Annotated in this window: 92 protein-coding genes, 2 pseudogenes and 2 riboswitches; of the genes and pseudogenes, 39 read left to right on the top strand and 55 right to left on the bottom strand. The window is 67.7% G+C overall.

Going from position 1 to position 93,167, the window contains the following annotated elements:
• Positions 1-1,039: TrkA family potassium uptake protein (locus A5658_RS25330; RefSeq protein ID WP_067341922.1), on the bottom strand; the 1,039-nt coding region annotated here is incomplete at its 3' end.
• Between the two features lie 39 nt (positions 1,040-1,078).
• On the opposite strand from A5658_RS25330, the gene A5658_RS25325 reads away from it, so the two are divergent.
• Entirely contained in the window at positions 1,079-1,474 is a 396-nt protein-coding gene (locus A5658_RS25325; RefSeq protein ID WP_067341919.1) for a hypothetical protein, read from the top strand.
• 52 nt (positions 1,475-1,526) lie between these two features.
• On the opposite strand, the gene A5658_RS25320 is transcribed toward A5658_RS25325, so the two are convergent.
• Positions 1,527-4,814: an ATP-dependent DNA helicase gene (locus A5658_RS25320; protein WP_231997441.1), complete on the bottom strand. Its 3,288-nt coding sequence runs from the start codon at positions 4,812-4,814 to the stop codon at positions 1,527-1,529.
• Positions 4,811-7,912 carry an ATP-dependent DNA helicase gene (locus A5658_RS25315; RefSeq protein WP_067341917.1) on the bottom strand — a complete coding sequence of 1,034 codons (3,102 nt, stop codon included), beginning with the start codon at positions 7,910-7,912 and terminating at the stop codon, positions 4,811-4,813. Before A5658_RS25315 ends, A5658_RS25320 begins: the two co-directional genes overlap by 4 nt.
• A gap of 64 nt (positions 7,913-7,976) precedes the next feature.
• Between A5658_RS25315 and A5658_RS25310 the strand changes: the two genes are divergently transcribed.
• Positions 7,977-8,756: an alpha/beta fold hydrolase gene (locus tag A5658_RS25310; protein ID WP_067341915.1), complete on the top strand. Its 780-nt coding sequence runs from the start codon at positions 7,977-7,979 to the stop codon at positions 8,754-8,756.
• Positions 8,757-8,758: 2 nt separating this feature from the next.
• Positions 8,759-9,061 carry an MGMT family protein gene (locus A5658_RS25305; protein WP_067341913.1) on the top strand — a complete coding sequence of 101 codons (303 nt, stop codon included), beginning with the start codon at positions 8,759-8,761 and terminating at the stop codon, positions 9,059-9,061.
• Here A5658_RS25305 and A5658_RS25300 read toward each other — a convergent pair.
• The 3 genes from A5658_RS25300 to A5658_RS25290 all read right to left on the bottom strand — a co-directional run bounded on the left by A5658_RS25300 (position 9,058) and on the right by A5658_RS25290 (position 12,245).
• Complete coding sequence (locus A5658_RS25300; protein ID WP_067341911.1) at positions 9,058-9,912, bottom strand: TIGR02569 family protein; 855 nt, start codon at positions 9,910-9,912, stop codon at positions 9,058-9,060. The two genes, A5658_RS25305 and A5658_RS25300, sit on opposite strands and share 4 nt — an antisense overlap.
• A gap of 91 nt (positions 9,913-10,003) precedes the next feature.
• Positions 10,004-11,161, bottom strand: coding sequence for an adenylyltransferase/sulfurtransferase MoeZ (gene moeZ, locus A5658_RS25295; RefSeq protein ID WP_067341909.1), 1,158 nt, complete (start codon positions 11,159-11,161; stop codon positions 10,004-10,006).
• Between the two features lie 25 nt (positions 11,162-11,186).
• Positions 11,187-12,245, bottom strand: a complete 1,059-nt coding sequence (locus A5658_RS25290) for a DUF3152 domain-containing protein (RefSeq protein ID WP_369830566.1) — start codon at positions 12,243-12,245, stop codon at positions 11,187-11,189.
• A gap of 163 nt (positions 12,246-12,408) precedes the next feature.
• Here A5658_RS25290 and A5658_RS25285 point away from each other — a divergent pair, with 163 nt between their 5' ends.
• Positions 12,409-13,065, top strand: a complete 657-nt coding sequence (locus A5658_RS25285) for a TetR/AcrR family transcriptional regulator (RefSeq protein WP_067341955.1) — start codon at positions 12,409-12,411, stop codon at positions 13,063-13,065.
• Here the strand turns inward: A5658_RS25285 and A5658_RS25280 are convergent.
• The gene (locus tag A5658_RS25280; protein ID WP_067341907.1) at positions 13,052-13,315 is read right to left on the bottom strand and encodes a DUF3107 domain-containing protein; all 264 of its coding nucleotides are present in this window, start codon (positions 13,313-13,315) and stop codon (positions 13,052-13,054) included. The two genes, A5658_RS25285 and A5658_RS25280, sit on opposite strands and share 14 nt — an antisense overlap.
• A gap of 169 nt (positions 13,316-13,484) precedes the next feature.
• On the opposite strand from A5658_RS25280, the gene A5658_RS25275 reads away from it, so the two are divergent.
• Positions 13,485-14,144: an MmpS family transport accessory protein gene (locus tag A5658_RS25275; protein WP_067341905.1), complete on the top strand. Its 660-nt coding sequence runs from the start codon at positions 13,485-13,487 to the stop codon at positions 14,142-14,144.
• Here the strand turns inward: A5658_RS25275 and A5658_RS25270 are convergent.
• On the bottom strand, positions 14,141-14,836 hold the full coding sequence (locus A5658_RS25270; protein ID WP_067341903.1) for a ferritin-like fold-containing protein: 696 nt from the start codon (positions 14,834-14,836) through the stop codon (positions 14,141-14,143). The two genes, A5658_RS25275 and A5658_RS25270, sit on opposite strands and share 4 nt — an antisense overlap.
• A gap of 308 nt (positions 14,837-15,144) precedes the next feature.
• Between A5658_RS25270 and A5658_RS25265 the strand changes: the two genes are divergently transcribed.
• A complete protein-coding gene (locus A5658_RS25265; protein WP_369830569.1) occupies positions 15,145-16,677 on the top strand; it encodes a DEAD/DEAH box helicase in 1,533 nt (510 codons plus the stop codon).
• Between the two features lie 19 nt (positions 16,678-16,696).
• On the top strand, positions 16,697-17,911 hold the full coding sequence (locus A5658_RS25260) for a hypothetical protein (protein ID WP_067341898.1): 1,215 nt from the start codon (positions 16,697-16,699) through the stop codon (positions 17,909-17,911).
• Here the strand turns inward: A5658_RS25260 and A5658_RS25255 are convergent.
• Complete coding sequence (locus tag A5658_RS25255; protein ID WP_067341895.1) at positions 17,908-18,708, bottom strand: ParA family protein; 801 nt, start codon at positions 18,706-18,708, stop codon at positions 17,908-17,910. The two genes, A5658_RS25260 and A5658_RS25255, sit on opposite strands and share 4 nt — an antisense overlap.
• A gap of 114 nt (positions 18,709-18,822) precedes the next feature.
• Here A5658_RS25255 and A5658_RS25250 point away from each other — a divergent pair, with 114 nt between their 5' ends.
• Genes A5658_RS25250 through A5658_RS25240 form a run of 3 tightly spaced genes read left to right on the top strand, consistent with a single transcriptional unit; the run spans position 18,823 to position 21,007 of the window.
• A complete protein-coding gene (locus A5658_RS25250; protein WP_067341893.1) occupies positions 18,823-19,434 on the top strand; it encodes an acid phosphatase in 612 nt (203 codons plus the stop codon).
• Positions 19,431-20,531 carry an isochorismate synthase MenF gene (locus A5658_RS25245; protein WP_067341891.1) on the top strand — a complete coding sequence of 367 codons (1,101 nt, stop codon included), beginning with the start codon at positions 19,431-19,433 and terminating at the stop codon, positions 20,529-20,531. The genes A5658_RS25250 and A5658_RS25245 overlap by 4 nt, the downstream gene beginning before the upstream one ends.
• Entirely contained in the window at positions 20,528-21,007 is a 480-nt protein-coding gene (locus A5658_RS25240) for a GNAT family N-acetyltransferase (RefSeq protein ID WP_067341889.1), read from the top strand. Before A5658_RS25245 ends, A5658_RS25240 begins: the two co-directional genes overlap by 4 nt.
• On the opposite strand, the gene A5658_RS25235 is transcribed toward A5658_RS25240, so the two are convergent.
• The gene (locus tag A5658_RS25235; RefSeq protein ID WP_067341887.1) at positions 20,962-21,435 is read right to left on the bottom strand and encodes a hypothetical protein; all 474 of its coding nucleotides are present in this window, start codon (positions 21,433-21,435) and stop codon (positions 20,962-20,964) included. The genes A5658_RS25240 and A5658_RS25235 overlap by 46 nt on opposite strands.
• Here A5658_RS25235 and A5658_RS25230 point away from each other — a divergent pair.
• Both A5658_RS25230 and whiB1 read left to right on the top strand, forming a co-directional pair.
• On the top strand, positions 21,434-22,402 hold the full coding sequence (locus A5658_RS25230; RefSeq protein ID WP_067341885.1) for a diacylglycerol kinase family protein: 969 nt from the start codon (positions 21,434-21,436) through the stop codon (positions 22,400-22,402). The genes A5658_RS25235 and A5658_RS25230 overlap by 2 nt on opposite strands.
• A 259-nt stretch (positions 22,403-22,661) precedes the next feature.
• A complete protein-coding gene (gene whiB1, locus A5658_RS25225) occupies positions 22,662-22,916 on the top strand; it encodes a transcriptional regulator WhiB1 (protein ID WP_067341882.1) in 255 nt (84 codons plus the stop codon).
• A 62-nt stretch (positions 22,917-22,978) separates the two neighbouring features.
• On the opposite strand, the gene A5658_RS25220 is transcribed toward whiB1, so the two are convergent.
• Together A5658_RS25220 and A5658_RS25215 are read right to left on the bottom strand one after the other, a co-directional pair.
• On the bottom strand, positions 22,979-24,493 hold the full coding sequence (locus tag A5658_RS25220; protein ID WP_067341880.1) for a sensor histidine kinase: 1,515 nt from the start codon (positions 24,491-24,493) through the stop codon (positions 22,979-22,981).
• 29 nt (positions 24,494-24,522) lie between these two features.
• Positions 24,523-24,738 (bottom strand): biotin/lipoyl-binding carrier protein, encoded by a 216-nt coding sequence (locus tag A5658_RS25215; RefSeq protein ID WP_003929140.1) that lies wholly within the window; start codon positions 24,736-24,738, stop codon positions 24,523-24,525.
• A 333-nt stretch (positions 24,739-25,071) separates the two neighbouring features.
• On the opposite strand from A5658_RS25215, the gene A5658_RS25210 reads away from it, so the two are divergent.
• On the top strand, positions 25,072-25,758 hold the full coding sequence (locus tag A5658_RS25210; RefSeq protein WP_156751649.1) for a hypothetical protein: 687 nt from the start codon (positions 25,072-25,074) through the stop codon (positions 25,756-25,758).
• Positions 25,759-25,825: 67 nt separating this feature from the next.
• The gene (locus A5658_RS29450; RefSeq protein ID WP_011728008.1) at positions 25,826-25,900 is read left to right on the top strand and encodes a 50S ribosomal protein bL37; all 75 of its coding nucleotides are present in this window, start codon (positions 25,826-25,828) and stop codon (positions 25,898-25,900) included.
• 80 nt (positions 25,901-25,980) lie between these two features.
• On the opposite strand, the gene rsrA is transcribed toward A5658_RS29450, so the two are convergent.
• Together rsrA and A5658_RS25200 are read right to left on the bottom strand one after the other, a co-directional pair.
• Positions 25,981-26,256 (bottom strand): mycothiol system anti-sigma-R factor, encoded by a 276-nt coding sequence (gene rsrA, locus A5658_RS25205; protein ID WP_067341875.1) that lies wholly within the window; start codon positions 26,254-26,256, stop codon positions 25,981-25,983.
• The gene (locus A5658_RS25200; RefSeq protein ID WP_369830565.1) at positions 26,253-26,933 is read right to left on the bottom strand and encodes a sigma-70 family RNA polymerase sigma factor; all 681 of its coding nucleotides are present in this window, start codon (positions 26,931-26,933) and stop codon (positions 26,253-26,255) included. Before A5658_RS25200 ends, rsrA begins: the two co-directional genes overlap by 4 nt.
• A 246-nt stretch (positions 26,934-27,179) precedes the next feature.
• Here A5658_RS25200 and A5658_RS25195 point away from each other — a divergent pair, with 246 nt between their 5' ends.
• Positions 27,180-28,028, top strand: coding sequence for an NAD(P)-dependent oxidoreductase (locus tag A5658_RS25195; RefSeq protein ID WP_067341871.1), 849 nt, complete (start codon positions 27,180-27,182; stop codon positions 28,026-28,028).
• The gene (locus A5658_RS25190; RefSeq protein WP_067341869.1) at positions 28,029-28,514 is read left to right on the top strand and encodes an aminoacyl-tRNA deacylase; all 486 of its coding nucleotides are present in this window, start codon (positions 28,029-28,031) and stop codon (positions 28,512-28,514) included.
• On the opposite strand, the gene A5658_RS25185 is transcribed toward A5658_RS25190, so the two are convergent.
• The gene (locus A5658_RS25185; protein ID WP_067341867.1) at positions 28,505-29,347 is read right to left on the bottom strand and encodes an enoyl-CoA hydratase/isomerase family protein; all 843 of its coding nucleotides are present in this window, start codon (positions 29,345-29,347) and stop codon (positions 28,505-28,507) included. The two genes, A5658_RS25190 and A5658_RS25185, sit on opposite strands and share 10 nt — an antisense overlap.
• Entirely contained in the window at positions 29,344-29,895 is a 552-nt protein-coding gene (locus A5658_RS25180; protein WP_197503222.1) for a TetR/AcrR family transcriptional regulator, read from the bottom strand. Before A5658_RS25180 ends, A5658_RS25185 begins: the two co-directional genes overlap by 4 nt.
• Positions 29,896-30,001: 106 nt before the next feature.
• Between A5658_RS25180 and A5658_RS25175 the strand changes: the two genes are divergently transcribed.
• Positions 30,002-31,414, top strand: a complete 1,413-nt coding sequence (locus A5658_RS25175; protein WP_067341863.1) for an NAD(P)/FAD-dependent oxidoreductase — start codon at positions 30,002-30,004, stop codon at positions 31,412-31,414.
• On the opposite strand, the gene A5658_RS25170 is transcribed toward A5658_RS25175, so the two are convergent.
• From A5658_RS25170 to A5658_RS25155, 4 genes and pseudogenes are all read right to left on the bottom strand, one after another.
• The gene (locus tag A5658_RS25170) at positions 31,408-32,271 is read right to left on the bottom strand and encodes a 3-hydroxyacyl-CoA dehydrogenase family protein (RefSeq protein WP_082993418.1); all 864 of its coding nucleotides are present in this window, start codon (positions 32,269-32,271) and stop codon (positions 31,408-31,410) included. The two genes, A5658_RS25175 and A5658_RS25170, sit on opposite strands and share 7 nt — an antisense overlap.
• A 26-nt stretch (positions 32,272-32,297) precedes the next feature.
• A pseudogene (locus tag A5658_RS25165) lies at positions 32,298-33,922 on the bottom strand (MFS transporter).
• Between the two features lie 51 nt (positions 33,923-33,973).
• Complete coding sequence (locus tag A5658_RS25160; protein WP_067341950.1) at positions 33,974-34,738, bottom strand: SOS response-associated peptidase; 765 nt, start codon at positions 34,736-34,738, stop codon at positions 33,974-33,976.
• 5 nt (positions 34,739-34,743) lie between these two features.
• Positions 34,744-36,129 (bottom strand): HNH endonuclease signature motif containing protein, encoded by a 1,386-nt coding sequence (locus A5658_RS25155; RefSeq protein ID WP_067341861.1) that lies wholly within the window; start codon positions 36,127-36,129, stop codon positions 34,744-34,746.
• A gap of 135 nt (positions 36,130-36,264) precedes the next feature.
• Between A5658_RS25155 and aroA the strand changes: the two genes are divergently transcribed.
• The gene (gene aroA, locus A5658_RS25150) at positions 36,265-37,545 is read left to right on the top strand and encodes a 3-phosphoshikimate 1-carboxyvinyltransferase (RefSeq protein WP_156751648.1); all 1,281 of its coding nucleotides are present in this window, start codon (positions 36,265-36,267) and stop codon (positions 37,543-37,545) included.
• Positions 37,542-38,522, top strand: coding sequence for a ribosome small subunit-dependent GTPase A (gene rsgA / locus A5658_RS25145; RefSeq protein WP_067341857.1), 981 nt, complete (start codon positions 37,542-37,544; stop codon positions 38,520-38,522). The genes aroA and rsgA overlap by 4 nt, the downstream gene beginning before the upstream one ends.
• Positions 38,523-38,531: 9 nt before the next feature.
• On the opposite strand, the gene A5658_RS25140 is transcribed toward rsgA, so the two are convergent.
• The 3 genes from A5658_RS25140 to A5658_RS25130 all read right to left on the bottom strand — a co-directional run bounded on the left by A5658_RS25140 (position 38,532) and on the right by A5658_RS25130 (position 39,676).
• The gene (locus A5658_RS25140) at positions 38,532-38,915 is read right to left on the bottom strand and encodes a type II toxin-antitoxin system death-on-curing family toxin (RefSeq protein ID WP_067341855.1); all 384 of its coding nucleotides are present in this window, start codon (positions 38,913-38,915) and stop codon (positions 38,532-38,534) included.
• Positions 38,912-39,118 carry a CopG family transcriptional regulator gene (locus tag A5658_RS25135; RefSeq protein WP_067341853.1) on the bottom strand — a complete coding sequence of 69 codons (207 nt, stop codon included), beginning with the start codon at positions 39,116-39,118 and terminating at the stop codon, positions 38,912-38,914. Before A5658_RS25135 ends, A5658_RS25140 begins: the two co-directional genes overlap by 4 nt.
• Before the next feature lie 66 nt (positions 39,119-39,184).
• Positions 39,185-39,676 carry an SRPBCC family protein gene (locus A5658_RS25130; RefSeq protein ID WP_067341948.1) on the bottom strand — a complete coding sequence of 164 codons (492 nt, stop codon included), beginning with the start codon at positions 39,674-39,676 and terminating at the stop codon, positions 39,185-39,187.
• 19 nt (positions 39,677-39,695) lie between these two features.
• Between A5658_RS25130 and A5658_RS25125 the strand changes: the two genes are divergently transcribed.
• The gene (locus A5658_RS25125) at positions 39,696-40,718 is read left to right on the top strand and encodes an LLM class flavin-dependent oxidoreductase (protein ID WP_067341946.1); all 1,023 of its coding nucleotides are present in this window, start codon (positions 39,696-39,698) and stop codon (positions 40,716-40,718) included.
• Between the two features lie 188 nt (positions 40,719-40,906).
• On the opposite strand, the gene A5658_RS25120 is transcribed toward A5658_RS25125, so the two are convergent.
• The 6 genes from A5658_RS25120 to A5658_RS25095 all read right to left on the bottom strand — a co-directional run bounded on the left by A5658_RS25120 (position 40,907) and on the right by A5658_RS25095 (position 46,817).
• Positions 40,907-41,431, bottom strand: coding sequence for a hypothetical protein (locus A5658_RS25120; RefSeq protein ID WP_067341851.1), 525 nt, complete (start codon positions 41,429-41,431; stop codon positions 40,907-40,909).
• A gap of 9 nt (positions 41,432-41,440) precedes the next feature.
• Entirely contained in the window at positions 41,441-42,733 is a 1,293-nt protein-coding gene (locus A5658_RS25115) for a fatty acid desaturase (protein ID WP_067341849.1), read from the bottom strand.
• Between the two features lie 84 nt (positions 42,734-42,817).
• A complete protein-coding gene (locus A5658_RS25110) occupies positions 42,818-43,969 on the bottom strand; it encodes a ferredoxin reductase (protein WP_067341846.1) in 1,152 nt (383 codons plus the stop codon).
• Positions 43,970-44,053: 84 nt separating this feature from the next.
• Positions 44,054-44,569, bottom strand: coding sequence for a hypothetical protein (locus A5658_RS25105; RefSeq protein ID WP_156751647.1), 516 nt, complete (start codon positions 44,567-44,569; stop codon positions 44,054-44,056).
• A 16-nt stretch (positions 44,570-44,585) separates the two neighbouring features.
• Complete coding sequence (gene ppk2 / locus A5658_RS25100) at positions 44,586-45,401, bottom strand: polyphosphate kinase 2 (protein WP_231997440.1); 816 nt, start codon at positions 45,399-45,401, stop codon at positions 44,586-44,588.
• Positions 45,402-45,416: 15 nt separating this feature from the next.
• Entirely contained in the window at positions 45,417-46,817 is a 1,401-nt protein-coding gene (locus A5658_RS25095; protein ID WP_067341839.1) for a wax ester/triacylglycerol synthase family O-acyltransferase, read from the bottom strand.
• 244 nt (positions 46,818-47,061) lie between these two features.
• Here A5658_RS25095 and A5658_RS25090 point away from each other — a divergent pair, with 244 nt between their 5' ends.
• Positions 47,062-47,562, top strand: coding sequence for an Rv3235 family protein (locus tag A5658_RS25090; RefSeq protein ID WP_067341944.1), 501 nt, complete (start codon positions 47,062-47,064; stop codon positions 47,560-47,562).
• On the opposite strand, the gene A5658_RS25085 is transcribed toward A5658_RS25090, so the two are convergent.
• From A5658_RS25085 to A5658_RS25015, 15 genes are all read right to left on the bottom strand, one after another.
• A complete protein-coding gene (locus tag A5658_RS25085; protein WP_067341836.1) occupies positions 47,559-48,713 on the bottom strand; it encodes a cation:proton antiporter in 1,155 nt (384 codons plus the stop codon). The two genes, A5658_RS25090 and A5658_RS25085, sit on opposite strands and share 4 nt — an antisense overlap.
• A 4-nt stretch (positions 48,714-48,717) precedes the next feature.
• Positions 48,718-49,200 carry a cation:proton antiporter regulatory subunit gene (locus tag A5658_RS25080; RefSeq protein WP_067341834.1) on the bottom strand — a complete coding sequence of 161 codons (483 nt, stop codon included), beginning with the start codon at positions 49,198-49,200 and terminating at the stop codon, positions 48,718-48,720.
• A gap of 4 nt (positions 49,201-49,204) precedes the next feature.
• Positions 49,205-52,009, bottom strand: coding sequence for a preprotein translocase subunit SecA (gene secA / locus A5658_RS25075; protein WP_067341822.1), 2,805 nt, complete (start codon positions 52,007-52,009; stop codon positions 49,205-49,207).
• A gap of 136 nt (positions 52,010-52,145) precedes the next feature.
• Positions 52,146-52,820, bottom strand: a complete 675-nt coding sequence (gene hpf / locus A5658_RS25070; protein ID WP_369830568.1) for a ribosome hibernation-promoting factor, HPF/YfiA family — start codon at positions 52,818-52,820, stop codon at positions 52,146-52,148.
• Positions 52,821-53,098: 278 nt separating this feature from the next.
• Positions 53,099-53,737, bottom strand: a complete 639-nt coding sequence (locus A5658_RS25065; protein ID WP_067341816.1) for a ComF family protein — start codon at positions 53,735-53,737, stop codon at positions 53,099-53,101.
• A 43-nt stretch (positions 53,738-53,780) separates the two neighbouring features.
• Positions 53,781-55,541, bottom strand: coding sequence for an MtrAB system accessory lipoprotein LpqB (gene lpqB / locus A5658_RS25060; protein ID WP_067341813.1), 1,761 nt, complete (start codon positions 55,539-55,541; stop codon positions 53,781-53,783).
• Entirely contained in the window at positions 55,541-57,199 is a 1,659-nt protein-coding gene (gene mtrB / locus A5658_RS25055; protein ID WP_067341809.1) for an MtrAB system histidine kinase MtrB, read from the bottom strand. The genes lpqB and mtrB overlap by 1 nt, the downstream gene beginning before the upstream one ends.
• A gap of 34 nt (positions 57,200-57,233) precedes the next feature.
• Positions 57,234-57,920, bottom strand: a complete 687-nt coding sequence (gene mtrA / locus A5658_RS25050; protein WP_067341807.1) for a two-component system response regulator MtrA — start codon at positions 57,918-57,920, stop codon at positions 57,234-57,236.
• A gap of 86 nt (positions 57,921-58,006) precedes the next feature.
• Complete coding sequence (locus tag A5658_RS25045) at positions 58,007-58,636, bottom strand: dTMP kinase (protein ID WP_067341804.1); 630 nt, start codon at positions 58,634-58,636, stop codon at positions 58,007-58,009.
• A gap of 97 nt (positions 58,637-58,733) precedes the next feature.
• A complete protein-coding gene (gene ahcY, locus A5658_RS25040) occupies positions 58,734-60,206 on the bottom strand; it encodes an adenosylhomocysteinase (RefSeq protein WP_067341801.1) in 1,473 nt (490 codons plus the stop codon).
• A 96-nt stretch (positions 60,207-60,302) separates the two neighbouring features.
• Positions 60,303-60,974, bottom strand: coding sequence for a TetR/AcrR family transcriptional regulator (locus A5658_RS25035; protein WP_067341799.1), 672 nt, complete (start codon positions 60,972-60,974; stop codon positions 60,303-60,305).
• Positions 60,971-61,153, bottom strand: coding sequence for a rubredoxin (locus A5658_RS25030; protein WP_067341941.1), 183 nt, complete (start codon positions 61,151-61,153; stop codon positions 60,971-60,973). Before A5658_RS25030 ends, A5658_RS25035 begins: the two co-directional genes overlap by 4 nt.
• Positions 61,154-61,256: 103 nt before the next feature.
• Positions 61,257-62,486 (bottom strand): alkane 1-monooxygenase, encoded by a 1,230-nt coding sequence (locus A5658_RS25025; protein ID WP_067341939.1) that lies wholly within the window; start codon positions 62,484-62,486, stop codon positions 61,257-61,259.
• Between the two features lie 184 nt (positions 62,487-62,670).
• The gene (locus A5658_RS25020; protein ID WP_067341796.1) at positions 62,671-63,885 is read right to left on the bottom strand and encodes an alkane 1-monooxygenase; all 1,215 of its coding nucleotides are present in this window, start codon (positions 63,883-63,885) and stop codon (positions 62,671-62,673) included.
• A gap of 103 nt (positions 63,886-63,988) precedes the next feature.
• Positions 63,989-65,491 (bottom strand): amino acid permease, encoded by a 1,503-nt coding sequence (locus tag A5658_RS25015; protein ID WP_067341793.1) that lies wholly within the window; start codon positions 65,489-65,491, stop codon positions 63,989-63,991.
• Between the two features lie 32 nt (positions 65,492-65,523).
• Between A5658_RS25015 and A5658_RS25010 the strand changes: the two genes are divergently transcribed.
• Positions 65,524-66,900 carry an NAD(P)/FAD-dependent oxidoreductase gene (locus tag A5658_RS25010; protein ID WP_067341790.1) on the top strand — a complete coding sequence of 459 codons (1,377 nt, stop codon included), beginning with the start codon at positions 65,524-65,526 and terminating at the stop codon, positions 66,898-66,900.
• On the opposite strand, the gene manA is transcribed toward A5658_RS25010, so the two are convergent.
• The 4 genes from manA to A5658_RS24990 form a co-directional block, all read right to left on the bottom strand.
• Positions 66,897-68,123 carry a mannose-6-phosphate isomerase, class I gene (gene manA / locus A5658_RS25005; RefSeq protein WP_067341787.1) on the bottom strand — a complete coding sequence of 409 codons (1,227 nt, stop codon included), beginning with the start codon at positions 68,121-68,123 and terminating at the stop codon, positions 66,897-66,899. The two genes, A5658_RS25010 and manA, sit on opposite strands and share 4 nt — an antisense overlap.
• A gap of 21 nt (positions 68,124-68,144) precedes the next feature.
• Positions 68,145-69,230: a TobH protein gene (locus A5658_RS25000; protein WP_067341784.1), complete on the bottom strand. Its 1,086-nt coding sequence runs from the start codon at positions 69,228-69,230 to the stop codon at positions 68,145-68,147.
• Positions 69,227-70,633: a phosphomannomutase/phosphoglucomutase gene (locus tag A5658_RS24995; protein WP_067341781.1), complete on the bottom strand. Its 1,407-nt coding sequence runs from the start codon at positions 70,631-70,633 to the stop codon at positions 69,227-69,229. Before A5658_RS24995 ends, A5658_RS25000 begins: the two co-directional genes overlap by 4 nt.
• Positions 70,634-70,727: 94 nt before the next feature.
• Entirely contained in the window at positions 70,728-71,165 is a 438-nt protein-coding gene (locus tag A5658_RS24990) for a DUF3499 domain-containing protein (protein ID WP_197503219.1), read from the bottom strand.
• A 161-nt stretch (positions 71,166-71,326) separates the two neighbouring features.
• Here A5658_RS24990 and A5658_RS24985 point away from each other — a divergent pair, with 161 nt between their 5' ends.
• On the top strand, positions 71,327-71,749 hold the full coding sequence (locus A5658_RS24985; RefSeq protein WP_067341936.1) for a metallopeptidase family protein: 423 nt from the start codon (positions 71,327-71,329) through the stop codon (positions 71,747-71,749).
• 66 nt (positions 71,750-71,815) lie between these two features.
• On the opposite strand, the gene A5658_RS24980 is transcribed toward A5658_RS24985, so the two are convergent.
• Positions 71,816-72,178 (bottom strand): WhiB family transcriptional regulator, encoded by a 363-nt coding sequence (locus A5658_RS24980; RefSeq protein WP_082993415.1) that lies wholly within the window; start codon positions 72,176-72,178, stop codon positions 71,816-71,818.
• A gap of 343 nt (positions 72,179-72,521) precedes the next feature.
• On the opposite strand from A5658_RS24980, the gene cofD reads away from it, so the two are divergent.
• The 4 genes from cofD (at position 72,522) to A5658_RS24960 (ending at position 76,445) form a co-directional block, all read left to right on the top strand.
• Positions 72,522-73,514: a 2-phospho-L-lactate transferase gene (gene cofD / locus A5658_RS24975; protein ID WP_067341932.1), complete on the top strand. Its 993-nt coding sequence runs from the start codon at positions 72,522-72,524 to the stop codon at positions 73,512-73,514.
• Entirely contained in the window at positions 73,511-74,878 is a 1,368-nt protein-coding gene (locus tag A5658_RS24970) for a coenzyme F420-0:L-glutamate ligase (RefSeq protein ID WP_067341774.1), read from the top strand. The genes cofD and A5658_RS24970 overlap by 4 nt, the downstream gene beginning before the upstream one ends.
• Positions 74,875-75,417, top strand: coding sequence for an NUDIX hydrolase (locus A5658_RS24965; RefSeq protein ID WP_067341771.1), 543 nt, complete (start codon positions 74,875-74,877; stop codon positions 75,415-75,417). The genes A5658_RS24970 and A5658_RS24965 overlap by 4 nt, the downstream gene beginning before the upstream one ends.
• 119 nt (positions 75,418-75,536) lie before the next feature.
• Positions 75,537-76,445 carry an NAD(P)H-binding protein gene (locus A5658_RS24960; RefSeq protein WP_067341768.1) on the top strand — a complete coding sequence of 303 codons (909 nt, stop codon included), beginning with the start codon at positions 75,537-75,539 and terminating at the stop codon, positions 76,443-76,445.
• Here the strand turns inward: A5658_RS24960 and A5658_RS24955 are convergent.
• The 3 genes and pseudogenes from A5658_RS24955 to rfbD form a co-directional block, all read right to left on the bottom strand.
• Positions 76,442-77,512 carry a sugar phosphate nucleotidyltransferase gene (locus A5658_RS24955; RefSeq protein ID WP_067341765.1) on the bottom strand — a complete coding sequence of 357 codons (1,071 nt, stop codon included), beginning with the start codon at positions 77,510-77,512 and terminating at the stop codon, positions 76,442-76,444. The two genes, A5658_RS24960 and A5658_RS24955, sit on opposite strands and share 4 nt — an antisense overlap.
• Positions 77,509-78,357 (bottom strand): glycosyltransferase family 2 protein, encoded by an 849-nt coding sequence (locus A5658_RS24950; RefSeq protein ID WP_197503221.1) that lies wholly within the window; start codon positions 78,355-78,357, stop codon positions 77,509-77,511. The genes A5658_RS24955 and A5658_RS24950 overlap by 4 nt, the downstream gene beginning before the upstream one ends.
• 10 nt (positions 78,358-78,367) lie before the next feature.
• Positions 78,368-79,268, bottom strand: a pseudogene (gene rfbD / locus A5658_RS24945) (dTDP-4-dehydrorhamnose reductase).
• A 69-nt stretch (positions 79,269-79,337) separates the two neighbouring features.
• Here rfbD and A5658_RS24940 point away from each other — a divergent pair.
• The 10 genes from A5658_RS24940 to A5658_RS24895 all read left to right on the top strand — a co-directional run bounded on the left by A5658_RS24940 (position 79,338) and on the right by A5658_RS24895 (position 89,810).
• Positions 79,338-80,795: an LCP family protein gene (locus tag A5658_RS24940; protein ID WP_067341759.1), complete on the top strand. Its 1,458-nt coding sequence runs from the start codon at positions 79,338-79,340 to the stop codon at positions 80,793-80,795.
• Between the two features lie 45 nt (positions 80,796-80,840).
• The gene (locus A5658_RS24935) at positions 80,841-81,521 is read left to right on the top strand and encodes a TIGR03089 family protein (RefSeq protein ID WP_067341930.1); all 681 of its coding nucleotides are present in this window, start codon (positions 80,841-80,843) and stop codon (positions 81,519-81,521) included.
• 211 nt (positions 81,522-81,732) lie between these two features.
• On the top strand, positions 81,733-82,017 hold the full coding sequence (locus A5658_RS24930; protein ID WP_067341756.1) for a DUF1490 family protein: 285 nt from the start codon (positions 81,733-81,735) through the stop codon (positions 82,015-82,017).
• Positions 82,018-82,027: 10 nt separating this feature from the next.
• Positions 82,028-84,166 carry a manganese-exporting P-type ATPase CtpC gene (gene ctpC / locus A5658_RS24925; protein ID WP_067341753.1) on the top strand — a complete coding sequence of 713 codons (2,139 nt, stop codon included), beginning with the start codon at positions 82,028-82,030 and terminating at the stop codon, positions 84,164-84,166.
• Between the two features lie 39 nt (positions 84,167-84,205).
• Entirely contained in the window at positions 84,206-84,994 is a 789-nt protein-coding gene (locus A5658_RS24920; protein WP_067341750.1) for a heavy metal-binding domain-containing protein, read from the top strand.
• Positions 84,995-85,010: 16 nt separating this feature from the next.
• The gene (locus A5658_RS24915) at positions 85,011-85,385 is read left to right on the top strand and encodes a DUF5073 family protein (protein ID WP_067341746.1); all 375 of its coding nucleotides are present in this window, start codon (positions 85,011-85,013) and stop codon (positions 85,383-85,385) included.
• A 41-nt stretch (positions 85,386-85,426) separates the two neighbouring features.
• A riboswitch (cobalamin riboswitch) is annotated at positions 85,427-85,545 on the top strand.
• A 51-nt stretch (positions 85,546-85,596) separates the two neighbouring features.
• A complete protein-coding gene (locus A5658_RS24910; RefSeq protein WP_067341743.1) occupies positions 85,597-86,778 on the top strand; it encodes an ABC transporter substrate-binding protein in 1,182 nt (393 codons plus the stop codon).
• A 53-nt stretch (positions 86,779-86,831) separates the two neighbouring features.
• Positions 86,832-87,839, top strand: coding sequence for an iron chelate uptake ABC transporter family permease subunit (locus A5658_RS24905; protein WP_369830567.1), 1,008 nt, complete (start codon positions 86,832-86,834; stop codon positions 87,837-87,839).
• On the top strand, positions 87,836-89,266 hold the full coding sequence (locus A5658_RS24900; protein ID WP_067341737.1) for an ATP-binding cassette domain-containing protein: 1,431 nt from the start codon (positions 87,836-87,838) through the stop codon (positions 89,264-89,266). Before A5658_RS24905 ends, A5658_RS24900 begins: the two co-directional genes overlap by 4 nt.
• Positions 89,253-89,810 carry a hypothetical protein gene (locus tag A5658_RS24895; RefSeq protein ID WP_067341734.1) on the top strand — a complete coding sequence of 186 codons (558 nt, stop codon included), beginning with the start codon at positions 89,253-89,255 and terminating at the stop codon, positions 89,808-89,810. The genes A5658_RS24900 and A5658_RS24895 overlap by 14 nt, the downstream gene beginning before the upstream one ends.
• Positions 89,811-89,827: 17 nt before the next feature.
• Here A5658_RS24895 and A5658_RS24890 read toward each other — a convergent pair whose 3' ends face one another.
• Both A5658_RS24890 and A5658_RS24885 read right to left on the bottom strand, forming a co-directional pair.
• Positions 89,828-90,517: a cation transporter gene (locus tag A5658_RS24890; RefSeq protein ID WP_067341731.1), complete on the bottom strand. Its 690-nt coding sequence runs from the start codon at positions 90,515-90,517 to the stop codon at positions 89,828-89,830.
• A gap of 47 nt (positions 90,518-90,564) precedes the next feature.
• Complete coding sequence (locus A5658_RS24885) at positions 90,565-90,768, bottom strand: hypothetical protein (RefSeq protein WP_156751643.1); 204 nt, start codon at positions 90,766-90,768, stop codon at positions 90,565-90,567.
• Positions 90,769-91,012: 244 nt separating this feature from the next.
• Here A5658_RS24885 and A5658_RS24880 point away from each other — a divergent pair, with 244 nt between their 5' ends.
• Entirely contained in the window at positions 91,013-91,912 is a 900-nt protein-coding gene (locus A5658_RS24880; protein ID WP_067341925.1) for a class I SAM-dependent methyltransferase, read from the top strand.
• On the opposite strand, the gene A5658_RS24875 is transcribed toward A5658_RS24880, so the two are convergent.
• Positions 91,909-92,418: a GNAT family N-acetyltransferase gene (locus tag A5658_RS24875; protein WP_067341928.1), complete on the bottom strand. Its 510-nt coding sequence runs from the start codon at positions 92,416-92,418 to the stop codon at positions 91,909-91,911. The genes A5658_RS24880 and A5658_RS24875 overlap by 4 nt on opposite strands.
• 57 nt (positions 92,419-92,475) lie before the next feature.
• Positions 92,476-92,615: riboswitch (cobalamin riboswitch) on the top strand.
• A gap of 98 nt (positions 92,616-92,713) precedes the next feature.
• Here A5658_RS24875 and A5658_RS24870 point away from each other — a divergent pair.
• A partial coding sequence (locus tag A5658_RS24870; protein WP_156751642.1) for a PPE family protein occupies positions 92,714-93,167 on the top strand: 454 nt, incomplete at its 3' end.

The raw sequence follows: 93,167 nt of genomic DNA, 5'->3' as shown, positions 1-93,167 counted from the left end.
GCCGATCGCCGGCCTCCAGAGCGTCGGCCTCCGGGGCGTCGACGCGCAGCAGGTGGTCGTCGCGCACTACGCCCAGCACGATGTCGGGCAGATGCCGCGGTGAGCCGCCGAGCTCGGACTGCTCGACCTCGCGCTCGGCGATGGCGAATCCGTGCGAGGGCGTCAGCAGGTCGTCGATCATCTCGACGACGCTGGGCGTGGTGGTGGCGACGCCGAGCAGCCGCCCCGCTGTCTCGGAGGACACGACCACCGAGTCGGCCCCGGATTGCTTGAGTAGGTGCTGGTTTTCGGCCTCACGGATCGACGCAACGATCTTGGCGTTCGGCGCGACTTCGCGCGCGGTGAGGGTGACCAGCGTCGCGGTGTCGTCGCGACCGGTGGCGACGATGATCGACGACGCGTGCTGGGCCGAGGCGAGCCGCAGCACGTCGGATCGGGTGGCATCGCCGTGCACGGTGACGAGGCCGGCAGCGGCCGCATGCTCCAGGACCGCGGGGTCGACGTCGACGACGACGAAGTCCTTGCCGGCTGCCTCGTCGCCGCACATCGCGGCGACCGCGGTTTTGCCTTTGGTGCCGTAGCCGATGACGACCGTGTGGTTGCGCACTGTGCTCCTCCAACGCTCAATCTTCCAGGCTTGCCGGGACCGCTCGGTGAGCACCTGGAGGGTCGTACCGACCAACACCACGAGGAACAGGATGCGCAGCGGCGTCAGTACCACCACGCTGATCAGCCTGGCGAATTCGGTGTACGGGGTCAGGTCGCCGTAGCCGACGGTGGTCAGGGACACCGTCGCGAAGTAAACGCAATCCAGGAACGTCAGCGGTCCGCCGCGAACGTCGGTGTAGCCGTTGCGGCCGAGGTAGACGGTGAGCACGGCGGCGGCCAGTGCCAGCAGTGCGACGACGATTCGGCGCCAGATCGCCCGGATCGGACTGAGTTGAACCTCGGGGACCCGAACGACGCCGACCAGGGCGTAGCCGGGTTTCGCGGTCAGCGTCTCGTCGAGATCGCGTTGCCGACGACTAACTCTGACCACAGCTCATCGGCTCGCCCGGACGCACGACACAATGTAACCATGACCGCCACCACACACAGTGCTCAACAGGACGCCGGCCAAACGCTCGCCTACCGCATCGCGGCGCTGCTGCTCGGTGTCGGCACCCTTCACTTCGTCGCACCGAAGCCGTTCGACGGCATCATCCCGGTCGAACTGCCCGGCAGCCCGCGCTTCTACACCTACGCCTCCGGTGTCGCCGAGCTCGGCATCGGGGCCGCGCTGCTGGTGCCACGCTTGCGCCGGTCGGCCGCGTTGGCGGCTGCCGCACTGTTTGTCGCGGTCTTTCCCGGCAACGTCAACATGTGCCGGCTGTGGTGGGACAAACCGTGGCCGATGCGCATCGTCGCGCTGGCCCGGCTGCCGCTGCAAATCCCGATGGTGACCGCGGCCCTCAAGCTCGCGCGCAACTCCTAGCGGCGACGATGCGGCCCGCCATGCGGGCCGAGGAGGAGCCGCTACATCAGACTTAGCTCAGCATCGCAGCCAGCTCGTCGTGGCTCGGCAGCCGCTCGGGGATGACGGTGCGCCCGGTCCGCACGTAGTGAAAAGCGGTGCGCACCAACGACTCCGGACAACCGCTGAGCGCGGCCCACGCGATCCGGTAGACACCGAGCTGAATGGCGGCGTGCCGCGCGGCGTCTGAGCCGTGCGGCGGTTCGCCGGTCTTCCAGTCCACGACGGTCGCGCCGCCGTCGGGTTCGCCGAAGACCGCGTCGATGCGGCCGCGAACCACTTTGCCGCCGATGGCCATCTCGAACGGCACCTCCACGGCGATCGGCGTGCGTGCCGCCCACGGCGAGGCCAGGAACGCCTCCTGCAACGCGGCCAGCTCGTCGGCGTCGCGTTGGGCGATGTCGGTGTCGGCGGCACCGGGCAGATCGGCGAGGTCGAACAACCGCTCGGCGCCGTAGAATCGCTCGACCCAGTCGTGAAAGGCGTTGCCCAGCAGGGCATGCGGCTCCGGCCGCGCCGGCAGTCGACGGGCGAGCCGCTGGGCCGCCTGCTCGGGGTCGCGGGCCAGGTCGACCAGGCTGCTGACGGATAGTCCGCTGGGCAGCGGGTAAGCGGGCGGTTGTGCGGTCTGGGCACGCTCTTGCAGCAGCGCATCGACGTCGGCGGTCCAGCCTTCGGTGTCGTGCGTCGCGTCGGCTGAGCCCGCCGCCATTGCGGCGGCGACCAGCTCTGCGCCGCGCTGGACGTCGGCGCGCCGGCCACCGAGCGGGTCGACCGGCCAGTTCGCCTCGTGCACGGTGTCGCGCAGCGGGTTTCGCTCACCGCCGGCCGGAGCGGGCGCCCACTGCTCGACCACGCCGCACGGCTGCCCGGCCTCGGCTGACTGGTCGATGATGTCTTTGAGCTCGCAGAGGAAATCCGATGGCCCGCGCGGTTTGATACCGGTGGCCGCCCAGTGATGGCCGGACAGCAGCAGCGTGTCCTCGGATCGGGTGATGGCGACGTAGAGCAGCCGGCGTTCCTCGTCGATGCGACGCTGTTCCAGCTGAGCCCGGTGGGCAGAGATTTTGTCCGACAACTGCTTTCGATCGGTCACGTCGGAAGTGTCCAGGACAGGTACTCCGGGTGAGCCTTTGGTGGAACGGTCACCGCGCAACAGCGGCGGAAGGTCGGCGGCGTCGGTGAGCCAGGTGCGGGCCTGTGCGGTGGACGGGAACAGCCCGCCCGACAGGTGCGGCACCGCGACCACCTGCCATTCCAAACCCTTTGCGGCGTGGACGGTCAACACCTGCACCCGGTTCTGCGCGACCACCACCTGGGCCGGGGCCAGACCGTTCTCCACGACCGCGGCCGCGTCCAGGTAGGCCAGCAGCCCGACGACCGAGGCCAGCGAACCACCCGAGGCGGAGGTCCGCTCGGCGTAGCCGTTGACCACGTCGGCGAACGCGTCCAGCTGTTCAGTGCCGGCCCACCCGTTGCCGGGCGATGCCGCCCGCACCTCGCAGTCGACGCCGAGCAGGCGGCGGACCTCGGCGACCAGGTCGGGCAGCGGGTGAAACAGGTGGCCGCGCAGCATGCTCAATTCGTCGGCGAGCTCGACGATGCGCCGATAGCCTTCGGCCGAATAGCCTTGGGCCGGGCCGGGATCGGCGAGCGCGTCGGCCAGGCCCGCGGTATCGGTCTGCGGACCGGCCGCCTCGGCGATCCGCTCCGCCGTGTGGTCGGACCGCGACGCCTGCGCGCCGTCGAGCGCGACGGCCCGTCGCCACAGCGCCGCGACGTCGCGGGCTCCGAGCCGCCACCGCGGACCGGTCAGCACCCGCATCGCAGCGGCACCGGCGGTAGGGTCGGCGACCAGGCGCAGCATGGCTAAGACGTCGGCCACCTCGGGGACCGCAAGCAGGCCGGCCAGCCCCACCACCTCCACGGGGATACCGCGGGCGCGCAGCGCGGCGGCGATCGGCGCGGCATCGGCGTTGCGGCGCACCAGGACTGCGGCGGTCGGCGGCGCGACACGGTCGGCGACCGCCCGCTGGTAGCACCGCTGCAGATGGTCCGCGAGCCATTCGCGTTCGGCCGCTACGTCGGGCAACAGCGCACAACGCACGGTGCCGGGCACCGCGTCGGGGCGTGAGCGCAGCGCATGCACCGCCACCGAGCGTTGGCGCGCCTCGGCGGACACGGCGTTGGCGACGTGCAGGGTGGTCGGCGGGTTACGCCAACTGGTACTCAGCTCGAGCACCGCCGCCGGGCTGCCGTCGGCCATCGGGAAGTCGGTGGTGAAACGCGGCAGGTTGGTGGCCGAGGCGCCGCGCCAGCCGTAGATGGATTGGATCGGATCCCCGACGGCGGTCAACGCGAGCTGCTCGTCGACGCCGCCGCCGAACAGCGACGACAGCAGCAGGCGTTGCGCGTAACCGGTGTCCTGGTATTCGTCGAGCAGGACCACCCGGTAGCGGCCGCGTAGCTGCTCCCCAACCTGCGGAACAGCCAGCGCCAGCCTTGCGGCACAAGCCATTTGGCCGCCGAAGTCGATGACCTTCTCCGCCCGCATCCGTCGGTGCAGGGCGTCGATCAGGGGCACCAGCTCGGCGCGTTCGGACTGCGTGGCCAACATACGCAGCAGCCACTGGCTGGGACCGCGGTCGCGCTGATAGCGCCCAGCGGGCAGGGTGTGCACCAGCCGTTCGAGCTCGAGATGGGTGTCGCGGACCTGGTCGGTGTCGACCAGATGCTCGGCGAGCTGACCCGACAGCCGCAACACCATCGCGGTGACCGCGGCCGGATTTTTGTCCGTGTTCAATTCTCCGGGGTAAGTGTTGACGACGTCGAAAGCCAGCTGCCAGAGCTCGGTCTCGCTGAGCAGCCGGGTGTCGGGTTCGACCGGCTGCGCGTATGCCGGGGTCGAGAGCAGACCGTATTCGCCCAGCAGTTGGCCGGCGAAGGCGTGATAGGTGCTGACAACCGGCGTCCCGGCGGGAGCGTCGCCGGGTTGGGCGGGGATCAACCCGGCGCCGCTGAGCCGGGCCAGCCGCGAGCGGACCCGCCGCAACAGCTGGCCGGCCGCCTTGCGGGTGAACGTCAGGCCCAGCACCTGCCCAGGGTCGGCGTAGCCGTTGGCGACCAGCCAGACCACCCGCGCCGCCATCGTCTCGGTCTTGCCGGCGCCGGCCCCCGCGATGACCACCAGCGGTCCCGGCGGAGCCGCGATCACCGCTGCCTGCTCGTCTGTCGGCTCGAAAAGTCCTAGTGCGCTGGCCAATTCGGCCGGGCTGTAGCGTGCCGGACCCATCACGGTCATGCGGGTCCCATTCCGTCGACACCGGTGTGGGCCGGACAGCTCGGCCGCAGCGGACAGTGTGCGCAACCGTCGTTGACCCGGGCGATGAACTGCGGGCCCGCGGTGGCGCCGGCCGCGTCGCGGATCTTCATCCGCCACTGGTCGCGCGCTTCGGGGGTCAACGGGTCCTGTTCACGTTCCGTGGCGCCGTTCGACCCCGCCTTGCCGAGATAGACCAGCCGGCCGCCGCCAGGGTCGTCACCATGGTCGACCAGACCCTCGGCCACCGCGAGCTGGTAGGCGGCCAGCTGAGCGTGCCACTGCGCGTCGTCCTTGCTGACCGGCGTCTTGCCGGTCTTGACGTCGACGATCACCAACCGACCGGCCGCGTCGCGCTCGATACGGTCGACTCGCCCACGCAGCCGGACGTTGTCATCCAGCACGCCGTCGACCTCGACTTCGACGCCGACCTCGGTCAGCTCACCCCGGGTCTGCGCCCGCCACGCCAGAAACGTCTCGACCATGGCCCGGTGCCGGGCGAGCTCGTTGTCTGCGTACCAACGTGATTCGAACGGCAGATGCCGCCAGGCCCGCTCCAGCGCAGCGAGCAACTCGGTCTCACTGCTGCCCGGCTCGGCGATCAGCGCATGCAGCACCGAACCGACCGTCGAGCCGAGGTCGCGCGGATCGGTCCCGCCGTGCCGTTCGGCCATCCAGCGCAGCGGGCAGTCGGTCAGCGTCTGCAGGCTTGACGGCGTCAGCGTCACGACATGGTCGTCGCCACTCCACATCGGCTCTGTGGTGCTGACCGGCGACATGCCGTACCAGCCGGCCGGGTCGGCGCCCGGGACACCCGCCGCGGCCAGGCGAGCCAATTGCTCTGCGGCACAGGCGCGCATCGCGTCGCTCACCGCCGCCGCCGGCGCGCACACCACGCTGCGTAACCGGCCGACGACCGCATTGGCGGACAGCGCCCGCGGGGCAAAGACCGGCGCAACCGCCGCGTCGGCGTTTCCGGTGGACCACTGCGCGATTTCGGCGAAGAACGGCGACGGCATGCTCGCCTCGTCACCGCCGCCGGCTTCTCCGTCGACCGCGGTGACCAACAGCCGGGTGCGCGCGCGACCCATCGCGGCGACCAACAGACGCCGTTCCTCGGCCAACAACGGCGCCCGCATCGACGCGTTCTCCGCGACGCCGTCGAGCACGTCGAGCAGCCGCTGCGTGCCGAGCACACCGCCACGCGGAATCGTGTTGGGCCACAACCCTTCCTGCAGACCGGCGATGACGACCAGATCCCACTCGTGACCGAGCGCCGCGTGCGCGCTGAGCACCGCGACCTGGCCGTCCGCGGATTCGGGGGCGGCGGCCCGCAGTTGCTCGGTGGTCAGGTGATCGATCAGCCCACGCAGCGACGCGCCCGCGGTCCGCGACAGGTACTGCTCGCACGCGTCGAACAATGCCGTCACGGCGTCGAGGTCGCGGCCGGCCTGAACACCGGCGGGCCCACCCCGCTCGCACGCCGTCAACCAACGACGCTGCAAACCGGAACGCTGCCATGCCGCCCACAGGGTGTAGCGCGGGTCCTCCTCGCGTCGATGCGACTCGGCAGCCGCATCCAGCACCTTGCGCACCCGCTGCAGCGACCGGGCCTGCGCCGCCGGCAGTCGGACGGCCGGGCCGGCGCCGAGCGCGTCGACCAGCAGGTCGCCGAATTCCCTTGCCGGACAGTCGATGTCAGCATTCCGCAAGGTGCGTCGCAGTTGACGCAGCGAGACTGGGTCGACGCGACCGATCGGCCCGGTCAGCAGCGCCACCGCCTGCTCGCCGTCCAGGCCGTCGGCGGTCGCGGCGAGCACGGTCAGCAGCGCCTGCGCCGCGGGGTGCGCCGCCAGCGGCCCGCTCAGCGCCGGCGGGACTACCGGCACGCCGGCGCGTGCCAGCGCGTGCGGCAACCCGGCCGCCCGCGGTACCGACCTGACCACGACCGCCATTTGCGACCACGGCACCCCGTCTATCAGGTGGGCACGCCGCAGATAGTCGGCGACCATCGTCGCCTCCGCGCCGGTCGAGCCAGCCAGCTTGACCAGCACCGACCCGGGATCGTCTCCGCTGCCGGCCATTTCGCCGCCGCCGGCAAGCCGGCCGCCGATGCCCGAGACCGCCCGCGCCACGGCCGGGGCGCAGCGATACGACGTGGTAAGTGTGACCGACGGTGTCCCGTCGCCCAGCAACGCCGCGGGTTCGGCGCCGCGGAAGCCGAACACCGCCTGGTCCGGATCGCCGGCCAGCAGCGTCACGTCGGCACCGGCGGCCAGCACCCGGACCAGCAGGGCGGCCTGCGGATCGAGTTGCTGGGCGTCGTCGACGAGCAGCACGCCGATCCGCGCCCGCTCGCCGGCCAGCAGCTCGGCATCGACGGCGAACGCCTCGAGGGCGGCACCGACAAGTTCGGCCGCACCGACGGCCGGCGTGGTGGCCTGCGGGGCCGCCGTTCCCACCGCGGCGCGCAGCAGCATCACCTGTTCGTAGCCGCGCGCGAATCGGCCAGCGGCAGCCCATTCGGGACGGCCCGACAGCCGGCCGACCCGTTCCAGTTGTTGCGGGTCGACGCCACGCTCGGCGCACCGGGTGAGCAGCTCGCGTAGTTCGGCGGCGAAACCGGCAGTACCCAGGGCCGCCCGCAATTCGGCCGGCCACGCATCGGCGCCGTCGGCGATCTCGCCGGCCAGCAGCTCGGCGATGATCGCATCCTGCTCGGCGCTGGTGACAAGCCTGGGTGGCGGGCCGCCGGCCCGCTGGGCCGCCAGCCGCAGCACGGCGAAGGCGTAGCTGTGCACGCTGCGCACCAACGGTTCGCGGATGACCGCAGGGCGGCCGGAGCCCTGTTGAGCGCTCAGCAACCGCGATGTCAGCGCGCTGCGTGCCTGCGCCCCGATTCGGCCCGAACCCGTCAGCAGCAGAACCGATTCCGGGTCGGTGCCAGCCCCGATCCGGGTGGCCGCGGCGTCGACCAGCAGTGAACTCTTGCCGGTGCCCGGCCCACCGAGCACGCGCACCGTGCCGCGCAGTCCGGGATCGAGGACGGCGCGGGCCTCCGGGCCCCAGTGGTACGACATAGCGGGAATGACATCACGGGGGTCCGACAAGTTGCGCCGACCGCGGTACTGGCACGATCGATGTGTGACCCGTCTTCATGTGCATCGCTTCGGACCGCACGGTCCGGTGCGACTGCTGGCGCTGCACGGGCTCACCGGACACGGTCAGCGCTGGGGGCATCTCGCGACCCGCTACCTGCCTGAGATCGCCGTTGCCGCACCGGATCTGATCGGGCACGGTCACTCGTCGTGGGAGGCGCCGTGGACCATCGACGCCAACGTGGCAGCGCTGGATGACCTGCTCGCGCGGGAGTGCGACGCCCCGGTGGTGATCGTCGCGCATTCGTTCGGAAGCGCGATCGCCCTGCGACTGGCGGCCGCCCATCCCGACCGGGTCTCGGGCCTGGTGCTGCTCGACCCGGCCGTCGGACTGGACGGCGCATGGATGCTCGAGATCGCCGACGCGATGCTGGCTTCCCCCGACTACGCCGATGCCGCCGAGGCCCGCGCCGCGAAGACCAACGGCTCCTGGGGCGGAGTGGACCCGGCCGTGGTGGACGCGGAACTGGACCAGCACCTCGTGATGCTGCCCGGCGGCCGCTGTACCTGGCGGTTGAGCCTACCCGCGATGATGGCCTATTGGAGTGAGTTGGCCCGCGATATCGTGTTGCCGCCCAAGGGAATTGGAACGACTCTGGTGCGGGCCGCCTGGACCTCGCCACCGTATGTCACCGACCGCCTCGTCGCCGATCTGCGCGAGCGGTTGGGCGAAGACTTTCGCGACCTGACTTTCGAGTGCGATCACATGGTGGCCGAGACCAAGCCGGCCGAGGTGGCCGCGCTCATCCGCGAACGGATGGCCTGACCATGGCACCGGTTACGGAAGACCAGGTGGAGCGGGTGCGTGCGCTGGTCGCCTCGATTCCCGCGGGTCGGGTGTCGACGTATGGCGACATCGCCGCTGTTGCAAAGCTTTCCAGCCCGCGCATCGTCGGCTGGATCATGCGTACCGATTCGCGGGACCTGCCGTGGCATCGGGTGATCACCGCGTCGGGCCGCCCCGCCAAGCATCTGACCACCAAGCAGCTGGAACTCCTTCGGGCCGAAGGGGTGCTGGCGAACGACGGCAAGATTCCGCTTGACGAGCTGCGCTACGAGTTCCCCGACTAGAGGATCAGCCGCACCAGCGCGGCCGTGCGGGCCAGACCCGGGAAGGCGGCCGCCGTCGACCTCGGATGCAACGCGTGCACTGCGAGCCGGAACATCAACGCGCGCAACAACATCTGCGGCCATTCCGGCAGTGCGTTCCAACGGTCGATCAGACCCTCGTCAGCCTCGCCCCAAGACAACGCGTCGACCACCACAACGCCCGCCGCCCACGACGCCGGCCGCCAATATGGCGTGATGTCGGTGATTCCCGGGGGCGCGGCACCGGCGAACAGCACCGTGCCGTACAGGTCGCCGTCGACGAGTTGATTGGGGCTCTTGGTCGGACGACGCAGGCCGGCAAGCTGATTGATCAGCTCGACCGAGCGCTGCCCGTCGGCGGTCGGGGCCGCCGCGCGCGCCGACGCCGGCACCGACTGCAGCGGGCGTTCCTCCCACGCCGCCCGGTCGGCGGCGATGAACACGTCCACGTCGGCCCACGGGGCAGTCGGCCCCTGCGTCAGAAAGCGGGGCCGTTCGAGCTTGCCGGTGGCCTCGTGCAGTCGCACCGCGGCCGACACCACCTCGTCATGCCGCGGCTCGGGTTGGCCGGCCACGAAGGTGTCCGCTCGCCAGCCCGAGACCACGTAGCGTCCGTCCGTCGAGCGAACCGGCCGGGCCAGCCGCACCCCGTCGACGAACAGCGTCTCGCGCACCCGCGCCGACCACGCTGCCCGCGCGTTCTCCGCGACCATCGACAGCACCACTTCGCCACATCGCCAGCCGCCCTCCCAGGCGGCCCCCAGCGGTATCGGCCGAACACCAGTCAAACCGAACGCCGACATCACATGCTCCGGCGGCGGCTCGATACTCACCCGAACAGCCTAAACGTCGCTCAGCGAAGTCCCGGGACTAGACACGAACTCGCAGATCGGCACGAACCCGAATGGCTTCAGTCGCGTGCGATCAGTACATCACCATGTCGGGCTGCATCTGCTGTGCCCACGCCACGATGCCGCCGTGCAGATGGACGGCGTCGGCAAACCCCGCGTCGCGGAACGCCGTCAACGCCGCGGCCGAGCGCACTCCGGTCTTGCAATAGAGCACCGGCCGGCGATCGCGGGGCAGCCCGGCCAGTCCTTCGCCGGCTTCGATCGACGAACTCGGGATCAGCTGAGCGCCGTCGATGTGGTTGATGTCCCACTCGGCCGGCTCCCGCACGTCGATCAGCACGATCTTGTCGCCGGCAGCGAGCAGATCACGCAACTCCCCAGGGGTGATCGCATCGCCGTCCGCGGCGTCGCCGGCGACTCCGCAGAATTGGTCGTAGTCGACCAGCTCGGTGATCGGCGGCGCGGCCGGGTCCTTGCGGATCGCGATCGTCCGATAGGTCATGGCCAGCGCGTCGTACATCATCAGCCGGCCCAGCAGCGGCTCTCCGAGCCCGGTGATCAGCTTGATCGCCTCGGTGCTCATCACCGACGCAATCGAGGCGCACAGCACGCCCAACACTCCGCCTTCGGCGCACGACGGCACCAGGCCCGGCGGCGGGGCCTCCGGATACAGGTCGCGGTAGTTCAGGGCGCGGCCGTCGGGCGCGTCCTCCCAGAACACCGACACCTGGCCCTCGAACCGGTAGATCGATCCCCACACGTAGGGCTTGTGCGCCAGCACCGCGGCGTCGTTGACCAGGTAGCGGGTGGCGAAGTTGTCGGTGCCGTCGAGGATCAGGTCGTACTGCTCGAACAACTCGACGGCGTTGCCCCGGTCCAGCCGCACTTCGTGCAACCGCACCTGCACCAGCGGGTTGACCTCGGCGATCGAGTCGCGGGCGGACTGCGCCTTGGACCGACCGACATCGGCCACTCCGTGGATGATCTGGCGTTGCAGATTGGACTCCTCGACGATGTCGTCGTCGACGATGCCGAGGGTGCCGACGCCGGCCGCGGCCAGGTAGAGCAGCGTCGGCGCGCCGAGACCTCCCGCGCCGATCACCAGCACCCGCGCGTTCTTGAGCCGCCGCTGGCCGTCGACACCCAAATCGGGGATGACGAGATGCCGGCTGTAGCGGGCCACCTCGTCGGAAGTCAGCTCGGCGGCTGGCTCGACAAGCGGGGGAAGCACACCACCAAGGCTAGGCCTGCCCGGCTTAGGCGATCGGGTACGGCCAGGGATTGAACCGGCACGTCTTGCCATCGGGCCTGACGTACTCCGGGTCGAACTTCGAGTTGTCGTCATCGGACGTGGAGAAGGTCTGCTGCATCATGATCGGCGCCAGCCCGCCCTGCTTGTCGCACGGCTCGTGGCGCAGGTAGCCGATGGCGTGGCCGACCTCGTGGTTGATCAGGTACTGCCGATAGGAGCCGACGTCGCCCTGGAACGACAGCGCGCCGCGCACCCAGCGGGCCTCGTTGATGAAGACCCGTGGCTCGACGCCGGCCCCGTAAGACGGGTTGTAGCAAGAGGTTTCGAGCGGGAACTCGTAGCCGCAGCCCTCACGGACGGTCATCGGCGTACTGAGCGAGATCCGGATGTCGGGTTTGACGCGGCCGTTCGCGTCGACCCTCATGAACGCGAATTGCGCGTCGTGGGTCCAGCTCTTCGGGTTGCCGAGCGTCTGGTCGACCATCGAGGCGAACGCGTCGTCGCCGCCGAACGCGGTGGCGTCCATACCGTTTTCGACCTCGACCGTGTACTTGAAGACTTTGACGGCGCCCTGACCGACCTGCGGCGTGACTCCAGGGACGACGTGCCAGGACTTGGCGCCCGCGTCGGTGAAGGGCCCGCCGTTGGGCAGCATGCCGGTCGGCAGGCTGGCGTCGTACTGGGTCAGACCGCGGGGCGGAGCGTCGACGATCACCGTGCCGACGGCGCCGATTTTGGGCGGACCCTGCAGCGGATGACCGGACGCGGGCGCGGATGTGCCGGTTCCGCTGACGGTCTGGTAGAGCACCACTCCGGTGACGGCGACGAGTATCGGCAGCGCGTAGGCGCGCCAGCCGTAGGTGGACACGAAGCGGCCCAGCCAGCTTTGCTTGCGCCAACGACTGGGTTCGCGATTCGACCGGGCCCGCCCGGGGCCGGCACCCCATGCCAGCGGATCACGCTGGGCGCGCAGCGGCTCGCGCCAGTCGTCGCGAAGAACGGGCGTCCGGTTGCCCCCGCGCCACTCGGGGTCGAAGGTCACTTTCCCAGAATGGCACAACACCTGCTAGCGAGGACTCCCGGCGCGCCAAAAGCCGCCTATAACACGTCGTCAGGCAGACATACAGCCCTTGGGTCACAGTTGAACATGCGCGCGAGTAGTAGTGTCGTTCCGATTAACCGCGCTTACGCCACACCGGCGCGATGACAAGCAGATTGAGGAATGGATGAGCGATCTCGCCAACGCCGCCGGACGGAGCGGGGTGAAGCCCGGCAACTCTGCGCGGCGCGGAAACCGACTGCCTCGTGACGAGCGCCGTGGTCAGTTGCTCATCGCCGCCAGCGACATCTTCGTCGACCGTGGCTACCACGCCGCCGGTATGGACGAGATCGCCGAGCGCGCCGGGGTCAGCAAACCCGTTCTCTACCAACACTTTTCCAGCAAGCTGGAGTTGTATTTGGCGGTGCTGCAGCGGCACGTCGAGAACCTGGTGTCGGGTGTCCGCCAGGCGTTGCGCACCACCACCGACAACCGGCAGCGGCTGCGCTCCGCCGTGCAGGCGTTCTTCGACTTCATCGAACACGACAGCCAGGGCTACCGGCTGATCTTCGACAACGACTACACGACCGAACCTCAGGTCGCCGCGCAGGTCCGGGTGGCCACCGAGTCGTGCATCGACGCGGTGTTCGACTTGATCAGTGCCGACTCCGGTTTGGACCCGCACCGGGCCCGCATGATCGCGGTGGCCCTGGTCGCGCTCAGCGTCGACTGCGCTCGGTACTGGCTGGACTCCGATCGCCCGATCAGCAAGGACGACGCCGTCGACGGCACCGTGCTGTTCGCCTGGGGCGGTCTGTCACACGTGCCCCTTACCCGGTCGTAGGGGCCCCGCTCTTAGCGGCACCGCTTCCGATTCCGAAACCGACGCGACGCGAGTCTGCGGCGCCGATCTCGACGTAGGCGATCTTCGCGGAGTTGACGAGGAAGCGACGGCCCTTTTCGTCGGTCAGGCCCAGCACGTCCGCGTCTTTGGCCAGTGCGGCGGCGACCAGTGCCTCGACTTCGCTCGGCGTTTGCGCGCTGGTGAAGACCAACTCACGCGGGCTGTCCGTGATCCCGATCTTGACCTCCACGCCGGCCCCTTCCAATTCTTCAGTAGATGTGGCTTCGACCAGGCTAGTGGACGCCCCGCAGCGGCGCCGAAAGGCGGTCGGCAGCAAGGCTTCGCACGAGCCTGTCGTTGGCAAATCGTGACCTGACACGCCCGCTCTCGCGCAGCTCGCGGCTGGTCACATCACTAACATCGGCACCATCAGCACCATGGACTACCTGGACCACGAGCTCCAGGACTACTCAGACGACGACACCGTCGACGACATCTACGCCGACGGCGATTACCCGTCGGCCGAGGAACGCTGGCGTCCGATCGCGGCTATCGCCGGGATCGTGTTCGTGCTCGCCGTCATCGCCACCGTGGTCATCGTCAACGGCGGCGACAGCGCCTCGACCTCGGCCACCGTGGTGGTGCCGCCGAGCCACACCACGTCGCCGCGAATGGTGCCGGCGCTGCCGCCGGAGACGGTGACCACCGTGGCGCCGACGTCGCGGCCGCCCACCCCGACGGCGACCAGCACCGCGCCGACGGAAACCCCGACGCCGGAAGCCATCCCGCCGGTGGCGCCGGACGTGGCCGCCCGCACCTTCGTCTATCGCGTGACCGGCGTCAAGGGCCTGCTCGATCTGGTCACCGTCGTCTACACCGACGCCTCGGGAGCGCCGCAAACCGACTTCAACGTCTCACTGCCGTGGTCGCGAACCGTCGTGCTCAATCCAGGGGTGAGCACGCGATCGGTCGTGGCCACCAGCCTGACCGGCCGGCTGAACTGCTCGATCGCCGACGGCGTCGGTCAGAACATCGCGATCTCGACGAGCAGCACGATGATCGCGACCTGCACCCGCTAGGACAAGCCCAGCTCGCGCGTGCGCTCGTCGTGGGTGCGCTGCAGCCGGTTGAAGAAGTCGCTGACCTGTGCCAGCCCGCCGGTCCTCGACACCACCAGGTCGACCAGCTCGTCGTGTTCGGCCAGCACGTACTGCGCCTGCGTGATCGCTTCGCCCAGCAGGCGGCGGGACCACAACGCCAGCCGGCTGCGCTGTTTGTTGCTCTTGGCGATCGCGGCGCGCACCTCGGCGACCACGAACTGCGAGTGCCCGGTCTGAGACATCGTCGAGCGCACGACGTCGGCGACCTCGTCGGGCAACGAGTCGGCGATCTCGAGGTAGAAGTCGGCCGCCAGGGCGTCACCGATGTACGTCTTGACCAACGCCTCCAGCCACGTGCTCGGGGTGGTCAGCCGGTGGTAGCCCTCGAGCGCGGAGGCGTACTTCGAGATCGCCGGCAGCACGTCGACGCCACGCTTTTCCAGCGCGTCGACCAGCAACTCGTAGTGCGCCATCTCGGCTGCGGCCATGCTGGCCATCGAAATTCGGCCGCGCAGGTCCGGCGCCATCCGCGCTTCGTCGGTGAGCCGGTAGAACGCCGCGACCTCGCCGTAGGCCAGCAGCGCGAACAGTTCGTTGACTCCGGGATGGTCCGCGGGCAGCCGTGGCGGAGGCGGATCGGCCAGCTGGTCGCCCTGCGAAAGCGAAGTCATGCCACCACTGTAGGAGACGTGTTTGAGCGCCCGCTGTGCGCGCCAAGCCGGCGACCCGCCGCGCCTGTGAGCGTTCCGAATCGGAGCTGAGGCGACCCACCAGCTACAATCAATCCAGGTAACGGTGGTAGATCCGTACTACTTGTGCCTGTGCAATGTGCGTGCACGCAGTTGGCCCGCCTCTCATCAGTGCAGGGCCCGCGAATCGGCAACGTATTCGACAGTCAACTGGTGCGCGCGTGATCGCAGCGATTGACCAATCGAATACGAAACCGAAAGGCATACGTGCTTCACGCATGACTCCACTCATCACACCTAACCGAGCCGCATCCGAATCCACCTTCGCCGACCTCGGTGTCCGCGCTGAAATCGTGCAGGCCCTGCAAGAGCAAGGCATTGAGCATCCGTTCGCCATCCAAGAGCTCACGCTTCCGCTGGCACTGACCGGCGACGACCTGATCGGCCAAGCCCGCACCGGCATGGGCAAGACCTTCGCCTTCGGCGTTCCGCTGTTGCAGCGGATCACCACGCAAGGCGCCGAGCGACCCCTGTCCGGCATCCCCCGGGCCCTGATCGTGGTGCCCACCCGCGAACTGTGTCTGCAGGTCTACGGCGACCTGTCCACCGCGGCGAAGTACCTGAAGACCGACGACGGTGACCGCAAGCTCTCGGTCGTCTCCATCTACGGCGGCCGGCCCTACGAGCCGCAGATCGAGGCGCTGCGCGCGGGCGCCGACGTCGTTGTCGGCACGCCCGGCCGGCTGCTCGACCTGGCCCAGCAGGGCCACCTGCAACTCGGCGGCCTGTCGGTGCTGGTGCTCGACGAGGCCGACGAGATGCTCGACCTGGGGTTCCTGCCCGACATCGAGCGGATCCTGCGGCAGATCCCCGACGATCGGCAGTCGATGCTGTTCTCGGCGACCATGCCGGACCCGATCATCACGCTGGCCCGCACCTTCATGAACCAGCCCACCCACATCCGGGCCGAAGCGCCGCATTCGTCGGCGGTCCACGACCTGACCAAGCAGTATGTCTACCGGGCCCACGCCATGGACAAGGTGGAGCTGGTCAGCCGGGTATTGCAGGCCCGCGGCCGCGGCGCCACGATGATCTTCACCCGCACCAAGCGCACCGCGCAGAAAGTCGCCGACGAACTCGCCGAGCGCGGCTTCGCCGTCGGCGCGGTGCACGGCGACCTGGGACAGATCGCCCGCGAGAAGGCACTCAAGCAGTTCCGCAATCACGACATCGACGTGCTGGTCGCCACCGATGTCGCGGCTCGCGGCATCGACATCGACGACATCACCCACGTCATCAACTACCAGTGCCCCGACGACGAGAACACCTACGTGCACCGCATCGGCCGTACCGGCCGGGCCGGCAAGACCGGCATCGCGGTCACGCTGGTGGACTGGGACGAGCTGCCCCGCTGGACGCTGATCGACAAGGCCCTCGGATTGAACTGCCCCGACCCGGCCGAGACTTACTCCAACTCGCCGCACGTCTACGTCGAGCTGGACATCCCGACCGACGTCAGCGGCTCCGTCGGCGCACCGAAGAAGTCGCCGGTCAAGCGCGCCGCGTCCACCGGCGGTCGCAACAGCAGTGACGCCGGCGAGTCTGCGCCGCCGCGCAACAGCAATCGCCAGCGCCGCCGCACCCGCGGGGGCAAGGCCGCGACCGGCCACGCCATCGCCAACGGTAGCGGCGACACCGACCAATCAGCCACGGCCGCAGGCAGTTCGGACGCCACGTCCGGCGACGGCACGCGAGCCCGGCGTCGCCGTCGTCGCCCCCGCAAGTCAGCGGGCGCCGAAGCTCCCGTGGCCACCGCCAACTGATTCGCCGTCGCCGCCCGCGATGGTCAAGCCGGAACGCCGCACCAAGGCTGATCTGTTGGCCGCGGCCGCGATCCTCACCGCGGTCGCCGCGGCAGCGGCGTTGATCTGGTGGACCAGCGATGCCCGGGCCACCATCAGTCGCCCGGCGGCCGTGCCCGCGCCCAACCCCACGCCCGCGCATGCGGTGCCGGCGTCGCTGCGTGAGCTGTGGCACGCCAACAGCGCCGCCACCGCGCAACCGGTCGCGGTCGGCGGGCTTGTCGTCACCGGCGACGGACGCGTCGTCGAAGGCCACGACCCGGTCACCGGCGCCGTCCGATGGAGCTACTCGCGCGACGCCGACCTGTGCGGCGTCTCCTGGGTCTACCGCTACGCGGTCGCGGTGTACCGCGACGACCGCGGCTGCGGCCAGGTGAGCACCCTCGACGGATCCACCGGTCGACGTGGACCGGCTCGCAGCAGCTATAGCAACAAGCGGGTGCAGCTGTCGTCGGACGGCACCACGGTGTTGTCCGCCGGCGATACCCGGCTCGAGCTGTGGCGCTCGGACATGGTCCGAATGCTGTCCTATGGCGAGATCGACGCCCGGGTCAAGCCGACGTCGAAGGGGCTGCACACCGGCTGCCGCCTGACGTCGGCGGCGGCCAGCTCGTCGGCGGTCTCGGTGTTCGAGGCGTGCGGCCGGCAGGCCGATCTACGGCTCACGCTGCTGCGACCGGCCAAGGAGGAAGACGAGCCCGATCAGCACAATGTCGCGGAACCGGGCATCGGCCCCGATTCCAGCGCCAAAGTCCTGACGGTGTCCGAAACCCGGACCGCGATCTACCTGCCGGCACCTCAGCCCCGGGTCGACGTCATCGACGAAACCGGAAACACGATCGCGAGCACCCTGTTGCCGGAGTCGCCGTCGACGTCGAATGTGGTGACGCAGTCCAGCAATCTGATCACTTGGTGGACCGGCCACCGGGTGATGGTGTTCGACGCGGCGAACCTGACCTACCGCTATTCCGTTGGGCCGGCGGGCTCTTCGGCTCCGGTGGGTCCGGCCACGCTGATGGCCGGCAAGTTGGTCGTCCCGGTCACCGACGGCATCGCGCTCTGCGATCCGGTCACCGGGGTCGGCGAGGACTTCCTGCCCGTGCACCGCGAGCCGTCGGACTCGGCGGTGATCCCGCTCGCGACGGGTTCGCAGCTGCTCGAGCAGCGCGGCAAGACGCTCGTCGCGCTGGGTTAGACCTCGATCGCGAACGTGGGCAGTTCCTTGCCCGACTTCCAGTGTTTGAGCAGCGACTTGGCCAGCTCCTGGTAGGCCGATGCGCCCTTGTTCTTGCGCGCGGCCAGCACCGACGAGCCCGACGCGCTGGCTTCGGCGAAGCGCACCGTGCGCGGGATCGGCGGCGCCAGCACCGGCAGGTCGTAGCGGTCGGCGACGTCGAGCAGCACGTCACGGGTGTGCGTGGTACGCGGGTCGTACAACGTCGGCAGCGCGCCCAGCAGCTTCAGCTCCGGGTTGGTGATCTGCTGAACGTCGTGGACGGTTCGCAGGAACTGCCCGACCCCGCGATGCGCCAGCGTCTCGCACTGCAGCGGCACAATGACCTCGTCGGCCGCGGTGAGCCCGTTCAGCGTCAGCACGCCCAGCGACGGCGGGCAGTCGATCACGATCACGTCGAACGCGTCGCCGAGTTTGTCCAGCGCGCGTTTCAGGGCGTATTCGCGGCCGGCCCGCATCAACAGCATCGCCTCCGCCCCCGCCAGGTCGATATTCGCCGGCAGCAGCGTCATCCCCTCCGCCGTTTGCACCAGCGCGGCGTTGGGCTCGACGTCGCCGAGCAGCACCTCATGCACCGACACCGCCAGCTTGTCCGGATCCTGGCCCAGCGAAAACGTCAGACAGCCCTGCGGATCCAGATCGACCAGCAGCACCCGGCGGCCTGCATCCGCGATCGCCGCGCCCAATGAGGCGACCGTCGTCGTCTTGGCCACCCCACCCTTCTGGTTGGCTACCGCCAGCACTCGGGTCCCCTTCATCGCAACGACGCCCCTCCCTCGATCTGTTGCCGGCGGTTAACACCTGCCATCCTGGCATTAACAGCACGGTGCCCGCGCGCGGATGGCCATGTGTGTCAGGCACAATCGGTCAGCATGAGCGTCCTGAGCCATCGGCTGGTGTTGCTCCGCCACGGCGAAACTCCGTGGTCGAAATCCGGCCAGCACACCGGACGCACCGATATCGAGCTGACCGATACCGGCCGGGTGCAGGCCGAGCTTGCCGGCCGCGTCCTGCGTGAACTGAAACTCACCGACCCCCTGGTGATCAGCAGCCCGCGGATACGCGCGTTGACCACAGCCAAGCTGGCCGGACTCGCAGTGGACGAGGTATCCCCCTTGCTCGCCGAGTGGGATTACGGTTCCTACGAGGGGTTGACCACGACGCAGATACACGAATCGGTTCCCGATTGGCTGATCTGGACGCACGGCTGCCCGGACGGCGAGACGGTTGCGCAAGTCAGCGACCGCGCGGATCGGGCCGTCGCCTTGGCATTGGAGCACATGGCTTCCCGCGACGTGGTGTTCGTGGGGCACAGCCATTTTTCGCGATCGGTCATCACGCGCTGGGTGGAGTTGCCGCTCGTCGAAGGCAGTCGCTTCTGGATGCTCGCCGGCTCGATCGCGGTGTGCGGGTTCGAGCATGGCGTGCGACAGCTAGCGGCGCTCGGGTTGACCGGTCTACCTCAGGAGATCGCTCCGGGGTGAGCATCACTGAGCCACCGTTTGTGCTGTGCGGGCCGGCCGGAGCGGTGATCGCCGACGGTGTGCAGTGCTGCTATCGCGACGTCGCCAGCGCGCAGTCTGCGCTGCACTCAGGTGCGGTGTCAATAGTGTTGGGCGCGTTGCCATTTGACATCGACGCCCCGGCGGCGTTGACGGCACCGCGTTCGGTGCAGCACGTGAACACGTTGCCCGACTGGCCGACCGGGCCGATGCCGCGCGTCCGAGTGGTCGGTGCGTTTCCGCCGCCCGGGGAACACCGCGAGCGGGTTCGACGCGCATGCGAGGAGCTGACCGCCGCCGGTGGCACGCTGCAGAAGGTGGTGCTGGCCCGGGCCCTGCAGCTGGCGGCCGATGCTCCGCTGGACGCCCGAATCATCTTGCGGCGCTTGGTCGACGACGATCCGGCCGCCTACGGCTACCTGGTCGACCTGTCGGCGGCGGGCGGCATGCACACTGGCACGGCGCTGGTCGGCGCCAGCCCCGAATTGCTGGTGGCCCGCGACGGCGATCGGGTGAGCTGCCAGCCATTCGCCGGGTCGGCGCCGCGCGCCGCTGATCCCGAGGACGACGCCGCCGCCGGTGCTGCGCTTGCCGCCTCGGCGAAGGATCACCACGAGCATCAGTTGGTGATCGACACCATGGTCGAGGCGCTGCGACCGCTGTGCAGCGAATTGGATTTTCCGCCGCAACCGATCCTGAGTCGCACCACAGCGCTGTGGCATCTCAGTACCCCGATCACCGGCCGGCTGCGCGACATCTCAACCACTGCAATCGATTTGGCACTCGCACTACACCCCACTCCGGCGGTCGGCGGAGTGCCCACCGAGACCGCCGCGCGACTGATCAAAACGCTGGAGGGCGATCGCGGGTTTTACGCCGGGGCGGTGGGCTGGTGTGACGCAAGCGGGGACGGACGCTGGGTGGTCACTCTGCGCGGGGCGCAACTCTCCGCTGATCGCCTGTCCGCGCTCGCCCACGCCGGCGGTGGCATTGTCGCCGAATCCGATCCCGATGGCGAAGTCGCCGAGACGACAACCAAATTCATCACCATTCTGACCGCGCTGGGGGTTCAGCCATGAGCATCAGCATCCGTCGCGCCGAACCGGCTGACGCCGCGGCGATCACCGAGATGATCCACGGCCTGGCCCACTTCGAGAAGGCCCCCGATCAGTGCACCGTAGTCGAATCACAAATCAGCTCAGCGCTTTTCGATGAGTCACCGACACTGCGGGCACACGTCGCCGACGTGGACGGCGAGGTCGCGGCGATGGCGCTGTGGTTCCTGAACTTCTCGACCTGGGACGGCGTCGAGGGCATCTACTTGGAGGACCTGTTCGTGCGCCCGCAATTTCGCCGCCTCGGGCTGGCGCGGGGCCTGCTGACCGCGCTGGCGAAGGAATGCGTGGACCACGGGTACACACGACTGTCGTGGGCGGTGTTGAACTGGAACGCCGACGCGATCACGCTGTACGACGCCGCCGGCGGTCAGCCGCAGCGGGAGTGGACCACCTACCGGGTGTCGGGCCCGGAATTGGCCGCGCTGGCCGAATCCTGACCGTCGCCAGAGACCCAGCGCAGCGCGGCGGGGCTGAACAACAACGCCAACACCGTCACGCACAGCGCGGCCACCGGTAGCCCGATCAGCGGCCGGTGCGAGCCCGTCGTCAGGTAGTACGCGACGCCCAGCAGCAACAGCTCGGCGAACACCGCCAGCCCGCGGCCCCAGCGGCGGCCGACAAGCAGCGCCCACCCGGCCGCCAGTACCGCACCCCCGGCCAGCGCGAACCATGCGGACGTCCCGAACACATTGTTGCCGCGCTGGCTTGCGCCGCCGATCGCCCGGATCAGCAGGACAGCGGCGACCACCACGCCCGTCACGCCCTGAGCAGCGACGACGAGACCCGCGCCGCGCACGGCGGCCGGAGGACGGCTGATCACCAGCACAGCGTAGCCATAGCCCGGGGCCGTAGGCTTTGGCGTCATGCGCGCCGTGCTGATCGTCAACCCGACCGCGACCTCGACGACGACGGCCGGCCGCGATCTGCTGGCGCACGCGCTCAAAAGCCGTCTCGAGTTGACCGTCGAGCACACCCGCCACCGCGGCCATGGTGGCGAAATCGCCCGGGCCGCGGTGCGGGACGGGGTGGACCTGGTGGTCGTGCACGGTGGTGACGGCACGGTGAGCAACGTGGTCAACGGCCTGCTGGGTAAACCCCGCGACGGACTGCCCACCGGCCATGTGCCGGCGCTGGCGATCGTGCCGGGCGGATCGGCCAATGTCACGGCGCGCTCGCTGGGCATTCCGGCCGGCCCGATCGACGCCACCAACGAGCTGATCTGGCTGCTGGACAAGTACGGCCCGGAAAAGCAGTGGCGCCGGATCGGGCTGATCGACTGCGGCGAGCAGTGGGCGGTGCTGAACGCCGGGATGGGCGTCGACGCCGAAGCGGTTGCCAAGGTGGAAGCGCAGCGCGAAAAGGGCCGCAAGGTCACGCCGACCCGCTACATCCTGGCCGCCACGCGGGCCACCCTCGGCTACTCCCGCAAGCCTCCACGGCTGACCGTGGAGGTGTCCGGCCGCGCGCCAGTGACTGGCACGTACTTCGTCTTCGTGTCCAACTCGAGCCCGTGGACCTACGCCGACGCCCGCCCGATGTGCACCAATCCCACGACCAGTTTCGAGTCCGGGTTAGGGGTCTTCGGCGTCACCAAGCTGAAGGTGGTGCCGAGCCTGCGGCTGGTCGCGCAGATGTTCGCCAAGCAGCCGAAAATCGCGGGTGAGCAGGTAGTTCGCGACGACAACGCGGAGTGGGTGCGGGTCACGTGTGCCGATCCACCCATGGCGAGCCAAATCGACGGCGACTACCTCGGTCTGCGCGAGGTCATGACATTCCGGTCGGTTCCCGACGCCCTGGATGTCGTCGCTCCACCCGCGAAAAGGGCTTTGTGACCTGCGAAGAACCTGAGATGTGGGCAAAACCACTGGTCAGGCCGGAACGCAGTGTAGTACAAACGATTAAGGGATTTGGTAACGGATCTCTGAAGTGAGATAGCCCACGGACCAACGAGCTGCTATTGACATCTGTTGAGCCTGTGAAACGATCGAACAATCGCATGCAACGGTACGGAAACAATTCTTGTGCCTGCGTTAACAGCCGAAGAAAATCATTCGTGCGCATTGCTGCGCACACAGTGAGGAGTAACGACTAATGGATTGGCGCCACACAGCGGTCTGTCGCGACGAGGACCCGGAGCTGTTCTTCCCTGTCGGGAACAGCGGTCCGGCTCTCGCCCAGATCGCCGACGCAAAACTGGTCTGCAACCGCTGCCCGGTTACCACCGAGTGCCTGTCGTGGGCGCTCAACACCGGGCAGGACTCCGGCGTGTGGGGTGGAATGAGCGAAGACGAGCGCCGCGCACTGAAGCGTCGCAACGCTCGGACGAAGGCCCGTACCGGGGTCTGACCCAAGTCGCTTACCACGGTGCGGCCCTGACGGAAGTCGGGGCCGCACCGTTGTGTGCGGGGCTAGTGTGCGGCTCGCGCGCGACGTCCGATCGGGACCCGCAACAGCACGTCCGTTCCGCCTTCCGGGGCGTCCTGCATGCTCAGGGAGCCGTCGAGTTCGGCCGAGACCAGCGTCCGCACGATCTGGAGGCCGAGCCGATCGGACTTCTCGATACTGAAGCCCTCGGGCAGCCCCCGGCCGTTGTCGTGCACCACCACGTCGAGCCAGCGCGCGGAACGTTCGGCACGGATCGTCACCGACCCGCCGCCCGCGGCGGATTCGCAGGTCGCCGGATCGAAGGCGTGCTCGATGGCGTTCTGGACGAGCTCGGTGATCACCATGATCAGCGCGGTCGCGCGATCAGAGTCCAGGACGCCGAGTATGCCGGCCCGGTTGATCCGGATCGGGGTGTCGACGGTTGCCACGTCGTTCATGATCGGCAAGATGCGGTCGATCACCTCGTCGAGGTTGACCTCCTCGTCGACCGACATCGACAGCGCGTCGTGCACCAACGCGATCGACGACACCCGTCGCACCGATTCGAGCAGCGCTTCCCGGCCCTCGGCGTTGGTGGTCCGCCGGGCCTGGAGTCGCAGTAGCGCCGCGACAGTCTGCAGGTTGTTCTTCACCCGGTGGTGGATCTCCCGGATGGTGGCGTCCTTGGACATCAGCGCTCGGTCGCGGCGTTTGATCTCGGTGACGTCGCGGACCAGCACGGCCGCGCCGGCCGCCGACCCGTCGATGACCAGCGGCAGCGTCCGCAACAGCACCGCGGCACCCCCGGCGTCGACCTCGATGCGCATGCTGGCGCCGCCGCGCAGCGAGTTCAGCACGTGCTCGGCGAGTTCGTGAGCCTCGAACGGGTCGGAGATCAGCGGACGGGTGATCGCAATCAGGTTGTGCCCCTCCAACTCTGACGTGAGGCCCATCCGGTGGTACGCCGACAGCGCGTTCGGGCTGGCATAGGAGACCACGCCGCCGACGTCGAGGCGGATGAATCCGTCACCGACCCGCGGGCTCGACCGCGACATCGCCAGGTCGCCCACGTTGGGAAAGGTGCCCTGCGAGAGCATGTGGACCAGGTCCGCGGCGCAGTCGAGGTAGGCGGTCTCGAGCTGACTGGACTTCGGGGTGCCGGCGACCGCGGTCTGATGCGTCAGCACCGCTACCACCGCGTCGCCGTAGCGCACGGGAACCGCTTCGATGTTCACTCCGGTCTGCTGCCACGAATACTGTTGGCCCGCATCACTTTCCAGGCGAATCGCCCCCGACTCGAACGCCGCAGAGATCGGCGGCATGCGATCGGCGGCGACGACGGTTCCCACCGCGTCGCGCAGCAGAACCGTGGGCGCAGTGTTCGGCCGACACTGTGCAACGCAGACCAGCGAATCGTCTTCGCGGCGAACCCACATGAGGTAGTCGGCGAACGACAGGTCGGCCAGCAGCTGCCACTCACCCACCACGGCATGCAGGTGATCGACGGCGCTGCCCGGCAGGACGGTGTGTTCGGCGAGCAGGTCACCGAGAGTGGACATCGGCGATCTCCGTAGTGAAGCTCAAACGGCTAGCTGATCACAGCGATCAGGTCGCCGGCTTGGATGACGTCGCCGACGGCCACACTCACCTTGCTGACGGTGCCGGCGACCTCGGCCAGAACCGGGATTTCCATCTTCATCGATTCCAGCAGCACCAGGGTGTCACCCTCGCCGATCTGGTCGCCCTCGTGGACCACGACCTCGAGCACGCTGGCCACGATCTCTGCCCGCACGTCCTCGGCCATCATCACCCCGTTCGTCAGCCGGCCCCGTCTGCTCAGCCAGTCCTGTCGGCAATTGCGTGGCTTCATCGAACCACAACCGGTTTCACTCGTTGCACTCCGAGCGTCCGACGGCGGCGGCGCGGCGTCCTGGCGCTGGGTTTCTGCAGCTGAAAGGTCACGATTCGTGTCACGGAGGTATCGATAAGCAAACTCCAAGATCACTAAGAGAACCTATAGAGCCGCTTCTGTGACGGTGTCGTGTTCGAACTGTGACATTTGGCAAGCAGAGTGTCCAAAGTGATTGGAGTGCCTGAGGCTCTTGGAGTGAAACATCCGAATTTGAGGAGTATTCCGTTGTCCGACAACATGTTTGCGCGTACGACAGCTCGCGGACCACTGCGTCGAGTGGCCACCGGTTTCGGGATGGCCGTGGCGGCATACGCCTTGGTCGGGCTCGGTGCCGGCGCGGCCGCCGCCGCTCCCCAGCAACCATTCGCCGCCGATGACCCGATCCCCGGTATGCCCGGAGGCGCGGGCAGCGCGGTGAACATCGCCAACTCGCTGTTCGGCTCACTGAGCGGGCTGATGAACAACGTCATCCCCGGTGCCGGTGACCTGCTGATGCCGGCCACCAGCGCGCTCGGCGGCGGCGGTGCCGGCCTTCCGGGCGGCCTGCCCGGTGGTCTCGGCGTCCCAGGTGGGTTGCCCGGCGGCGTCCCAGGTGGGTTGCCGGGTGGCCTTCCGGGGCAGACCCTGCCGGGTCAGACCCCCGGGCTGGGTGGCCTTCCGGGGCAGACCCTGCCGGGTCAGACCCCCGGGCTGGGTGGACTGCCCGGCCAGGTTCCCGGTTACCCAGGCGGACTCACCAGTCAGCAGCTACCGGGCCAGACGCCCGGGCTGGGCGGATTGCCGGGCCAAAACCCTGGCGGCCCCGCTCCGCTGGCACCCGGCGTCGGTCAGGTCCCGCTGGCCGGACAGCAGGGCCCGGTCGCGTCGGCGAGCGCGAACGGCGGCACCCTGGTGCACGTTCCCGTCGTCTAGCAGTTGGCTTATACCGGCGGCGGCATGACAGACTGACCGGCAAGCAGAACTGCGAGGAGGATCAGTCATGGCCAAGCGAGGCCGGAAAAAGCGCGACCGCAAGCACAGCAAGGCCAACCACGGCAAGCGGCCCAACGCTTAACCAACCGCTCGAACCAACAAAGACGCGGACCGTCCGACAGGCGGCCCGCGTCTTTGTTTTTGTGGATTGCCCGACGGGCTTTAGCGCTCCTTGATGATGGTGGTCCGGCTGATTTCCACCCGCAGGCGCTGGCGCAGGCTCTCCGGAGCCCGCTCGCCTCGGCACTTGGTGGAGATCAGCATCTTCAACCGCTCCTCCAGCCCGTAGTACTGAAAACAGGGCGGGCAGTCCTCGAGATGCTGCCTGAGCTTGGCCTGTGTTTCGGGGCTGCACTCACCGTCGAGCAGGGCCCATACCTCGGCGAGCACCTCGGCGCATTCCGCCTTGATCGGCGGCTGTGACGAAAACTCGCTCATGACGACACCTCCTCCGGTGCCTGGTCCCCGCGAATGAACCCTCGGTCCTTGGCGACATCGGTCAGCAGTTCACGCAGCTGACGCCGGCCGCGGTGCAGCCGCGACATCACCGTCCCGATCGGAGTGTCCATGATTTCGGCGATCTCTTTGTAGGGAAAACCTTCGACGTCGGCGTAATACACCGCCATTCGAAACTCCTCGGGCAACGCCTGCAGGGCTTCTTTGATCTCGGTGTCGGGCAACGCCTCGAGCGCCTCGACCTCGGCGGAACGCAGCCCGGTCGACGTGTGCTCGGCCGTCGCCGCCAACTGCCAGTCGGTGATCTCGTCGGTCGGGTACTGCGCCGGCTGGCGCTGCTTCTTGCGGTAGCTGTTGATGTAGGTGTTGGTCAGGATGCGGTACAGCCACGCCTTGAGGTTGGTGCCCTCTTTGAACGACCGGAAGCCCGCGTAGGCCTTGACCATGGTCTCCTGGAGCAGGTCTTCGGCGTCGGCCGGATTGCGGGTCATCCGTAGGGCGCCGCCGTAGAGCTGGTCCAGCAGCGGGATCGCGTCACGCTCGAAGCGGGCGGTGAGTTCCGCGTCGGTTTCGTCGGCGCGGCTGCGACGTGATGTTTCAGCGCCGTCGTCGGTGTCAAGCGTGACTTCCGACTCGGTGGCGCTATCGGTATCAGCCATAGTGAGTAACGCAGTCCCTTCTGTCGCGATACCGGTGAACAGGTCCAATAACACCGGACCCGTCGGGCACCCGGCCAACCGCTGCTCGCCCATGAGGCTTGTCGCCGTTGACACGCGATTTCCCCTTTCTCAATCTAAAGGCTGGGACTGACACTGTCTGCTCCGCCTGGCTCAACAGCGGTAATCGCCGCGGTATTTCCGGACCATGGATCCACCGCGGTTGTGAGCAGCGTTACTGTGACGCTCATGTCGCTGAAAGCAAAGACCATGTTCATCTCGGGTGCCAGCCGCGGAATTGGCCTGGCCATCGCGAAGCGGGCCGCCCAGGACGGCGCCAATATCGCGCTGATCGCCAAGACGGCCGAGCCGCACCCGAAGCTGCCGGGCACGGTGTTCACGGCCGCCAAGGAACTCGAGGAAGCAGGCGGCCAGGCGCTGCCGATCGTCGGCGACGTTCGGGATCCGGATTCGGTGGAATCCGCGGTCGCCAAGACCGTCGAGCAGTTCGGCGGCATCGACATCGTGGTGAACAACGCCTCGGCGATCAACCTCGGCTCGATCAGCGAGGTGCCGATGAAGCGATTCGATCTGATGAACGGCATTCAGGTGCGCGGCACCTACGCGGTGTCGCAGGCGTGTATCCCGCACATGAAGGGCCGCGAGAACCCGCACATCCTGACGCTGTCACCTCCGGTTCTGCTCGGCAAAGAGTGGCTGAAGCCGACCGCATACATGATGGCGAAGTTTGGAATGACGTTGTGCGCGTTGGGTATTGCCGAGGAGATGCGCGAAGACGGGATCGCCTCGAACACACTGTGGCCGCGGACGCTGGTGGCCACCGCCGCGGTGCAGAACCTGCTCGGCGGCGACGAGGCGATGGGCCGGGCGCGCAAGCCGGAGATCTACTCCGATGCGGCCTACGTCATCCTCAACAAACCATCGCGGGAGTACACCGGCAACACCCTCCTGTGTGAGGACGTGCTGCTGGAGTCCGGCGTCAAGGACTTGTCGGTCTACAACTGCGTGCCTGGCGGCACCCTCGGCGTGGACTTCTGGGTGGACGGCGTCAACCCGCCGGGGTATTCGGGCCCCTAAATGGCGGCTGCGACACCGGCTCTTGCGGCTTTGACCGCTGCGGGTGTGCCGCACGAGGTGGTGACCTTCGACCACGACCCGCGGGTGCAGTATTTCGCCGACGAGGCCGTTGCCGAGTTGACCCGCGACGGCGATGTCGATCCCGGGCAGATCTTCAAGACACTGGTCATCGCCGTTCCCGACGGGCTGGCCGTCGCGGTCGTGCCGGCCTTGGCGAGGCTGTCGCTGAAGGCGGCCGCAGCGGTTCTGGGCGCGCGGAAGGTCAGCATGGGCGGCCAGCGCGCGGTCGAGCGGGCGACCGGCTACGTGTTCGGCGCGGTCTCGCCGTTGGGCCAGCGCAGCCGGTTGCCGACGGTCGTGGACGCCAGCGCGATGGCCTTCGAGCGGATGTACGTCAGCGCGGGCCGGCGCGGCTGGGAGGTCGCGCTGGCCCCCGCCGACCTGGTTCGGATGACCGGCGCGGTCACCGCGGAGATTCAGGCCTGAGGCTTGGCGAGCATCGCCTGCACGCTGTCGGCGAATGCGGCGGTGGTGAAGCAGGTCGGCTCGGCGAATTCCTCCATGGTCAGCGCCTCGTGCCAGCCGGCGTCGGCGGTCGCCCGCAGCAGCGGCTTGGTCATGGCGACCGCGTGACTCGGCATGGCCGCGATGCGCGAGCACCATTCGTCGGCGGCGTCGAGCAGGCGCTCATGCGCGACGACCTGCTGGACGAGCCCGAGGCGTTGCGCTTCGTAGGCGTCGATGTGCTCGCCGCGTAGGTAATAGGCAAGTGCGCCTTGGTATCCCAGTCGACGGGTCAGCGCCCAGCTGGTGCCGACCTCCGGTAGCAGGCCGAGCCGACCGAACGCCGGCACGATCACCGCGCGCTCGCTGGCGACGGCGAGGTCACAGGTCAGCGCCCAGGCCAGCCCGACTCCGGCGGCCGGGCCGTTGATGGCGGCGACGAAGATCGTGTCCGATCCGGCGATGAGGCGGGCGATGCCGCCGAATTCGCGGCGAATCCAGCGCCAGACGTCGGCGACACCTTGCGGGTTGCCGAGGTTTTCGGTGGCCGTGGTCATCATCTTCAGGTCACCGCCGGCGCTGAAGCCAGGGTCGCGACCGGTGAGCACCACACTGCGAACGTCGCTGTCGACGACGAGAGCCTCTAGCGCGCAACGCAATTGCCGCACCAGCGGCGCCGACAAGACGTTGAGCCGGTCGGGCTCGTCGAGGGTCACGATCGCCCGATCGCCGCGGCGTTCGACATGCACCCGCCGTGGTGCATCCGGGTCGTCGCCTTCGGCGACCAATCCGTTGTACAGCGACTCTGCTGTCATGATGTCTCCTCAATATTATTGGCCCGCAACGCCTTCCACGCCGCATCGGCGAATGTCGTGACCACGCCGCGCGGCATTCGCGATTCGGCGCCGGCTATCCAGTACCGGCTGAATTCCTGCGCCGGACCGAACCACAGTGCGGCGGTGACGCCGCCCTGCATCGGTCGCAGCACGCCGTAGCTGTGGTGCGGCCGCCACCAGTCGCCGACGGCGGCGAAGAACGCCCGATTGGCTTCTTGGAGCCGATCGCTGTCGAGCCGGTCCCCCAGCAGCAAGGCGGCCTCGCAGCGATTGGCGGCCACCCATCGCAGGTGGTGCGCGACGCCGCCGCGGATGCCGCCTTCGGCAGTCTCGTGGCGACGCAGCATCGCCACGAATCCGGCCTGGTACTCGGCCATCACCTGGGCGTAGACCGCCGCCGCCAGCGCCGCCTTGTCCGGGAAGTGGTGGTACAGCGCGCCGACGCTGACCTCGGCGTCTCGGCGGATGTCGTCGAGCGTCGCGGCCAGGGCGCCGTCGGCGGCAAACCGACGCCGCGCCGACTGCATCAGACGGTTTCGCGCGTCGGCACCTACTGGCACGAGGATTACTCTAGCTCAACAGAGGAATCCTCGGTATGGGGAGATTGGGCTCGGCACGACATAGGGTTTGCGTATGACGAGCACGGCAGTGGTGGTGGGAAGTGGGCCCAACGGGCTGGCAGCTGCCATCACTCTCGCTCAGCGCGGACTGGAGGTCACCGTGCTCGAGGCTGCCGAAGAAATCGGCGGCGGCACCCGCAGCAGCGAGGCCATCCTGCCCGGTCTGCTGCACGACCACTGCTCGGCGATTCACCCGATGGCCGTCGGCTCGCAGTTCCTGAGCGGCCTTGGCCTGGATCGCTACGGCCTGACCTGGCGCTGGCCGGAGATCGACTGCGTCCATCCGCTCGACGACGGCAGCGCCGGAGTGCTGCGCCGCTCGGTGGAGCAGACCGCGGCCGGCCTCGGTCGCGATGGAGCCCGGTGGCGGCGCGCCTTCGGCTACGCGGCATCCCGGTTCGACGCGCTCAGCGAAGACATCATGGGGCCGCTGCTTCGTATCCCGCACCACCCGCTGATGCTGGCCCGGTTCGGTGCGCCGACCGTGCTGCCGGCATCGACGTTCGCCCAGCTGTTCCGTACCCCGCAGGGCCGAGCCCTGTTCGGAGGTGTTGCCGCGCATGCCTTTCGGCCGTTGCATTACCCGATGACATCGGCGATCGGGATGGGCATCATCACCGCGGGTCACCGGCACGGCTGGCCGGTCGCCGAAGGCGGGTCGCAGTCGATCGCCAACGCGATGGTGGCGGTGCTGGGTGAGTTGGGCGGCAAGATCGAGACCGGCGTCCGGATTCAGACCGCGTCGCAGCTGCCGCCCGCCGACATCACGATGTTCGACCTCGCCCCCGAAACCGTTGCCCGCATCCTTGGCGATCGTCTACCACGCCGAGTTTCGCGCGCCTTCAGCACATTCCGTCGTGGGCCGGGCGCGTTCAAGGTCGACTTCGCCGTGCAGGGCGGCGTGCCGTGGACGAACCCGGACGCGCATCGCGCAGGCACTGTGCACGTGGCCGGCAGCTACCGCGAACTCGCCGCCACCGAGCGCGACGTCCACGCCGGGCGGATGCCCGAGCGGCCGTTCGTGCTGGTCGGGCAGCAATACCTGGCCGACCCGCAGCGATCGGTGGGTGATGTACACCCGGTGTGGACGTATGCCCATGTGCCCAACGGCTTCTCCGGTGACGCGACGCAGGCGATCACCGCCCAGATCGAGCGGTTCGCGCCGGGTTTCCGGGAGCGGATCGTCGGACACGCGGTGCGGACCCCCGAGCAATTCGCCTCGATGAACGCCAACTTCCTCGGCGGCGACATCATGACCGGCGCCAAGGACATTCGTCAGCTGGCCTTCGGACCGCGAATAACGTTGTCGCCGTACCGCATTGGAATCCCCGGCATGTACATCTGCTCGGCGGCGACTCCCCCGGGCCCCGGCGCCCACGGCATGTGCGGAGCGAATGCGGCCGGCCTCGCACTCACCGATCAGTAGCGGTAGAAGCCCTCGCCGGTCTTGATGCCGAGCTTGCCCGCGTCGACGTAGGTTTGCAGCAAGTCCCGCGGCCCTGTTGGCAGGTGCGGAAACTGCTCTACGTAATGGTTTTCGATGTCGAGGGCGACGTCGAGGCCGACCAGATCCATCAACTGGAACGGGCCGGCGGGCGCGCCCAGGTTGAGCTTGTACATCCCGTCGACGTCTTCGGGGCGAGCCACTCCCTCGGCGACCACCGCGAGCGACTCACGCTTGATCGCCGCCCACACCCGATTGAAGATGAACCCGGTGCACTCCTTGCGCGCCTCGAACGGGTAGACACCAAACTCCGGCAGCACCGCCAGCAGGGTGTCGAGCAGGCCGCGATCGGTCTGCCCGTCGGACATCAGGTCCAGGCCCGTGACCTCGGGTGGCATGTAGAAGTGGGTGTTGCACAAACGTGTTTTGTCGCTGACCTTTTCGGCCATCAGACGCGACGGGTATGACGACGAATTCGTGGCGAAGATGGCGCCCGGCGGGGCGAGTTCGTCGACCTCACCCCACAGCGGAATCTTGATCTCGAGTTTCTCCGGTGCCGACTCCACCACCAGCCACACCCCGTCCAGCGCCTCCGCCAGCGACGTCGTGGTAACGACGACGCCCGGCTCGCCGAATCCGCGGCTTTCAATCACGCTCGGAAGCGCTTGTGTTACAAACTGTTCCGCCTCAGCGAGTTGTTCGTCACGGCGTCCGTAGATACGCACGGTACCGCCACGGCTGGCGAACATCAACGCGATACGGCGTCCCAGCGTCCCGGCTCCGATCACCGCGACCGGACGATTCCGAATGTCATCAAAGGTGTACGTGTAGGCACTCACATACACATGCTAAGGCGGGCCGAGTCTTACTTAGGCACCCGTTTGGCTAGGTAGTATTCGTCGGTCCGGTTGTGGTCGACGGTGTAACTGACCGCAGCCGTAAAGTTTTCCGAGTCGTAGCCCAGCCAGCGCTCGGTGCGTTGACGCTCGAACTCGCTCCACGACGCCACGGTGAATCTTTCGAGAAAGACATCTGTCTGTCCGACACTGTGATACAGCCTCCAGCTGTGGCCGCCGGTTCTCAGCCGTGATCGCCGGACCTTGCTCATCGCCTTGATGAAGTCGTCCTGGTTGTGCTCCGCCACCTGGTAGCGGACCGCGACCAGGACCGGGCCGTCGTGCGGAGATGGCTCGAACATCAGCATCGGCTCGGGCCAGGCGGTGGACACGTCGACGTTCAATTTTCCGGTGTTCGGCCGCAGGGGCAGGCCGACAACGCTGAGCGCAGCGGCGCCCAGCGCCACCGCCGACCAGAGCAGCGCCGTGTCGCACCCCGCCTGAGACGCGACCGCACCCCAGACATAGGCACCGATTGCCTGGGCTCCGGTGGACACCAGGAGATACAACGACAACGCGCGGGCCCGCACCCATTGCGGCAATGCCAGCTGCGCCGCCCCGTTCAACGTTGCCAACGTGATCAGCCACGCCACCCCCGACAACATCAAGACGGGGATCGCCGCGGCAAACGGCAGCCAGATAACCGCAAGCGGCGCAACTCCATATACGGCGGCCGATAGGGCCAGCAGAACGTTGTCCGACATCCGCTGGTGCAACCGTGCGGCGACGACGGCACCGACCAGGGCGCCAAAGCCGATGACTCCCAACGCCACACCATAGCCATCGGCCCCCAGGTGCCATGTCCGGGCGGCCGCCACCGGCAGTAGCGCCAACAACGCCGACGCGGGAAACAGGAAAAGCGCAACAGGATTCGGCGGAAAATCGGGCCGTTGATCACATAGAGCAGCCCGCTGATGATGGCCTGGCCGAAGTGTTCTCGCTCGAGTGGCGCGAGTTGCTTGGGTCGTTTCCAGACCAGCAGCGCAACGATGATGCCCGCGAACGAGATCGCGTTGATCGCGAAAACCGCTGCGGGGCCGGCGAGCGCGACGATGCAGCCGCCGATCGCCGGTCCGATGGCTCGGGAAGCATTACCCGACACACTGCCCAACATCGCGACGGCCGGTATCTGCTCGCGCGGTACAACTTCGGGCTGAATCGCCTGCCAGTCGGGCCCGGCGAGCGCAGAAGCGCAACCAATGGCCACAGTGAACATCAACAGTGTCGTCGGGGTGAGCCGACCGAGGTACGTCAGCACCGCCAGGGCGAGTGCGACCACCACCGCGTATGACTGCAGGAATATCAGTAACCGCCGCCGGTCGAATAAATCGGCGAGCGCACCGGCGAACAGGCCGAAAAGCAGCGCCGGCCCGAGGCTCGCCGTCTGGACCAGTGCCACGATCACGTCAGGGCTGTGCTTTTCGACCAAAAACCATTGGGCCGCCACGCTTTGCATCCACGTTCCGATATTGGAGCCGAACGCGGCCAGGAATAGGTTGCGGTACACGCGATTGCGCAGCGGTGCCCACACGGACGACGTCTCACCGTCCGGATGCTCGGCAGGTTCAACCGCCACTGCCCCGACGTTCGACATACGGCAACGCCTTTCGCGCAGGATGGGGTTAGACAGTGTAGGGCCTGCGAGTTACAACAAGGTGGCCTGTTCAGGCTGGGGTTCGGCCGGCTCCAACAACTCCGGACCGTTGTTGCGAATGTTGTTGACCAGCGTCGAGACTTCGCGCATCTCGATGCCCTCGATGCTCGGCGGGGCGGCCAGGAAATCGAGGTCGGGCGGCGCGTCGGGATCCAGCCAACGATCCCATTCGCTCTCCGGCACGATCAGCGGCATCCGGTCGTGGATCTGGCCGAGCCGATCGACCGCGTCGGTGGTGATGATCGTGCAGCTCAGCAACGGTTCGCCGTCCTTGGCAGGTTTCCAGACCGACCACAGTCCTGCCATGAACAGCATCTCGCCGTCGGCGCGGTGCAGGAAGAACGGCGTCTTGCGGGCCTTCTTGCCGGCGTCGGTATCGGGGTTGGCCCGCCACTCGTAGTAACCATCCATCGGCACCAGGCAGCGCTTGGACTTGGCGCTGGAGCGAAATGCCGGCGAGGTGGTGACTTTGTCGGCGCGGGCGTTGATCAGCAACGGCCCTTTGGAGTCGGGGGCGCCGTCGGCGCCGGCCTTCACCCACGGCGGGATCAGCCCCCAGCGCATCGACCGGACCCGCCGGGTGGGCTCGTCGTCGGGCTCGTCGTGGCGGCGCACCACGGTGGTGATCGTCGTGGTCGGCGCCACGTTGTAGTTCGGACCGGTCGGAGATTGTCGCGCCGCCGTGTCCTCCAGGATCGCCTCGATCTTCTCGGCCAGCACCGCCGGGTCCGTCGTCACCGCGAATCGTCCGCACATGCCTTTCATGGTGCCAGCGGATCGGGCGGGCCTGGACCTCCGCGCAGCAATTCGTCGGGATGGTGAGCGTGGTTGATTTCTGGTGGACCGCAGCCGTCGGTCCAGCCCAGCCGACCGTCCTCGGTGATCACCGTGCGTGCTTGGCCGCGGCTGACCACGCCGTGATCGTGACCGCACAAGAAGTAGAGCTTGTCCGCGTCGGTCCTGCCACCGCGCCCCCAGTCATCGCCGTGGTGCACTTCGCAGTAATAACCCGGCACCAAGCAATGGGGTCGGGTGCAGCCGCGGTCACGCGCGTAACAGATGAGTCGCTGGTCGTGGGTCGCAATGCGTTTCTGGCGGCCCAGGTACAACGGACGTTCGATGTGATTGTCGAACACAGCAAGGTAATGAATTGCGTTGGCGGCCAGGCGAATCAGATCCCGCATCGGCAGGCGGGACCCACCGCCCGTGCGGGCAGGTGCCGGCATCGGGACGGAAGCGTCGACGGCGGCGTGTGCGGCCTGGTCGAGTTCGGCCAGGGTGGCGGTGATGACCACCGTGACCGGGTGACCGCGATGCACGCCGAGGTCACCGGAGGCGATCGCCGTCCGCAATCCGAGTCTGAGCGCGTCGTGGCAACGCTGCGCCGGGGTGCGGTCGTCGCGCTCTGCGGAGTCACGGGCGTCGGGTTGGTGTCGGCCCGGGCGCGCCGCCGCCTCGATTGCCTCGAAATACGCGCGCGTCTCCGGATCGAGCCAACCCGACAGCCGCGACATCCCGTCGGGCCCCTGAGTGCCGAGGTGCACCCCGCGACGGCGGGCACGATCCTCGTCGCTGAACAGGCCGTCGGGGTTGAGATAGTCGGCGATGCGCTGACCGAGTTTGACCACGATGCCCGCGTCGACGGTGCGCGCATGCTCGACCAGCGTGCGCTCGGCCGCTGCTACGTCGCTCGGCGATATGCCGGCCGGCAACACATCCACCGCGCGGCATACCGCTCTGATGTGGTCGTCACCGACAACCCCGGCCTCCACCGCGGCGGCCAACTCCGGCAATTCCGCGGCGATCGGCGGCCCGGTCAGCGACCGGCGGGGCCGGATGCGGGCGGCGAGCTTGCAGCGCCGGGTGATCTCTTGCGGAGTGATGCGCAATCGCTTCCACAGCGCAGATCGCATAGCGGCGATGGCCTCGCCTTCATCCGGCGGGTCGGCGATCTCGCCGAAATAGCGATACATCAGCCCACGGTTAATGCGCTCCTGGGTTTCCAGCCGCTCAGCCACATCGACGCGGAAAGCGTTGCCCACCAGGCTCGACGAGGTTTCGCGCAGCACCCCGTGGGCAGCATCGACAGCGTCCAAGGCAGCCAGGATCCGTTCCCGTGCCTGCTCGGCGCCGATCGAAAAACTCATACCTCGACGCTAAAAAGCAACCCGACAAAACTGTCTCCGCGCCGCAGTGCGACCACCGAGCTGTGGATCAACTCGCGACTGTGGATAACTCCGCATCGGCCGACCCGCTATGCCCGGTAGGCAACAATGGAGCACGTGAATGCCTGGCCCGCCCCCTACACGTCGCGGCCGGTACACGCGACGGTGACGGTGCCGGGCTCGAAATCACAGACCAACCGGGCGCTGGTGCTCGCGGCGCTGGCCGCGGTCAACGGCACCTCGACGATCAGCGGCGCGCTGCGCAGCCGCGACACCGACCTGATGATCGGCGCGCTGGAAGCCCTCGGTCTGCGGGTCGACGGGCCGGCCGACGAGCTGACGGTCAGCGGGACGATCACCCCCGCCGATGGCGCCCGCATCGACTGCGGCCTGGCCGGCACGGTGTTGCGGTTCGTCCCGCCGCTGGCGGCACTCGGGCGCTCGGCGGTGACGTTCGACGGCGACGAGCAGGCCCGGATCCGGCCGATCGCGCCGCTGCTGGACGGCCTGCGCGGCCTCGGGGTCGACATCGACGGCGGCGGCCTGCCGTTCCGGGTTCGCGGGGCCGGAAAGGTCGCGGGCGGCGCGGTGGACATCGACGCCTCGGCCTCGTCGCAGTTCGTGTCCGGCCTGCTACTGGCGGGCGCGTCGTTCAGCGACGGCCTGACCGTGCACCACGTCGGCTCGTCGCTGCCGTCGGCGCCGCACATCGCGATGACGGTGGCGATGCTGCGTCAGGCCGGCGTCGACGTCGACGACGCAACGCCCAACAGCTGGCAGGTGCGGCCGGGCCCGGTAGCTGCGCGGCATTGGCAGATCGAGCCGGACCTGTCTAACGCCGTCCCGTTCATCGCCGCGGCGGTGGTCAGCGCGGGCACCGTCCGCATCGCCGGTTGGCCGGCGACCAGCATCCAACCGGCCGACGCCATCCTGGGCATCCTCACGCAGCTGAATTGCGTTGTGAAGCACGGTGATTCGGATCTGGAAGTGCAGGGACCCCCGTCCTATCCGGGCTTCGACGTCGACCTGCGCGACGTCGGAGAGCTCACCCCGTCGGTGGCGGCGCTCGCGGCGCTGGCGGCGCCGGGTTCGGTGTCCCGGCTGTCCGGGATCGCCCACCTGCGCGGTCACGAAACCGACCGACTGGCCGCGCTGAGCACCGAGATCAACCGGCTGGGCGGCGCATGCCGCGAAACCGCCGACGGGCTCGAGATCACCGCGACACCGCTGCACGCGGGTACCTGGCAGTCCTATGCCGACCACCGAATGGCGACGGCCGGCGCGATCGTCGGCCTGCGGGTCGAGGGCGTGCGGGTCGACGACATCGAGACCACCGCCAAGACACTGCCGAATTTCCCGGCGATGTGGGCCGAGATGCTTAGGCAGCCAAGCGGTTGAAGCCGGACGACTACGACGAGTCCGACGTAAAGATCCGCTCCGGGAAAGGCTCCCGGCCGCGGACCAAAACCCGCCCCGAACACGCCGACGCGAAACCCGCGATGGTGATCAGTGTCGACCGCGGCCGTTGGGGTTGCGCCCTCGACGGCGACGCCGAGCGGCGTGTCACCGCGATGCGGGCCCGGGAATTAGGCCGCACGCCAATCGTGGTGGGTGACGAGGTCGACATTGTCGGCGACCTGTCCGGACGCCCGGACACGTTGGCCCGCATCGTCCGTCGCGGCCCGCGGCGAACCCTGTTGCGGCGCACCGCCGATGACACCGATACGACCGAACGGGTGGTGGTCGCCAACGCCGATCAGCTGCTGATCGTGGTGGCGTTGGCCGATCCCCCGCCGCGCACCGGGCTGGTCGACCGGACGCTGATCGCGGCCTACACCGGCGGCCTGGCCCCGATTCTGTGCCTCACCAAGACCGATCTCGCGCCCGCTGGGCCGTTCACCGAGCAGTTCGCCGACCTCGATCTGACGGTGATCACCGCCGGCCGCGACGACCCGCTGGACGCGGTGTCACACCTGCTGATCGGCAAAATCACTGTGCTGCTTGGCCATTCCGGCGTAGGCAAGTCGACCCTAGTGAATCGCCTTGTACCAGAAGCGCATCGAGCAGTCGGCGAGGTGACCGACATCGGCCGCGGGCGGCACACGTCGACCCAGTCGGTGGCGCTGCCGCTCGACCACGACAGCTGGGTGATCGACACCCCGGGCATTCGCTCCTTCGGCCTTGCCCACATCAAGCCCGACGACGTGGTGGTGGCGTTCTCCGACCTGGCCGAGGCGATCGAAGACTGTCCCCGCGGCTGTGGGCACCTGGGGCCGCCGGCCGATCCCGAATGCGCGTTGGACGCCGTCACCGGCCCGGCGGTGCGCCGAGTCGCCGCGGCCCGGCGACTGCTGGCCGCGCTGCGCGAGGGCTGAGCGTGCGTCTCAGCCGTCCTGGTAGCTCCATGCGCGTAGTTGCTCGGCGATCTTGTCAACATCGGGCAGTGCACCGGTGGCGACCTGAATCACGAATTCGAAGCGGTCGTCCTCAGGGGCGGTTATCCCGTGGCCATTGATCGCCAGGAACGTACGGCAGGCGGTCCAAGCCAATCGCTTGTTTCCATCTACCAGTGCGTGGTTCCGCGCAAGCGAGTGCAGCAGCGCGGCGGCCTTGAGGTGCACATCTGGATAGGCATCCCGGCCGAACACCGACGCGCGCGGGCGCGCCGATGCGGATTCCAGCAGCCCGTAATCCCCCACCATGGCGTCGGAGGCGACAGCGGCACGAGCAATGTTCACCAGGTCGTCGAGATCCAGGTACTCGGTCACGCGTCTTTAAGGCGCTCTAAGACCCCAGCCTCTTCGCGTACCACACGCTCCAGCGCGGTAGCGACCTTGGCCTTATGCGCGCGGCGCGCGATGTACTCGTCGATGGCCGAAAGCGCGACTGCCTGCATGGACCGCCCCTCGGCAGTGGCCTGCCTGCGTAGCGCTGCCGTCTGTTCGGCACTCGTGCGCAGAGTCATACCCATGACCGCATGATACCGGATTGATACCACCGTCGCAGCTACCGCCAACGGCGCTCAACCGAGGTTGATTCAGCCCTCCGCCTGCGAGCGGATCCACTCCAGGTTGGCTCGCATGTTCGTCTGCCACTCGGACAGCCGGTTGGCGACGATCCTGGCCTCCTTGTCCGGCATCGCCACGATCGCCGGCGTCAGGCCCGACGGCCCCGGACCCATCCGCCCCCACTGCCGGACGAGCACGCCGTCGCTGGTCGGTTCGACCTCGAACGCCCACCGCGCCCCGGGGCCGTCGGGCCCGACCACGTCGTACACCCACCGGCGCTGATCCTCGACCTCGATGACCTCGCACACCGTCGACCAGTCACCGAACGCCTCGTGCCGGCTGCGTCCCTGGAATCGCGCACCGACTTCGACGCCGGTGGCGCCGTCGAGCCATTCGACGCCCTGCAGCTCCGACGAGCAGTGCGTTGGCAAATTGATGTCGGTCACCAGGGCCCACGCCGTGGGCACGTCGCACCGAACCCGCTGGGTCACTTCGACAGTGGGTAGATCGCGGTAACGCATGCTGGTTAGCATGCCACCCATGAAGGTCGGCGCAATGATCGAACCTCGGCTGCCCGGCGCCGTCGAATTCGCACAGGCCGCCGAGCAGATCGGGGTCGCGTCGCTGTGGATCCCCGAAGTCTGGGGCTACGACGCGCTGACCGGACTGGCCTACCTGGCCGCCAAGACGTCGTCGATACGACTCGGAACCTTTGTCGTGCAACTGGGTTCGCGTAGTCCGGCGCTACTGGCGACGTCGGCGCTGAGCCTGCAGAAACTGTCGGGGGGCCGATTCATCCTGGGCGTCGGCACGTCGGGCCCGCGGGTGATGGAGGGCTGGCACGGCGTCCGCTTCCGCAAGCCGGTACAGACGACCCGGGAAACCATCGAGATCATCCGCACGGTCAGCCGCGGCGAGCGCCTCGAGCACGCCGGAGAGATCTACCCGTTGCCGTTGCCCGACAGCCGCGGTGCCGCGCTCAAGCCGATGGTGCGCCCCGATCACGTCCCGGTGTACATCGCGTCGATGGGCCCGCGGAACCTGGAGTTGACCGGTGAGACAGCCGACGGCTGGCTGGGCAACGCGTTCATCCCCGAAGCCGCCGACGTGTTCCTGGGCCCGTTGCGCGACGGCGCCCGGCGCGCCGGGCGGTCGCTCGACGACCTCGACCTGGTCGCGCCGGTCGCGCTCGAATTCCACGACGACCAGGAATCCAGCGACGCCGCCGCCCGCCGCCACGCCGAGGGGTATGCATTCACGATCGGCGCGATGGGGGTCGGCGGGCAGAACTTCTACAATCAAGCGTTCAGTCGACTTGGTTACTCCGACGAGGTCAACATCGTCGCCCAATTGTGGCAAGAAGGCCGCCGCGACGAGGCCCGCGCCGCCGTGCCGCTGAATCTTGGTAAATTGACGAATCTGCTTGGTAACGAGGACATTATCGCCGAGCGGGTAGAGCGCTATCGAGCGGCGGGCATCACGACGCTATTGGCCAAACTCGAGGGTGACCACGAGGAGCAGCTCGACGCGCTGCAGCGACTGGTCGCCATCGCCGAAGTGTGAGCCGGACGTTATCGTGGCGCGGTGAAGCGATGAACGCAGTGGCGTCACCTTTGAACTGTCCGCTGATGAGGCCTTGGTGCTATTCGACTGGCTTTCAAGGACATCGGACTACGAGCGCCCGTCGTGAAACGGCAGCCACGGCTGTGAATCTGCGCGGTTAGCGACCGTGGCGTCGTTTTCGCGGCGATTCACCAGCGCATCATCGGCAGCGGGCGCAGCGGATGCCGCACGGCATGGCCGGTCAAACCCCTGGCCAGGAACGCGTGAAAACCGTTGTACGGCAACGCCTCGACGGCCGCACGGATGGCCGCTCGCCCAATGCCCCGCCGCAGCACTCCGTGGCTGACGTCGATCAGGTCGGCCTGGCGGAACGTCTCGGTGACGCGGTCGCCGTCGAGAGGCCGCAGCCGATGATGCTCGGTGACCAGCGCGCGCAACTGATCGATGTCGGCGATGCCGAACTCGTCGGCATATGCCGCCGCCAGGTCGGCCGACGGCGTGAGGTAGTCGAAGGTGCCCGCCGTCCAGATGCCGAGGTCGTGGGTGGCCCACGCCAGCGCCGCGGCATCGGGAATCGAAAAGCCAAGCAGCAGTTGGTGATACGTCAGGCTTCGGTAGACATGGTTGCGATACGCCGACAAGTCGCCACCCAACGCGTCGCGATGCCGGTCGAGCACGGTGTCGACGATCGGGTGCACGGTGACGACTTCCACCGCGCCAGCTTAAGCGGCGAGGTCGTCCCGCCCTGGTGTTTGGTCCTCATCGGCGAAGGCCCGCCTGTTGCGCCGCCAGCCCCGCACCGTGGCGATCGCGGTCTTCAGCCCGCGACGGCGTCCGGTCGACGGGTCGGTACCGGCGAATCCCGGCTCCAGCGCGGCGAACATCGACTCGCTGCGTGTCTCCGGAGCGTTGTCGGCGGTGTCGCGCAGGTACTTGTCCGGCAGCGACAACTTGGCGATCGTCCGCCACGTCTTTCCGTACTGCACCAGGAAAGGGCCTGTGGTGTAAGGCAAGTCGTACTTCTCGCAGATCTGGCGCACCCGCACCGCGATCTCTTCGTACCGGTTGCTCGGCAGATCCGGGAACAGGTGGTGCTCGATCTGGTGCGACAGGCTCCCGCTCATGAAGCGCATCACCGGGCCCGCGTCGATGTTGGCGCTACCCAGCATCTGGCGCAGATACCAGTGGCCCTTGGTCTCGCCGACCATGTCGGTTTTGGTGAATTTCTCTGCGCCGTCCGGGAAGTGGCCGCAGAAGATGATGGCGTTGGCCCAGACGTTGCGGATGATGTTGGCCAAGATGTTGGCTTTCAACGTCGACTTGAACGAAGCCCACGGCGACGCCGACGTCAGCGCGGGGAACGCGACGTAGTCCTTGAACACCTGGCGGCCGGCCTTGGCCAGGAACTCGTCGACCCGTTCGCGGGCCTCGTCGTTGTCCATCCGCTTCTTGGCGATCTTGCCGACCTCGACGTGCTGGAGACCTACGCCCCACTCGAAGCCGAGCGCAAGCATCGCGTTGAAGAACACATTGAACACATTGAAGCGTTGCCACGGGTGGTCCCGCGTGACGCGCAGCAGGCCGTAGCCCACATCGTCGTCCATGCCGAGGATGTTGGTGTACTTGTGGTGGACGTAGTTGTGGGTGAATCGCCAATGCTTCGAGGACCCCATCATGTCCCACTCCCACGACGAGGAGTGGATCTCGGGATCGTTCATCCAGTCCCACTGGCCGTGCATGACGTTGTGACCGATCTCCATGTTCTCGACGATCTTGGCCACAGCGAGGGTCGTGGTGCCCGCCCACCAGGCGGAGCGTCGCTTGCTGAACGCGAGCATCAGCCGGCCGGCGACTTCCAGTGCGCGCTGAGCGGCGATGGTGCGGCGGATGTAGCGGGCATCGCGCTCGCCACGGGAGTCTTCAATGTCCTGGCGGATGGCATCGAGTTCGACGCCCAGGTTCTCGATGTCGGCGTCCGTCAGATGCGCAAAGACATCGAGGTCGGTGATCGCCATCGTGTGTGTTGCCTTCCTGCAGACTGCAGTTCCTGACCTACGCTATCGTAACCTACGAAAGCGTAGGTTACCAGCGGGTAGCTTCTAAACGTCCAGAGTACAGTCGCCAGACGCGGCGGAAACACAGGTCTGCACGCGTGTCCCCGGCTCGCGCTCCACGCCGGTTCGCAAGTCGCGGACGTGGCCTTCGGTCAGGGCTACCACGCAGGACTGGCAGATCCCCATCCGGCAGCCGAACGGCATCTGTACGCCCGACTGCTCACCGGCGTCCATCAGCGACGTCGCCGCGTCGGCGGTGACGCTTTTGCCGCTCTTGGCGAACGTGACCGTGCCGCCGGTTCCGGCCGGCGCTGCCTTCGACACCGCGAACCGTTCGAGGTGCAGGCGCGTCTTGATACCGGCCGCGGACCAGGCCTGCTCGGCCGAGTCGAGCATCGCTTCCGGCCCGCACGCCCAGGTCTGCCGTTCGCGCCAGTCCGGCACCTCGGCGTCGAGCTTGGACAGATCCAGCCGCCCCTCGCTGCGCGTCGCGCGCAGCTGCAGCTGGTAACCCGGATGTTCGGCTGCCAACCGCTCGAGTTCCCCGCCGAACATCACGTCGTCGGCGGTGGGCGCCGAATGCAGGTGGATCACATCCGTGATCTGGTCCCTACGGACCAGCGTGCGCAGCATCGACATCACCGGCGTGATGCCCGAGCCGGCGGTGAGGAACAGCACGGCGGGCGGCGCCGGGTCGGGCAGCACGAAATTGCCCTGGGGCGCGGCCAATCGGACGATCGTGCCGGGCTGCACGCCGTCCACCAGGTGGCTGGACAGGAAGCCTTCGGGCATCGCCTTCACCGTGATCGTCACCGTGCGCTCGCTGCGGTGCGCGCCGGAGGTCACGGGGCTCGACGTCAACGAGTAGGAACGCCAGCGCCAGCGGCCGTCGATCAGCAGCCCGATGCCCATGTACTGGCCCGGCTCGTAGTCGAAGCTGAACCCCCAGCCGGGCTTGATCACCAGCGTCGCGGAGTCCTTCGTCTCGCGCCGCACTTCCAGGATCCGGCCGCGCAGCTCGCGCGCCGACCACAGCGGGTTGGCGAGGCGCGTGTAGTCGTCGGGCAACAGGGGCGTCGTGATGCGGTGCGCGATCTTGCGCAACGCATGCCAGCCCGGGTGGGTCTCCACGCCGGCCAGCGTAATGGGAATCGTCTCGACGACGTCGGCGGCAGCTCGCGATACTTTTCTGTCCATTGAGGAAACTCCTGGTTCTCGCTCGGGGACAGAACCTACGGTACCGTAACCTACGGTTCCGTAGCTACACGTGCCGCCTGTGACTTACAGCAGCTCGAGCAGGAACGGCAGCTCCTGTGTCGCGTACCAGGCCAGGTCGTGATCCTGGGCATCCCCGACGGTCAGCTCGGCGTCCTCGTCGCCCAAATCCGCCGCGTCGATCACTTCCATCGCCGCTTTGACCTGCGCTTCCGCGGCCGCGTTGTCGACAAACGCGGCGACCACCTCATCAGTCGTCACCGGAGCACCGATCCGCACCACCGCGTCGTCGAGGTCGGGCCGCAACGTGACATCGCCGACATCAGCGACCAGCACCGCGCGCCGAGGCGGCAACCCGCCCTCCTGGTTGTCCTCTTCCGCCGCGACGGCCAGCAGCCGCAGCGATGCCAGCGCCGCCTCGCGCAGCGCGACTTCGCCGAGCTCGTCGTCGTCGCCTTCGGCATAGGCCTCGCGCAGCTTCGGCGTGACCGCGAAGGCGGTACCGCTGACCGGTTGCAGCGAACCGTCAGCGACGAGTCGCTGCAGCATGGCCAGCGTCACCGGGATGTAGATCCGCATCAGATTGCGTTCGTCCTCGTCATTCGGCGTCGCCGATCAGCGTCGCAACATGATCGTCGACGTAGGTCGACAGCTCTCGCGGTGGCCGCTGGTAGTTACCGGTCCTGATCGGGCGGGCGGGCAGTTTGACTTTCGGCAACATCACCGGCCGATAGTCGATGGTGGACAACAGATGCGAGATCATGTTGAGTCGTGCGTGCTTCTTGATGTCCGATTCCACCAAATACCATGGGCTGTAAGGCTTGTCGGTGTGCGCCATCATCTCGTCGCGGGCACGCGAATAATCTTCCCATTTGTACAACGATTCCAGATCCATTGGGCTGAGCTTCCATTGCCGTACCGGATCGTTGCGCCGCGCTTTGAATCGCCGCAACTGTTCGTCTTCGGACACCGAAAACCAGTACTTCCGCAACAGAATTCCGTCGTCGATGAGCATCTGCTCGAAAATCGGCGTCTGCTGCAGGAACAGCGCATGCTCCTGCGGCGTGCAGAATCCCATCACTTTCTCGACACCGGCCCGGTTGTACCAGGACCGGTCGAACAGCACGATCTCACCCTTGGTGGGCAGTTGCGCGACATAGCGCTGGTAGTACCACTGCCCACGCTCGCGATCGGTCGGCGCGGGCAGTGCGGCGATTCGGGCGAAGCGCGGGTTGAGGTATTCGGTGATCCGTTTGATGGTGCCGCCCTTGCCCGCCCCGTCACGGCCTTCGAAAATCACCACGACGCGAATGCCTTCGGCGCGCACCCATTCCTGGAGTTTCACCAATTCCGTTTGCAGCCGGAACAATTCGGCATCGTAGACCCTGTCCGGTAATTTGAGTGCCTTGGTCACCATCGAATCGTAGGGCTACTGCGCGGCTTCCAGCAGTTCATCGAGCGATTCGGCCAGCAATGACGGCAATACGTCGAGGTCGCTCATCGCATCGCGGTCGGCGTTGATGCCGAAATACAGCATGCCGTTGTACGAGGTCACACCGATCGCCAGCACCTGGTTGTTGAGCAGCGGCGGCACCGAGTAGGTCTCGAGCAACTTCGCGCCGGCGATGTACATCTGCGATTGGGCGCCCGGCGCGTTGGTGATCAACAGGTTGAACAAGCGTGGCGACAGGCTGGTTGCGACCCGAATCCCCATGGCGTGCAGGGTCGGTGGCGCAAACCCGGACAGCGTGGCGATGGTGCGAGCGTCGACCAGGCTGGCCGCCGTCGGGTTGGTCTCGGTGGCGTGCGCGATCTGCGACAGTCGCACCACCGCGTTGCCCTCGCCGACCGGCAGGTCGACCAGAAACGGCGCCACCTGGCTGATGGCCTGGCCGCGGTTCGAGGAGTCGAAGGCTTCGTACACCGGCAGCGGCGCCATCGCCCGCACGGTCGCCGTCTGCGCCGGCGGCTCACCGCGCGACAGCAGCCAGTTCCGCAGCGCGCCGGTGATCACCGCCAGAATCACGTCGTTGACGTCGCAGTTATAGCGCGACCGGATCACCCGGTAGTCGTCGAGTCGTCCGACGGCAACCGTGTAGCGCCGGTTGCGCGACACCGTGGTGTTCAGCGGGCTACGCGGAGCGGAGCCCCGGGCCAGCGTTCGTACGACATCGATCATCCGCCGCCCCGCGTCGACGAGCTGGCCGGAGTTGGTCGCGAGGTCGAAGAGCCCACTGCTGACGGCCTTCATCTGCGCCTGGGGGCGGGTGGCCCAGTCGCCGATCGCGCCGAGCATCAGCCGCGCCCTGCCGGGTTCGCGGGCCGGCAGCCAGATGTCCTCGACGAACGGCGGCGGACGACGACTCCGGTCGGCGATGACGTGGCTGATCTCCACCGCACCCATGCCGTTGACCAGCGCCTGGTGCGACTTGGTGTAGAGCGCCAGTCGATTCTTGGCGAGCCCCTCCACCAGGTACATCTCCCACAGCGGCCGCGAGCGGTCCAGCGGCCGGGCGGCCAGCCGGCCGATCAGCTCATGCAGTTGCTCGTCGCTGCCCGGCGAGGGCAGCGCGGAGCGCCGGACGTGATAGGTGATGTCGAAGTCGCGGTCGTCCACCCAGACCGGGCGGGCCAGGCGCATCGTCACTTCGCGGACCTTCTGCCGGTACCTCGGCACCTTCGGCAGCTGCCGCTCGACCGCGGCCAGCAGAGCCTCGTAGCTCAACCCGGCACGCGGCTGACGCAGGATCGACAGCGAGCCGACGTACAGCGGAGTCGCGGAATTCTCCAGCTGGTAGAACGAGGCGTCCGATGCCGATAACCGGGTCACGTCGCCTCTCCCCTTTACGTCCCTTGCGAATTGGTTCACCGACCAATATGCCGCAACGCTATCGGGCCGTCGGGCGCCGGACTGCGCGAGTACGAGGATGCGGCAGTTGTGCGATGATCCTCACACGTGGTGATCGCGGCGCGGCGCAAGCCGGGCGAAACCGGTCGCCGCAACACCCAACGTCTGCCACTCTCCAGCAGGCCAGCTCGGATAGCCCTTCGAAAATGCGCGGGAGAGTGCAGTGTTGACCGGTTCTCATCCATCGGACTCAAGCTCAGTTGCTGGGCGGTCGTGCGCCGTTACCCCCGTCGTCGACTGCGAACCACCGCCCCGCGACGTCCGGCAGTGCCGCCCCTCGCCGAGCGTCCTGCGGAAGCGCAATACCCATGCGCCACAACGACATCCCCCGTCGATCGCGATGCCGTTGCCGATGCGACAAGCGGCGGCCTTCGCCGACGCCGCGCTGCGCCGAGTCCTGGAGGTGATCGACCGCCGTCGCCCGATCGCCCAGCTGCACGGGCTGCTGGCCGCCGCGCTGGTCGACTCGGTGCTGTCGGCCAATCGACACGTCCGCGGCGCGGACGGGGTGGCGGTGCTACGCCGGGTGCGCCTGCAACCGGTCAGCGGCCTGGCCGCCGCCGAGGTATTCGGCAGCTACAGCCGCGGGCCCCGCACGCACGCCATCGCTTGCCGCATCGAAAAGTGCGCCGGACGCTGGCAGGTGGTCGCGCTGCACATCGGCTAGGGCGCACCCATGGTCGCCGGTCGTGGGGCGCCGCCGAATCGGGCTAGCACCGGACCGACGACCGCCACGACGAACACATACGACATGGCGACTGGCGCCAGCCCGTGGATCGAGGTGCCGACCAGGCCGATGATGATCAACGAGAATTCGGCGCGCGCGATCAATGCGAGGCCGGCCCGCAACTGCCCGCGCCGGGCCACCCCGTCGCGTCGGGCGGCGTACATGCCGGTCACCACCTTCGCGGCGCTGGTCGTCACGGCCATCGTGACGGCGGCCGGAAGGACGGGCACGAGCGCTCGCGGATCGATGCCAATCCCCACCCCGAGAAAGAACACCGCGGCGAACAGATCGCGCAGCGGCCCCAACACAATCCGCGCCCGGTGTGCGGTGTCGCCGGTGAGCGTCAGGCCGACCAGGAAAGCGCCGACGGCCGCCGATGCGTGCACCTCTTCGGCCAGCGCGGCGACGATCAACGTCACCCCCAGCACCCGCAACAGCAACTGCTCGGAATCCCGGGTTCCCACCAGCCGGCCGAAGTAGTGGCCCCACCGGCGTGACACCGCGAACGCGACCCAGAACGCCCCGACCCCGACCACCATGCCGAGCAGAGCCTTGGGCCAAGTGCCTCCGCTGGCCAACACCGCGAACACCGGCAGGTAGGCCGCCATCGCGAAGTCCTCGAGCACCAATACCGCCAGGATCGCCGGTGTTTCGCGGTTACCCACCCGGTTGAGGTCCTCGAGCAGGCGGGCGATCAGGCCGGACGACGACACGTAAGTCACCCCGGCCAGCGCCAGGATGCCGATACCGGGAAAGCCCATCAACCAGCCCGCGATGGCGCCGGGCGTCGCATTGAGGACGACGTCGACCAGCGCGGAGGGAACGTGTTGCTTCATGCTGCTGGCGAATTCGGCGCTGGAGAACTCCAGACCGAGCGTCAGCAACAGCAGCACGACGCCGATCGGTGCCCCGGTTTTGATGAACACGCTGGCCTCGGTCACCGGCTGGATGCCACCCTTGCCCAGCCACAGTCCGGCCAGCAGGTAGAGCGGTATCGGAGACAGGGCGAGGCGGCGGGCCAGCGCGCCCAGCAGCGCAAGCGCAGTCAGGACCGCGCCGAGTTGCAGCAGCAGCGGCGCGGAAATCTGCACGCGCTCAGCCCTTTTGGACGAGCTGCTGCACGCCCCTGATTCCGGCCTCGGTGCCCACGACGATCAATACGTCCTCGGCGCGCAGCAGTTCGGAAGGCCCAGGCGAAGCGAGCACCTGGTCGTTGCGCACGATCGCGACGATCGATGCGCCGGTCCTGGTTCGGGCCCGGGTGTCCCCAAGCGGCCGGTCGACGAAGATGCCGCCCGGCAGGATGTGGACTTGGCCGGCCTCCAGCCCCGGTATCTCCTTGGTCAACTCGGTGAAGCGTTCGGCGATGCGCGGGGCGCCCAGGATCTGTGCGACCGCATCGGCTTCCTCGTCGGTGAGCCGAAAGACCGGGTGGGCTTCGTCGGGGTCGTCGGCGCCGTAGAGCACCACGTCGAAGTAGCCGCCCCGCCGCGCCACGATCCCAATCCGCTCACCGTGGGTGCTGGTGAACTCGTAACGTACGCCCATGCTGGGCAGCAGGACTTCCTTGACGTCCATCGGACTAGCGTCGCTTGGGCTTGGCGTGCCTACCCTGCCGCCGCGCGGCCTCGCGTCGCTCGCGTCGCGTGCCGCCCCCCGCGGTCGCCGGCGACTTGCCGCCGTTGCCGTGCACTTGCGCCGAGCCGTCCTCGGCCGGCCCGGTGTAGGTCAGCGCGGGCGCCTCGTTGTCAATTCCCTTGGCGCGCAACGCTGCCGCCGGCTCACGAGGTGCACCGGCCTGCTGCTGCGCCCCGGCCGCGGCCGCGGTGACGAACTCCGCCAGGCCCTCGGGTTCGTCGACCGGCCCGACCTGTTGCGCCGGTACTGCCTCGACCGCGACGTTGAACAGGAACCCGACCGACTCTTCCTTGAGGCCGTCGAGCATCCCGGTGAACATGTCGAAACCCTCGCGCTGGTACTCGACGAGCGGGTCGCGTTGCGCCATCGCCCGCAGCCCGATGCCCTCTTTGAGATAGTCCATCTCGTAGAGGTGCTCGCGCCACTTGCGGTCGATCACGTTGAGCAACACGTTGCGTTCCAACTGGCGCATCGCGCCCTCACCGGCCAGCTCCTCGAGTTCGGCTTCCCGTTTGGCGTAGGCCCGCTCGGCGTCTTCGATCAACGCATCGAGCAGCTCTTCGCGGGTCAGCTCGCCGGGTTCGCCGACCGCGTCGTCGTCGATCAGGGTGTGGTGGTCGATGCCGACCGGATACAACGTCTTGAGGGCTTCCCAGAGCTTCTCCAGATCCCAGTCCTCCGCATAGCCCGTCGCGGTCGCACCGTCGACGTAGGCGGTGATCACGGCGACGAGCATGTCGTGCGCCTGCTGCTGCAGGTTCTCGCCTTCCAGAATGCGGCGGCGCTCGGCGTAGATGACCTTGCGCTGCTGGTTCATCACCTCGTCGTACTTGAGGACGTTCTTGCGGACCTCGAAGTTCTGCTGCTCGACCTGGGTTTGGGCGCTCTTGATCGCCCGGGTCACCATCTTGGCCTCGATTGGGACGTCGTCGGGCAGGTTGAGCCGGGTCAGCAGCGACTCCAGCGCCGCGCCGTTGAAGCGCCGCATCAACTCGTCGCCCAGCGACAGATAGAAGCGGGATTCGCCCGGGTCACCTTGACGGCCCGAGCGGCCGCGTAGCTGGTTGTCGATGCGGCGCGACTCGTGCCGCTCGGTGCCCAGCACATAGAGCCCGCCCGCCTCGATGACCTCTTTGGCCTCGGCGGCGGCCTCGGCCTTGACGATCGGCAGCTCTTCGTGCCACGCCGCCTCGTACTCGTCGGCGGTCTCGACGGGGTCCAGGCCGCGCGCCCGCAGCCGCAGGTCGGTGAGGAAGTCGACGTTGCCGCCCAACACGATGTCGGTACCGCGGCCGGCCATGTTGGTGGCGACCGTGATGGCCTTGCGGCGGCCGGCCTCGGCGATGATGCCGGCTTCCTGCTCGTGATACTTCGCATTGAGGACGTTGTGCGGGATGCGCCGCTTCTGGAACTGGCGCGATAAGTACTCCGAGCGCTCCACGCTGGTGGTACCGATCAGCACCGGCTGGCCTTTTTCGTAGCGCTCGCTGACGTCGTCGACGACCGCGATGTACTTGGCTTCCTCGGTCTTGTAGATCAGGTCGGTCTGGTCGACGCGGATCATTTCCTTGTTGGTCGGGATCGGCACGACGCCCAGCTTGTAGATCTCGTGCAGCTCGGCGGCCTCGGTCTCGGCGGTACCGGTCATGCCGGAGAGCTTGTCGTAGAGCCGGAAGTAGTTCTGCAGCGTGATGGTGGCCAGCGTCTGGTTCTCGGCTTTGATCTCGACGCGCTCCTTGGCCTCGATGGCCTGGTGCATGCCCTCGTTGTAGCGGCGCCCGACCAGCGTGCGCCCGGTGAACTCGTCGACGATGATCACCTCGCCGTCGCGCACGATGTAGTCCTTGTCGCGGGCGAACAGCTCCTTGGCTTTCAGCGCGTTGTTGAGATAGCTGACCAGCGGCGAGTTCGCCGCCTCGTAGAGGTTGTCGATGCCGAGCTGATCCTCGACGAACTCCACGCCCAGCTCGTGCACGCCGATGGTGCGCTTGCGGATATCGACCTCGTAGTGGACGTCCTTCTCCATCAGCGGGGCGATGCGGGCGAACTCGGTGTACCAGTTCGACGCGCCGTCGGCCGGTCCGGAGATGATCAGCGGCGTGCGGGCCTCGTCGATCAGGATGGAGTCCACCTCGTCGACGATCGCGAAGTTGTGGCCGCGCTGGACGCAGTCGTCGAGGGTGTGGGCCATGTTGTCGCGCAGGTAGTCGAAGCCGAACTCGTTGTTGGTGCCGTAGGTGATGTCGGCGGCGTAGGCGATGCGGCGCTCGTCGGGGGTCATGGGGGCGAGGATCACGCCGACGTCGAGACCCAGGAAGCGGTGCACGCGGCCCATCCACTCGCTGTCACGTTTGGCCAGGTAGTCGTTGACCGTGACGATGTGCACGCCCTTGCCGGCGAGGGCGTTGAGGTAGGCCGGCAACACCGAGGTGAGGGTCTTGCCCTCACCGGTCTTCATCTCGGCGACGTTGCCGAAGTGCAGCGCTGCGCCACCCATCACCTGCACATCGAAGTGCCGCTGGTCGAGCACCCGCCACGCGGCCTCGCGGGCCACCGCGAACGCCTCGGGCAGCAGGTCGTCGAGGCTTTCGCCGTCGGCGTGCCGTTTCTTGAATTCTGCGGTCCTGGCCCGCAGTTCGTCGTCGGTCAGCTTCTCGATGTCGTCGGACAAGGTGTTGACATACTCGGCCACCCGCTTGAGGCGCTTGACCATGCGACCTTCACCAACGCGCAGCAACCTACTCAGCACAGCTTTGTCCCCTAGGGCAAATTGCCCGGCTCCTTCTCATCGCGCTACGCACTCTGCATCGTCACCGGGCGGGATCGAAGTCTTCAGCGTCCCCCATCCTAGGTGACGAGCCCGATCGGACTGTTTACCTCGGGCGTCAGGCCAGGCGAATCAGTCCGTAGTCATAGGCGTGCCGGCGGTAGACCACGCTGGGCCGTTCGGTCTGGCTGTCGTAGAAGAGGAAAAAGTCGTGGCCGAGGAGTTCCATCTCGTACAGCGCGTCATCGACCGACATCGGCTTGGCCTCGTGCTCCTTGGTGCGCACGACGCGCCCGGGCAGGTGATGACCATTGGTGCCCTCGGGGTCCCCGAAGTGCGGGGTCTCGATGTCGTCGAACGCCGGCTCGGGTTGCGGCACGACGGCGGTGGCGGCGGCCAGGGACACCGGGGTCTTGTCGCCGTAGTGGACCTTGCGGCGATCCTTCACGCGGCGCAGTCGGCCCTCCAGTTTGGCGACCGCGGCCTCGAGCGCGGCATAGAAGCTGTCGGCGCACGCTTCGCCCCGGACCACGGGGCCGCGACCGCGAGCGGTGATCTCGACATGCTGACAGGACTTGCGCTGGCGACGATTGCGTTCGTGGTCGAGTTCGACGTCGAACAGGTAGACGGTTCGATCGAATCGCTCCAGGCGGGCGAGTTTCTGCGAGACGTAGACGCGGAAGTGGTCAGGGATCTCGACGTTGCGCCCTTTCACCACGACCTCGGCGTGCGGGGTCGGTTCGTGCTCGTCGATGTCGACCGGAGGTTCTGCCAGCAGCTGTCCGGAATCCACGGTTTGCCTTGACATGCTTGACAACTCGCCTTCTCTCGCATTGCACGCAGCTAAGCGCGCCCGGTTATGGGTGCACGCGCCGACGGGGTTGTCAGAACAGGATTGGCCGCCCGCCGATGCAAGGTGTCGAAAACTCACCCCCTACCGTTGACGGTGGCGCCTCAAGCTGCGATTTGCGCTGCGTTAAGGCGTTGTTGGTGCTTGCGATCGACGGTAGACCGTGGACGGGCAGCAGTGCCACCATTTTGGGCGACCTGTTGCGAGTTCTTCACAAACGCTCACGCCGCAGCTAACGCCAGCACAGCCGACACCCGCGTGCCGGCGGCCTGCAGCACGCGGACCGACTCACGCGCGGTCGCCCCGGTCGTGACGATGTCGTCGACCAACAGCACCTCACCACAGGCCGGCAGGCGGCGTCGCGTCAGCAACACCCGGCCGGCGATATTACGTTCGCGTGTGGCGCTGTCCAGCCCAGCCGAGTCGCGTGCCCAAGGTTTCATCCGCAGCGCGCGGGCGATCGTGATACCGGGATGACCGGCCGTCGCCAGTGCGGCGATCCGGGTGACCGGATCTCCCCCGCGCTGCCGGGCCGACCAGCTGCGGGTCGGGGCCGCGACGACGGTCAACGGCACCGTGAGCAGACCCCATCCCAGCAGCCGGTCCAAGCCCAGGGCCAGCGAACGGGACAGCGGCGTGGCCAGGTCCGCGCGGCCGCGGTCCTTTACCCCGACGATCGCGCGCCGGCGCGCACCGGCGTAGCGGCCCAGCGCGAACACCGGTACCTGGGGATCGATGCGCGGGGTGACGACTCGTGGCGCGTCGGGACCCAAGGCCAACTCGGCGGCGCAGACTGCACACCACCGGGTCGACGGCGTCCCGCAGCCGCCGCATTCCAGCGGTAGGACCAGATCCAGCACGGCGCAATTCTGCCGCCAGGCACCGACACTTCTGTCCGGCGACTCAGCCGGGCATCACCGGCATCGCTCCGCCGACCATGAACGCTGGGACGTCGATCCAACCCTGCACGCCTTCGGCGCCGGAGATCGACAGCTGCATCACGCCGCGCGGATCGGCGACGTACACCGTCGACGGGTTGGCCGCGATCACCCCGACCGGTTGCTGCAGATGGCCGGTCGGCGCATCGGAGTTCACCCCGTCGATGTTGACGTAGGACACCGGGTGCTCGGCGTCGTTGCGGCTCACCGCGATGTCCTCGTCGGTGCGCCAGGCCAGCGACACGACCGAGGAGCCCAGCCCGAAGCCGAGCCGCCGCGGATAGGTCAGCGCGAACTGGCCGGCCTGAGTCTGCTCGACGCTGGCGCAGATCACCTGCCCGTTGATCACCATCGCCGCGCGCGTGCCGTCACGGGACAGCTGCAACTCGGCGATGACGCCGGGGAAGTGACTGGACACCGCGGCCGAGTCGACTGGCAGGCGCGCGGGTTGCCCGGAGGCGGTTTCCTGGATGGCGCGCAGCACTGTGTTGCCGTCGGCCACCACCCATACCGCGTCGTCCAGCGACCAGGTCGGTCGCGAAAGGGTATGTCCGTCAGCGGCTTCTGCTGCCTCGCCACCGAGGTCGCCGATCCACAGCGACGACGCCATGTCGGGGGCGCCGGGCCGTTGCACCACCACCGAGGCCGCCCGGTGCCCGTTACGCGACAGCGCGGCGGCGGCCTGGTCGGTGGCCCGGCCAAAGGCGCCCGGCACCGGGTCGGAGCGCTGGCCGTCGAGTGCCACGATGCGTCCGCCGATCAGCGCGTGCACCCCGGCGGCCGCGCCTTCGGCCACCCCCGGGTCGGTGGCTGCGACGTCGGTGGTGTTCCAGCCGTCGGCGAAGCGCTCGTCGAGCGAGGCCCCGTCGGCCTTGATCACGTACGGCCCCTTGATGTCGGCGCGAGCCAGTGTCCAGATGATCTGTGCCGCAACGAGTTGCCTGCTGCGCGGGTCGGCGACGGTCAGCAATTCCAAGTCGATGCGGGCGCCGCCGTAGCCGCGACCGATGCCGCCCTTGCCGCCGTCGGCGCGGGTCACCGGGCCCCGCAGTCGCACCGGCGAGGTCAGCATGTTGTGCACGCTTTTCGACATCTCGGGGCGCGGTCCGGCGATCAGCTTGGACACCAGCTCGGTGGCCAGCTGGTCGCGATCGGACACGGCGACGTAGCGCGGGTCCGGCACCATCGTCTTGCCGGTCGGGTCGGAGAAATACAGCGTGTTGCGCTTGTAGGTGGCCTGAAATTGCTGCCAGTCCAGGAACACACCGTCGGGTAGCTTGTCGATACGCCAACCGCCCGGCGTCTTGACCAGTTCGATCGGCCCGGGGTCGGGCAGCTGGCCCTCGGCGGTCTCGAAAACACCAATGTCCGACAGCGAACCGAGGACCTCGGCCCGCATGGCCACGGAAACCCTTTCGGCGCTGTGGGTTTCGACGAATACCACGTGGTCGATGAGCAGCGCGCTACCGGCGTCGTCCCACTTGTTGGACGCCGTCTGGGTGAGGAACTGCCGGGCCGCGAGGTGCCGGTTGGCCGGATCGGCGGTGGCCTTGAGGAATTCGCGCAACAGCACGTCGGGTTCCATGCCGGGCGTCGGCTTGGGCAGGTTCGCCGGCGCCGGCCGGTCGACGGTGCCGATGGCCTGTGGCGCCGATCCATTCGGCACCCCCGCGCAGGCGGCCAGGACGAGGGTCGACGCTGCCAGGAGCGCGATTACCCGACGCATCACACGCCCCGCTCGGCGTGCTCGCGTTGCCGGGGTGGGCGCTCGTTCCGTTCTGGGGCAACAGGTTTCATCGGCAGCGGGCTGGTTGTCACCTTGTGTCCGCGAACCAGCGGAAGGGTGAGCCGGAAGCAGGCGCCGTTACCCGGCTCCCCCCAGGCTTCCAGTCGTCCCTGGTGCAGCCGGGCGTCCTCGACGCTGATCGCCAGGCCTAGACCGGTCCCCCCGGATCGCCGCACCCGCGACGGGTCGGAGCGCCAGAACCGGCTGAACACCAACTTCTCCTCGCCGGGCCGAAGGCCGACGCCGTAATCACGCACGGTCACCGCGACGGTGTCTTCGTCGTAGCCCATCCGGATGCGGACCGGTTTGTGCTCCGCATGGTCGATCGCATTCGCGATCAGGTTGCGCAGAATGCGCTCGACCCGGCGTGGATCGACCTCGGCGATGACGTCCTCTTCCGGCATGTCGACGATCATCTGTACGCCGGCGTCTTCGGCCAGGTGCCCGACATTGCTCAGCGCGTTGTTGACGGTTGTCCGCAGATCCACTGCCTCAACCGACAATTCGGCGACACCGGCGTCGTGACGCGAGATTTCCAGCAGATCGCTGAGCAGCGACTCGAACCGGTCCAGCTCGTTGACCATCAACTCGGTGGACCGCTGCAGCGCGGGCTCGAGGTCTTCCATGTGGTCGTGGATCAGGTCGGCGGCCATCCGGACGGTGGTCAGCGGGGTGCGCAGTTCGTGGCTGACGTCGGAGGTGAATCGGCGCTGCAGGTTTCCGAACTCCTCGAGCTGTGCGATCTGGCGCGACAGGCTCTCGGCCATGTCGTTGAACGACACCGCCAGCCGGGCCATGTCGTCTTCGCCGCGGATCGGAATCCGTTCGGACAGATGGCCGTCGGCGAATCGTTCGGCCGTCCGCGCGGCGGCCCGGACCGGGACCACCACCTGGCGGGTGACCAGCCATGCGATGCCGGCCAGCAGCACCATCAGCACTAGACCGCCCGTGGCCATGGTTCCGCGGACCAGCGCGATCGTGCTCTGCTCGTTGCCCAGCGGGAACACCAGGTACAGCTCGAGGTTGTTCACCCGCGAGGTCGTCGGGGTGCCGATCACCAGCGCCGGGCCCGAGAAGCCTTCGGTGTGCACGGTCGCGTACTGGTAGGCCACCTGCCCGGCCTTGACGAATTCCCTTAGCGAATCCGGCAATTGGTCGACCGGCCCGGCCGACGCCGCCGGGCGCGGGCCCTGACCGGGCACCACCAGCACCGCGTCGAACGCGCCGGCCAAGCCCGCCCCGGACGTGGGGTCGGTCTTGGACGTCAACGTGTTGCGGGCCAGCTGCAAGCTGCTGTCCAGCGAGCGGGCCTCTTCACCGCTGACGATCCCGCTGACCGTGCTGCGGGCGCGCTCGATCTGCTCGGTGGCGGCGCGAAGCTTGACGTCCAGCACGCGGTTGGTGACCTGGCTGGTCAGCACGAAGCCCAGCGCCAGGATCACGGTCAGCGACATGCCGAGAGTCAGGGCGAGCACCCGAAGCTGCAAGGAGCGGCGCCACGCCACGCCCAGCGCGCGGCTCAGTGTGCCCATGCCCCGCATGACAGGGCCGGACCGGCCAAAACGACCACGAAAACGTGGTCTCGACCCCCAGATCACCCGCGCCGCTCCAACTTATTGCGACGCTTCAGGATCACGGAGGTCCGGCCTTGTAACCCACTCCTCGAACGGTCAGTACAACGGTCGGGTTTTCCGGGTCTTTTTCGACCTTGGCCCGCAGACGCTGGACGTGCACGTTCACCAAACGGGTGTCCGCGGGGTGGCGGTAGCCCCACACCTGTTCGAGCAGCACATCACGAGTAAACACCTGGCGCGGTTTGCGCGCCAACGCCACGAGCAGGTCGAACTCCAGCGGCGTCAACGAGATCTGCTCGCCGTTGCGGGTGACCTTGTGGGCGGGCACGTCGATGTCGACATCGGCGATCGAGAGCATCTCGGCCGGCTCGTCTTCATTGCGCCGCAACCGCGCCCGCACGCGGGCGACCAGCTCCTTCGGCTTGAACGGCTTCATGATGTAGTCGTCGGCGCCCGACTCCAGCCCGAGCACCACGTCGACCGTGTCGGTCTTGGCCGTGAGCATCACGATCGGGACCCCGGAGTCGGCGCGCAGCACCCGGCATACGTCGATGCCGTTCATGCCCGGCAGCATCAAGTCCAGCAACACCAGGTCGGGCCGCAGTTCACGTACCGCGGTCAGCGCCTGGGTGCCATCACCAATGACGGCGGTGTCGAAACCTTCTCCCCGCAGCACAATGGTCAGCATCTCGGCCAGCGACGCGTCGTCGTCAACCACGAGAATCCTTTGCCTCATGGTCTCCATGGTGTCACCAGAACGGGCCAAAAGGGGGCTACCACACGCGTGTTTCGTGCACCTATTACCACAGCTGACTCACAACGGGGCGGCAACTAGGCCATTAACTGAGCCGCGAGCCCGCCCGGATCGACCGTCTCGTCGACCACCAGCCACCGTCCAACCCAGTTCGCCGCCGCCAATTCGGCGTAGACCGCGGCGGTGCGCTGCTGCAGTCCGATGTCGCGTTCGTAGGCGTCGCGTTCCCGGCCGCGGTCCACGCTGGCCCGGTGGCGGGCGCGCTGATCAGCGAGTTCAGCCGAAACCCCGAGCAGCACCTGCCAGTCCGGCGTCGGCAACCCCAGCCGGCCGTATTCCAGCTCGTGCACCCAGCCGACCGCCTCGCCGTCGGCCCGCTGGTGCAGGCGCGCGGCGCTGTACGCGGCATTGGACGCGACGTAGCGATCCAGGATCACCAGGTCGTGGTCGCGGCGCAGGTCGCGAATCTGATCCGCGCCGCCCGCGCGGTCGAGTGCGAACAGCATCGCCATCGCATACACCGAGGAAGCCAGGTCACCGTGCCGGCCGTGCAGCGCCTCGGCCGCCACGTCGGCGGTCACCGACTGCCCGTAGCGCGGAAAGGCCAGCGTCGCCACGGATTTCCCGGCGGCCTGGAACGTCGCGCGTAGGCCATCGGTGAGCGTCCGCTTGCCGGCGCCGTCGACGCCCTCGATAGCAATCAGCACGGCGCGAGCCTAGTCGCGCCGTGCTGATTGTGATGATGCAGTCACGCTTGGCGCCGAGTGTGACTGTGCTGTCACGCTCGGCGACCGACGCGATAACTCAGTAGCGGTAGTGGTCGGGCTTGTACGGGCCGTCGACGTCGACACCGATGTACTCGGCCTGCTCCTTGGTGAGCTTGGTCAGCTCGCCGCCGAGGGCTTCGACGTGGATGCGAGCCACCTTCTCGTCCAGGTGCTTGGGCAGCCGGTAGACCTCGTTGTCGTATTCGTCGTTTTTGGTCCACAGCTCGATCTGCGCGATGACCTGGTTGGAGAAGCTGTTGCTCATCACGAACGACGGGTGGCCGGTCGCGTTGCCGAGGTTCAGCAGGCGACCCTCGGACAGCAGGATGATCGACTTGCCGGTGTCCGGGAAGGTCCACAGGTCGACCTGTGGGCGGATGTTGGTCTTGATCGCTCCCGACTTCTCCAGCCGCGCCACCTGGATCTCGTTGTCGAAGTGGCCGATGTTGCCCAGGATCGCCTTGTCCTTCATCGCCTTCATGTGCTCGAGGGTGATGATGTCTTTGTTACCGGTGGTGGTGATGACGATGTCGGCCTCGCCGATGACGTCTTCGACCCGCTTGACGTCGTAGCCCTCCATCAGCGCCTGCAGGGCGTTGATCGGGTCGATCTCGGTGACGGTCACCCGCGCACCCTGGCCGGCCAGCGAGTCCACCGAGCCCTTGCCGACGTCGCCGTAGCCGCAGATCAGCACCTTCTTGCCACCGATCAGCACGTCGGTGCCGCGGTTGATGCCGTCGATCAGCGAGTGGCGGCAGCCGTACTTGTTGTCGAACTTGGACTTGGTCACCGAGTCGTTGACGTTGATTGCCGGGAACGCCAGCTCCCCGGCGGCGGCGAACTGGTAGAGCCGCAGCACACCGGTGGTGGTCTCCTCCGACACACCCTTGATCGACGCGGCGATCTTGGTCCACTTGTCCTTGTCGGTCTCGAAGCGCTTGCGCAGCAGGTTCAAAAACACCCGGTGCTCGGCCGAGTCGTCTTCCTCGTCGGGCGGAACCACGCCGGCCTTCTCATACTGCGCGCCGCGCAGCACCAGCATGGTGGCGTCACCACCGTCGTCCAGGATCATGTTGGCCGGCTCGTCGGGCCAGGTCAGAATCTGCTCGGCGGCCCACCAGTACTCCTCGAGGGTCTCGCCCTTCCACGCGAACACCGGCACACCCTGCGGCTTCTCCGGGGTCCCGTGCGGGCCGACGACCACCGCGGCGGCGGCGTGGTCCTGGGTGGAGAAGATGTTGCAGCTCGCCCATCGAACTTCAGCACCGAGGCTCGTCAGGGTCTCGATCAGCACCGCGGTCTGCACGGTCATGTGCAGCGAACCCGAGATGCGGGCGCCCTTGAGCGGCTGGACGTCGTGGTACTCACGACGCAGCGACATCAGGCCCGGCATTTCCTGCTCGGAAAGCTCGATGTCGCGGCGGCCGTAGTCGGCCAGCGACAGGTCGGCCACCTTGAAGTCGATCCCGTTCACCACGTCAGCGGTCAGCTGCTGTTCGGTCGTCGTCATCTACTACCCATTCCTCCGGTCAACTAATTAGCTTGGTTATATATTAATCGCGACGCGTTGCCCGCCACGATCTGAGGTCAGTCGGCGACGACAAGCCTATTCGCTGGGTTTCGCGCCCTCACCGGTGGTACCCGGCTCGAAGTCATCCCGAAGTTCACCGTAGCGCTCGGCGGCCGGCGTCATGAGTCGTGCCAGGTCAGCGGCCACGTCATGATCCGCCTCTGGCGGCATCGACACGTAGCTCATCGCCAACCGGACGATCGCGCGCGCGATCATCCCGGAATCCTCCTCGCTGGCGCGCATCCAGCTGTGCACGAACGACGACGTCAGGCGCGCCGAGCAGTGCGTGATGATCGGCCCACTGTCGGTGGTGATGATCTGCAGCAGATCGGGTTTGGCCACGCCGGTCTGCAACGAGATCACCAGCGGATCGGCCGCGGAGTCGGCGAAGAACGCCCGAAACCCTTGCAGGAACGCGGCGTAGACGTCGCCGACGTTGGCGTAGATCGCGTCCTCGACGGCGCTCGCCAGCCGGTCGGCCAGCCGCAGCGCGTAGCCCTGGGCCAGGCCGTGGCGCGACCCGAATTCGTTGTAGATGGTCTGGCGACTGATCCCCGCGGCGCGGGCCACGTCGGCCAGGGTGATCGCCGACCAGTCGCGGCTGAGCAACAGCTCCCGCATCGCGTCGAGCACCGAATCACGCAACAGGGCCCGTGACGCCTCGGCGTACGGGACCCGTTGCTTCACATGCGTGAGGGTAGACGTCACGTGCGCGCGACTTCCACCATCTCGAAGTCCGACTTCGCGGCGCCGCAGTCCGGGCAGCTCCAATCCTCGGGGATGTCATCCCAGCGGGTGCCGGGGGCGATGCCGTCCTCCGGCCAGCCCTTGGCTTCGTCGTACTCGAAGCCGCACTGCACGCAGATGAAGAGTTTGTAGTCGTTCATGTCGATACCTCCATTGAAAGTGAACGACACGACGCTTTTCCGGCGTGTCGCGTCGCCGAATTCACGTCGGCGACAACTGGTTCGGGGCAGCGGCAGCTGACCATCAGGCCGCCGCTTCGTAGCGGGCAAGGATCTTCTCGCGCAGGCGGGGCTGCACGTTGACCCGGGTGATGTCGCCGCCGTAGTGCGCGAGCACCCGGTGGTCCATCAGCCGACGCCACAGCGGCGGGAAGTAGGTCAACCCGATCAGCGCCGCGTAGCCGCTGGGCAGGTTCGGTGCCCCGTCCATGCTGCGCAACGTCTGGTAGCGCCGGGTCGGGTTGGCGTGATGGTCGCTGTGCCGTTGCAGGTGATACAGGAACAGGTTGGTCACGATGTGGTCGGAGTTCCAGCTGTGCTCGGGCGTGCACCGCTCGTAGCGGCCGTTCTCACCTCTGCGCCGCAACAGCCCGTAGTGCTCGAGGTAGTTGACCGACTCGAGCAGGCTGAAGCCAAAGACCGCCTGGATGAGCAGGAACGGGATCAGCGCCAGGCCGAACACCGCGATCAGAGCGCCCCACAGCACCACGGTCATCAGCCACGCGTTGATCACGTCGTTGGACAGGTAGGTCTTGGGATTCCACGGGTTGCCGCCCTGCCGGCGAATCCGCTGAGCCTCCAGCCGCCAGGCCGACTTGGCGCTACCAAACACGCTGCGCGGCAAGAACTCCCAGAACGTCTCGCCGAAGCGTGCCGACGCGGGGTCTTCGGGCGTCGCCACCCGGACGTGGTGGCCGCGGTTGTGCTCGATGTAGAAGTGGCCGTAGCCGGTCTGCGCGAGGGTGATCTTGGACAGCCACCGTTCCAGCGAATCCTTCTTGTGCCCCATCTCGTGCGCGGTGTTGATGCCGACGCCGCCCAGGGCGCCTACCGACAGCGCGAGACCGATCTTGGCCGGCCAGCTCAGCGGCCCGTCGTAGCCCAGCCAGCCGAGGTTCGACGCGGTGAACAGGTACGCGCCGAGAACCAGGCTGACGAACTGGAACGGGATGAAGGCATAGGTGCAGTAGCGGTAGTACTTGTCGTTCTCCAGCCACTCCATCACCTCGTCGGGCGGATTCTGGCCGTCGGCGCCGAACCGCAGGTCAAGCGCCGGAAGCAGGATGTAGAGCAGGATCGGACCGATCCAGAACAGCACCTGGGAAGCGGTCTGCCAGCCGGCCTGATTCATCGCCCAGACGATCGGCAGGATCGCCAGCAGCAGCGTCGGGACGATCAGTCCCATCAGCCACAGATAACGCTTCTTGTCCTGCCACATCCGCGCGTTCGGTAGCGCCGCTGCCGCTGACGTCATATCGCCAACCTCCTTGTGAGCCATCACACCTTGAGACTGGACATTAGTGCACTCTGCGTCGCTTGTCTAGACATATCGTGATGATTTGTAAAAACCGCAGGACATTAAGGGTCCTCGCACGTGCACTCAGTGCGAAAAATCGGCCGGCGAAAAGGTCGCCGTCACTACGGGCGCAGCGCGGCGGTCAGGCCGCAGACCCGTAGCGGGCCAGCATCTTCTCCCGCAGGCGGGGCTGCACGTTGATCTGCGTGACGTCGCCGCCGTAATGCGCGAGCACCCGGTGATCCATCAGCCGGCGCCACAGCGGCGGGAAGTAGGTCAACCCGATCAGCGTCCCGTAGCCGCACGGCAGGCTCGGCGCCCCCTCCATGCTGCGCAAGGTCTGGTAGCGCCTCGTTGGGTTGGCGTGGTGATCGCTGTGCCGTTGCAGGTGATACAGCAACAGGTTGGTGACGAGGTGATCGGAGTTCCAGCTGTGCTCGGGCGTGCAGCGCTCATAGCGGCCACTGGCTTTCTTCTGCCTGAGGAGTCCGTAGTGCTCGAGATAATTGACCGCCTCCAGCAGGCTGATGCCGAACGCCGCCTGGATGAGCAGGAAGGGGATCACCGCGGGGCCACAAACCGCCACCAGCGCGGCCCACAGCGCCACGGTCATCAGCCACGCGTTGAGGGCGTCGTTGGTCTTCGGATTCCACGGATTGCCGCCCTGCCGCCGGACCCGCTGTGCCTCCAGCCGCAACGCCGAGCGAAGGCTGCCGAAAACGCTGCGTGGCAAGAACTCCCAGAACGTCTCGCCGAAGCGCGCCGACGACGGGTCTTCCGGTGTCGCGACCCGGACATGATGACCACGGTTGTGCTCGATGAAGAAATGGCCGTAGCCGGTCTGCGCCAGCGAGATCTTCGACAGCCAGCGCTCCAGCGAATCCTTCTTGTGCCCCAACTCGTGCGCGGTATTGATGCCGACGCCACCCAGGGCGCCTATCGACAGCGCCAGGCCGATCTTGGCCGGCCAACTCAGCGGACCTTCCTGACCCAACCAGCTGAGGTTCGGCGCGACGAACGTCAGCGCGGCGGCGACGAAGCTCAGGTATTGCAACGGGATGAAGGCAAAGGTACAGAAGCGGTAGTACTTATCGTCTTCCAGCCACTGGGTCACTTCGTCGGGCGGATTCTGTCCGTCTGCCCCGAATCCGAGGTCGAGCGCGGGCATCAGGACGTACAGCAGGATCGGGCCGATCCAGAGCAGCACCTGGGAAGCGGGATACCAGCCCGCCTGATTCATCAGCCAAATAAACGGCGTCACGGTGATCACCAGCGTCGGGAAGATCAATCCCATCAGCCACAGATGGCGCTTCTTGTCCTGCCACGGCACCGTGGTGTCGGCAGATCCTCCTGGCATACCGGCAGCCTCCGGCGAGTCGTGGGACCTCGAGACGCGACGAAACGATGTGGCGCCTCGAGTGATCTTGATTCTCCGATACTAAGTCGAACGCCCACCGCTTTCAAACGGAGCGATTACTCAGTTGCACACCATGTTTGGCATCGGCGTCACGCCTGGCCAGCACCGAATTCCGGTGGCCAAAGCCAAGGTAGATCCCCACCCCGATGACCATCCACACAACAAAGCGCACCCAGGTGATCACGCTGAGGTTGACCATCAGCCAGACGCAGGCGCACGCCGACGCGATGGGCAGCACCGGCACCCACGGCGCGCGGAACCCGCGCGGCAGATCCGGGCGGGTGCGGCGCAGCACGATGACGCCGGCCGACACCAGCAGGAACGCGAACAGGGTGCCGACGTTGACCATCTCCTCGAGTTTGTCGGCGGGAAACACGGAGGCGGTCGCGCCGACCATCACCGCGACCAGCACGGTGATCCGCACCGGGGTGCCGTGCGAACCGGTCTTGGCCAGCCGGCGCGGCAACAACCCGTCGCGTGCCATCGCGAACAGCACCCGGCAGCCGCCGAGCAGGAGCACCATCACCACGGTGGTCAGCCCCGCGAGCGCGCCGATCGAGATGATCCCGGAAGCCCAATGCACGCCGTTCGCGGCGAAGGCGGTGGCGAGGTTGGCGTGCTGACCGTCGGGGGCGGTCTTGAGTTGCGTGTAGGACACCATCCCCGACAGCACGACCGACACCCCCACGTAGAGCACGGTGACGATGCCGAGCGTGGCCATAATGCCGACGGGGACGTCGCGCTGCGGGTTCTTGGTCTCCTCGGCCATGGTGGCGACGATGTCGAATCCGATGAACGCGAAGAACACGATCGAGGCGCCGGCCAGCACCCCGTACCAGCCGTAGTGGCTGCTGTGCGCACCGGTGAACAGCGACAGTAGCGACTGGTTGATGCCGCTGCCGGAGCGGTCATCCTCTGGCGGCGGGATGAACGGCGAGTAGTTCGCTCGTTTGACGTAGAACGCTCCCACGACGATCACCAGCAGCACCACGGTGACCTTGACCGCGGTCACCACCGTCGAGAAATGCGACGACAACCGGGTGCCCAGGGCCAGCAACGTGGCCACCAGCGCGACGATCAACAGCGCTCCCCAGTCCAGCTTCGTGGACCCGAACCGGATTGTTTTGCTTGTCAATCCGAATACCGTCTGCAGATAGCTCGACCAGCCTTTGGCGACCACCGCGCCACCGATCGCCAGCTCCAGGACCAGGTTCCAGCCGATGGTCCAGGCCACGAATTCGCCGAACGTGGCATAGGAGAACGTGTAGGCGCTGCCGGCCACCGGCAGCATCGAGGCGAACTCCGCGTAGCACAGCGCCGCCAGGCCGCAGGTGAGCGCCGCGATCAGAAACGAGATCCAGATCGCGGGCCCGGTGATATCACCCGCGGTGGACGCGGTGACGGTGAAGATACCCGCGCCGATTACCACCGACACGCCGAACACACACAGGTGCCACCAGCTCAGGTCCTTGCGGAGTCGGGTCTCCGGATCGTCGGTGTCGGCAATCGATTGCTCAATCGATTTGGTGCGCCAGCGATTAGCCATGTCCTAAGGACAGTACCGAGTACGGTGGCGAGATGGGTGGGGAGAACATCCGGGGACACGCCGTCGTGATCGGCGCCAGCATCGGCGGGCTGTCCGCGGCGCGGGTGGCCTCGGAGTTCTTCGACCGGGTGACGGTCTTCGAACGCGACGAACTGCCGAGCACACCCAGTAACCGCGCCGCCGTCCCGCAGGGCCGCCACGTGCACCTACTGATGGCCCGTGGCGCACTGGAATTCGACGAGTTGTTCCCCGGTCTGCTCGACGACATGGTGGCCGCCGGCGTACCCATCCTGGAGAACCGGCCGGACTGCATCCACTTCGGCGCCGCCGGACATGTGCTGGGCACCGGGCATACCCTGCGGGACCGGTTCACCGCCTACGTGCCGAGCCGACCGCAACTGGAATGGCAGATCCGCCGCAAGGTCCACGACATTGCCAATGTCGAGATTCAGCATCGGTCGGTGGCTCAGCCACGCTTCGATTTCGACGTCCAACGGGTCACGGGCGTGCTGCTCGACAGCGACACCGACGAATCCGACTTCGTGCCCGCCGACCTCGTCATCGACGCGGCCGGACGCGGTACCCGGCTGCCGGTCTGGCTGGAGCAGTGGGGTTTTCAGCGTCCGCCGGAAAAGACCATCGATGTGGGCATCGGCTATGCGTCACAACAGTTTCGGCTGCCCGAGGGCGCGATCCGGGAGCGGGTGATCGTCGCCGGCGCATCGCGGGACCAGCCGCGCGGGCTGGGCCTACTGGGCTACGAGGACGGCACCTGGACGCTGACGACTTTCGGTGTCGCCAAAGTCGAACCGCCGCAGACCTTTCCGGAGATGGTCACGCTGGCCGACACATTGCTGCCGGAGCGCATCGCCGGAGCGCTGCGGCGGGCCGAACCCGTCGGCGAGGTGGCTTTCCACCGCTTCCCCGCCAGCCGGTGGCGGCGATACCACGAGTTGGACCGCTTCCCGGCCGGGATCGTGCCGCTCGGCGACGCGGTAGTCAGCTTCGACCCGACCTACGGCCAGGGCATGACGATGACGTCGCTGCAGGCGGGTCATCTTCGTCGCGCCCTGGCCGAGGGTGGCGATGTGGTGCGCGCGGTGAATCGGGCCACCGCCAAAACCACCTTTCCGGTCTGGACGATGACGGCGATCGGAGACCTGACGTTCCATCACGCGGCCGGCGACAAGCCGTGGTGGTTCGGTCCGGTCGGCGGCCTGTTCGACCAATTCCTCGGCGCGGCCGAGACCGATCCCGTTCTCGCCGAATGGTTCCTGCGACGGTTCTCGTTGCTGGACAGCCTCTACATGGTCCCGTCGGCGAAGCTTGTCGGTCGCACTATCGCGCACAACATGCGGCTGTGGCTGGCCGAGCAACGGGCCGGCCGACGAGAACACGCGCGGGCCTAAAGGCCGACGGTGGCCCGGAAGATCTTGGTCGGCTCCTGAGCGACCAGCCGGATCGGGCCGTCGTCGGCGGCCACCCACGCGGCGGCGCCACGGGTCAGCACCAGCGCCCCGGACTTTCCGTGTACGGCCGTCGTACCCTCGATGCAGAGCAGGATCTGCGGTCCGTCGTGGCGCGACGGCGCGTCGACCTCGTGCCCGACCAGGTCGTCACCCAGCAAGAGCATCGACGCCGCGAACTCCGCGGTGGGCGTGTCGTAGAACGACGCCAGCCCATCCCGATGGGTGTCGGCGCGCAACTGCGATTCGGTCGTCGGGTTGAAGTTCAGCACTCGCAGCAACTCCGGAACGTCGACGTGTTTGGGGGTCAGGCCACCGCGTAACACGTTGTCGGAGTTAGCCATGACCTCAAGGCCGACACCGCGAAGATAGGCGTGCAGGTTGCCGGCCGATAAGTAGATCCCCTCGCCGGGGCCCAGCGTGATGCGGTTGAGCAACAGCGCGGCCAGCACCCCGGCGTCACCGGGATAGCGCTCCCCCAGCTCGAGCACGGTCTTGGCCTCGGCGGCGAATTCCGTGGCGCCGGAACTCACGTAGTTGATCGCGCCGTCGAGCACCGCGGCAACCAGAACGTCGATGTCGGGTTGTGGCGCGGTAATCCAGGTGGTGAACAACGCCCGCAGACCGTCGGCGTCGGACTGGTCGTTGAGCAAATCGATGAACGGGTCCAGATCCGATACCGCCAACGCGCGCAACAGCTCGATGGTCTTGGCCGCGGGGCGAAAGCCCGCCAGCGCCTCGAATTGCTGCAGCGCCACCAACAGTTCGGGCTTGTGACTGGCATCGCGATAGTTGCGCACCGCCGAGTTCACCGGGATGCCCAGCTGCTCCTCACGCCGAAACCCTTCGGCCGCCTGCTCGGCGCTGGGGTGCGCCTGCAGCGACAGCGGTTCGTCGGCCGCCAGCACCTTGAGCAGAAACGGCAGTACATCGCCGAATTGGGCGCGAGTCGCCGCGCCCAGCTGGCCTTCGGGATCGTCGAGCACCGCCTGGAGCAACGACACTTCGCCGCCGGGCTCTTCCAGCCACGACGGATCGCCGGGGTTAGCGCCCAGCCACAGTTCGGCTTCGGGATGCGCGGCCGGTACCGGACGACCGGTGAATTCCGCGATGGCGGTCCGCGACCCCCACGCGTATGTCCGTATCGCTCCGCGTAGCAACTGCACTTGCCATTACCTCAGAACCAGTTATCCCCGTACCAACCGCAAATAAACCGCCGCCATCTCCAGTCGGACAGCCAATATAGCCAGCTGCTGCTCCGCTCGTTGGGCTCCAGGCGGCGTGGGACGCCCGGCCAGGTCCGGCACATCCTCGGCGCCGACCAGGTCGACGTCGTGCAGCCCGGCCACCCGAGACGTCACCACGGCGCGCTCGGCTGCGAGCGTCAGCACCAGCAATCTGAGCCGGTCCGCGATCGGCCCGTCGATCTGGTCGTCGTGAAACAGCGACTCCGTGAGATCGACGAAGGCGGGACCCGGACCGGCCCGCAACGCCGTCAGTGCGTCGGCCATACCGCTGGCGGCCGCCACCTCGTTCGCGACACGAAGCAGCACACCCGAGCCATGCCGGGCCAGCGCCAGGGTGGCGGCGCAATCGCCCGCGAACACCACGCGTCGCCTCGACATCCGCTCGACAAGTGCCTTGGCGGGATTGGTGAAGAGTTCACGGGTGGCGCTGTTGCGCAACGCTTCCGCGTCCAGCTCGTCGGCCAGTGCGGCGAGATCCACCCGCAGCGGGGGGTCGACGGCTCCCAGGACCGCCAGGCCCACGGCCAGGTATCGGCACAGGCCGAACTCACCGGCGACCGGCAGCCGCGGCTCCAGCACTGCCACCCGCCCGGCGGTGCTGTCGCGTAGCGGGCCCTCGTAGGGGGCGGCGACCACGACCCGCGCGCCGCGGCGCACCCCGCTGCCGGCGGCCCCGACCAGCGCAGGATCGCCGGGATCGTCGCCCGCCACGATCAGCACGTCCAACGGCCCGATCCACGGCGGCGCCTCCGCGGCGATCACGATCGGCGCGGCCGCCGAACCACCGGACGTCGCGGCAAGGATTGCACCCGCTGTCTCGGCGACGCCGCGTCCGGGCACCCAGATGATCGTGCGCGGACGGGCATCCTGGTCGACCACCGAATCCAGCGCGCCCTCGTCGACCGCGGCGGCGACCGACCGGACATGCGCGCCGGCCGTCGACGCCGCGCGCAGCAGTCCGTCGCGATCAGCGCCGAGCAGGCCGTCGGTGTCGTCGAGGTCGATCGCGGCCTGGGCCGCGTTCACGTGACGGCCTCCGGCTCGCCGACCTGGCTGTTCTGTCGCTGGATCTCCGCGCCGACCTGCTCGACGACCACGTCGACGTCTTCGGTGCAACGCCCTTCCACGTTCAGCCGCAACAGGGGCTCGGTGTTGGAGGTGCGCAGGTTGAACCAGCTGCCCTCGCCGAGGTCGACCGTCACCCCGTCGAGGTGATCGATGGAGTGGATCCGGCTGCCGAAAACCTTGAGCACCGCCTCCACGCAGGCGGCGGAATCTGCGACGGTGAAGTTGATTTCGCCGGACGACTCGTAGCGCTGATAGTCCGCGGTCAGATCGGACAGCGGACGGTCGGAGTTGCCCAGAGCGGCCAGCACGTAGAGCGCGGCCAGCATGCCCGAGTCGGCGCCCCAGAAGTCGCGGAAGTAGTAGTGCGCCGAGTGTTCGCCGCCGAAGATCGCGCCGGTCTCGGCCATCAGCGCCTTGATATAGGAATGCCCGACGCGCGAGCGGACCGGCGTGCCGCCTCGCTCGATCACCAGCTCGGGCACCGCGCGCGACGTGATCAGGTTGTGGATCACGGTCGCGCCGATCTCGCGGCCCAACTCACGGGCGGCAACCAGCGCGGTCACCGTCGACGGCGAGACTGGCAGGCCGCGCTCGTCGATCACGAAGCAGCGGTCGGCATCGCCGTCGAAGGCCAGCCCGATGTCGGCGTTGTTCTCGCGGACAAAGGCCTGCAGGTCGGCCAGGTTCGCCGGGTCGAGCGGGTTGGCCTCGTGGTTGGGGAACGAGCCGTCGAGTTCGAAGTACAAGGGCAGCAGCGTCAGCGAGTCGATCGCGGCGAGCACCGCGGGTGCGGTGTGGCCCGCCATCCCGTTGCCCGCGTCGACGGCCACCCGCAGCGGACGCAGCCCGTCGGTGTCGACCAGCGAACGCAGGAACTCGCCGTACTCGGCCAGCACATCCTTGTCGGAGACGATTCCGCGGCTGCCGTCGTGGGGTTGGATGCCGGCGATCACGTCGTCGCTGATCGCACTCAGCCCGGTGTCGGCGCCGACCGGCTTGGCGCCCGCCCGGCACAGCTTGATGCCGTTGTAGGCGGCCGGGTTGTGGCTCGCGGTGAACATCGCGCCCGGGCAGTCGAGCAGTCCGGAAGCGAAGTACAGCTGATCGGTCGACGCCAGCCCGATCCGCACCACGTCCAGGCCCTGACCGTTGACGCCGTCGCCGAAGGCGGCCGCCAGCGACGGCGAGCTGTCCCGCATGTCATGGCCGATCACGACCTGGCGGGCCCCTTCGCCGCGCATCAGCCGGGCGAAGGCGGCGCCGACGTCGGTGACAAACGACTCGTCGATTTCCGTACCGACCAGGCCTCGCACGTCATACGCCTTGATCACACGGTGAACAGCCGCGGCGGGCCGAGACATCGAGAGGGCTCCTGACGACAAACAACGAGCGGGGGTGCGTCAAGCCTAGCCGGGCGGCGGAGCCGACCCGCACGCTCGGTTGACCGCGCGACCGCTACTCGGAGGGATCCGGCAGTACCCGAAGGTGCCCGCGGCGACGACCGTTGCCGGCCGGTCGCGCAGCGGTCGACGTCAGTACGCCGGTGGCCGGCGCCTCGACCGGCGCGGCGCCGAACTGTCCGGCGGGCTCGTGGAATCCGCTGACCGTAACACCGCCGGCGGCCACGTCGCGGCCTTCGCGGACGGCTTCGGCCAGCGCGATCAGGTCGTCCTCGTCGGGGTTGGTGGCCAGCGGCCCGGCATGCCGGACCAGCTCCCAGCCGCGCGGCGCCGTGATGCGGCCGGCGTGGCTCACGCAGAGGTCCCAGGAATGCGGCTCGCTGGCGACGGCCAACGGGCCGACCACAGCCGTCGAGTCCGAGTAGACGAAGGTCAGCGTCGCGACCGCGTAGTGCGGACACCCTGGCCGGCAGCAGCGACGCGGAACGTTCACGATCGAGAGGTTATCGTGCGAAAACGTCCACACCGCGGCGGACACGCGCATTCAATCGGGCCAGGATGCCCAACCGTTACCATCGGCAGGTGAGCGATTCGCGCAGCTCCCCGCGCGGTCGGCGCTCGCCGGGTAAACGGGTCTCGCGCCGCGGCCGCGACATGCGCGGTCCGCTGCTGCCACCGACTGTTCCCGGATGGCGCAGTCGCGCCGAGCGCTTCGACATGGCGGTGCTGGAGGCCTACGAACCGATCGAGCGCCGTTGGCAGGAGCGACTGACTGGGCTCGACGTCGCCGTCGATGAAATCCCCCGGATCTCGGCGAGGGATCCGGAGAACGTGCAGTGGCCGCCGGAGGTGGTCGCCGACGGACCGATCGCGCTGGCCCGGTTGATCGCCGCCGGCGTCGACGTCCGCGGCAGTGCTACCCGCGCGCGAGTTGTGCTGTTCCGCAAGCCAATCGAACGACGGGCCAAAGACACTGTCGAACTGGCCGAATTGCTGCATGAGATTCTGGTGGCCCAGGTGGCCACCTACCTGGACGTCGAACCGTCGGTCATCGACCCGACCATAGAAGACGAATAGCGGGCGACCGCGAGCGCGGCTGCCGCGCGCTCAGCGGGTCACCCGCTATTCGATAACCCCTCTAGGTCAGATGATTCCGCGCTTGAGGCGACGACGTTCGCGCTCGGAAAGCCCACCCCAGATACCGAAACGCTCGTCATGAGCCAGTGCGTACTCGAGGCATTCGCTACGCACCTCGCAGCCAAGGCAGATCTTCTTGGCCTCGCGGGTGGAGCCGCCCTTCTCGGGGAAGAACGCCTCTGGATCCGTTTGAGCACACAACGCCCGGTCTTGCCACTGGTCGGTCGCTTCCTCGTTGCCCTCGAATTCGTCTTCGATGGCCTCGGGAACCAAACTCAAATGGGGCCTTGGGGATACCCCTGTCGACGGCAGACCGGGAGCGGTGTGCGGTGTTCCTCCCATTAGTCCCCGAAGGTGTTCATAGGACATGCTCCGCCTCCTCACCTGGTTTCGTAGATCGCGAATGTCACCACTGTTCTGATGTCGGCCATCTGCGATTCGAACATTTGATCGAATCTCGGTCTGCGACACCGAATCCGGCCGGCCAACCGAAATGACACTGCTGTGATTACACACGGGTAAGAGTCGATTCGCAAGCGATTCGGCAGATTTCCATATCATCTCGTGACCAATTTTTTGCGGTACCGAGGCCGAATCGGGTGTGGCGTGTCGGTCACACCTGTCACACAAGGCAATCCGGCACCAGCCCGCCGATTCGATCACCCTACTCACCTCGGGGTCTGTGCCGCCGCCGCGCGTACTGTCGTGCGGTGTGAAGGTGACGGTTCTGGTCGGCGGAGTGGGCGGCGCGCGTTTCCTGCTCGGCGTGCAGCAGCTACTCGGTCTCGGCCAATTCGCCTCCGACGCTGAGCCTGCCGGTGACCACGAGCTGACTGCGGTCGTCAACATCGGCGACGACGCCTGGATGCACGGAGTCCGCATCTGTCCCGATCTGGACACCTGCATGTACACCCTGGGTGGCGGCGTCGACCCAGAACGCGGGTGGGGGCATCGCAACGAAACCTGGCATGCCAAAGAGGAACTCGTCGCCTACGGGGTGCAGCCGGACTGGTTCCAACTCGGCGACCGCGACCTGGCCACCCATCTGGTGCGCAGCCAGATGCTGCGGGCCGGCTATCCACTGTCGCAAGTGACCGCCGCGCTGTGTGACCGCTGGCAGCCCGGCGCGCGACTGCTACCCGCCAGCGACGACCGTTGCGAGACACACGTTGTCATCACCGATCCCGGCGACGGGAGCCAACGGGCGATCCACTTCCAGGAGTGGTGGGTGCGTTACCGCGCACAGCTGCCGACCCACAGTTTCGCCTTCGTCGGAGCCGAAAAGGCCAACGCCACAACTGAAGTCACCGACGCCATCGCCGACGCCGATGTGGTCCTGATCGCGCCGTCGAATCCGGTGGTGAGCGTCGGAGCGATCCTGGCGGTGCCCGGGATCAGGTCGGCGCTGCGGTCCACCGGCGCTCCCGTCGTCGGCTACTCCCCGATCATCTACGGAAAGCCGTTGCGCGGGATGGCCGATGAGTGCCTGAGCGTCATCGGCGTCGACTCCACCGCCGAGGCGGTCGGGCGGTACCACGGCGCGCGGTCCGGAACCGGCATCTTGGACTGTTGGCTGATCCACGAGGGCGACCACGCCGACATCGACGGCATCGCCGTGAAGGCGGTCCCACTGCTGATGACCGATCCGAAGGCAACGGCCGAAATGGTCGGCGCGGGCCTCGAACTCGCAGGCGTGGCGGTATGACTGACCTTTCGCCAGCCGAGCACGGTACGGCCTCACCGATTGAAATCCTGCCGGTGACCGGACTTCCCGAGTTCCGGCCCGGCGACGACCTCACGGCCGCGCTCACGATCGCGGCGCCGTGGCTACGGGACGGCGATGTCTTGGTGGTGACCAGCAAGGTGCTCTCCAAGTGCGAGGGCCGCCTGGTGCCCGCGCCCGAAGATCCCGAAGCGCGAGACACGTTGCGCCGCAAGCTCGTCGACGCAGAATCCGTACGGGTGTTGGCCCGCAAGGGTAAAACGCTGATCACCGAGAACAAGCTGGGCGTGGTGCAGGCCGCGTCCGGCGTGGACGGGTCCAACATCGGCGCCGACGAATTGGCTTTACTACCCGTCGATCCCGACGGCAGCGCCGCGGTGCTGCGGGCCGGACTGCGCGAAAGCCTGGGCGTCATCGTCGGCGTGGTCATCACCGACACGATGGGCCGAGCCTGGCGCAACGGCCAGACCGACGCCGCCGTCGGCGCGGCCGGGGTATCGGTGCTGCACGCTTACGCGGGCGCGGTCGACCGGCACGGCAACGAGTTGGTAGTTACCGAGGTCGCGGTCGCCGATGAGATCGCCGCCGCGGCCGACCTGGTCAAGGGCAAGCTGACCGCGATTCCAGTGGCGGTGGTGCGCGGGCTGCCCGCCGGCGTGGTGACCGAGACCGACGCCACCGCACGCCATCTCGTGCGCTCCGGCACCGACGACCTGTTCTGGCTGGGCACCGCCGAAGCCCTCGACTTGGGCCGCCGGCAGGCCCAGCTGTTCCGCCGCTCCGTGCGCCAGTTCGCCGACGAACCGGTTCCACCGCAGCTGATCGAGGACGCGGTGGCCGAGGCGCTCACCGCTCCCGCGCCGCACCACACCCGGCCGGTCCGCTTCGTGTGGCTGCAGACCCGAGCCGTCCGCGACCGGCTGCTCGAGCGAATGCGGGACAAGTGGCGGGCCGACCTGACCGGCGACGGCAAGTCCGCCGACGCGGTCGAGCGCCGGACAGCGCGCGGCCAGATCCTCTACGACGCACCCGAGGTCGTGATCCCGTTCTTGGTGCCCGACGGCGCACACAGCTATCCCGACGCCGCCCGGACCGACGCCGAACACACGATGTTCACGGTCGCGGTCGGGGCCGCGGTGCAGGCGCTGCTGGTGGCACTGGCGGTGCGCGAGGTGGGTAGCTGCTGGATCGGTTCGACGATCTTCACGCCGGATCTGGTCCGGGCCGAACTGGGTCTGCCCGACGATTGGGAACCATTGGGCGCCATTGCGATCGGCTATCCCGAGCAGCCGGTCACCGAGCCGCGCGAACCGGTCGCGGTCAGCGATCTGCTGGTGCGCAAATGAGCGTTCGTTCCTCGGCCATCGCGCTGCTGACCGACTGGCGGGCGCCGGATCGCTCGCAGGACTCGATTCGTAACGCCGTGCTGGCATTTCTGGATGCCCGCGAGGATGCCTGCCGTCGAGAATGCGCACCGGGGCACATCACCGCCTCGGCGTTGGTACTCGACCACACCGGCAGCCAGGTCTTGCTGACGTTGCATCCGCGGCTGGGCCGGTGGGTCCAACTAGGCGGGCACTGTGAGGATTCCGACGCCGACATCCTCGGGGCGGCACTGCGCGAGGCCACCGAGGAGTCCGGCGTCGACGGCCTGCGCCTGCACCCCGAGCTGGCCGCGATCAATGTCCATGCGCTGACCTGCTCTCTGGGCGTGCCGACCCGCCATCTCGATCTGCAGTTCCTGGCGCACGCCCCGGCGGGGGCACAGATCGTGGTCAGCGATGAATCGGACGACCTGCGCTGGTGGCCGATCGACGCGCTGCCCGACGGCACCGACGACGCCCTGGCCTATCTGGTCGAGCGGGCGGCACGAGTGTGCGGCTAGACGCACTGTCGAACCCGAGAGTGCGGCTGGTCGCACACTCGGGGCCGGATGTCGCTGGAATAACCCATGCACCCCGCTGGCTTGACTAAAGCATACTTAGCCGACCCAGAGGGACCGACATGACACCACCGACGACATATCTAGTGACCGGCGCGGGCGGTGGAGTCGGTGGCGTCGGCGCCATGGTCGCCGACAGCCTGCTGGCGGCCGGCAGCACCGTGCGGGCCATGGTGCATCGCGAGGATTCCCGTGCAGAAGCCTTGCGCGAGAAGGGCGCTCACGTCGTCGTCGGCGACCTGACCAACCCCGTCGACGTTGCCGCGGCACTCAAGGGCGTGAACCGGATGTTCTTCAGCATGAGCGTGTCCGCCTCCTACCTGGAAGCCGCGACCGTGGTCTGCTCGCTGGCCGCACTCAGCGAACTCGATGTGCTGGTGAACATGTCGCAGATGACGGTGTCGCAGATGACACCGACGAGCACCACAGAATCGCATCATCAACGCCTGCACTGGCTTGCCGAACGCGTCATCGACTGGTCACCGATACCAGCGGTGCACGTCAGGCCGACAGCATTTTTGGAGAACCCGCTATTCACGGCCCTCGCCGCTCACTCCATCCGCGAGAAGTCGGTGCTTGCACTACCATTCGGCGCCGGGCGAACGTCGCCGATCGCAGCCCGCGATGTTGCGGACACGGTGAGCGCGATCCTGCAGAATCCCGCCGGCCACATCGGCGCCGTCTACGAGCTGACCGGGCCTGCCGCTCTTGACATCGACGGCCTTGCTGCGCAGTACAGCACCGCCCTGGGCAAGACGATCACCGGTCACCGGCTCGACTTCGACGATTGGAAGCGCGAACTCGCGAGCAGCGGGGCCGACCCCCATTTACAGGACCACATCACGACGATGGCCCGTCTGCACCGTGAGGACCGCTACAACCGCTCCACTGGACAGGTTCAGGACCTCACCGGTCATCCACCGCAAAGCGTGGCCGACTACGTCCGCGCCCACCGCGAGCTGTTCGACTAGACGTCGCTGGAGTACCGGATCCCGCCGTCGGGAATGCTGACGCCGGGCCACACCCGCGCGCCGCGCAACAGCTCGCAGCGGGCGCCGATGTCGGCGCCGTCGCCGATCACGCCGTCGCGGACCAGCGCCCGCGGCCCGATCCGCGCGCCGAAACCGATGATCGAGCGTTCGATCACGCTGCCCGCCTCGATCCGGACGCCGTCGAAGATGACCGCGCCGTCCAGCCGTGCGCCAGGCCCGATTTCGGCGCCGCGCCCGACGACCGTGCCGCCGATCAGCAGCGCGCCGGGCGACACCGCCGCGCCGTCGTGCACCAGCGACTCACCACGGTGACCACCCAGCGCCGGCGACGGTGCGATACCGCGGACCAGATCGGCCGATCCGCGGACGAAATCCTCGGGGGTCCCCATGTCGCGCCAATAGCTGGCATCGACATAGCCGCACATCTTGACGCCGTCGGCCAGGAACGCCGGAAACACCTCACGTTCGACCGAGACCTCGCGACCGCGCGGGATGCGGTCGATGGTCTCGCGGGAGAACACGTAACACCCGGCGTTGATCTGGTCGGTGGGCGGGTCTTCGGTCTTCTCCAAAAATGCTGTGACGCGGCCGTTTTCGGTCGGCACGCAGCCGAAGGCACGGGGGTCGCCGACCCGGACCAGGTGCAGCGTCAGGTCGGCCTGCTGCTCGTGGTGATAGTCGAGCAGTTGGCCGAGATCCGCCCCGGAGAGCACGTCGCCGTTGAACACCAGCGCCGTGTCATAGCGCAGACGGCTTGCGACGTTGGCGATCCCGCCGCCGGTGCCCAGCGGCGTCTGCTCGGTCACGTACTCGATCTGCAGACCCAACTTGGACCCGTCCCCGAACTCGGCCTCGAAAACCGTTGGCTGGTAAGATGTTCCGAGGATCACGTGCTCGATCCCGGCCGCCGCGATGCGCGACAGCAGATGGGTCAGGAATGGCAACCCGGCCGTCGGCAACATCGGTTTGGGGGCCGAAAGCGTCAACGGCCGCAGCCGGGTGCCCTTGCCGCCGACCAGCACGACGGCATCAACCTGTTTGCTCATCGGCGCCGCCCTTCGTCGGAGTTACGCACCATCAGGCGCGACCGCACCGCCAGACCGGCCCGAAAGCCCCAGCGCAGCGGAGCGCGCCAAGGTCCAGAATGCCGGTCGGCAAGGTAGCGGTAAGTGCTTTTGTGATGCGCGACCAAATTGCGCGACGATTCGCGGGCGGTCGCGTGCCCCTTGTGGTGCAGCACTTCCGCCGTGGGCACATAGACGTTCAACCAGCCGGCCCGCCCCAGCCGGTCGCCGAGGTCGACGTCCTCCATGTACATGAAGTAGCGCTCGTCGAACCCGCCGACCTGCTCGAAGGCCGAGCGACGCACCAACAGGCACGACCCGGACAGCCAGCCGACCGGCCGCTCACTGGGCTCCAGCCGCTCCTGGCGGTAGGCCGCCGACCAGGGATTGTTCTTCCACAGTGGACCGAGCATCGCGTGCATGCCGCCCCGGATCAGGCTCGGCAATTCGCGAGCCGACGGATACACCGACCCGTCGGGATCGTGGATCAGCGGACCGAGGGTCGCCGCGCGGGGCCAGCGCGCTGCGGCGTCCAACAGCGCGTCGATGCTGCCCGGGCCCCACTGCACGTCCGGGTTGGCCACGATGATCCATTCGTCGACGTCTCCCAGTTCGGCGACGGCGCGGTTCACCGCGCTGCCGTAGCCGAGGTTGGAGCCCGTCGAGAACAGCCGAACGCCCGGGTACCGCTCGACCGCGGCCTGCGGCGTGCCATCGGTGGAGCCGTTGTCGGCCAGCAGGACGGTGACGGGCCGCTCGGTCGCGTGCGACAGCGAGGCCAGAAAACGATCCAGGTGTACGCCCGGCGAATAAGTCACCGTGACCACGGGCAGGACGTCACTCACGGGTTGAGGGTAACGGTCGACGCGGCGCGGACACCTCAGCAGGGAACGGCAAGCGCCGCCACGAGCGCATCGCGCCACGGTCGCAGCGGCGTCAGGCCGGCCTCTTGCGACTGGCGAGCCGATAGCGCCGAATACGCCGGCCGCGCGGCCGGCCTCGGGTTGTGGCTACTGCTCACCGGGCGCACCCGCTCCGGATCGGCGCCGAGGATCTCGAACACCGCGCGGGTCTGCCCGAAGCGGGTGACCTCGCCTCCGTTGGCGGCATGGACGATGCCGTTCGGAGCACGCACTTTGCCGTCGGCCACCTCGAGCAGCGCGGCGACCAGGTCGCCGGTGTAGGTGGGCGAGCCGGTCTGGTCGTCGACCATGTCGACGGTTCCGTCGCCGGCGGCCAGCCTGCGCATGGCGGCGACGAAGTCCTTGCCGTTGCCGCCGGTGTAGACCCAGGCGGTGCGGACCACGACGGCCCCCGGCAATGCGTCGAGCACGGCCCGCTCGCCGTCCAGCTTGGTCTGCCCGTAGACGCTGAGCGGTCGGGTGTCGTCGGTGGGCTCGTAGGGCCGCGACGCCGCGCCGTCGAAGACGTAGTCGGTGGAGATCTGCACCATCTGCGCGCCGACCCGCGCGCAGGCCTGAGCGATATATCCCGGGCCGGCGGCGTTGATGGCGTGGGCCAGGTCGCGGTCGCGTTCCGCGTCGTCGACGGCGGTGTATGCGGCGCAGTTGATCACCACGTCGCCGGCCTGCAGGATCTCGCCGGCGCGCTGCGGATCGGCGATGTCCCATTGCGACGACGTCAGCGCCAGCACTTCGCGTCCCTGCCTGGTCGCCTCCGCCGTGAGGAAACTGCCGACCTGTCCGCCTGCCCCCGCGATCACGAGTCTGTGCACCACGAGTTGCAAGTCTGGCACGCCGAGACTTGGCTACCCCCGTTACCGGTGTTACGCAAGTAATCTGTTGTGATGCCTGAGCAACGGGTGACTCGTGTGATCGCGACCGTGACGGCCGCGTTGGTCGTGCTGGTGACGGGGGTGGCGTGGAGCAAGGTCCGCTCCTTCGAGGACGGGATCTTCCACGTCTTCGCGCCGTCGCTGGGTCACGGTGCCGACGACGGCGCGATCGACATCCTGCTGGTCGGCATGGACAGTCGCACCGACGCCCACGGCAACCCGCTGAGCCAGCAGGAACTCGCGTCGCTGAAGGCCGGCGACGAGGTGGCCAGCAACACCGACACGATCATCCTGGTGCGCATTCCCGACAACGGGAAGTCGGCCACCGCGATCTCCATTCCCCGCGACACCTACGTGTCGGCTCCCGGACTCGGCAAGACCAAGATCAACGGCGTCTACGGCCAGACCAAAGAAGAGAAGCGGGTCAGCCTGGTCGAGTCGGGCGCCGCGCCCGACGAGGCCGAGCGCGAGGGCACCGAGGCCGGCCGCGAAGCGCTGATCAAGACCGTCGCCGACCTCACCGGCGTCACCGTCGACCACTACGCTGAAATCGGCCTGCTGGGCTTCTCGCTGATCACCGACGCCCTGGGTGGAGTCAACGTCTGCCTCAAAGAGCCTGTCTACGAACCACTTTCGGGCGCCGACTTTCCGGCCGGTCCGCAGAAGCTGAACGGCCCGCAGGCGCTGAGCTTCGTCCGGCAGCGTCACGAGCTTCCCCGCGGCGACCTCGACCGCGTGGTGCGTCAGCAGGTGGTGATGTCGTCGCTGGCCCACCAGGTGATCTCGGGCAAGACCCTGTCGAGTCCGGCCACGATGAACCGCCTGCAGTCCGCCATCCAGCGCTCGGTGGTGCTGTCATCCGGTTGGGACATCATGGATTTCGTCGACCAGCTGCAGAAGCTGGCCGCCGGCCGGGTCGCCTTCGCCACCATCCCGGTGCTCGACGAGTCAGGCTGGAGCGACGACGGCATGCACAGCGTGGTGCGCGTCGATCCGCATCAAGTGCAGGGGTGGGTGGCCGGTCTGCTGGACGGGCAGGCCAAGGGCAAGACCGACGAGCTCAGCTACGCACCGGACAAGACCAGCGCCAGCGTGCTCAACGACACCGACATCAACGGCCTCGCCTCGTCGGTGTCACAAGTATTGAGCGCCAAGGGTTTCGGAGCCGGTAAGGTCGGCAACAACGACGCTGCCCACGTGAAGAACAGCCAGGTGCAGGCTGCCAAGGCCGACGACGTCGGCGCCCAGGCCGTCGCCAAGGAACTCGGCGGGCTGCCCGTCGTCGCCAACTCCTCGGTGCCGCAGGGTTCGGTCCGGGTGGTGCTCAGCAACGACTACACCGGCCCGGGTTCGGGGCTCAGCGACGGCGGCCCCCGGCTCGCGGCCGCCTCGCATCCGGGGTCGTCCGACGCTCCCCCGCCGTCGCCGATCCTGACCGCCGGCTCCGATCACCCGGAGTGCGTCAACTGATTGACTGATGCGGTGACGACACTCAGCGCCGCGATTCTGGATCCGATGCTGCGCGCCGACCCGGTCGGCCCGCGGATCACCTACTACGACGATGCTTGTGGGCCTACCGGTTTACGCATCGAGTTGTCGGCGGTCACGCTGGCCAACTGGGCCGCCAAGACCGGCAACCTGCTGCGCGACGAGCTGGGCGCCGGATCTTCGAGCCGCGTGGCGGTGCTGCTGCCGGCACATTGGCAGACCGCGGCGGTGCTGTTCGGGGCGTGGTGGATCGGCGCAGAGGTGGTTTTCGGCTCGGACGCCGACATCGCCTTCTGCACGCTCGACCGACTGGACGACGCCGACGCCACTGGCGCGACCGAGGTGGCGGTGCTGTCTCTGGATGCCTTCGGCCGGCCGGTGCCCGATCTGCCGATCGGGGTCACCGACTACGCGACCGCGGTGCGGGTGCACGGGGACCAGATCGCCGGTGAGCAGCGGCCAGGTCCGGCGTTCGATGGCAGGTCTGTCGAGCAGGTGCGGGATGCCTGCCAAAAGGCCGCGGCCGCACAGGGTTTGGCGGACGGCGACCGGGTGCTCTCGACCGCGCCGTGGGACAGCGCCGATGACATGATCGACGGCCTGCTGAGCGTGCTGTCGGTCGGCGGGTCACTGGTCTACGTCGCCAACCCCGACCCGGCCGCGTTGGCCCGCAAGATCGAGACCGAGAAGGTCACTCGGACTCTCTGACCACTCCCACCCCACCAGCCTCGGGGCGGAAGGGGTGTACTTCTGCCCACCTTCGAGCGAATCCGGTGAGACGAGGCTCGTGTGGGACTCGTGTGACACCTGAGGCTCCACCGAGGTGAGGCCTATTCATGTTGATATCGCTATATATGGATGTTACGGTCGTCGGGAAGCATAAGCTCGTGCCGTAGAACACGACGGGAGGACGTTCGCGATGGTGTTGTCAGGCCTACTCGGTAAGGCGGCTGGGACGGTGGTAACCGGCCTGGTTGGCGTCAGCGCCTACGAACTCGTGCGCAAGGGCCTGGCCAAGGCTCCGATCCACGAGGCCGCGGTGTCCGCGACCGAATGGAGCCTGCGCGGCACCCGGCGGGCGGAGGAGGCGGCAGAATCCGCCCGGTTGAAGCTGGCCGACGTGGTGGCCGAGGCCCGCGAGCGCATCGGTGAGGAGGCGCAGCCTCCCGCCATCGGCGACCACGATCACGACCACGACCACTGAGCGGCAAGAGATGACGACCGATCTACAGGTCGTGTCCGACGCCGCTGGGCGCATGCGGGTGAAAGTCCCCTGGGTGCGCGCGAATTCGCGGCGCGCGGTCGCGGTGGAAGAGGCGGTGGACCGCCAACACGGGGTGCGCGCCGTGCACGCCTACCCCCACACCGGCTGCGTCGTGGTCTGGTATTCGCCCAAGCGCTGCGACCGCGCCGAAGTACTCACGGCCATCGCCGAGGCCGAGCATGTCGCCGCCGAACTCATTCCGGCCCGCACGCCGCGATCATCGGACATCCGCAACACCGAAGTCCTGCGCATGGTGATCGGCGGCGCGGCCCTGGCCCTGCTCGGCATCCGCCGCTACGGGTTCAACCGTCCCCCGCTGCTCGGCCCGTCCGGCCAGGTGGTCGCCACCGGCGCAACGATTTTCATGGGCTACCCGTTCCTGCGCGGCGCGCTGCGCGGGCTTCGATCCGGCCGCGCCGGCACCGATGCGCTGGTGACGGCGGCAACCGTCGCCAGCCTGGTGTTGCGCGAGAACGTCGTCGCGCTCACCGTGCTGTGGCTGCTGAATATCGGTGAGTACCTTCAAGATCTGACGCTGCGCCGCACCCGACGCGCAATCTCGGACCTACTGCGCGGTACCGCAGACACCGCATGGCTCCGCCTCGACGACGGAAACGAGGTCCAGGTGCCGATCGACACCGTGCAGATCGGCGACGACGTGGTGGTCCACGACCACGTGGCGATACCCGTCGACGGCGAGGTGGTCGACGGCGAGGCCGTGGTCGACCAGTCCGCAATCACCGGCGAGACGCTGCCGGTCAGCATCGTCGCCGGGTCGACCGTGCACGCCGGATCGGTGGTGCTGCGCGGCCGACTGGTGATCCGCGCGCGGGCGGTCGGCAACCAGACCACGATCGGGCGCATCATCTCCCGCGTCGAAGAGGCCCAGCACGACCGGGCACCGATTCAGACCGTCGGAGAGAACTTCTCGCGTCGATTCGTACCGATTTCGTTCGTCGTCTCCGCGGTCACGCTCGCGCTGACCGGCGACGTCCGTCGCGCGATGACGATGCTGCTGATCGCCTGCCCGTGCGCGGTGGGCCTGTCGACCCCGACGGCGATCAGCGCGGCGATCGGCAACGGCGCGCGGCGCGGCATCCTGATCAAGGGCGGCTCGCACCTCGAGCAGGCCGGCCGGGTCGATGCGATCGTCTTCGACAAGACCGGAACCCTGACCGTCGGCCGCCCCGTCGTCACGAACATCATTGCGCTGCACGATGATTGGCAGCCCGAGCAGGTGCTGGCGTATGCGGCCAGCTCCGAGCTGCACTCGCGGCATCCGCTGGCCGAGGCGGTGATCCGCTCCACCGAAGAACGTCGTATCACCATCCCGCCGCACGAGGAATGCGAGGTGCTGGTCGGCCTCGGCATGCGGACCTGGGCCGACGGCCGGACCCTGCTGCTGGGCAGCCCGTCGCTGCTGCGCGCCGAGAACGTCGCTGTCTCCCAGGAAGCTTCGGACTGGGTGGACAAGCTGCGCCAGCAGGCGGAGACCCCGCTGCTGCTCGCCGTCGACGACACGCTGGTCGGGCTGATCAGCCTGCGCGACGAGGTCCGCACCGAGGCGCCCGAGGTGTTGAAGCAGCTGCGCGCCAACGGAATTCGCCGCATCGTGATGCTCACCGGCGATCACCCCGATATCGCGACAGTTGTTGCGGCCGAACTCGGCATCGACGAGTGGCGCGCCGAGGTGATGCCCGAGGACAAGCTCGAAGTCGTGCGGCAACTCCAGGAAGAGGGCTATGTCGTCGGAATGGTCGGCGACGGCATCAACGACGCGCCGGCACTGGCCGCGGCCAACATCGGCATCGCGATGGGCTTGGCCGGCACCGACGTCGCGGTCGAGACCGCCGACGTCGCGCTTGCCAACGACGACCTGCGGCGCCTGCTCGACGTCGGCGATCTGGGCACGCGCGCGGTCGAGGTCATTCGGCAGAACTACGGCATGTCGATCGCGGTCAACGCCGCCGGGTTGCTGATCGGCGCCGGCGGCGCCCTGTCCCCCGTGCTCGCGGCGATCCTGCACAACGCCTCGTCGGTCGCCGTCGTCGCGAACAGTTCACGGTTGATTCGGTACCGCCTCGACTGAACGTCGGCCGGTTCGGCGTCGGTCTCGTACGATGTGCGCATGTCATCGACCCCCCTCGACCCGGTTGCCAGCGAACGGCTCTCGCACGCCGACAAGGTCTTCACCTCCGACCTGTCCATCAACGAATTCGCTCTGCTGCACGGGGCGGGCTTCGAGCCGCTCGACCTCGTGATGGGCGTGTCGGTGTACCACGTCGGCTACCAATTCACCGGTATCAGACAACAATCCGAGCTGCCGGTGCTCACCGAGGCCACGTATCGGGCCCGCTGGAACGCGATGGCCCGCATGCAAGCCGAGGCCGACGCGCTCGGCGCCGACGGCGTCGTCGGCGTCCGGCTGGAATGGCGTCAGCACGGCGCCGAGGCAGAGCACCTGGAGTTCATCGCGGTCGGCACCGCGGTGCGCTACAGCCCGAAGCCAGGCGCATTCAGACGCAACAACGGGCAGGCGTTCTCCAGCCACCTGTCGGGACAGGATCTGGCCACCCTGCTGCGATCGGGATGGGCGCCGGTGGCATTCGTCATGGGCAACTGCGTGTTTCACATTGCCGCGCAAGGCTTTATGCAGACCCTGCGGCAGATGGGCCGCAACACCGAGATGCCGCAGTGGACGCAGGGCAACTACGAAGCCCGCGAGTTGGCCATGTCGCGCATGCAGAGTGAAGCCGAGCGCGACGGCGCAAACGGCGTCGTCGGCGTGCACTTCAACATCCAGAACTACGCCTGGGGTTACCACACCGTCGAGTTTTACGCCGCGGGAACCGCGGTGCGTCGCAGCGGCACACCCGAAACCATCGCGCCGCAATTCGTCCTCGCCATGAACGACTGATGGCCCTGAATACCTGATGGCACAGTTCGATGCCGAACGGGTGAGCCGCACGGTCGGCCACGCACTGGCAGGTCCGGGCGGAATCGGCTTGGTAATCACCGTCTTTGCCGGATTGCCGGGCGTGACGCACACCGCCGCCAAACGGGGAGTGTTCACGTCGCAACCCGCACGGCTCCAGATCGGCGACTGGCGTTACGAGGTGACGTCCGACCACCGGCTTCTGGCGGCGCACATCGTCGGCGGCGTCGTGATCGGCGAAGAGGTGTTGCTGGCCGACGCCATCGGCCCGCACCTGGCCCGCTCTCTCGGGCAATTGGTCGCGCGTCACGGTCCAGCGGTCGTCCCCAACATCGACGCTGCGGTGGACGCGCTGAGCGCCGGGGCGGGCTGAATTCCCGACGTGCGATACTGCCCCGGTAAGGCGATGACGACAGAGGAAGCCGGTGCGAATCCGGCGCGGTCCCGCCACTGTCATCGGGGAGCGACCCTCACCAGCCACGGCCGCCAGGTCGGAAGGCGAGGCCAGCAGCGATCCGAGAGCCAGGAGACTCACGTCATCGCGTCCTGCGAGCCGGGGCGGTCGACCCCGAAAGCGAGCGTCGATGTCACACCGATCCTGGGTTGCGCTGCTGGTGAGCGCCTGGCTGCCGGTCGCATGCGCCACGCACCCGGTCGTCAGCGCCCCGCTGAAGCGTGACTGCATCACCGACTTCCGGCCCGGCACCGACTATTTCCCTGACAAATCCACGATCCTCGACGCCACCAACTTCACCCTCAGCTATCACGGCAGCTTCCAGGTGCTAACCGTCACGCAGCCCTATCCGCACGGCCGTCCGGAGTCCTATGTGTTGGTGCGCTGCGGCGCGCCGGCCCCGAAGCTACCCAGCGAGTTGACTGGCGCACAACGGATTACGGTTCCGGTCGCCGGCATGTACTCAGCCTCGATCACTCAGCTGGGCATGATCACCGAATTGGACCTGGCGAACGTTCTCACCGGTGTGGCCGACACCAGTGCCGTCGTCAATCCGCAACTACGACAACGCATCAGCAGCGGCAGAACGGTCGGTTATGCACCTGGCAATCAGGTCAACGTCGAGCGCGTGCTGGCCGCCCATCCCGATGTGCTGGTGACTGCGGGCACCGACGATCCGGCCTACGCGAAGCTGCGTGAGGGTGGGGTCAACACGGTCGCCGACGCCGAATGGCTCGAAGCCACCCCGCTGGGCCGGGCCGAATGGATCAAGGTGCTGGCCGCCCTGACCGCAACCGAGAAAAAGGCCGCCGAGGTGTACGACCGGCTGCGCGGCGACTACGCCGCGGTCGCGCGGCAGTCCGCCGGCGTGCGCCGCGTCGACGTGCTGCCCGGAACCATGTACCAGGGCACCTGGCTGATGCCCGCCGGCGGCGCCTACGTCGGGCACCTGATTCGCGACGCGGGCGGCAGCTATCCCTGGGCCAGTGAAACTAGCACTGGCACATTGGAATTGAACTTCGAGTCGGTCTACGCGAAAGCCGGCCAGTCACAGCTGTGGCTCGTCGACAACGACTGGAAGACCACTGCGAACGCAATGGCCGAGGACAGCCGGTACGGCGAACTCGCGGCCGTGCGTACCGGCCAGGTCTGGTCGGCCACCAAAGCCATCGGTCCCGGCGGAGGAAACGACTACTGGGAGCGCGGCGCGGCTCGGCCCGATCTGATCCTGGGCGATCTGCTGGCGATTCTGCATCCCGAATTGGCGCCGCAGCACGAGTTCGCCTTCTATCGGCAGGTCATCCGCGCATGACGACGACTGCTGTCACCTCAATCACGTTGCGGCTCAACCGAACCGTAGTGGTCATGCTGGCCCTGTCGACATCCGTCGCGCTGTTGACCCTGCTGGGCCTGGCGCTGGGTCCGGTACGGGTGCCGTTGCTCGACACCGCCCGCGTCCTGATGGGGGTCCAACCGTCGGACCCGCGCTGGCAGGTGATCGTGCATAGCATGCGGCTGCCCCGCGTGCTGACCGCGATCGCCGCGGGCGCCGGCCTCGGTGTCGCGGGGCTGCAGATGCAGACACTGTTCCGCAACACCCTCGCCGACCCCTACGTGTTGGGTGTCAGCTCGGGCGCCGGGCTGGGTGTCGCGGTCGTCGTGATGGCGACCGGATCGGGATTTACCGCGGGACTGGCCGCCGGCGGTCGAGTCGGCGCTGCCATCGCTGCCGCGGCCGGCGCGGGCGCCGTGCTAGCGATGGTGCTGGTCCTGGCCCGCTGGGTGCGCTCGGCTGCGACGCTGCTGCTGATCGGCGTGATGGTGGGCGCGGCCACGACCGCGGTGGTGAGCGTGTTGCTGGTCTACGCCGACCCGCAGCGCGTACAGCAGTACCTGCTGTGGGGACTCGGCAGCTTCGCCGGCACCACCTGGCAGGACCTACAGCTGTTGCTGCCCATCGTCGCGCTCGGGTTGGCCGCGGCCGCGCTGACGGTTCGCGCGCTCAACGCGCTGCTTCTCGGTGAAAGTTACGCCCGCACAATGGGTATCGACGTGCGGCGGGCGCGGCTGATCACGGTCGTATCGGCGTCGTCGGTAGCCGGCGCCACGACGGCGTTCTGCGGCCCGATCGCGTTTCTCGGCCTTGCCGTGCCGCACCTGACACGGCTGGCCCTGGGCACGTCCGATCATCGCGCGGTGCTCCCCGCCACCGTGCTGATGGGCTCGGCCGTTGCGCTGTTGTGCGGCATCGCCAGTCAGCTGCCTGGCAGCGACGCGGTGCTCCCGATCAATTCGGTCACCGCGCTGATCGGGGCACCGATCGTCGTCCTGGTGCTGATGCGCAATCGCCACGGCGTGGGAATGCAGCGATGAGCCTGCACCTCTGCGACCTCGCGATCGGCTACCGCAGCCGGCGAAAGGTCACCGCTGTCGCAGCCGGTCTATTCGCGGTCGCCCGTCGCGGCGAACTCACGGTGTTGCTGGGCCCCAACGGTTGCGGTAAGTCGACACTGATCCGCACCCTCTGCGGACTGCAGCCGGCGCTAAGCGGCGAGGTGCTCGTCGACGGAACGGCTCTGGCCGGCATCGCGGCCGACCGACTGGCCCGGCGCGTGGCGGTGGTGCTCACCGATCCGGTCGACCCGGGCCTGCTGTCGGCGCGTGATCTGGTCGCGCTGGGCCGCATCCCGTACCTGGGCATCACCGGTCGGTTGAGCCGCGACGATCACCACATCGTCGAGCAGGCACTGGCCGCGGTCGAGGCCGGGCATCTGGCCGACCGCCCCGTCGCGGACCTTTCCGACGGCGAGCGGCAACGGGTATTGACCGCCCGCGCGCTGGCTCAGCAGCCGCAGGTGCTGGTGCTCGACGAACCGACCGCCTTCCTCGACGTGCCGTCCCGTAACGGGCTGGTGAACATGTTGCGATGCCTGGCCCACGAGCAGGACCTGACTATCGTCATGTCCACCCACGACCTCGAACTGGCGCTGCAGCAAGCCGATCGGGCCTGGCTGCTGGGCCGCGACGGCACACTCGTCGACGGAACCCCGGGCGAGCTCGTCGGTAGCGGACGGGTGAACTCTGTATTCGGTTGCGAGATAACACCCTCCAGCGATCCGCGGGCAGTCGCGGCGCTCGCCGAACTCCGCTGTGTCAGCCCGTATTTCGCGCTGGGCACCGGACCGCAACACGGCGGTTGGCGTCCCGTCAAGCAGCTCTACGACGACACCACGGTGCTGGCCGAGATCGTCGACCGCGTCCAGGCCCGCATGGACGTCACCGAGCGGCGCGTCGCAGCCTCGACGTTCTTCCTGGGCTTCGCTGCACGACTCTGGTCGATCGGAGTGGGCAGCGTCGCCGGTTACGGACTGCTGGTCGACCTGCCGCCCGAGCGGTTGCTGTTTCGCGAGAGCGACGGCCAGATCGCGTTGCACCTCGAGCATCCCGCAACCCGTCCGCGCGAGGAGCTGGCCGGCATGGTGCTCGACCGGCATCTCGATCCGCTGGCGGTAGCGTTGCGCCGTCTGGGCCCGATCTCGCAGCGGATGCTGACCGGCAATACCGCGTCGGCCCTGCTCGGCGCGGCGCGGGTGTTCGATCACGACCGGGCCACGACGGCAGGATGGGAGCTGGCCCGTAGCCTGTGCGCCGACCCACGACTAAGTGGGGCAGTCCATTTCGGCGATAACGACTACCGCCGGACCAGTTGCTGTTTGTATTACCGCACGCCTGATGGCGGGCTCTGCGGAGATTGCGCCCTTGACCGGGTGCCGGAAAGGTGTCGCGATGATCGACTTTAGCCCTGCGGTACAGACCACCGAAGACAATGGCCGCGAACAGGTTTGGCCGCTGCCGACCGATGAGGACAGCCTGCTCAGCCTGCTCAAGCTGTGCTTCGAGGAGTACTGGGACGAAATATGGTTCGGCGTTCTGGTCGAGGGCGCGGCGTGGGAGGTCGCCGCTCCCAATCCCCCCAAACGGATCTCGATGTACGACGGCTACGCCACAGTCGACTTCGGCCGCTGGCATTTTCACCTGTGCATCGGCGAGCACAAGGACAGTGGTCCCGAACTCGGCCGCATCCGCCGCTGTGCCCGCGCCGAGCTGTATCGCCGGATCGGCAAAGACGGCTCACCCACGTCGTGGGGAGTGCGCCTGTTCAACGGCCGCGATGACCAGTTGATGACGCTGATGCTGCCCAGCCCGTTCATGACCAACGTTCAGCAGGCGCGCGACGAGCCGGCTTTCTCACAGCTGGAACTGTGGGACCGGCTGCGGGCCAAGTTCCTGGGACTGGACCCCGATCCACTTGACCGGTCCGGCAAGGCCTTTCGGCACGGCTGAGTCGGCACGGCTGATCGTCAGCAGCAGTCGTCCCCGCGCCAGGACTTGACGCCCTGCCAGATCGCCGTGGCGGCGATGCCCAGCCCGATCGCCGGGTCGAACCACCAGATGCTCGGCCAGATCGCCGCGACTCCCAGACCGAACAGGACGGCCGCGGCCTGCGCGCCGCACAGGTAGTTCTGGGTGCCCTCGCCCGCGGTGGCCGCCGAGTGGAGACGCTCGGCCAGCGAATGCTTGACGCGGCCCAGGATCGGCATCAGCACCAGCGAGGCGGCCGTCAACGTCATGCCGATCATCGAGGTCTGGGCGTCGTGCGGGTCGAGGACGTGGTGGATGGACTCCGCGGCGATATAGGGAGCCGTCAGCCAGAACGACCACGCGACCCCGATCTGCGCGCGCCGCTCAGCGGTCGGGGACGCGGTGCGCCAGCCGGAAAACCGCCAGGCCACCATCGCGCTGGCCAGCGCCTCGGGCAGGCTGCCCAACGCCCACCCGGTCAGCGCGATCGAGCCGACCGCGAGCCCCTGCCACAGCCCGACCACGCCCTCGGTGAGCATCGCCGCCATGCTGACCCAGGCCAGCCGATATGCCCATGTCGCGCGGTGCTGCCACCGGTTGTCGTGTGCGACGGGGCTCCCGTGGTCGTGTTCGCAGCAGGCATCGGCGACAAGCCCGGCCTGATCGCCCATCGAACGGGATTCGGTCACCCAGAGATGTTAGGTCACCGCGCAACGCGGGCGTGCCCGCCTCGCTGTTAAGCAGGCGTCAAGGGCCGCTTCATGGTGCAGACGATGCTCCACTCGAAATAGAACTCGCCGCCCTTGTCGTAGCCCGCGAAGTGGTGGGACACCTGGACGCGTTGCACCGAGGAGTTCACCACCTCCCAGCCCTCCGCGCCGTGGGTATTGAGGGCTTTGTTCGCCTCGTCGATGACAACCTGCAGGGACTCATTCGTCACACTGATAAAGGTGGTCTCCCACCTTCGCGGAGACCAGTTGCCGTCGGACACCCCTGACGTCGGAGCAGGCGAAGGTGCACTCATAAGGCGGTACCTTATGCGGCCACGCCCCCGCAGAAGTGAATGGAACTTGACCGATGCGTTAAGTGATGTCGCCGAATTTCGGTGACGGCCCGGGATGGTGGCCCGTTGTGCCGCAACGTCACAAGGTAATTCCCAGCCTCGGATGACTACCCTGGCCGGCATGGCGCGCACTGAGAACGACACGTGGGATCTGGCGACGAGCGTGGGGGCCACTGCCACCATGGTGGCGGCGGGCAGGGGCCGAGCCACCCAAGCGGGCCTCATCGACGACCCGTTCGCCGCACCGCTGGTGCGGGCGGTCGGGGTCGACTTCTTCACCCGCTGGGCGAACGGCCAGCTCAGCGCGGACGAAGTCGACATCCCCGGTCACCCGTGGGGCATGCAGCCGATGACCGACCTGCTTGCGGTGCGCACCCGGCTGATCGACCAATTCCTCTCCGACGCAACCGAATCCGGCATCCGCCAGGTGGTGGTCCTGGCCTCCGGCCTCGACGCCCGCGGTTACCGTCTGCCCTGGCCCGCCGAGACGGTGGTGTTCGAGATCGACCAACAGCAGGTGACGGACTTCAAGACCGCGACGCTGGCCGCCGCGGGCGCCGAACCGACCGTCGAGCTCGTCGCGGTCCCGATCGACCTGCGCGACGACTGGCCGGCGGCACTGAGGCAGGCCGGCTTCGACCCCGCCCGGCCTACGGTGTGGGTGGCCGAGGGTCTGCTGGCGTTCCTGCCGCCGGAGGCTCAGGATCGGTTGCTGGACAACATCACCGAGCTCAGCGCGCGGGGCAGCCGACTGGTCGTCGAGATCTTCCTGAGCACACCGGAGTCGCTGGAGGTCATGCAGGCGGCGGCGCAGAAGTGGTACCAGCACGGCCTCGACGCCCGCATCGACGACCTCTGGTACAGCGGCGAGCGTCACCACGTGGCGCCGTACCTGGACGCTCGTGGCTGGCAGACCACACGGCACCGGTCTGCCGAATTGCTGGCCGAGGCCGGCCTCCCGGTTCCCGAGCGCAATGACGGCCAGACCGAAAACTACTACTGCACAGCACAACTCGGCTAGCTGTTAGCCAAGCTGCACTGCCAGAAGCCGACGTCGTGCCAGGCGTCGTTTTTGTAGCCGGCCTCGCGAAGGCGGCCGACCCGCTCGAATCCGTGTCGCTCGTGCAGTCTTACGCTCGGCTCGTTGGGCAGCGCGATCACTGCGATCGCGCTGTGAAATCCCTTGCGGCGCAGGAGATCTAGCAGATCCGTATAGAGCGCATCGCCGACGCCGCGACGGTGTGCCGACGGGTCGACGTAGATGGTGGATTCGACGGTCCACTGGTAGGCGGCGCGTTCGTTCCAGGGACCCGCGTAGGCCGCGCCGACCACGTCGTCGTCGATGACGGCCACCAGCCATGGAAACCGCCGGCGCCGTTGCTCCCACAGCGCGCGTACCTCGTCGAGGCTCTGCGGCTCGGTCCGGAAATTGAACACCGAATGCTCGATGTAGTGGTTGATGATGTCGCGGACCCGCACCAGATCGTCGGCGGTGGCGGATCGCACCTGCGGCGGGCTGCTGATCATTTCGGTCACCGTACATATCGAACTCATGCGTCGCAGGCGACCCGGTGTGGCAAGATCTCACCGTTAGGCGATGACGACAGAGGAAGCCGGTGCGAATCCGGCGCGGTCCCGCCACTGTCATCGGGGAGCGACCCTCACCAGCCACGGCCGTCAGGTCGGAAGGCGAGGCTAGCAGCGATCCGAGAGCCAGGAGACTCACGTCATCGCGTCCTGCGAGCCGGGGCGGTCGACCCCGAAAGCGAGAGTCTGCTATGACGCTGAGCGCGTTGTTCTCCGCAATTTCCGACTACCGTGCGTGACCGCCCCGGTCTGGATGGCCGCACCTCCGGAGGTGCATTCGGCGCTGTTGAGCAGCGGGCCCGGGCCAGGGTCGTTGCTGGCCTCGGCGGACGCGTGGACCGGTCTGAGCACCGAGTACGCGGCGGCCGCCGATGAACTGACCGCCGTGCTCGGAGCGGTGCAGGGCGCAGCGTGGCAGGGCCCGAGCGCCGAGTCCTATGCCGCCGCGCATGCCCCCTACCTGACGTGGCTGCTCAAGGAAAGCGCGAACAGCGCCGCGATGGCCGTCCAGCAGCAGACCGCGGCGGCCGCCTACACCACCGCGTTGGCCGCGATGCCCACCCTGGGTGAGTTGGCCGCCAACCACGCCACCCACGCGGTGTTGTCGGCGACGAATTTCTTTGGCATCAACACGATCCCGATCGCGCTCAACGAGGCCGACTACGTCCGGATGTGGGTTCAGGCCGCCA

This window comes from Mycobacterium sp. 1245111.1, assembly GCF_001673405.1.
Lineage (GTDB): Bacteria > Actinomycetota > Actinomycetes > Mycobacteriales > Mycobacteriaceae > Mycobacterium.
The sequence above is the reverse complement of the archived record's forward strand: the minus strand, read 5'-3'. Positions and strand labels throughout refer to the sequence as shown.

What these genes read in the sequence shown, in the direction of transcription:
- A5658_RS25325 (WP_067341919.1), top strand. Translation starts at nt 1,079, where the DNA reads ATGACCGCCACCACACACAGTGCTCAACAGGACGCCGGCCAAACGCTC.
- A5658_RS25320 (WP_231997441.1), bottom strand. Translation starts at nt 4,814, where the DNA reads ATGACCGTGATGGGTCCGGCACGCTACAGCCCGGCCGAATTGGCCAGC.
- A5658_RS25315 (WP_067341917.1), bottom strand. Translation starts at nt 7,912, where the DNA reads ATGTCGTACCACTGGGGCCCGGAGGCCCGCGCCGTCCTCGATCCCGGA.
- A5658_RS25305 (WP_067341913.1), top strand. Translation starts at nt 8,759, where the DNA reads ATGGCACCGGTTACGGAAGACCAGGTGGAGCGGGTGCGTGCGCTGGTC.
- A5658_RS25285 (WP_067341955.1), top strand. Translation starts at nt 12,409, where the DNA reads ATGAGCGATCTCGCCAACGCCGCCGGACGGAGCGGGGTGAAGCCCGGC.
- A5658_RS25270 (WP_067341903.1), bottom strand. Translation starts at nt 14,836, where the DNA reads ATGACTTCGCTTTCGCAGGGCGACCAGCTGGCCGATCCGCCTCCGCCA.
- A5658_RS25260 (WP_067341898.1), top strand. Translation starts at nt 16,697, where the DNA reads ATGGTCAAGCCGGAACGCCGCACCAAGGCTGATCTGTTGGCCGCGGCC.
- A5658_RS25255 (WP_067341895.1), bottom strand. Translation starts at nt 18,708, where the DNA reads ATGAAGGGGACCCGAGTGCTGGCGGTAGCCAACCAGAAGGGTGGGGTG.
- A5658_RS25250 (WP_067341893.1), top strand. Translation starts at nt 18,823, where the DNA reads ATGAGCGTCCTGAGCCATCGGCTGGTGTTGCTCCGCCACGGCGAAACT.
- A5658_RS25240 (WP_067341889.1), top strand. Translation starts at nt 20,528, where the DNA reads ATGAGCATCAGCATCCGTCGCGCCGAACCGGCTGACGCCGCGGCGATC.
- A5658_RS25230 (WP_067341885.1), top strand. Translation starts at nt 21,434, where the DNA reads ATGCGCGCCGTGCTGATCGTCAACCCGACCGCGACCTCGACGACGACG.
- A5658_RS25235 (WP_067341887.1), bottom strand. Translation starts at nt 21,435, where the DNA reads ATGACGCCAAAGCCTACGGCCCCGGGCTATGGCTACGCTGTGCTGGTG.
- whiB1 (WP_067341882.1), top strand. Translation starts at nt 22,662, where the DNA reads ATGGATTGGCGCCACACAGCGGTCTGTCGCGACGAGGACCCGGAGCTG.
- A5658_RS25220 (WP_067341880.1), bottom strand. Translation starts at nt 24,493, where the DNA reads ATGTCCACTCTCGGTGACCTGCTCGCCGAACACACCGTCCTGCCGGGC.
- A5658_RS25215 (WP_003929140.1), bottom strand. Translation starts at nt 24,738, where the DNA reads ATGGCCGAGGACGTGCGGGCAGAGATCGTGGCCAGCGTGCTCGAGGTC.
- rsrA (WP_067341875.1), bottom strand. Translation starts at nt 26,256, where the DNA reads ATGAGCGAGTTTTCGTCACAGCCGCCGATCAAGGCGGAATGCGCCGAG.
- A5658_RS25200 (WP_369830565.1), bottom strand. Translation starts at nt 26,933, where the DNA reads ATGGCTGATACCGATAGCGCCACCGAGTCGGAAGTCACGCTTGACACC.
- A5658_RS25195 (WP_067341871.1), top strand. Translation starts at nt 27,180, where the DNA reads ATGTCGCTGAAAGCAAAGACCATGTTCATCTCGGGTGCCAGCCGCGGA.
- A5658_RS25190 (WP_067341869.1), top strand. Translation starts at nt 28,029, where the DNA reads ATGGCGGCTGCGACACCGGCTCTTGCGGCTTTGACCGCTGCGGGTGTG.
- A5658_RS25185 (WP_067341867.1), bottom strand. Translation starts at nt 29,347, where the DNA reads ATGACAGCAGAGTCGCTGTACAACGGATTGGTCGCCGAAGGCGACGAC.
- A5658_RS25180 (WP_197503222.1), bottom strand. Translation starts at nt 29,895, where the DNA reads ATGCAGTCGGCGCGGCGTCGGTTTGCCGCCGACGGCGCCCTGGCCGCG.
- A5658_RS25175 (WP_067341863.1), top strand. Translation starts at nt 30,002, where the DNA reads ATGACGAGCACGGCAGTGGTGGTGGGAAGTGGGCCCAACGGGCTGGCA.
- A5658_RS25160 (WP_067341950.1), bottom strand. Translation starts at nt 34,738, where the DNA reads ATGTGCGGACGATTCGCGGTGACGACGGACCCGGCGGTGCTGGCCGAG.
- A5658_RS25155 (WP_067341861.1), bottom strand. Translation starts at nt 36,129, where the DNA reads ATGAGTTTTTCGATCGGCGCCGAGCAGGCACGGGAACGGATCCTGGCT.
- A5658_RS25135 (WP_067341853.1), bottom strand. Translation starts at nt 39,118, where the DNA reads ATGGGTATGACTCTGCGCACGAGTGCCGAACAGACGGCAGCGCTACGC.
- A5658_RS25130 (WP_067341948.1), bottom strand. Translation starts at nt 39,676, where the DNA reads ATGCGTTACCGCGATCTACCCACTGTCGAAGTGACCCAGCGGGTTCGG.
- A5658_RS25125 (WP_067341946.1), top strand. Translation starts at nt 39,696, where the DNA reads ATGAAGGTCGGCGCAATGATCGAACCTCGGCTGCCCGGCGCCGTCGAA.
- A5658_RS25115 (WP_067341849.1), bottom strand. Translation starts at nt 42,733, where the DNA reads ATGGCGATCACCGACCTCGATGTCTTTGCGCATCTGACGGACGCCGAC.
- A5658_RS25110 (WP_067341846.1), bottom strand. Translation starts at nt 43,969, where the DNA reads ATGGACAGAAAAGTATCGCGAGCTGCCGCCGACGTCGTCGAGACGATT.
- A5658_RS25080 (WP_067341834.1), bottom strand. Translation starts at nt 49,200, where the DNA reads ATGGACGTCAAGGAAGTCCTGCTGCCCAGCATGGGCGTACGTTACGAG.
- lpqB (WP_067341813.1), bottom strand. Translation starts at nt 55,541, where the DNA reads ATGCGTCGGGTAATCGCGCTCCTGGCAGCGTCGACCCTCGTCCTGGCC.
- mtrA (WP_067341807.1), bottom strand. Translation starts at nt 57,920, where the DNA reads ATGGAGACCATGAGGCAAAGGATTCTCGTGGTTGACGACGACGCGTCG.
- ahcY (WP_067341801.1), bottom strand. Translation starts at nt 60,206, where the DNA reads ATGACGACGACCGAACAGCAGCTGACCGCTGACGTGGTGAACGGGATC.
- A5658_RS25030 (WP_067341941.1), bottom strand. Translation starts at nt 61,153, where the DNA reads ATGAACGACTACAAACTCTTCATCTGCGTGCAGTGCGGCTTCGAGTAC.
- A5658_RS25025 (WP_067341939.1), bottom strand. Translation starts at nt 62,486, where the DNA reads ATGACGTCAGCGGCAGCGGCGCTACCGAACGCGCGGATGTGGCAGGAC.
- A5658_RS25020 (WP_067341796.1), bottom strand. Translation starts at nt 63,885, where the DNA reads ATGCCAGGAGGATCTGCCGACACCACGGTGCCGTGGCAGGACAAGAAG.
- A5658_RS25015 (WP_067341793.1), bottom strand. Translation starts at nt 65,491, where the DNA reads ATGGCTAATCGCTGGCGCACCAAATCGATTGAGCAATCGATTGCCGAC.
- A5658_RS25010 (WP_067341790.1), top strand. Translation starts at nt 65,524, where the DNA reads ATGGGTGGGGAGAACATCCGGGGACACGCCGTCGTGATCGGCGCCAGC.
- A5658_RS24995 (WP_067341781.1), bottom strand. Translation starts at nt 70,633, where the DNA reads ATGTCTCGGCCCGCCGCGGCTGTTCACCGTGTGATCAAGGCGTATGAC.
- A5658_RS24985 (WP_067341936.1), top strand. Translation starts at nt 71,327, where the DNA reads ATGCGCGGTCCGCTGCTGCCACCGACTGTTCCCGGATGGCGCAGTCGC.
- A5658_RS24980 (WP_082993415.1), bottom strand. Translation starts at nt 72,178, where the DNA reads ATGTCCTATGAACACCTTCGGGGACTAATGGGAGGAACACCGCACACC.
- A5658_RS24970 (WP_067341774.1), top strand. Translation starts at nt 73,511, where the DNA reads ATGACTGACCTTTCGCCAGCCGAGCACGGTACGGCCTCACCGATTGAA.
- A5658_RS24965 (WP_067341771.1), top strand. Translation starts at nt 74,875, where the DNA reads ATGAGCGTTCGTTCCTCGGCCATCGCGCTGCTGACCGACTGGCGGGCG.
- A5658_RS24960 (WP_067341768.1), top strand. Translation starts at nt 75,537, where the DNA reads ATGACACCACCGACGACATATCTAGTGACCGGCGCGGGCGGTGGAGTC.
- A5658_RS24955 (WP_067341765.1), bottom strand. Translation starts at nt 77,512, where the DNA reads ATGAGCAAACAGGTTGATGCCGTCGTGCTGGTCGGCGGCAAGGGCACC.
- A5658_RS24940 (WP_067341759.1), top strand. Translation starts at nt 79,338, where the DNA reads ATGCCTGAGCAACGGGTGACTCGTGTGATCGCGACCGTGACGGCCGCG.
- A5658_RS24935 (WP_067341930.1), top strand. Translation starts at nt 80,841, where the DNA reads ATGCTGCGCGCCGACCCGGTCGGCCCGCGGATCACCTACTACGACGAT.
- A5658_RS24930 (WP_067341756.1), top strand. Translation starts at nt 81,733, where the DNA reads ATGGTGTTGTCAGGCCTACTCGGTAAGGCGGCTGGGACGGTGGTAACC.
- ctpC (WP_067341753.1), top strand. Translation starts at nt 82,028, where the DNA reads ATGACGACCGATCTACAGGTCGTGTCCGACGCCGCTGGGCGCATGCGG.
- A5658_RS24920 (WP_067341750.1), top strand. Translation starts at nt 84,206, where the DNA reads ATGTCATCGACCCCCCTCGACCCGGTTGCCAGCGAACGGCTCTCGCAC.
- A5658_RS24915 (WP_067341746.1), top strand. Translation starts at nt 85,011, where the DNA reads ATGGCACAGTTCGATGCCGAACGGGTGAGCCGCACGGTCGGCCACGCA.
- A5658_RS24910 (WP_067341743.1), top strand. Translation starts at nt 85,597, where the DNA reads ATGTCACACCGATCCTGGGTTGCGCTGCTGGTGAGCGCCTGGCTGCCG.
- A5658_RS24905 (WP_369830567.1), top strand. Translation starts at nt 86,832, where the DNA reads ATGCTGGCCCTGTCGACATCCGTCGCGCTGTTGACCCTGCTGGGCCTG.
- A5658_RS24900 (WP_067341737.1), top strand. Translation starts at nt 87,836, where the DNA reads ATGAGCCTGCACCTCTGCGACCTCGCGATCGGCTACCGCAGCCGGCGA.
- A5658_RS24895 (WP_067341734.1), top strand. Translation starts at nt 89,253, where the DNA reads ATGATCGACTTTAGCCCTGCGGTACAGACCACCGAAGACAATGGCCGC.
- A5658_RS24880 (WP_067341925.1), top strand. Translation starts at nt 91,013, where the DNA reads ATGGCGCGCACTGAGAACGACACGTGGGATCTGGCGACGAGCGTGGGG.
- A5658_RS24875 (WP_067341928.1), bottom strand. Translation starts at nt 92,418, where the DNA reads ATGATCAGCAGCCCGCCGCAGGTGCGATCCGCCACCGCCGACGATCTG.